A 114,258-nucleotide genomic window follows, 5' to 3' on the forward strand; every position below is an offset into this window, starting at 1 on the left:
TTACCACCAATCTCCTGGATCGGCTGCTTAATGGCCTCTCGGGCAATCTCAATGTCAGATTTATAACTCATGTGGGCAAGGTCCCTGATTGAATGCCGCGCAAAACCGACGCGGTGCGCCGACGATGTGCAATCCATACCGTTGTGTACAATCTCGATGGTTGTGGATTCCGACATTTTCATGCCGCGAAACGGCGTTGGGGCATGTCTGTCGCTTGCAATCGGAAACGAGAGGGGGCTATGGCGTCCAATTTCGCTGGTCGGGCACGAACAGCGTCATCGTGTCCCCCAGTTGAAGCACCCCGGGTCGTTCCACCCAGGCTGTTACACCACGACGCCCTTCTGCTGCGGGTTTGAACGCCGCGCCGTGCCCAGGTTGATCCGCTTCGATCTCGCGCCCGGGCAAAACGCAGGGACGATTTTCCATATCAACCGTTATTGTCAGACCGTTGGCGGCCTGTAACCGAGAGGATGGTGGAATATGGGTGAAGTCGGGGATTCCACTCAAAACAATCGAAGCCCCCAGATGCGAGGGATCCAGTTGGTCCAGACCCATCTCACGCGCAATCGCATCAAGTTCCTCAGCCGATAGAACAGAAAGCTGGCGGACGTTTCGGATTTCGGTGCCTTGCGGATAGACGTTCTTAACCCGCACGCAGGATGCACGATTCAGGCCTTCGTGACGGGCTCCGCTGTCACCCGCGAACCCAAGGCTTACCCCGTTCACCGCTTGGGCGCGCAAAGACTTGGCGGCAGGGACATGACCCAGCCAAACCACTTCAGCTACAAACTCTGTTTCACGCAAGACCGGCATGTGAACCCCATCGGAAGATACTCGCCCGCCATATTGACCTGATGCGATCTGATGAAAAGCGAAAATGAAAAGACCCGGGACAAGGCCCGGGTCTCTGTCACTATGCCGTGGGTTCCGGCTCCATCCCGCCCTCGGGCGGAGATTTTTTTACTTTGGTTTTGGGAATCGCAGTCACGCTGGGTGCACTGCCCTCATCAGGGGTGTCGCCTTCATCGTCGTTTTCACTGGGCGGTTCCCCATTCATGACGCGCTTGATCTCATCACCGGTCAGGGTTTCATATTCCAGAAGGCCCTGTGCCAACCGCTCCCATTCCTCAGTTTGTTCAGACAGGATTTGGTGGGCGCGTTCATAGCCCTGCTGGATGAGGCGTTTCACCTCTTCCTCGATCAGCTCTTTGGTATGCGCCGAAACCGAGAACCCGGCTGTGTTGCCTGAATAACCGTCATGCGCCTCGGCGTAGTCAATATTACCAACCTTGTCGGACATGCCCCAGCGCATCACCATGGCGCGCGACAGCTGGCTGGCTTGCATGATGTCACCTGCGGGACCGTTCGAGACGTGATCTTCACCGTATTTGATAACCTCGGCAGCCTTGCCAGCCATGGTCATAGCCAGTTTCTGCTCGCATTCATCACGGTGATAGTTCAGACGATCCATTTCGGGCAGCGACACAACCATACCCAGCGCGCCACCGCGCGGGATGATCGTCGCCTTATAGACCGGGTCACACAACGGCAGGGTCAGGCCCACAACGGCGTGACCGGCCTCGTGATAGGCGGTCTTTTCCTTTTGATCCTGGGTCAGCACCATCGAGCGACGCTCGGCCCCCATCATCACCTTGTCCTTGGCGTTCTCAAAGTCTTCCATCGTGACAAAGCGGCGACCGACACGCGCGGCCATCAGCGCGGCCTCATTTACGAGGTTGGCCAGATCAGCGCCCGAAAATCCCGGTGTACCGCGCGCAATGATGCGCAGATCAACATCGGGGCCCAAGGGTGTCTTGCGCGCGTGAACGCCCAGGATCTTCTCGCGGCCTTTGATGTCTGGGTTGCCTACGGTCACGTTGCGGTCGAAACGGCCCGGACGCAGCAGCGCAGGGTCCAAAACGTCCTTCCGGTTGGTGGCCGCAAGAATGATCACGCCTTCGTTGGCTTCGAACCCGTCCATCTCGACCAGCAACTGGTTGAGGGTCTGTTCGCGTTCATCGTTACCACCGCCATAGCCGGCGCCACGATGGCGACCTACGGCGTCAATCTCGTCGATGAAGACGATACAGGGGGCGTTCTTCTTGGCCTGTTCGAACATGTCGCGTACACGGCTTGCACCGACACCCACAAACATTTCAACAAAGTCTGAGCCTGAGATGGTAAAAAACGGCACACCGGCCTCACCCGCAATCGCACGCGCCAGAAGCGTCTTACCTGTACCCGGAGGGCCAACAAGCAACGCGCCTTTGGGAATCTTGCCGCCAAGACGCGAGAATTTCTGCGGGTTGCGCAGGAATTCCACGATCTCTTCCAGCTCTTCCTTGGCCTCGTCAATGCCTGCAACGTCATCAAAGGTCACGCGGCCATGCTTTTCGGTCAGCATCTTGGCCTTGGACTTGCCAAAACCCATCGCACCGCCTTTGCCGCCACCTTGCATCCTGTTCATGAAATAGACCCAGACGCCGATCAGCAGCAAGAAGGGCAGAAGCGTGATCAGGAACGATTGGAAGCCTGATTGCTGCTGCTTTTCAGCCCGGACCGGAATGTTCTCGTCGATCAAAAGCTTGGTTACTTCGGCATCGCCGGGTTTGATCGTGACATAGGTGCCGCCGCTTTCGGTCGTGTAGCGGATCTGCTCACCATCGAGGGTCACATTCTTGACGTCGCCCCCCTGCACGGCACTGACAAAGTCAGAATAGGTTCTTTCATTGCTCTGAAGCGTTCCGCCCGGTCCGCTGAACAAATTGAACAGTGCAAGGATCAGCAGAAACAGAACGACCCAAAAGGCGATATTGCGAGCGTTGCCCAAGGAAATTCTCCCAAAAGATTACGGCAGATGGGGATCTGCCGAGTTACTTCTTAAAATAGAGAGGATTGCGGCAGGTTCAATGCGATAAAAGCAACGTGTGAAACTCGGGCCAATCCGAGGCCAGTTCCGCGCGCCACCCGTTTGAATGCCCTGCCAATGGTGCAGCAAGCAGGTCGGTCCCTTGCCAGATCGAAGGTGATGACTTTAACGCAAGGCGCGGTCTGCCGGTTACACGCCAGTCCGGCAGCTGCAACAGGCCGCCCTCTCCAAGACCCCGAATTTCGGCCGTTTCCACCTTGGGCCCAGAGAAAACCCACCGTCCGTCCCAGCGTTCGCCGAGCGGGGCAGAAAGCCCTTCAATGGCCCCGAATTCCCTGCAAATCCAAGCTTTATTACCCTGCGGCACCACAAGGCAGCCCCCAATCGAGCCCGCTTGCCCACTCCGAACGGCCTTTAACGCCTGCGCAACCGTTGTTCGGCGCGGCGGATACCCTGCCCCAGAAATCCACAGGACGGCCCCTACCAAAATGCGCCGCTGAATTTCATCAGGCAGAGCGCCAAATCCTGCGCGATCCAGCACCACATCACCGTCGTTCACAGATGCGATTTTTCGCGCGGATTCCTGCGCATATACAGCTAAGGCCTCACGCGCTTGTGCAAGGTTTTCTGCAACCCTCGTCAAGACTTCCGGCGTAATTCCCGCAGGTTCAAGATCCTGCAAGGCTTTTCGCGCCTTTATCCGGTCAAACCGCATGTCCTGATTCGAAGGGTCTTCGATCCAACCAACATCGATCTCGGTCAGGTAATTGCGCAACCTTTGGCGGGTCACATCCAATAGCGGACGGAGCAACTGAACCCCACCCTGAGAGCGCGTGGCCGACATAGCCGACAGCCCTGTTACACCCGCGGCGCGCGCCAAGCGCATCAAAACGGTTTCAGCCTGATCGTCTGCGGTATGTCCCAAAGCAATGGCGGCTACGTCCTGATCACGCGCCCACTTTGTCAGCAAAGAATACCGGGCCTGACGGGCCTGATCCTGCAAGTTGCCTGTCTGGTCCCAATCTTGCCAACGCAGTGTATCGTGCGAGATCCCCAATCTCTGAGCTTGTCTCGCAACCGTCTGCGCCTCATCTGCTGATGCGGCGCGTAATCCGTGATCAACTGTAGCGACCCGCAGTTCGATCCCGTCCGCTTGCGCAATCTCGTTCAAAAGATGCATCAGCGCGACGGAATCACCCCCCCCCGAAACGGCGATGCCAAGACGGCGCGGCAGGACCTTGGGAAGTCGCGCGCGAAGGTCAGATCTTAAGCTGTCGGCGTGGCTGGTCAAGAACACCCCAGCGACGACATCTCCTGCGTGGCGCTTGATGCGGTTGCCGAGGATGGGAAGCGCACACCAACTTCGCTGAGCGTGATGCAGGCCTGATCGGTTTGCCCCAGACGCCCCAGAGCGGCGCCAAGTTCAAACAAAGCCTCGGGCGCAAACGTCCCTTCGGAATCGCCCGTAAAGCTGGCAAGAAAGGCCCGTGCCGCCTCGCGCGTGTCGCCCATCCCTTCCAGCGCCTGACCGCGTTTCAGGTTTGCTTCAGGCGCCAATGGGCTGCCGGGGTATGACGTGTCAAACTGCGAAAACAAGGTGGCCGCGGCTTGAAAATCACCATCCGCCAGCGCCTGAGATGCCGCGTCGAAATCGGCTCGCTCACCAACGGCCAGTTCAACTTGATCACTTGGGTTTGGATCAGTCGGTTGTACCGACGGCAGGTTTTCTGTTCCGCTATCTCCGCCTAGCGTTGGGGTTTCCTCGGTCGAAATATCGCAATTCGGCTCCAACTCACAAAGCCGAAACTCCATATCTCCGATCCGATTTGTGCCATCTGTGACAACATTCTGCACACGTTGGTTCAATTGTTCTGTCTGACGCGTCAGGCGCTGAAGCTCGGCCTCGATTGCGTCGACCCGTTCAAGGACCGAACTGCCGGAGAGGTTCGGCGCTGGCGACCCGGTCGTTGAAAACTCGCGCTTGAGGCGTTGAATTTCGACGTGTAACACCGTCAGTTCCTGCCGGATATCCGCCAGCGTCTGTTGATCTTGCGCTTGTGCTACGCCGACTGTCGCCATGACTGCGGCCAAGACCCATCCTGCAACTCGCATTGTCTTACCCCAATGTTGAACCGGTCAGCACCGTCACCGCGCGACGGTTCTTGGAATAGCATTCCTCGGTGCTGCATATCTCGATCGGGCGTTCCTTGCCATAGCTGACGGTTTGCAAACGGTTGCCCGCAACCCCGCGTGAGATCAGGAATTCCCGCGCTGCGTTTGCCCGACGTGCGCCCAGAGCAAGGTTGTATTCACGGGTGCCTTGTTCGTCCGCGTGACCTTCGATTTTGGCTACATAATCCGGGTTCGCCAAAAGCCATTCGGCCTGCCCCTGCAAGGTGGTTTTGGCCTGCGGCGTCAATGTCGACTGATCTACCGAGAACAGGACACGGTCGCCGACCGTCTGCTGGAAATACGCGGGCGAGCGCGGATCACTGGGTGAGCCCGGCACAATCGCACCGCTGCCACCAGCGCCACCACCCAGTGCCGAAGGATCATTGTTTGAACAGGCGGCGATCACACTCAGCGCGCCCAATGCCAGGATTTTGCCCAATACGTTCATTTCAAGTGCCTCGTGTTTTGATTATTGCCGCCTGTTTACCACAGCGACGGATTGTTGTGAACTTTGCCGCGCCCAAGCGGCGATCAATTTTGCAGTGGCCCCCAGGACGGATCGCTGCCGCCATCCGGCGTCCGTACTGGCCGCAGATTGCGGCCCGAGATATCCACCGAGTACAACGTGGCGCGGCCGCTGGCACCCTGCGTCTCGCGGGTGAACATAATCACCCGACCATTGGGGGACCATGTTGGGCCTTCATCCAGGAAAGAGGATGTCAGCAACCGTTCTTCATCCCCATTTGTCCGCATGACACCGATATGGAACCGGCCTTTGTTCTGCTTGGTAAAGGCAATTAGATCCCCACGCGGCGACCATACGGGGGTGCCATAGCGCCCCTGCCCAAAGCTGATGCGCGTCGCCTCGCCGCCATTGGCTGGCATGACATAAAGCTGTGGTGTCCCCGAACGGTCGCTTTCGAACACGATCTGACTGCCATCCGGTGAATAGCTTGGCGCGGTCTCGATCGCTGGCGTATTGGTGAGCCGCGCACTTTGACCCGAGGCCAGATCCATCCTCCAAAGATCCGTATTTCCGCCCTGGATCAGCGAATACACAATTGATCTCCCATCAGGTGAGAACCGGGGCGAAAAGCTCATGGTGCCGTCTTGGGTTCTCAGTTCTTGGCGCTGCACGCTGCCTACATCCAGAACATAGATGCGCGGGCTGCCGCTTTCGTAGCTGGTGTATAGCAGCCGGTCGCCAGAGGGCGAAAACCGCGGCGCAAGCACAATCGCAGCGCTGTCCGTCAGATATTGCACATTTGCGCCGTCGTAATCCATGATCGCCAAACGCTTGAGCCGTTGGTTCTTAGGCCCGCTTTCCGAGACAAACGCGACACGGCTGTCAAAGTAACCGCCTTCACCTGTGATCCGGCTGTAGACCTGATCGGCTACCTTGTGCGCCATGCGCCGCCAGCCATCGGTTGTTCCGGCCAGTTGCAGACCATCCCCTAGTTCCTGACCCGAGAACACATCCCAAACCCGAAACCGAACAGTCAGGCGCTCACCCGAAACGTTGACCGCACCTGTAACAAGAGCCTGAGCATTGATCGCCTTCCAGTCCGCAAACTGAACCGGAGCGTCAAAGCTGCTGACCCGGCTGATGAACGCATCCGAGGATATTTCCCGGAACAGCCCTGTTCCCGTCAAATCCGCGGCAACGACCCGAGAGATATCCGTGGCGTATTGCGCGGCAGATGCACCATCAGGCACGAAGTTCGGAACGGCAAAGGGCATGGGTTCGATGATCCCTTCGTCGATTTCCAGACGAAGGGGGCCACTCTGAGCGTGTACCGGTGCCGACAAAAGCGTCAGGCCAAGAACGAGGCTTGTCAGAAGTTTCATCATTTGATCCGCATCCTCTCGGGATTGAATGTAATCTCAATATCCTGCCACTGGTCGTATTTGTCAGCAGGCAGATCGTAGCCTTTCGACCCGCAGCGTAAAACCGCGCGTCGCGCGGCCTCGTAAGCTTGGCCCTCAGCAGCGGACGACCCACCAGAACTGTCCAGCTTGCGCACACTGTTGCCCACAACTGTGCCGTCTCGGTTCAGCGAAAAACCAACCACGACCACCACGTTCAGGGCATCCGTCGAAAGTGACCCGACATTCCAACAGCGCGAAACAGCTACGCGCATCGCATCCTTTTCGCCGCTGGTCAGCGGTGGGCCCGAAGGTTCTGTGCCCCCCTCCAGCGCTTCGGCCAACGCATCATTGATCGCCGCTTCGTCATTCTGCGAAGGCGTTTCCGGCGCTGGCTCAGGTGCTTCTGCTACAACCGGCTCGGCCGGAGGTGTCGGTCTGTTGGGCCGTACCCGCGGACGCGGCGACGTTCGAGGCGATTGTTCTTCGGTTTCTTCGGCCTCGGTCACAATTTCGGGCGCGGCTTCTTCCGGTGCTGTCTGATCCTGCTGTTCCTGCTGCGTTTCCGCGCCCTCATCAAGGGAAACAGGCGGTGTTTCAACGTCATCCGGTTTCGCTTCGGAGGGCGGTGGCGCAATGGCTTCTGGTGCAACCCGGTCCGCCGGGCGCGGCTGTGCCTCGGGCCCCGGAGGGACAGGAAGTGCGGCGGTTTCGGTTTCAGGTTCGATCAGAACCGGCAGTTCTTCAATCACTTCGGGCTCAGGAGGTGCTTCGACCGTTTCCGGTTCCGCCTCCGGCTCAGGTTCGGTCGGCGTTACCGGTTCGGGGCGCGGTTGTTGCTCCTGAACAGGTTCCGGCGCGTTGGCCTCGGGCTCTGGCTCTTCGGGCTGTTGCAAAGTGCTGGGCGGGGTCGGCACCTCGGGCGCGTTGCGCTGTGCAGTCAAGGCCGCAAATTGTTCCGCGCTAATCACAGACACATCCTGTACGGCCATAGGCAGCGGTTCGGACTTGAAGGTCCCGCCGAACAGCGCCCATCCAATCAAACTCACATGAGCAATCGCTGAAATCTTGGTGCCGGTGTCCACCGTGCGACCTCACTCTCCACCATCATCCAGCGTCGGGCCACCGGTATCGGTCACAAGGCCCACATTGGAAAACCCACCCGCATTCAACGCGCCCATGACCTGCATGACCTGCGAATAGGGTATTGCACCATCAGCCCGCAGGAACACGCGGTCGCTGCTGCGTTCTGCTGCAATCGCACGCAGTTTGCCAATCAACTCTTCGCGCAAAACGTCTGTGGTCTGGATCTGTACCAAGCCTTCCGCAGTCAAGGTCACTGTCAGCGGTTCTTCATTATCCCCGGGCAGCGCACTGGCCGCAGTCTTGGGCAAGTCGACGGGTACACCAACGGTTAACAAAGGTGCGGCAACCATGAAGATGATCAACAACACCAGCATGACATCGACAAAGGGGGTTACGTTGATCTCAGCCATCGGCTGCGCACGACCCCGACGCCGCCCGCGTCTGCGGCCATTGCCACCCGACGGTTGCTGTACCGCGGCCCCCATGTCAGCTGTCCAACTGACGCGACAGGATGGTGGCGAACTCGTCGGCGAACGCCTCATAGCCACCAACGATGCGATCACTGTCTGCGCTGAGTTTGTTGTAGAATATCACCGCCGGAATCGCGGCCAGCAGCCCCAAACCGGTGGCCAGCAAAGCTTCGGCAATGCCGGGTGCAACAACTGCTAGGTTGGTATTCTGCTGCTCGGCGATTTCGATGAAGGCGTTCATGATACCCCAAACGGTTCCGAACAGGCCGATAAACGGTGCGGTTGACCCCACGGTCGCCAGGATCGGCAGACCTTTCTGCAGTGTTTCCGCCTCTTTTGCGATGGCAACATCCATTGACCGATCAATCCGCGCCGTGGCACCTGCGATCAACCCGCCATCGTTTCGGTGCGACCTGCGCCATTCGATCATGCCTGACGCAAAAATCTTCTCGGAACTGCCATCGGGCCTTGATCCGATCTGTTCGAACAGCTCGTCCAGCGGATTCCCGGACCAGAAGGATTCATCGAATATCTGCGCCTCACGACGTGCAGATCGATAGTTGATGAGTTTCTGTATGATGATCGCCCAAGACCAGCCCGACGCGACGACCAGCATCAGCATCACCAGTTTGACGATGAAAGTCGCGCGGGCAAACAGCCCCCACATGGAGAAGTCGATCTCCTGCGCCAGCGCCAGCGTTTCAGCTTCCATGAACCTGCTCTTTTTTGCCTGACGGCCGTTTGTTTGGCCTTATTTTGCCAGACGCTAACGCAGTTGGCCCCGAAAAGCCAACAGAACCACCCCGGTCCCGCAATTTGTTACATCAATGCGCGAATCTCTGCCGGAAGGCGGATCGGTTTACCGGCGCGGTTGATGCAAACGGCCGTGACTGTGGCACGAAAAATCTCGGTTTCTCCGCGCCGAACACTCTGTGACATGGTCAGACGCACACCCGACAGCGAGACAACATCCGTCTCAACCACCAACTCGTCCTCGAACTTCGCTGGCGCGAGGTAATCCGCCTCGACCCGGCGCACGACCCAGACGACCCCTTCCTCGCGCATCGCGTTCTGGTCATTGCCCAGCTTGCGTACCCAGTCCGAGCGGGCACGTTCGATGTAACGCAGGTAGTTCGCATGGTAAACGACCCCGCCCATGTCTGTATCTTCATAATATACCCGGACAGGATAGGTATGTGTCATTGCTGTTGCTCCAGCCGGGCAAACAGCCTGAGCGCATGGGACTTGTCCCGCGCTGCCCCCGGCAAAACCGGATCATAAGCGGCACGGATCACCCCGGCAATATCGGGACGCAAGATCGTTGCATCGCCCGCAACCGCCAAGGGTGATGCGTCGCGAAAGGCAGTGTCCGACCACAGCAGGGCTGTCTGGACCACTTGGCTCAGCGCAAGAGTCTCAGCCGGAACGTCTGACAATTCGGCATCCATGCGTAGAAACACAAATGCCGCGCGGATCGCGCCGTCCTCTTCGAACCGGAAGATGCGATACTGATTGGCGTCCGCCGCGACCAAACGTTCAACCAGCGGTCCGAGATCCGGGATTAGACGATCCAGATCCGGCACGTCGGTCAATTCCCGCCAGTCCCGAAAAAAGAAGACCATGCAATTTGCGCCCAGCTCGGGGTCCGTCTCGGCCATTTTGTGGCCTGCCAAAGCTACGACTGCCTCGAAAGCACCTTTCACCGTGGCCAACGTTTTATCTTCGACGCCAAAAACAATCGGCACGATGGGGCGACCCCACCGCGCGAACAGAAACTCACCGCTTTCGCGTGTAAAAAGCGCTTCGATCTCGTCAGGTGTCACACCCAATCCTTCATCTTTTCAAAATACTCTCGCCGAAGGCATAAAATCTCTAAGATGCGGCTTCAACCAAACAAATCGTTTTGGCCTTTGGGTGCAGCCATACCAAGATGCGTCCAAGCTTTTTGCGCCAGCATCCGGCCGCGAGGCGTACGCTGGATCAGGCCCTGCTGCAACAGGAAGGGTTCAATCACATCTTCCAACGAGTCCCGGCTTTCGGACAGCGCCGCAGACAGCGTCTCAATCCCCACGGGACCACCCGCGTAGTTTTCGGCGATCAGCTTCAGATATCGACGATCCGCTCCATCCAGACCCAAGTTATCGACACCCAATCGCGTCAGGGCACCATCCGCCAGATCCCGCGTGATCCGCCCATCTCCTTCGACGATGGCAAAATCAACAACCCGCCGAAGCAGCCTGCCAGCGATCCGTGGCGTGCCGCGCGACCGTCGCGCAATTTCCCACGCACCATCATCATCCGCTGGCGCGCCCAACTTGCGCGCATTTCGCGTGACAATCTCGTGCAACTCATCAATCTCATAGAATTGCAACCGTGTCGGAATACCAAATCGATCGCGTAATGGTGTGGTCAACAGACCCATCCGTGTGGTCGCACCAACCAGCGTGAAAGGCTGCAATTCGATCCGCACCGTCCGCGCAGCCGGACCTTCGCCAATTACCAGATCCAGCTCGAAATCCTCCATCGCAGGATAGAGCACCTCTTCGACCGCCGGGTTCAGGCGGTGGATTTCGTCGATGAACAGCACATCGCGGGCTTCAAGATTGGTCAGAATCGCCGCCAGATCGCCGGCCTTGGCCAGCACCGGCCCCGAAGTCATGCGGAAATTCACGCCCAGCTCGCGCGCTATGATCTGCGCCAACGTCGTCTTGCCCAGCCCTGGAGGGCCGTGAAACAGCGTGTGATCCATCGCCTCACCGCGTTGACGGGCGGATTGGATGAAAATGCGCAGGTTGGCACGGGCTTCGGCCTGACCGATGAAATCATCCAATGTCTGCGGTCGCAAGGCGCGGTCATTGTCTTCCGGCAACGGCTCTGGGCGCAGGGTGGGATCGACGTCTACCATTCACTCAGCCTTTCGGAGCCAGCAGCTTCAATGCGGCACGGATCAGATCTGTTTCTTCAGCGTCAGGCAGACTCGCCGCAGCTTCGGCCACCGCCGTCGCAGCATCGGACGGGCTATAGCCTAGATTGGCCAGCGCAGACAAAGCGCCAGCTGACGCGGCAGCTGCTCCGGTAGGTGGTTTTAGCGTTCGTTTTGCGACTGGCGTAGGGCCAGTCGGCTCGATTACATCCAACGCGGGGCCGTCCATCGCCTCGGTCACCGTACCGCCCATCGCCATAACGCCCGGGGCTTTGTCCTTCAGGTCCAGGACGATGCGCTGCGCTGTTTTGGGCCCAACGCCCTTGGCGGCCTTGACCGTAGCCCAGTCACCCAACGCGATTGCGCGGCTGACACCATCTGGTCCCAAAGCGCTCAGGATCCCAAGCGACACTTTGGCCCCAACCCCCTGAACCGAACACAACAGCCGGTGCCATTCTTTTTCGACCAGTGACAGGAACCCATAAAGCTGCATCAGGTCTTCGCGCACGACCATGTCGGTGTAGATCGAGATCGCCTCACCCACGCCTGGCAAGGCGGCCATGGTCCTGTCGGAACAATAGACCAGATAGCCAACACCCCGGACATCAATTAGCACATGATCCGCCGCGCGATAATCCAATCGTCCCGTCAGCTTGCCGATCATGCCCGTACCTCTTTCAACCGTGCCTGTGGAGAAGTGCCATAGTAGGAATGACAGATTGCGATCGCCAGCGCGTCCGCAGCATCGGCCCCTTTGGGCTGGCAGCCTGGTAGTTGCAGCTTGACCATGTGCAAAACCTGTTCTTTCTCGGCATGGCCGACACCCACCACAGTCTTCTTGACCCGGTTCGGAGCATACTCCCCCACTTGCAACCCAGCCTTTGCCAGCGTCAGCAACGCCACGCCCCGTGCCTGACCCAGTTTGAGCGTCCCCGCCCCATCCTTGTTCACAAAAGTCTGTTCGATAGCGGCCTGATCTGGTTGATGTTCTGCAATCACTTCGACGATCTGATTGTGCAGAGACAAAAGTCGTTCACCAAGATCGTCCCCATCGGATTTGCATAAACCATTCGCAACATGGCTCAGGCGGCTGCCATTCGATTCGATGACGCCCCATCCCAGGGTTCTCAACCCCGGATCAATGCCTAGAATTCGCATAGTTTGTCTCGGCCTGCTCGGGTTATGTGATCTTTTTTCAACGCCTAGCACGAAGCGTGAACATTTTCCAAGCGAATTGACCTGAAGCCGGAAAACGACATGTATGTCGTAGCCGTGCCGCCAAGGGCAGTTTGCGACCTCAGAAAGCCTGAATTCGACACGTTCATGAACGCAAATTCACTAATTATTTAAGGGTATTACACCTGTGTGAAGTATTGCAGAAAATGCATAGGACACATGCAAAAACTGAACTTGCGCACAGCGAATCTCAGCACTACATGCCGCTCAGATCGCAAGATTGCAAAGTTAACACAAACCAGAAGGAAACAGGATATGGCTGCACTAGACACAACCCGCTTCGCAACCACTGGCTCATTCGGCCTCGTCGGCCGTATCGGCGCATTTTTCGCAACAGCTGTGAATGCTGCTGTCGAATGGAATGACGCCCGCGTAACGCGGAACGCGCTGACTGGTCTGACCGACCGCGAACTGGAAGATATCGGCCTGTGCCGTGGCGACATCGACGCCATTGCTGAGGGTCGCCGGTAAACACCGACCAATCACTCACACACCCCACATCCTCCCTGTGGGGCAAAGAAAACACCGCGCGCCGGACAGCACGCGGTGTTTTTTTACGTCAGAAGAAGCTTAGTAGAGGATTTTGTTCAGCTGAACTGCCATTGCTTCGGACAACGGGTCAATCTGCATGACCCAAGCACCGGCCTGTTCGACCGATGTGCCCTCATTCAGGCTGTCGATCCGGTACTGATACCCGGACGGCCCGAGACTGGACAATAAGAACGCTTTGAATGCAAAGAACGCCAAAAGGCTTAGCAACATCACTTTTGCCGGCACCGCAGAGCGCACACGCTGCGGCTTCATCACCACCAAGCCATCCTTGCGCATGGATGCGCGATAGCCGCGGCTCATCTTTTGGTGTTTTTTGCTCAGGCGATGAACGCGCTGATCAAACTCAAGTTGTTTTCCCGTCATGGCAGCCTCCACAAACCGCCCCCCTCAAATCCATTAAGAAACGGTAAATAGAGATTACGTCAAAATCTGGGCAAGAATCCACAAAGCTCCTGCAAATGGCCTAAATTGCGCCCTGTTTGGTTAAGATTAGCGTTGTCCATTCACCAATCTCGCTGCGATTACTGAGATTAAATCCGTTTTGTAGATAAACCGCGACCACATCATCGGCCTGTTCGTTGAGGATTCCCGACAAGATGGCATGCCCTCCGTCATGCAGATTCGCTCCAATTTCAGGAGACAGCGCCACCAACGGGCCCTTCAGGATATTGGCAAAGATCAGATCATAGGGCGCCAAAGCTTTTAGGTCCGGGTGATCAAAACCGGCCGCTTCCACACAGCGAACGGCACCGGACATACCGTTTGCCTTCAGGTTGGCCTCGGCCACATCTACGGCGACCTGATCGATATCACTGGCCAAAATATCACCATTCCAGACACGCGCCGCGGCCATTGCCAAAACGGCGGTGCCGCACCCGATATCGGCCACCTTGGTCGCGCTAAAACCCTGATCCAGCAGATGATCCAACGCGTTCAAACACCCGAGTGTGGTGCCATGATGCCCCGTCCCAAAGGCCATTGCCGCCTCGATCAACAAGGGGATGCGATTCTTCGGCAGTTTGTCGGCGTCATGGCTGCCGTAGACAAAAAAGCGTCCAGCCTCGACCGGCGCCAGTTCACGGCGCACATGCGCGACCCAGTCTGTTTCGGGCAACTCGGAGACAACAAAGGGCCTTGCACCAAACGCCGCGGTCAACACGGCCAGAGCGGTTTCGTCTGGCGCTTCGGTGAAGTACCCGCCAACTTCCCATAGGCCCGACCCGTCTTCTACCTCAAAGACACCAACACCAGTGGGTTCGGGATCCAGACGCTCCATCGCTTCGCCCAGATTTTCGGCTGCGGCTTTGCCGGTCAGGGTTGTCAGCGCGGTGAATGTGGGCATGAAAGCCTCCTGTTCAAGTCGCTCCAGCGCCTATGGCGACGGATCGCCAAGGTCAAGCTCTGCACGCTATTCCGCCGGGGCGGGAGCGTATTTGGACAGAATTGTTTCGTTGCCCGGTTCCGGGTGGCGTGGGATTAACAGAGACAGCCCCAGGGAAATCATCGCCATAGCGGCCGCCAGCGCAAATACAGCACCAGGCGACACCACCCATAACAGGCCCAGAAGCGCGGGCAGAAACACAGCCGCGATGTGGTTGATAGTAAAGGCCACGGCTGCGGTCGGCGCGATATCGGCAGGATCAGCAATTTTCTGGAAGTAGGTTTTAAGCGCCAACGCCAACGCAAACAGCACGTGATCGATCACATATAGGATTGCTGCCAGCAAAACGCCCCACCCGAACCAGTAGATCCCACCGTATGCCGCGAAGACGATGGCAAGCCCGGCATATTCGAAGATCAGTGTACGGCGCTCGCCAAACATGGACACTGCCTTACCCAACAAGGGTGCGGCAGCAATGTTGATCACCAGATTGATCAGATAGAGGCTGGTCAGCTCATGCACCTCAAAGCCGAATTTCTCGACCATCATGAAACCCGCGAAGACAACAAAAATTTGGCGCCGTGCTCCGGCCATGAACTGCAACGCATAATACAACCAGTACCGTCGGCGCAGCACCACCTTTTTCGTCTGCGGTGTGGGCGCATCGAATTGCGGATAGGCGATCAGACAGAGCAGGGCCAGCACGGCGGTAAAACCGCCCGCGGCCATGAAGACCGTATTGTAAGATAAATCGAACCGGTCCCAGGTCAGCACGATCAGGCCATAGACCACCAAAGTCGACGCGGATCCCATGGCCACAAGCCATCCCAGCACCTGAGGTGCCCGGTCTTTACGGAGCCATTGCAATTGCAGGGACTGGTTCACTGTCTCGTAGTAGTGAAAGCCGACTGAGCTGAAAAACGTAACAAACAAAAGGCCGCCAAGACTTGGAAACCAAGCCGTAATTGCCGTTGCGACGCCCAGCAGCATCAGGGATATCATCGCGAGCACCTGCTCGCGGACAATCAGAATCACAGCTATGACGCCGACGGCCAGAAACCCCGGAATCTCTCGCACCGTGTGCAGCAAACCAATGTCTGCCCCATCGAAATTTGCCACTTCGATGACGAAGTTGTTCAACAACGCGCTCCACGCATTGAACGCGATCGGCATGGTCAGTGCCATCACGAACAAAAGCGTTACGGGGCGTCGCCAATATGGCAGGCTTTGCGCCTTGGAAAGTGGCATTGGTTTCAGCATGAGAGTCCTCTACGCCCAAATCGCCGTATTGGCGAGCGGAAAGCTGAGCGCGCACAACGGCTCTGCACTGGTGCAGAGGTCAGTAGAAATTCTGTGGATCAATATCGACCGTCAGTCGAATATCCCCTTTCAAGCGGAGCGGAGCGATCCACTTTGCAATCGCATCCTGAATGGGTGCGCCTTTCGGCGCTTTGACCAGCAAGCGCACGCGATGGCGCCCGCGGATACGGGCGATCGGGGCTGGGGCCGGGCCAAAGACCTGCGCGCCGATATCACGAAGCGGCGCATCGTTGCGGGCCATCGCATTGCCGATATCAAACACCGGTCCGACCTCTGGCCCTGACAGCACTATTCCGGCCATTCGGCCGTAAGGCGGCACGCCTGCTGCCTGACGACCAGCAGCTTCGGCGGCCCAGAACCCTTCCTCATCCCCTGATAGGATCGCGCGGATCACGGGATGTTCGGGCTGGAAGGTTTGCAACAGCGCCAGTCCCGGCTTGTCCGCTCGTCCGGCACGCCCCGACACTTGCCTCATCAACTGAAATGTCCGCTCTGCTGCGCGCAAATCGGCCCCATGCAGGCTGAGATCAGCGTCAATCACACCAACAAGGGTCAGTTTCGGAAAATTATGCCCCTTGGCCACCAACTGAGTACCGATGATGATATCTGCGTCGCCCTGGGCAATCTCTTCGATCTTGGCCTTCAGTGCCCGTGCCGATCCAAACAGATCGGAACTGAGCATTGCAACCTTGGCGTCTGGGAACGTTGCTTCGGCTTCTTCGGCCAACCGCTCAATCCCCGGTCCGACCGGCGCCATCTTCCCTTCCACACCACAGGACGGGCAGGCCTCAGGCATTGGCTTGGTCTCGCCGCATTGGTGGCACATCAGGCGTTTCAGAAACCGATGCTCGACCATTCGGGCGTCGCAGTGATCGCACGCGATCTGTTCGCCACAAGCTCGGCACAAGGTCACGGGGGCGTAGCCACGGCGGTTGATGAACAGCAGGGACTGCTCAGATCTCTCGATCCGCTGCAGCACCGCCTGTCGCAGAGAAGGTGAGATCCACGTCCCCGGCTGCATCTGTTCGGCGCGCATGTCGATGGGCTTCATCTTTGGCAGAACCGCAGCGCCAAAGCGCGAGGTCAGATCCAGCCGATCGTATTTGTCCGCCGCGGCATTGGCCCAGCTTTCCAAAGAGGGCGTGGCACTGGCAAGGATCACTCGCGCACCACATATGGCCGCGCGCAATACCGCCATGTCACGAGCGCTGTAATGAACACCGTCCTCTTGTTTGTACGACGTGTCATGTTCCTCATCGACCACAACAAGCCCGAGGTTGCGAAACGGCAAGAAAAGGGCCGACCGGGCGCCGATCACCATCTGCGCATCGCCCTGCCCGACCATACGCCAGACCCTTCGACGTTCGGTCATCGTTGCACCCGAATGCCATTCCGCCGGTCGCGCGCCAAACCGGGCTTCTACACGGGTCAGAAATTCGGCGGTTAGGGCAATCTCGGGCAACAGAACCAATGCCTGACGTCCCATCCGCAGTGTCTCGGCCACAGCTTCCAGATACACCTCAGTTTTGCCGGATCCGGTGACGCCCTTCAGCAAGGTGGTGCCATAGTCTCGGGTGCGCAAACCGGTCTGCAGGGTCGCTACTGCGCGGGCCTGATCTTCCGACAGCTCTTTGCCCGGCAATTCCGGGTCGAGATGCGGATATGGCAAATCCCGCGGGCTGTCCTCTTCCCGTACTGCCCCCAGCTTGACCAGCCCTTTGACAACCGACGACGTCACACCCGCTTGCTCAGCCAGTTCTTTGAGCGTAAATGCCAGCCCGCCATAGTCGCGCAACACCTCCAGTACACGGGTTCGCGCGTCAGTCATCCGATCGGGTTCACCACTTCCCAGCCGGTAAATCTTGCGCATCGACGGCGGATCACCCAACCCCGGGGCACGCGTCGCCAGTCGTAACATCGCGGGCATCGGCGTAAGGGTGTAGTCAGCAACCTTACCAAGAAACAGGCGCATTTCTTCGCGCATCGGCGCGACCTCAAGCACGCGGATTATCGACCGGGCTTTGCTAAGATCAAAGCCACCGCGCCCCGGGCCCCAAACCACGCCAAGAACCTTGCGCGGTCCAAGCGGCACTTCGACGAACGCACCCTGAAAGCACCCGCCCTCGGGTGCTTTGTAATCCAGCGTTCGGTCCAGTGGCTGCGTTGTCAGCACCGAAACCAGCTCTCCTTGGTCGAAAAATCCGTTAGCGCTCACGGCATATCCTTCGCAGGGGGTTCCAGCATGGGTCTCTTTGAGGTAAAGCCATCCGCGACCAAGGCCAACCCATCAAAGGACTGCCCGCATGAAATTCTTCGTAGACACCGCCGAGATAGATGCAATCGCTGAACTGAACGATCTGGGCATGGTGGACGGCGTGACCACCAACCCCTCGCTGATCCTGAAATCGGGTCGTGACATTCTGGAAGTGACCAAGGAAATCTGCGATCTGGTAGAAGGCCCAGTTTCGGCCGAGGTTGTCGCAACTGAAGCAGACGCCATGATCGCCGAAGGCCGCAAGCTGGCCAAGATCGCGCCGAATATCGCTGTGAAAGTTCCGTTGACCTGGGCGGGCCTGAAAACCTGCAAGGCACTGACCGACGAAGGTCAGATGGTCAATGTGACGCTCTGTTTCTCTGCCAATCAGGCGCTGCTGGCGGCCAAGGCTGGCGCAACCTTCATCTCTCCTTTCATCGGGCGTTTGGACGATATCAACGTGGATGGCATGGATCTGATTGCTGATATCCGCCAGATCTATGACAATTTCGGGTTCGAAACCGAAATCCTGGCCGCATCAATCCGTACAGTGAACCACGTGACCGACAGCGCGCGCATCGGTGCCGACGTGATCACCGCACCGCCCGCCGTAATCAAAAAACTGGCCGATCATCCGCTGACCGACAAAGGGCTTGAAACCTTTCTGGCAGATTGGGCCAAAACCGGTCAGAAAATCCTCTGATCCAAAGCACTGACGCGCGGCGCCGTCAGGCGACGCGCCCGGCCCAACTGTCACGGTCTGATCTTTGATCAGGACGTGACAGGCGGGAGCTTCCCTAAAAACACAGTGCGTGACGAAATACATCGTCGCGCTCTTTTTTTGCCAAGCAATTCTGTCAACCCGTGTTATAAGCCGCACAACAAAAAAAGACCGGACAGGACATGAGCAGCAATCCCAAACTCGAGGATAACCTCCGCGCGGCGATTCTGGCTGAGCCAGATGTGGTGTTGGATGACAAGGATCTGATGCAGGCGCTGGTCGCCGCAAACGAGCGCGCTCGCGGAGACAATGTCATCGACCTGCGCGGGATTGCTATGCAACGGCTCGAGACACGGCTGGACCGTCTGGAAGACACGCACCGTTCGGTCATCGCCGCCGCTTATGAAAACCTGGCGGGCACCAACCAGATACACCGCGCGATCCTGCGCCTGCTTGAACCGGTGGAGTTCGAGGATTTCCTGCGTGCCCTCGGCAACGATGTGGCCGAGATTCTGCGGGTGGATCACATTACGGTGGTGCTGGAAACAACAGTCGTACAAAACGATCCGGCCATCGACAGGTTGGGCGGTGTTCTGACTGTGACCGAGCCTGGTTTTGTCGACAGATACCTCAGTTTTGATCGCGGCGGACCAGCCCGAGACGTCATCATGCGCGAAATTCACCAAGCTAATCCAATGGTTTACGGCACGCAATCCGGACGGTTGCAGTCCGAGGCCTGCCTGAAACTGAACCTTGGCGAAGGCCGCTTGCCAGGCATGATCGCAATGGGCGCAAAAGACCCGCGTCATTTCACGCCTCAGCTGGGCACCGATCTTCTGACCTTCTTTGCTGGCGTATTCGAACGCTCGATGCGCCACTGGCTGTCGTGAGCCTGATCTCCCCGGCCTGCCGCGATGCGCTGCAGCATTGGCTTGACGGCTTGGGGGCACTGGCAGGACGATCTGAAAGCACGCAGACCGCATATCGTGGCGATGTCACCGACTTTCTGTCTTTCATGACCCTGCATCATAGCACCCGTCAGGGATTGGCGGCTTTGGAGCGTATCACGATCTCGGACATGCGCGCCTGGATGGCGGATCAACGTGGTTCCGGCGTCGGTGCTCGGTCTCTGGCGCGCAAGCTTTCGGCCGTCAAAAGCTTCTATCGCTGGTTGGCAGAGCGTGAGGGGTTTGAACCGACCGCCGTTTTGTCGACCCGAGCGCCGAAATTTACCAAGAAGCTGCCGCGTCCTTTGGCCGAAGACGCGGCACGCGCCATGATCGATACAGTTGAATTGCAATCGACATCAGATTGGGTGGCTGCCCGGGACGCCGCGGTTGTGACCCTGCTTTACGGCTGCGGGCTACGCATCTCCGAGGCACTCTCGCTGACAGGCGCGGACGTACCCTTGCCCGCGACGCTGCGCATTGTGGGTAAAGGCGACAAAGAGCGGATCGTTCCGGTCATTCCCGCCGCCCGCGACGCCGTGGATCGCTACCTCGAACTGTGCCCGCACCCGCAGTCGCCCAAGGCGGCCTTGTTTCGCGGCGTTCGCGGTGGGCCGTTGAACCCTCGCGCCATTCAGGGCGTGATGGAGAAGGCACGGATGCAACTTGGCTTGCCGTCAACTGCGACACCTCATGCCATGCGACACAGCTTTGCCACCCATCTCTTGTCTGCCGGGGGCGATTTGCGGGCCATTCAGGAATTGCTGGGCCATGCATCTTTGTCCACGACTCAGACATACACCGCCGTCGACACCGCGCGCTTGATGGAAGTCTACAACAACGCCCATCCGAAGGCCCGAAACATCTAACCCAAGAGGGTATCCACAAATGAGTTTTCAGGGCTTTTTTGCTTTGCATCTATGGCGCGCTTCGTACATGACGTCCTGATGACACTGAGATTCAAAGCGCTATCCGTTCATCTTTTCACTGCCACCGGTGCCGTTTTTGCGATGCTGGCCATGCTGGCCGCCGTCGAAGAAAAATGGAGCCTGATGTATCTTTGGCTGGTGGTGTCCTTCATTGTGGATGGCATCGATGGCCCGTTGGCACGACACTATCATGTCAAAAAAAACGCGCCCGAGTTTGACGGTGTTCTTCTCGATCTGATCATCGACTACCTGACATATGTGTTTATTCCGGCCTTCGCCCTGTTCAAATCCGGGCTTATGGATGGTTGGACAGGCTGGTTCGCGATTATCGTAATCACCTTTGCAAGCGCGATGTATTTTGCTGACACCCGCATGAAAACCAAGGACAATTCCTTTTCCGGGTTTCCGGGCTGTTGGAACATGTTCGTCATCGTGATTTTTGCGCTAGAGCCGAATTTCTGGATCATCCTCGTCCTAGTCACCCTGCTGTCAATTTCCATGTTCCTGCCGCTCAAATTCGTCCACCCGGTGCGCACAGAACGCTGGCGCAACCTAACTTTACCCGTGGCATTTGCCTGGACCTTCTTTGCAGGATGGGCTGCATGGGTCGATTTTCACCCTGAAAGCTGGGCGCATTGGGGACTTGTTGTCACCAGCCTGTATCTGGTTTTTGCGGGCATCGCGCAGATGATAGTTCCACCACGCAACGCCCAAATGCCAGGTGACCTATAGGGGCTACAGGATTTCCTCCACCTCGAATTCGACTCCGTTATGGGTGAAAACATCCCCTTGCTTCAGCCCGACCATCGCCAGATAGATCGGGCTTTGCGTTGAAATCCCCATATATGTTCCACCATCCACATCGAACCGAGTGGTCGAGACGCACACAACAAACCGCCGATTGTTGAACTTGATGACTGCACCCGGCTGCACCGTATCCGTCAGGCTAAAGTCGGTGTTTTCGATCACGTCAATCTTGGCGTGATGCGCGTGAACCGGGGCGTCAAAGGCCGCTGCCAGATCAGCATTTTCACGCGACGCCACTATGTCGTCTTTGTCGTGAACTTCTCGGTCGTCCAGCTGAGCATCCTTCAGATAGGCATCGTAATGTGCCTGCGCCGTTGCCAACTCCTGTGCTTCCAGTGACATCAGCCGGTCGATAACGGCCTTCTTGCGGGCTGCGCGGTCTGTTTCGGTCGTCATGCACTCTGGTCCTTCAAATTCAGCTTCTGATATAAGTTGTGTCCGAGGTTGGGCGATTGCAACTGATTTTCACAGATCAGATCAACAGACCGGCGGCACGTTCGTGGCGCAACAGGGCCACTTTGGTCTCAATACCGCCATCGCCAGAAAAGCCACCAAGACTATTGGCCGCAAGCACACGATGGCATGGAATAATAACCGGAATGGGGTTTGCACCGCAGGCTTGACCAACCGGCTGCGCGGGTTGGCCAAGCTCATTGGCGATGTCACCATAGGTGCGCGTCTCACCCAGCGGAATAGCAAACATGAGATCGCAAACCTGCCGCTGAAACTCAGAACCGGCAACGTGGTAAGGCAGGTCAAATTGATCCAGCTGCCCTGCATCGTAAGCCTTCAACTGCCTCGCCGCTTCCTGCAACAAGGGCGTGGGTTCACCATCCGTCCGCCCATTCCAGACAAGGCGTGTGATGGCGCCGTCAGTGTCTTCCACGCCAAGCCGCCCAAACTGGGTTTCTACTTCGATCATCGCCATGCGTTCAGGTTTTCAGATCGGCAGGCCTGACGCAAGCGGGGAAACTTCCGCCGCTGCAAGTAAGCCTTTTCTCAGGTTCTTTGGGAATTCGCCCTACTCGTGTTAATCTGTTCATATTGATTAAAGAAATTAGGAGGGGGAAGTGGGTCGACATCTGGTCCTGACGGTTCATGGAATCGGTGAACAAAAACCTGGTGAAACCGTGGATCAGGTCGTGGGCGCGGCCACAACCTGGCTTGACGGCAAAGCCAGACCACCAATCACGGTCGAGCGCGAAATGATTGAGCTGGCCGAGAGCACGTTCGACGGATCCGACCGCAACGCCAAACTATTCAAAGTTCACCTTCGAAAGGTGGCGAAACCCAACGTCACAGAAGATGAAGCTCTGTTTGCAGAAGTCTTCTGGGCAGATCGCTCCCCAGCGCCAAAGGGCGCTATCAAAACCGTACTAGATCTTATCTGGGTGGTGCTGGCCCTTGGGTATCTGGCCATGGATAATGTTGAACAAACCCATAGGCGGTCGGACATTGATCCGTCCAATGCGAAGGGGCGTGAAACGCATGCGGCCAGAGTGGTCCATCTGTTCACGTGGATTTTCTTCGGTGCCGTCGCGACATTGAACGCCTACCTGCTGATCGGTGCGGGTGTGGTTCTGGTCGACCTGATCCCCGAGACATATGTGGACAGATCGAACGCTTTGTTCTTGCTGTTACTGCTGCTCTACGGCGGAGGAACCGGGATCGGTTTGCGCAGATCGAACTCTGCGCCAACTTACCTCAGGCGGGTGTTCTGGCGGGGTATGGCCCTGGTCGGAGCACTGCTGGTTGTCGCCCTTTTGAGCGGCCCTCTTGGGGCCAGATTTTGGAGTCTCGAAACAGGATCGGCGCTGGAACAATTTGTGAGCCTTCAGGTGTTTGCCCTGGCAGGATGCTGGGCCACACTGATTGTCTTGACGGCCGTTATGTATCTAACGTCGATGGAAAAGACTGAGATAACCGACCAACTTACTTCTGAACACCGTCGGATATACCCAAGCACCTGTGCGGCTATGCTGGTCTTTTGGATGTTCTTCATATCCGGGCTTTGGCTGACCTTTGACGAAGTGGTTAAAACCGTTCCCGTCCTGTCGGAAAGTCAGCTGAATTCACTGTTCGACACTCACCTTCGTGACGCCATCGAAACCCTCAGCGTTGCGTTTGCCGCCATCGTTGTCCTCGCGTTGGTCGGCGGGTTAGTTTATGCTGGTCGCCACCTTGGCAAACACAACTTGCACCACAAGCCCGAGGTGCTGAGCCGTGCCATCGTGAACAGGTCTGCCCAATGGGTGTTTCTTTTGGCCACCGCCACTTTGTCGATTGTGACGTACAGAGGGCTTAGTATTTTCATCCGAGAAGATGACCCTCTTTGCACGACTGCGTCTGACACAACAGAACTCGTCGAATGCAATATCCTTGGCAATACTCTGAACGATCTGATGGGTCTTCAAGGCATGATTGGCATTGCAGTGCTTGGGTCAACCGCTCTGCTGTACCGGTATTCGGGTTTTGTTGCCGCCGGTTTGGGGGTCGCCCGAGATATCGTGACCTACGCCATCCGCGACAAGTGCCTGTTGAGTGGCGATCTGAAAGCAAGGTACAACAACTACCCAGATCGCACTGCCATCGATGATCGGTTTTACCGTGCGTTGTTCTATGCGTTAGATGTCTTTCCAGCGGATCATATTACGGTGGTTTCGCATTCCCAGGGAACGGTGATCGCCACCCAGATGCTAGCGGACAAACGAGTCCAGCGACGCATTGATGGTCGACCGGTTACACTGATTACGATGGGCTCTCCGGTCACCCATATCTATCAGCGGTATTTTCCCGAAATGTTCACAGTTGATCCGGGACAACTGAACGCTGCCTGGTTCAACATCTTCCGACAGGATGATTTCGTCGGAACCCGGATTGAGGGCGGCTTGATTGATGACGCGAGGAACTTTCCGGTTCAACCCGGCGGTCACACTGGGTATTTTACCGACTATCAGGTCTGGAAAATTCTGTCGGGGGCCGATATCGGATTTGACCTGTTCCACCCCAAATCTCACGACTAGTTTTGCTTAGAGGGAACACGGCCTGAACTCCGCTTGATTTTCAGCTCGTTGGGCAGCCTTGGCACTCTGCCAGGGCTGCCTCGTTTCCTTTGATCTTGTTGTTTCAACGCGCGGCAGACCTTGATCGCTGAGGCATGGCACCCGTGATCTCACGCAGCGCGTCAGGCAGCTTTGGATGCTTGAAGACAAAGCCATTCCGCTGCAACAAAGCTGGCAAGACACGTTGACCGCTTAGCATGGTTTCCCGCCCCATTTCTCCCAATAGGATCGTCAGCACACAGGCCGGAAACCGAAAGATGGTCGGGCGGTGCAAGGCCGTGGCAAGCGCCTGCGTGAACGCCTTGTTTCGAACAGGAAAGGGTGCGGTCGCGTTGACCGGGCCTGAAAGGTCTTTTTGCGACAGCGAGAAGGCAATAATACGCACCAAATCGTCAAGTTCAATCCACGACATCCATTGCTGTCCATTGCCCAGAGCCCCTCCTCCGCCGAATTCAAAGGGGGTCAGCAACCTCGACAACATCCCCCCTTCGACCCCCAGAACAAGCCCGATGCGCAAAACAACAACACGCACGCCCAGTGCCTTGATTTTATTGGCGGACCCTTCCCATGCGTCGCACACATCATGCACAAATGCAGGTGCAGGGCTTGATGTTTCGGACAGTTCCTCATCGCCGCGCAACCCGTACCAACCGACGGCGGAACCGTTGATCAAGCACTCTGGTTTGTGCTCCAACCGCTGGATCAACGCCTCTAGCGCTTTGGTAGTCTCGACCCGGGACTCAACTATTCTCGTTCTTTTTTTCTGCGTCCAAATCCAGTTTGCAACGGGTTCGCCCGCCAGATTGACGATGGCATCAAAGCAATCCTTACTGTGAACCTGATCAAGGCTGGTGATGACACGAACGGGATCGGGCAGATCATCGGCATTGCGTGGGTCCCGAGTGACCACCGTTACAAAATGCCCGCGCGCGACCAGCGCGCTCACCAACCGTTGCCCAATGAAACCCGTACCACCCGTTATCAGGATGCTTTGGCGCGGCGCAAGATCGGCGACCAGTTCAGCGGGTTCAACGCGCTTCAATCGGTCACTTCGGGCCGATGCCAATAAGTCACGCGCACTGAACAGCCCGACCCCAAGGGCCGAGGCGGTGGCCATGACACTCCACCAGCCGTAGGTCACTGGAATCAATGCCGTGGGCAGCAACGACCAGGCCGACAGGTACGGCGCAGCCAAGGCCAGAATCGCACCATAATTCAGCGCGAGAAGCGTGTGGTTAATGCGTTCGCTGCCGGGCAGTTTTCGCGTCATATCTTCTTCGACAAAATCCCAAAGTGTTATGATCACTTCAGCGATCAGGATCACCGCAAGACCGAATGTGAAAGCGCCGTGTGGCTCGAACCAGGCAATGCAAAAGAAAATCACGGCGTAAAAGAAATTGCGCACACCATGCAGGCGCAGCTCGGTCTTTTGTGACGCGCGCCACGCCAACCGCTCAGTGCCTTCATGGTGAACAAGCGTATCAAACGCCCCCATAAGCACCTGAACCAAGATCAGCGTCCAAAGGATAGGGTTGTCCATGAGAAACTCCTATGTGTCGTGAAACAGTGCATCCTGCTGGATCAGTTCGCCAAACAGGTTGCTGCTAAGGGTCAATGAGAAGAGAAACCGCGCATTACCAAGATCCTGATGCGCAATGGTCAAGGACCCGGGTTGCAGCCAGGATGGAAGCCTGACCTTCACGCGTCCAAGTTTCAGAAAGTAGTGATCGCTTTCAAAGTAGATGCCCCTGTGATCTGTGCGGACACGCAACGCGATGCCGATCCCACGGCCAATGTATTCTTCAACACCTGTCGGCCCGGAAAATCTCTTTGAGCTGTGTATCACCTGCGGAAAACCCGCCGCGCGCCCATATTGGCGTATCCAGAACTGGCCGCTGGCGGCGCAATCCTCGGTCACGGCGACAACGGCAGGCTGATCGACGCAAGACGTGTCATACGGCAATGGCCCTCCAACCAACCGGGCCAGATGGGCGAGAACACGACCGATCAAAGACATGCGCATGGCGGTTACCTTTCCCTGATAGACCACGCTTGCCCCGCCGGTCAGGCGATGCCCAAAGCGCTTACGCACCGGTTTTGGCAAGGCGTTCCAGGCGTGAGCGCCGACGAGGCCACGGAAGCGGCTGTCTTTGATGATCTCTAAATCGGTGGGCATCTGAGATTGCTTCATTTGCCATCTCCTGCTGATTTATCAGTAATTTCTGTATTAAGAGAAATTGTTGATCAAAAAAATTCTACTCGTTCTTTTTGCTGCCAACCTGAAGAAGTGAGAGTATTTTGTCGCCCATTTTCATCAGCATCGAGAGCTTCGTCTTAGGGACCCGCAGCATTTGTGCCGACCAATGGTCCGCCGTATTCAGAAAGTCCTGCATGCTTCGCATCCGATCCAAGACAACCGGGTGCAGATTTGGCTCATCTGCTGCTTGGTTGATGCAGACATCTATCGCCCGCATCGCCGGGTCAATTTCACGCTCTTTGCGCCCTTTGGCGATCAGCAAGGCCATTTCCCACACATCAGTTTCGGCCTCAAAGTGCTCTCTGCGATCACCTGCAACCGGCACACGATGGATCAGCCGCCAGCCGACAAGCTCTTTCAGCGAGTTCGAGACGTTCGAGCGTGCGATCCCCAATTCATCAGAGATCTGCTCGGCATTAAGTGGCGTTTCGCTAAGATACAAAAGCGCATGTACCTGCGCCACGGAACGGTTCACGCCCCACTGGCTGCCCATATCGCCCCAATAAAGGATAAACTTGGATTTGGCCGAGCCGCTGGATATTTCACTTATTTCTGTCATAACAGAAAGATTAGATATCAACAAACCAAAGTCAAGATCGCCTGACCCGACTGCGCGCAAATGTCCGAATAAGAGGGAGCATACAAAAAAGCTTGCCGGTGTTTCCCGGCAAGCTTTTGTTTTAGTTGGCTAGATAAAAGCGGAAATGAAAAGCTCAGCTCAATGCTTCGTCGCAACGCCCGCAGACACCGTCATGAGTGTGACGCCCCACATCAGGCAGAATTTTCCAGCAGCGCTGACACTTTGCGCCTTCGGCTTTTTCGAACACAACGCCCACGCCTTCGATTTCTGGCACCCGGAACGCTTCGGCAGGGGCCGGATCACCTGTCACGGTCAAGCCAGACGTGATGCACATGTCATCCGCGTCAAAGGTGGCCAGCAAGGCGCGCGTTTCCTCGTCATCGACATGCACAATCGGTGCTGCCTCAAGGCTGGAGCCAATCACCTTATCCTGGCGCTGAACCTCCAACGCAGCGGTCACGGCGCGGCGCACACGGCGGATCTTGGCCATGCCTGCCTCAAGCTCGGCATTGCGCCAATCAGCCGGAGTATCGGGGAAGTCCACCAGATGGACCGAGCTGTTGTCACCCGGGAACCGCTCCAACCAAACCTCTTCCATGGTGAAGACCAGAACCGGCGCCAGCCATGTGGTCAGGCGGTGAAACAGGATGTCCAGAACGGTGCGCGCCGCGCGTCGGCGCAGGTTGTTACCGTCGCAGTACAACGCATCCTTCCGGACGTCGAAGTAAAAGGACGACAAATCGACAGTCGCAAACGTGAAGACTGCGCTGAAGACACCCTGGAAATCGAAGGACGCATAGCCTTTGCGCACCTGCTCATCCAGATCAGCCAAACGGCTAAGCACCCAGCGCTCCAGACGCGGCATATCCTTGGGGTCGATGCGATCGGCTTCGGTGAAGTCAGCCAACGAGCCCAGCATAAACCGCATGGTGTTTCGCAACCGGCGATAGCTGTCGGCGGTGCCTTTCAGAATCTCCGGCCCGATCCGCTGGTCGGCGGTGTAATCGGTCTGGGCCACCCACAGGCGCAGGATGTCAGCTCCGTATTGCTTGATGACCTCTTCAGGCACGATGGTGTTGCCCAGAGATTTGGACATCTTGTTGCCCTTGGCGTCCAGCGTGAAGCCGTGGGTCACCACATTGCGATACGGCGCACGACCTTTTGTTCCGCAGGCCTGCAGCATGGACGAATGGAACCAACCACGGTGCTGGTCAGTGCCCTCCATGTAGACGTCGGCGATGCCGTCTTCGGTCCCGTCCTCACGGTCGCGCAAAACGAAGGCGTGGGTCGAACCGGAATCGAACCACACGTCCAGAACGTCAAAGACTTGGTTCCAATCGTCTGGATTGTAGTCATTGCCTAGGAACCGTTCCTTGGCACCTTCAACGTACCAGCAATCGGCGCCATCCTGTTCAAAAGCCTCTTTGACGCGCGCATTCACTGCTGGGTCACGCAGCAAGAAGTCGGGATCAGTCGGCAGAGCGCCCTTCTTGGTGAAACAGGTCAGCGGCACACCCCAGGCGCGCTGGCGCGACAGAACCCAATCCGGGCGGGCTTCGATCATGGAGTACAGACGATTACGGCCCGTCTTAGGAGTCCATTTCACCAACTCGTCGATCGAGCGCAGCGCGCGTTCGCGGATGGTGTCGCCCATCTCGCCCATACCGTCATCCAGTTTGCGGTCAACGGATGCAAACCACTGCGGCGTGTTGCGATAGATGATCGGAGCTTTCGAGCGCCACGAATGCGGATAGCTGTGCTTGATCTTACCACGCGCCAGCAGCCCGCCCACCTCGACAAGCTTATCGATGACGGCTTTGTTCGCGTCACCCTCTCCCCCCTTACGGGACAGGATGTATTTGCCGCCAAAGAATGGCAGATCGGCACGGAATGAGCCGTCATCCATCACGTTATAGGTGATGACCTGTTCCAGCATGCCCAGATCGCGGTACAGCTCGAATTCTTCCATACCATGCGAAGGCGCGCAGTGAACGAAGCCGGTGCCCTCGGTGTCGGTCACAAACTCAGCCGCGCGGAAATCGCGGATGTCGTCCCATTCGCCGTTGCCACCTTCGGCACCGGCCAATGGGTGGGTCAAGCTGACGCTCGCCAACTCATCTGCGGTAACGCCACGGACACGTGTCCACTGATCGTCGTTCAGGCGCGCGCGACCTAGCACGTCAGCAGCCAGATTGTCAGCAAGCAGAAATCTGTCGCCTGCACTTGCCCAGCACTCGTCCGGCGCGTCGGTGACTTCGTACAAGCCGTACGAAATATCCTTCCCATAAACCACCGCCTTGTTGGATGGCATGGTCCAGGGCGTCGTGGTCCAGATCACAACGCAAGACCCGTCCAGATCGCTCAGCGGCTGCACCTGCCCCACCTCGCCAGTGACCGGCGGCGTGGTTTCGTTCAGCAGCACCTTGAACTTCACCCAAATGGTGAAGCTTTCCTTGTCGTGGTATTCAACCTCGGCCTCTGCCAGAGCCGTCTTCTCGATCGGCGACCACATAACGGGTTTCGAGCCCTGATAAAGCGTACCGTTCATCAGGAACTTCATGAACTCATCGGCGATCACGGCCTCGGCGTGATAGTCCATCGTGATATAAGGATCGGGCCAGTTGCCGGTGATGCCCAGACGCTTGAACTCCTCGCGCTGGATATCGATCCAGCCCTCGGCGAACTTGCGGCATTCCTGACGGAAGTCGACGATGCTCACCTCATCCTTGTTCTTACCCTTCTTTCGGTACTGCTCTTCGATCTTCCATTCGATCGGAAGACCGTGGCAATCCCAGCCCGGCACATAGCGCGCATCGTGACCCATCATCTGATGGCTGCGTACAATCATGTCTTTGATGGTCTTGTTCAGCGCGTGACCGATATGCAGATGACCGTTGGCATAGGGCGGGCCGTCATGCAGTGTGAAGGGCTTACGGCCCTGTTTTTCACGCAGTCGGTCATAAACACCGATAGTCTCCCAGCGCTCTAGCCAGTTCGGCTCGCGCTTGGGCAGGCCAGCGCGCATCGGAAAGTCGGTTTTGGGCAGGTTCAGCGTGTCTTTGTAGTCAGGTGTTTGGGTCGTGTCGGCGCACATTGGGGGCGTCCTCAGGATGATCTGGTGGATGATCTTGTCATATGTGGATCGAAGCGGTCAGTGCGAATTCTCAAGCACCTTTGCCCGGCGTCTCGCGTGATCAGAGCGCCGGGGATATAATTCGAATAATGATGGCCAGACGGTCATACATGGCCGCGCTTATAAGACGCCCGCGCCTAATGGTCCAGAGCTTCCGGTTCCTGCGGCGAATGGCGCAGCTTGGCCCAACGGTTGAGCCATGCAAGGCCCGCCAAGGCAAGGCCCAGCGCCAGTAGTGAGAACACTCGGATCAAACCACCCAGCCCCGCGATATCAATCAGGAACACTTTGGCCACGGCCAGCCCGATCACCGCCAACCCGGCCTTGCGCATCAGATCGGACTGGCGTGCAAGCGACTGGTAGAACAGTACTGCCCCGATGATCAAAAGCGTCATTGTGTAGGTGTAAAGCTCGGGCTGGGTGACGCCGTTGCCTTCATACATCCCGGCCGCCCCCTGCCAGAAATGACGAATTGTCAGCCCTAACCAAACCGCTATCAACGCGCCAGCGGTGGTGTATGAGACCTGCTTCAACCGCAGGGGAATCGCAGGAATACGCCAGGCTGACAACCCGATGGCCAGGGCTGGCAATAGGTAGGCGACGGCAAGTGTGTTCAAAACAGGCGGACCCAAAACAGGGTCGGCATAACGATCAAGCAGTGGGTTCAGTTCGGTCAGCGCGAGCCCCAGGCGCAGCACTCCATGAGCCGCGAAGAACACGGCCAGAAGATATCGAACGGGCTGCAGCTTACCGCCCAGTTTGAACCTTTGCACCTGAGCATAGGCCAACAACAGCCAGATTACGGACAGTAATCCTGCGCCCCAATGGCTGTTCTCGGCACCAACTTCGCCGATCCCCTCCAGCCAGCGCAGCAGCAACAGCGTCAGTAAAATGCCCCCGGTTGCCCAGGCCGCGCTCTCAAGCATCAGTGTGGCGACGGGACGGTCCAATGGCTTCAGTAGCAGCCAGGCTACAAAGAAACCAAAAGTCGCCGATCCGTAGACCAAGGTCATCTCGCCAACCGGTGCATAGGAAGCCCAATCGAGACCCGGATCCAGTATCAGTCGCACAGTTACGGTGAACACCCCGGCCCAGATAAACCAGCTCATCGGTGGCAACGTGAATTTTCGATCCAAAGCAGCTGCAACAACGACAGTTATCACCAACGCTATTGTCAGCGCGGCAGAACTGAGCACGATCACACAGGCAAATGCCAGGCAGGACAAAGCGGACAACGTGGCCAAGGCCGGGCGCATCCGGTTTTCTCCGTCTACGCGGGCAAAGCGTTCAGCTAGCACGACCATCAGGGCGCCCAAGATAATTGCGTGCAACGCCCAAGGATAAGCCCCGATCACATCTGCCGGACGCCATCCAACTTCCAGTGCGATCGCCATTACGGGGGCAAACAAGGCTGCCGCACCGGCCCAAGCGGCCTTGGCACGGTCAGCGCCGAAAGATCGCCACGCTGCCAGAACCGAGATCAAAGCCCCCAACGCGACAAGCAGGGTAATGACCATTGGGTAGTCGGCCTCGGCTGTCTCGGCATAGGTTTCGGCAAAGACGCGTACGACCGACCCGTTATCCAGACCGTGCCGCAAGACAAACCAGATCAGACCCAGCGCAGGTAAAACCGTCAGGTCCTGAAGGGCACGTGCGTCCCGCGCCCACAGCATCAAGGCCAGCGTCAGACCAGCCAGCAGGCAAACCCCCAGCCAAAACTCTCCGGCTGAATCCGCCCAATGGACTGACAGAATGACAGAGCTCGCCGTCACTGCAGCGAATGCTAGGCGGGTTGGAAATTCTGGCCATGGTGCGCCTTTTTGGCGCCGGAGCATTTCAACAATCATTGGGCCTGCGTGATCCGGCCAAACCCGGCGAACCGGAATCGCAATGGCAATCAAGGCCAGCGCCACCACAGAGGTCAGATATCCCGGTTCCGTCAGGGGCGAGGATAAAACCACCAACAGACATGCGGAATATGCACCAAATAGAGTCAGAACCGAAACCCAGGCCCAACGTCTAACTGTATCGACACCCAACCCAAGAACAGCGATGACAAAGAAATAGCCGTATAACCATGTCGGATCCTCTGATGCGCCTCCAACCAGAAAAGGGGCTGCAAAGGCACCGATCAGACCAACGGCGGCCAGAAGCGGGCCATGAAACCAGCCAAAGACAAGGCCAATCAAAGCAACCAAAACAAGCGCGATTAACGCAGTTTCAGGACCGATAAGATCATAAAGTTGCCGCGCGGCCAGAATGCCGCCGAACAAGGTTACAAGACCAGCGCCAGAAAAGACCGAGGGCAAATAGGCCGTCGCCGAGTCTTCTCCGTCCCCGAACCTGCGGCGCAAAAACTCTCCGGCACCGATCAGGGCAACACCAAACGCCAGGGCCGCGGCAACACGAGCGGCCGGTGGCAACAACCCGTTTTCCACCCCGTATTGCACCAGAAAGATGCCCGCCAATGCCAGTGACAGCGCGGACACGGCGTAAAACCAATTCTCGCGCAGCCACGCGCCCAGCGCTGCGATCCGTTCCCGCCGGAATACAACAGCCGGGGACGGTTCCCTGGGCTCTGCCACAGCCATGTCCGCAGGGGTTTCGGTGGGTTCTGCCTTGGGCGGGGACCATGGCCCGGCCTTGCGACCTTCGGATTCTACCGGCGTTTGCGCAGGCTGTGCTTCCGGGGTCGGCTTTAGGTCTTCGCCAACGACCTCCGTTGGCAGATTGGCAATCTGCGCCTCTAACGTCTCAACCCGGCGCCGCAAACGGGATTGTCCGACCAGCAGCACAATAATTGTCACCGGAATGGCCAGTACAATGAGACCGACAAGAACAAGCAGTGATTCCAAGTGATCCTCCGTTCGGCAATTGGCCACACGCTAGCGCGGTCAAAGGACGGACGACAGTCAGGAAACCCGTAGTCGTTCATACTGTTGCATGATCACGCTAGAAAATGGCAATCGCCGGCCGCGCCAACATCAGCCACAGGATTATAAGCACCGCCAAAAAGGCCGGAACGCCGCAGGCAAACCAGAATCGGAACAACCGGTCATACTGTTCGGGCATCGCCGTACCCTGATCGACCGCGATCTGCGCATATTTTCGCAGCCGAATTTGCACCCAAACCACGGGCAACCAGAAGAGGCCGGTCAAAACGTACAGCACCAGTGACAGCGCGATCCAGCCTTCGGTCAGCGACCAACCCAGACTCCACGCCAGAAGAGTGCCGGTGATGGGCTGAAAAATGACGGCCGTCGTTGTAAACAGCAGATCCGCCAATACAACAATGCCAGCGGTGTGGGCAATGATGCGCGGATCAGACGTGCGGTGCGCCATCAGCATGAAAAATGCGATACCAGCACCGGTGCCCAACAACACGCAGGCGCCGATGACATGCAGCCACCGCAGGATCAGATCTGGGTCCATCAGCGGCTCTCCAACATCGGCATTGCGACAAGGGACAGCATCATCGCGGGCAGGATTTTCACAAGAGGCCCCAGCGGATCAAGCCATAAGCCAGGCACCGTACCCGAGGCTGCCAGCAAGTAGATCGATGCCACTGTGAATTGGGCCAGACAGGCTCGCCTGGCCCAAGGTCGCCACAAGATGGCCAGTCCAAGGGCAAGATCGACCAGTGACCAGAACACGACGCTGAATGACGCCAAAGTCTGGGACCAGCCTGCGCTTGTCAAAACCTCGGCCGCCTGACCCAGTCCCAACAGGCCAAAGACCCCGGATAATATCCAGAAAGCGCTAAGGACACCGACAACCAAGGGCATCAGCAACGTGATCCGTGCGGTCAAACGGTGTTCACGGGCGCTGGGAAATGATGCGTAGATATCGCCCAACGAGGCGACCGGGTGATCGGTTACTGCCTTGTAGGCCGCCGGGTCTCCGATCACACCCTTTGTCATGATGGTCATTGCAGTGCTCCGCAACGGAGAGCGCCAGCCCAATCTGCCCAGAGCATCCGCAATCGCCGCAACGGCTCGGGTTAGTACCCGAGGAATCGTCACACTGATCCCCGCGCGCCGGAACCCCAGCCAAGCGCGTGTGGCTGCCACAACGTCGAACAAAGTGTGTGGCTCATCCTCGACCAGATCATAGGTGCCCTGAGGCAATTGCCCAACCACCGCACGCAGCACTGCATCGCACAGGTCTGGCATTCCGATGCATTGCACCGAAGTATCCGGATAGGCCAGTGGCTGCACGAATGGGACGGCCGCCAACATCCGCAGCAAAGCGGTTCCACCATAGTCCGATTGTCCAATAACAAGCCCGGGCTTCAGCACCCAAAGCGCAACGCCAGCCGACCGCAGAGCCGCATCGCCTGCAGCTTTTGAGCGCATGAAATACGTATCCGCGTTTTCCTCGGCACCGATGGCCGAGATCTGGACAATCGCGATGCCATCACGTGCGCAGGCCTGCCCCAAAGCGGCAATTGCCGTGTGATGAGCAGCCGTCAGATCATCATCACCACCATCCTGCAATGCACCTGCGCAGTTGACCACAACATCCACGCCTGAAAGGATGTCCCGCCAAGCGTCGGGCTGCACCAAGTTGCGCAGGTCCCCTTGTTTCAATGCGATGCCTGGCAAAACCTTGGCGCCCGTGGGCAGGCTGCGTACCAACCCGCAAACCACAGCGCCTTGCGCCTGGAATGCATGCACAACAGCGGCACCAATGAACCCGTAAGCGCCCAAAACCAGAACGTTTCTTCCGTTTAGCTCCTGTAGCGACATCGCCAATCAAACCTGTTTTTGTCACAGTATCCGATTGGCTCTCACGCGCCAGCCGAGACTGTCACCTGCGACAAATTACGGGTGGAATAGAGATCCGACCAGATACGCGATCGACGCGGCCAGACCACCGATCAGCAACGTCTCGATCCCAGATCGCCACCACGGTGCGAGCGACCATCGGCTTTTCAGGGCACCGATAGCAAAGAAAACTACCAGCGTCATGCATGCGGAAGTGGCGAAGGCCCGCTCGACGGACAACAAAAACGGCATAAGGGGAATCAGGCCCGCCAATAAGAACGAACCAAAGGTGGCCAGCGCGGCTTTGATCGGGTGCGGGTCAACGCTGCCCAACCCATACTCCCCTTCGATCATAAGGTTGATCCAGTTCTCGCGGTTGGCCGTTATCGCCGCGGTGGCATCATCCAGAACATCGTCCGACAATCCCTTTTGCGCGAGGATTTCACGCACTTCGTTTCGCTCACCGTCAGGATAGAGGGTGATATGTCGTTCTTCGATCGCTCGGATACGGTGGATATTGTCCAGTTCGGCCTTGGTGCCCGAATAGTTCCCTGCAGCCATGGAAAACCCATCGGCCAGTACATTTGCCAAGCCCAGTGCGACGATAACGAATGGAGACAGACCGGCCCCGGCGACGCCGGCCACGATTGCGAATGTGGTCACAGATCCGTCTATTCCTCCATAGACCACATCCCGTAACACGCCGCGCCCCTCAGGGTCATTGATCCGGGCTTTGATTTCCTGCTGGCTGTGACCGTGTTCCGTCATGGCTCGCTCCTCTGTCACACCAAGTGTGCGACGAAGCGGCTGCGGTGGCTTTGCGTTGAATCAACCTTTTGAGAACAAGCCCTGCAAGGCGCGTTTGACCATCCCGCGTGTCGATGGTTTGTGCCGTTTCGAGAAGGGCAGAGGTCGGCAAACCTCCATGGCAGCGACGCCAACACGGGCGCTGAGGGCCCCATTTACCAAGCCTTCTCCGAACCGACGTGACAGTTTGCTCAGGACAGACCCGCCGAGCACAGGTTCCAGCAGGTCGTCCCCGACGGCCACAGCTCCGGTGGCCACCAGATGTACAAAGACCGCCCGCGTCAGTCGCCAGCTGCCCAGAAACCCAGCCCGTCCACCGTAGATTTCGGCAACCCGCCGGATCATCCGCAAGGACGCCGCCAAGGCGGTGACGACGTCTGCCAGTGCCAAAGGAACAAGGGCTGTCACGGTTGCGACCTGACGTGCCGCAGCCTCAACCTCGCGGCTGGCGGCGGCGTCCAAGGGTGCAAGTAACTCGTCTTCAGCAAGGCTTAGCAGGCCAGACGCATCGAACTGTTCAGGCATTCGTTCGACCAGACGGTCGCGGCCCCAGTGCGTTTCCTCGCGGCCCTTGTAGAACGCAATCAAGCGGGTCGTGACCGCGCGGGCTTGCGCCAAGTCGGCCTCGGCAAGGGCTGCATCAGCGGCGCGACGCATTCCGTCCACCCGGGACAGGCGCCCAATCGCAGCCAATTCGCGGATCGCAATGATCAACGCGACCAACACCAGCGCTGAAATCAACCCCGTCACGAGCGACCCCAGAACAGGTGCACGTTCGACCAATGACGTCGCGAAATCCCAAGCGGCAACAGACACGGCGGCACCGATGACAGCCAGAGCCAATCCCCAGAACCACTTTGCAAGGGCCGAAGGTTTGCGGGCAGCCAAGCGCGCAGCGCTCTGCATCGCTTGCCCCTGCGGCTGCGCAATATCGGGAACCGGCGGCGCCCGCGAGACGTCCGTTGCCGGCTCGTCGGCTTCCAGATCGATCACAACCGGGCCCTTAGCCATCATTCAACCCCTTGCTGTTCCATGCGTATTTGATGTCGGGCAGATTTTCGTCATTGTCGGCCCCGTCGCCGCGCGCGACCTCGTCAAATCCATGTCTTAGGTAAAACCTGCATGCGGCTTCATTGGCTTGAAACGCAAACAGGCTAAGCTGCGCGTGCTGGGATTTGGCGTGGTCCAGAAATTGCCGCCCGATCCCCTGCCCGCGAGCGGTCTCAGCCAGATAGAGCGAATGGATTTCCGCGCCGTTGAGTGCCAAGAACCCAACCACGCCGGCATCCGTTTCTGCCACGGTGACCCAATTCAGGTCGATCATTTTGCCGCAGAAAGCGATGGTCTCGGCGCAGCTATGCAGCTCGGGCATCCAGTCGTTTTCTTTGGCGAACCCGTGCAGAATCGTGCCAGTGGCCCCAGCATCCGTGCTGCGCGCGGGTCGGAGGATCACGGTCACAATCGATCTCCGATCAAGAACTGAGCCGCGCGGTCCAGCCGGATATGCGGCGGACCATCACCGGGGCGCAGGGTCAAATTGGCTGGCGCAAAGGCCATAAATCCATAGTCGTCATCCAACCAGGTGGATGCTCCGTTTCGGGCCGGGCTAAGAAGATGCGACGGATCGTCCGGCAACTCACCGGGGTAAAACGCGGCGGGTTTGCCGCTGTCGAGGAGCGTGCCCCGAACGCAAGGCAGTTCAGATCCATTGTGGCTACGCGTCTCTTCGGTGGTGGCGCGCAATGATGCCAGTGACAACGCCGCCGTTTCGGCGCCCGCAAAACTCGCACGGTCGCGTGCATCTCGGGTCAGCGCCTCCATAATCGCGGTCAACCGGGGGTGTTGCAGGTGATGTAGATGATCAGCTTTGGTGGCGGCGAACAGGATACGCTCGACCCGTTTGCCCAGCAATAGCTGGCTGAGCCATGCGTTTCGCCCCGGGCGAAAAGCCGACAAGATATCGGCCATAGCGCGGCGCATATCTTCGACAGCTTGCGGCCCTTTGTGAATCGCGCCCAGCGCGTCCACCAACACGACCTGTCGGTCGATCCGGGCGAAATGATCCCGAAAAAATGGTTTCACAACCCGAGACTTGTACGCCTCATACCGCCGCTCCATCTCGCGTTGCAAGGTTCGGCGGCGCGATGGGCCAGAGATCGGCAATGGCGCAAAAGTCAAAACCGGGGACCCGGCCAAGTCACCGGGCAACAGGAAACGACCCGGCGTGCAATCATAAAACCCAGCCTCGCGAGCAGTATACAAATAGGCGGTGAACGCGACAGCCAGTGCTTGTGCTGCAGGTTCATCATGTGCGCCCGCAGGGTCGACAGACTGAACCGTTTGCAGAAACTCAGCCGCTTCGGCACGGGTTTCAATGCGCGCCAGCGTTTCCTGCGACCACTCTTCGTATGACTTGTCCAGCAGCGCCAGGTCCAACAACCACTCACCCGGGTAGTCAACAATATCCAGATGTACGGTGCGCGGCCCCTGCAACCCGGCCAACAGTCCCGCAGGACGCGCCTTAAACGACAGACGCAGTTCAGACACAGCGCGCGTACTGTCAGGCCAATGCGGTTCGGGACCGGTCAGGTCTGACAAGTGGGATTCGTAGTCAAATCGTGGCACTGTATCATCTGGCTGTGGTTGCAAATACGCGGCGTTGATCCGTCCCTCTTGCTGCGCAACTAGGCCGGTCATCCGGCCCCGGTCTAACAAATTGGCAACCAGAGAAGTGATAAACACCGTCTTGCCCGACCGCGCCAACCCGGTCACGCCCAAGCGAATGACGGGCTCAAAGAATGCCTCGGACACACGATCCCCCACGGATTCCACCCCGCGTACAAGACTGTCTGCCAATGATGAGATGACCAAGCCGCCGCCCCGCAATTTTTGTTTTACCTAAGATAGGTAGCGCCCGCAGGACATGCCAGAGCTTTTGCCCCCCTTGCCCGATTGCGCGCCGCGCTGTACCAGCGGCCCATGCCCAGATACGCACTGAAAGTCGAATACCAAGGGGAGCCGTTTGCCGGATGGCAGCGGCAAAAGGAACAGCCATCGGTGCAAGGTGCCATTGAGCAGGCCCTGTCCCGTATCCAACCCGGAGAGCACACCATAGCCGCCGCCGGTCGCACGGATGCGGGCGTTCACGCGCTTGGGCAAGTCGCGCATTGTGATCTGATCAAGGATTGGGACCCGTTCCGCCTGTCCGAGGCGCTGAATTACCATCTCAAGCCTCAGCCGGTTGCCATTGTGAAGGCGGCGCGGGTCGATGACGACTGGCATGCCCGGTTTTCTGCACTGGAACGTCGGTACCTGTTTCGCATCCTGATGCGCCGCGCACCGGCGACCCATGACAAAGGGCAGGTCTGGCAGATCAATCATTTACTGGATGTGGACGCGATGCAGGCTGGTGCAGATATGTTGATCGGACGACATGATTTTACCACCTTCCGCTCGACCATTTGTCAGGCGGCAAGCCCTGTCAAAACGCTGGACGCGTTGCATGTCGAACTGGTTCAGGGGTTTTCAGGCCCCGAGGTTCATTTCCACGTACGCGCGCGGTCCTTCCTGCATAATCAGGTCCGCAGTTTTGTAGGAACGTTAGAGCGGGTTGGCGCGGGCGCATGGTCCCCGGATGATGTGCGCGATGCTTTAGAAGCCGCTGATCGTGCGGCCTGTGGTCCGGTTTGCCCACCGCAAGGCTTGTATCTGGCATGCGTTGGATATCCAGACCCGGTCTTTGACTGAATCAAAGCGCACGCAGCAACAAACCTCCGGCGATAACGACGATCAGTAAACCGGCCACCAACTCGATTGTCGGTGCCAGAACCGAGGCAAACCGCGTGGCCGATGCAGACGCCAACAGTCCGCCGCGCAATCCAAAGGACGTCCAGCCCACCAACGTTGTAACGGTTGCCGTGCCCAGCGCCATGGCAAAGGTTCCCGCAATGCCAACCATCGCAATGCCCATCTGCCAGGTGAGGATCAAAACAAATAGTGCTCCGGTACAGGGGCGGGCGGCAATGCCCGCAATCAGGGCAACGGCTTCGCGCAGGCTTCCGACATTCGCAACATCCTCGGCGCTTGGGCCGTGGCGGTGACCACAATCTGAACAGACGTCATCATGGTGGTGATGATGATCGTGATGTGCGTGGGATGCGTCGGTGCGATGCCGCCTTACAAAACTGCGCACGGCCCGAAACACCAGCCAAAGACCAATCACCGCAATCGCCCCATAGCTAACCGGGGCCATGACCTTTTCGGTTGCGCCAACCATGCTTTCCCGGGACATCTGGAACACAAGGACGCCTGCATAGACCAACACAATAGCCGTTACCGCCTGCCCCAGGCTGGACAAAACACTGATTGCAGACAGACGCCAGAATGCGACCCGACGGCCAAGGCCGTACCCTCCGATCAGGACCTTTCCGTGCCCGGGGCCTATGGCGTGGAAAAAGCCGTAGGCAAAACACACGGTCAGCAGGGTTGCAACCGCTTCGGGCTGTTCGGCGCGTGCGGCGCGCAGTGATCGGGCGATCTGGTTCTGAAACTCTCGCTGCTCACCGGCAGCCCAGGCTGCCAGATGGTCGAACCCGCCACTGCCCCAGAACCAAAGCAGCAGAGCACACGCAATTGCGACCGGTACAATCAGGTATCTGGACATGAAAGGCGTATCTCGGTCGCAAAATTCTCCCCGACCAGCGGGATATCGTTTTCTTCAAGATCGTAGTCGGCATCCAATGTCAGCAGAAAGGCCTGCATCTGCGCCAATTGCCCATCAATATCAGGATCCAACAGGTCCAGTTGGCAAGAGTTGGGTCCAGAAACCGTAACGGGACGGGTCACTTCATAAGCGGTATAATACGTCTCATCAAAGGCCTTGGCCACCAGCGCATTCGCGGAAACAGGTCCACCTTCGACCGCCCGCAAATGAGTGGTCACGATGCGCCCATCTTCGGTGGTTGCGTGCGGTTCGAGCGGACCGGACAACAAAACCGGTGCACCACCAGCGGTCACTACAAGATCACCGTTGTATCCTTCGATCCATTCGGCGTCGAAGCCTGTCAGGAACCTCTCCTCGGCTTCTGTTAGAACACCATCGGAATCCTGATCCAGCTTCATGTCTTCCAGGGTCAAAAGTGAAAACAGCTCATCATACGCCCAGGACACGCGGATATGGGTTAGCTGGCCGGCCTCGTCCACAATGAACTCTAGCCCGGTGTCAATGAAGACATGCGGGTGCGCCAAGCCCGGGATCGGCAGGCAACAGGTTAAAAGGGTGGTCAGCCAACGCATGGCCGCAAGATAGGTTTTCGGTCTGCCAACAGCAATGCGTTTCACGATCAAATTGCAGAAACCAGCCGACCACTTCAGGCTGGCGGGAACAACACCAGTGTCTGTAACGCGGTCCCAACAGGTCCTTGTGTGTCATAGAGGACGGATTGCGACATGCCGATGCCCGATGATTGCCAGTGCGAAACAGAGTCAGAGGCCAACCAGTCGGAAACCGGCTCGCGATGAATATGCAGCGTCAGATCGGTGTTCATAAACCCCATTTCGGTCGGCGGAACATTCCAAGATATCCCATTGCCGCAATCGGCAAGCGGACACAACGATTGAATGGGCGACTGTGTTTCCCCGTCCAGAAGCGATGGCGCGCGCATCCAAATGGTTTTGGGACCAGGACCTTGATTGCCGCCCTCGGGGTAAACGACGTCAACGAAATGGGCAAAGCCGGGCAAATCGTGCCGCATCTGACCGATTGGGAAAGGACCATCCACTGTATCGTTGACGTTGAGTTTTTCGGTCACAACATTTGGAACGCGACCCAAGTCTTTACGTACCAGGTGCATCGTGGTCGCGGTGCAGCACAACGTGTCGTCCAGATCATGAACCGTCACACGGGTCGTCGCCAAGGTCTTGGTATGACGTCTGGTTTCCGCCGCGACCCGCAAACCTGCCAATGGCAGCGGCCGCAACAAATCGACCGTCAGGCGGGTCAGTATCTTCTCGGGCCCAACCTCAGTTTCAGCGGCGCGTGCGATCAGGCCGGCCACCGGCCCCGCATGGCAATGATCGGCAGACCAAGGCCCGCGCACGGGATCATTGCCAATAAACGCCCCATCAGGGCGAAGTCGAAAGTAGGACTGCATCCGTTTGTCAGTTTGCATTCTCGCGATGTCTCAGACTTTTTCCTGCGTGTGCTTTTTCAACTCGGCCCGCGCCACCTGGCGGCGATGCACCGCATCCGGTCCATCCGCCAACCGCAGCGTCCGTACATGGGTCCACGCCGTCGCCAAAGGTGTATCCTGGCTGACCCCTTGCCCGCCGAACATCTGCACGGCCTCATCGATGACTTTCAGCGCAACCCGAGGTGCAACCACCTTGATCTGGCTGATCCACGGGGCGGCCGCGCGGGCGTCGCCCTGATCCATGTACCAAGCAGCCTTGAGACACAGCAGGCGGGCCATCTCGATCTCCATCCGGCATTCGGCGATGATGTCGAAATTAGCACCCAGCTGGGCCAGTTTTTTGCCAAATGCCTCACGTTGCATGGCCCGTTTGCACATCTGGGCCAACGCGCTTTCAGCCTGTCCGATGGCACGCATGCAGTGGTGAATACGGCCCGGTCCCAGACGGCCCTGCGCGATTTCAAAACCGCGTCCCTCGCCCAGCAGGATGTTTTCAGCTGGTACGCGGACGTTTGTGAACCGGATATGCATATGACCATGGGGGGCATCATCATGGCCATAGACGTGCATCGGCCGCAGAATTTCGATGCCCGCAGCATCCGCAGGAACCACAATCATCGACTGACGCTTGTGCTTGGGCTGTTCCTCGCCGCCGGTCTTGACCATAACAATGTAGACTTTGCATCGCGGGTCACCGGCCCCCGAAGACCACCATTTTTCGCCATTCAGCACATAGTCGTCCCCGTCCCGCACACAGGACATCGCCACATTGGTTGCATCAGACGATGCCACATCTGGTTCGGTCATCAAATAAGCAGACCGGATTTGACCCTCGAGCAGTGGCTTAAGCCACTGTTCCTTCATCTTTTCGGTACCGTAGCGTTCAAATACTTCCATATTGCCGGTATCGGGGGCCGAGCAGTTGAACACCTCAGCACCCAAGGGCGTCTTGCCCATTTCCTCGGCAAAATACGCATACTCGACCGTCGTCAGCCCAAATCCCCTCTCGCTGTCGGTCAGCCAGAAGTTCCAAAGCCCCGCCGCCTTGGCTTTGGCTTTCAAACCCTCAAGGATTTCGGCCTGGCGGTCGGTGTATTGCCACCGGTCGCCTTTGTCGATTTCGGCCTGATACTCCTCTTCAAGCGGCATGATCTCGTCCCGGACCATATCGGCAACGCGTTGCAAAAGCGCGCGGTTTTCCTCGCGCAGAACAAACGACATATTCATGAAAATTCCTCCTGAAATACCGAAACCGGACTGTACCTTTGCGATTGAGGATGGCTTAACTCTCATGACGCTGTCCAGCTAGGTGACGGGACGTCACCACATTCATTTTCTAAGCAGGGGATACAAATGGCATTGTTGATCGACACTGGGTTGTCGAACTGGATAGACGACGCAGACATCGCCCGCGACGTCATGCGCCAGATGCCGGATGCGGATGTTCGCACGCCCGACACAATCGGAAACGCGAATGACATCACCATGATGGCGGTTGTAGATCTCAAGGCAGACCGTCTGGGTGATCTGCCCAACCTGAAACTTGTTCAAAAACTTGGGGCTGGCGTGGAAACGATTGTCGGGAATCCTGATCTTCCAAGCCACGTCCGCATCGCACGGCTGAGGCCCGATGCGCCTGCGCAGGGAATTGCCGAGTGGTTTTTGACCTATATTTTACGCGCTCAGAGGCATATGGCGTTTCATGAGGCAGCCCAAAAACGGGCAGAATGGCAGCCCAAGGCCCCAACGTTTACGCCGGAAACAGTGGTTGGAGTATTGGGACTGGGCCATATCGGAAGCCGCACGGCACGCATGCTTCATGCCGTCGGATTTCAGGTCATGGGTTGGAGCCGGTCACCCAAACAGATCGATGGCATCACCTGTTTGTATGGCGAAAGCGCCCTGCCCGGTATGTTGGATCAATGTGATCATGTTTGCGCGATCTTACCCTCCACGCCACAAACCATCGACCTGTTCGACGCGAATATGCTGGCTGCGATGAAACCCGGAAGCCAGCTGCTGAACGCCGGTCGTGGTGATCTGATTGACGAACAGGCCCTGATCGCAACGCTGGATCAGGGCACGCTTGCTCATGCGGTTCTTGATGTGACCTGCGAAGAACCCCTGCCCAAAGACAGCCCGTTGTGGCGGCACCCTTATATCACGATCACCCCACATGTTTCGGGGTGGCATCTGGGCGATGCGTTGTCAGATGTGGCAGAGAATTTCCAAAGGTTGACCACCGGGTCGACCTTGCTGCACGAAGTGGATCGAAGCAAAGGCTACTGATCCTGTAAGATCAGGGCGCCATCATCCAATTGCCGCTGGCATCCTGGCATCGGCGCGTCCGAATTTCACGGGTCTGATCCGCGCCTTCGGGATGGATAACATGCTGCAGTTCGACACAGTTTCCCTGAACATTTCCAACCCGGATTGTTCCTTTGGACCCTGTTGTCTCATTTACCCAGGATTGTTCCTTTCCCACGCTGGGAGTGCCGTTCGACAGAAGCGTGTTTGAGGCTGCATTCACCACCTCGAAATCTGCCGGCGTCAGGCCCATTTCAGCGATGATCCGAGAGAGCGGCTTAGCATGCGCCGTCCCAACAAACAGCGCCACACCTAGTACCGCCGCAGTCAAAGAATATCGGGTGGTCATGCGTGCCTCGCTGAAATGAAATCCGTTTGATCCCGACGATATACTCCGGCGGGCGCAGGGCCAACCCCCAGCTCGCCTACCTTCAAATTATCCCGAACAAACCTATCGCAAGGCACTGACTAGGAGCGTCAGGTCTTTCCCCCCATAGTGCCCTAAAACGACCCCGAGGCATGTCATGACACATCCAACCTATTACGCCCCCAAAGGCGGACATCCCAGCCAGGATCAGCTTTTGACGGACCGCGCCATGTTCACCGACGCCTATGCCGTGATTCCGAAGGGAACAATGCGTGACATCGTCACCAGCTACCTACCGTTCTGGGAAAACACCCGCCTCTGGGTTCTGTCGCGTCCGCTGAGCGGGTTTGCCGAGACGTTTTCACAATACATTATGGAGGTTCAGCCCGGTGGCGGCAGCGATCGGCCGGACACTGATCCTAATGCGCAGGCGGTTCTGTTCGTCGTTGAAGGTGAAGTGACGCTGACCGTGAATGGCGCGCCTCAACTCCTGGACACAGGGGGATACGCCTATATTCCGCCCGGTAGCGACTGGACGTTGCACAATCGGTCAGACGGAACCGCCCGGTTCCATTGGCTGCGCAAGGCGTATGATGCCGTTCCGGGCCTGTCCGAACCCGATCCGATCATAACGAATGAGCGGGACGTCGCGCCGATTCCTATGCCCGGCACCGAGGGGCGATGGTCCACCACCCGTTTCGCCGACCCTCAGGATTTGCGTCATGACATGCACGTAAACATCGTCACCTTCGAACCCGGTGGCGTGATCCCTTTTGCAGAAACCCATGTCATGGAGCACGGGCTGTATGTGCTTGAAGGGAAGGCGGTTTACCGGCTCAATCAGGATTGGGTCGAAGTTGAGGCCGGTGACTATATGTGGCTGCGCGCCTTTTGCCCGCAGGCCTGTTACGCAGGCGGTCCAGGACGATTTAGGTACCTGCTGTACAAAGACGTGAACCGCCACATGCCCTTGTCACTGTCAAAGCGCTAATGAGCAATTGAACACTTCATTGGTATTTGCTGTGTCAGGGCTTCACAGGACCAAGTGAATCTGATGAAATAAAAGTGTTTTTAGCACTGGAGATAGTTTGATGTTACTGCGTGGAACAACGGTGGCCCTGATGGCTGTGCTGGGTCTTGCAACACTTGATGCAGCGCCGGCTGAGGCCAAAGAGGAAACCAAATCCGTTTTTGTCATGAGCCGCACATGGGCCGTCACGCAGATCTCGGACGCACCAGTTACCTTTCGCGCCACACGTGACAACAACAACCTGAACCCGTTTGGTCCACCGCCGCGTCTGCGCACGATTCAGGCCATTGCCGCGATTCAGCAAGCCACGGGCTGCAGAGTTGTCGTGCCCAGCATGTACCAAAACATCTCGGGTCAGTTTTTCTCGCAAGTCAATTGCAACTGACCCCTCATCAGATCGGGCATTGAGGTCGCTCCGACGGCCTGCCATAGCTTGCGCATGAAACTCGCGATCAACGGATTCGGCCGTATTGGCCGCACGATCCTACGGCAAGTTTTGGCTTTGCCGGAGGGGTCGGATATTGAGCTGGTGCTGGTCAATGATATCGCACCGCTGGAAACCTGTGCCTACCTGTTCAAATACGACAGCACCTTCGGGCCCTACCCCGGGGACGTCGCCGAAGGCGATGCGGCATTGGTCGTGGACGGTCGCGCAATTCCGATGACCCAAAGCGCAGATCTGGCACTGGTCGATTTGCGAGGGGTGGATGTGATATTGGATTGCACCGGGGTCGCGCGCAGCTCGGACGTGGCGCGTCGCGGGTTGACCGCAGGCGTGGGCAAAGTCCTGATCTCGGGCCCCTCACCGGCTGCCGAAGTGACAATCGTTCTTGGTGCCAACGAAGACGAACTGGGGAGCGCGCGTATCGTATCCAACGCCTCATGCACGACCAACGGGCTGGCGCCACTGGTGAGAGTTCTGGATGAGATCGGCGGCGTGGCCTCGGGCCACATGACCACCATCCATTGTTATACCAACAGCCAACCGATGGTAGACGCCCCACGCGGAGATCTTGCCCGGTCCCGCGCCGGAGCCTTGTCGATGGTGCCGACGACCTCCAGCGCGACCCATCTGATTGATGTGGTTCTGCCGCATCTGGCCGGGCGTATCTCGGGTGCGGCAGTGCGCGTTCCAACCGCCAGCGTTTCCGCCGTTGACCTTGTGATCACACTGGAACGGGAAATGACCGCTGAAGCCTTCAACACCCAATTCCGCGAAGCCATTGCGACCTCGCCGGTTCTGGGGTGGACGGATCTGCCGCTTGTATCTTCGGACCTGCGTGCACGCCCGGAATCCCTGGTGATCGCAGGCCCTGAAACGCGGATGGTCGGTAACAGTCAGATCCGCGTCTTTGGCTGGTACGACAATGAGTGGGGGTTTTCTGCCCGCATGCTTGATGTCGCCCGCCTGATGGCCAAAGCCTGATCAGATCGCAACGCGCCGGCGTTGCGTTGCGATCCGTTACCAAGCGCCTAGTGTTCTTTCGGCAGGCTGCCGGCCCCATGCCCGGACAGGCCGCCTGAAACCTCCTCGGTCGCCTCATCTGACAGCTCATCTGGCAAGACCAGGTTCAGTACGATGGCGATTAATGCCGCGGGAAGCAGGCCGCTTTTCATCAGAATGCCCAGTGTATCGGGCAAGTGTTGCACGGCATCCGGTTCAAGCTGCAACCCAAACCCGATGGACAGTGAAATAGCAAAGATCACCATATTGCGCCGGTTCCAGTCGACATCGGACAGCATTGAAACACCGGCTGCTACAACCATTCCGAACATGACGATGACACCGCCGCCCAACACTTCGATCGGAACGGTTCGGATGATCGCGCCCACTTTTGGGACAAGGCCGCAAAGGATCAGGAACAAAGCGCCGATTGTCACGACATGTCGGCTCATGACACCGGTCATGGCGATCAGGCCGACATTCTGGCTGAAGGATGTGTTGGGCAAGCCGCCGAACACACCGGCAAGCGCCGAGCCAAAACCGTCGGCATAGGTCGCACCGGAAATCTCGTCATCCGTCGCCTCGCGCCCGGCCCCGCCCTTGGTGACACCGGACACGTCGCCAACTGTTTCAATGGCAGATACGAATGCCATCAGACAAAACCCAATGACGGCCGCAAATGAGAATTCGAACCCGTATTTGAACGGCACCGGCAGGGCGAAGGCCGAGGCCCGGCTCCAACTGGTTCCGATGGCTTCAAATGTCACCATGCCAACCATCAGGGCGTAGACGTAACCAACGACCAGGCCGATCAGAACAGCAGAAACTGAAAGCATCCCGCGGGTAAAGAACTTGAGCCCCAGTGTAACGACCACGACAACCATTGCGGCTGACCAGTTCAACATGGACCCATATTCCGGCGTTCCGATGGCAGGCACCCCGCCTGCCGCATATTGGATGCCGACCTTAACCAATGCCAGACCAATCATCGTGACAACAAGGCCGGTCACAAGCGGTGGCAATGCAAATCGGATCTTGCCGATGACGGCCCCCAGACAGGCATGAAACACGCCACCAACGATCACGCCACCAAACAATGCGGCCAATCCGTCGACACCCTTCCCCGCAACAAGCGGAATCATGATCGGCAGAAAGGCAAAGCTTGTGCCCTGAACAATGGGCAGTGCTGCTCCAACCGGCCCCAATGTGATTGTTTGCAACAAGGTTGCAACGCCTGCAAACAGCATCGACATCTGGATCAGGTACAGAAGTTCAGGAAAATCGGGCGAGTTTGATCCGAATCCGAACCCGGCGGCCCCAGCGACAATGATCGCGGGTGTCACATTCGAAACGAACATCGCCAGCACGTGCTGGATGCCCAGCGGGATGGCTTTGTGCAAGGCCGGGGTATAATTCGGATCCCGAAGCTGTTCGGGCGTTCCTATGGAAGTTTCAGCCATGAGTACTGTCCTCTCTGTCAGAGTTCACGGGGGTATCGCCACTTATCCTGCGGCTTCATTGGGTTCTGCTACGACCTGGTAGGGCGTATCAAACCAGTATTCTTCAAGGTTTGTGCCTTCGCCAATTCTGTCGACAACAGCAAACAGGCCTGGGCTGTGAAGCGGCGTCAACACGCCATGCCAAACACCACGGTGATAGTTCACCGCCTGGCCCGACTTGGTCAGAAATGCGCAGGGTTGGCCGGGTATGCCTTGCTCATCCAGTGCCACGATGACCAAAAATGGGTTCTCGGTCATGGGAATGAAGGCCTGGCTGCCCTCGGGGTGACGTTCGACCATATCAAGGCGGTAGGGCAAACTGCGCGGATTGGCGTCGAACAGGCTTATCCCAGCGCGACCTTCTGCAAAGCTCATTCTCGCGCGATCATGGTAGCGCCCGCATTGGCCTTGATTGATGATTTTGTCCGGGGTGCCGGACACTTCAATCAGATCTCCAAAAGGCGCAAAGGCGTTTGCAGAAATCGGTTCGGTCACGATTTGACGGCTCATGACGGCAAAATATCCCGCAGCCGGAATTCAGCGATCCGTTCGACCTGACGGCAGGCTTCGGCGAATTCAGTGGTCCGATCTTGGTCGATGCGGCGTTGGAACGCCTGAAGGATCGAGGCTTTGTCATGATCCCGAACGGCAATGATAAAGGGAAATCCAAACTTTGCTGTATAGCGCTGGTTCAAATCGGTGAACGTCGCGCGTTCGTCATCTGTCAGCGCATCCAATCCGGCTGATGCCTGTTCTAAGGTACTTTCGCTGGTCAATCGCTTGGCCTGTGCCAGTTTGCCTGCCAAGTCAGGATGAGCCGTCAACACGCCCAGTCTTTCGTCTTCGGATGCCGACCGGAACATACGTGTAAGGGCGTTGTGTACCCCGCCTGCTGTGTCATGCGCGGGGCCTAGTTCGAGGTCAAAGGCACGCTCGGCAATCCAGGCTGAATGCTCAAATATCCCCCCGTAGTCGGCGACAAAATCCGAACGACTCACCTGTGACGGTTTGGGGTGTGTTTGTGGCGGGTGTGTCGCCGCCCAATGTTCGGCGACTTGAAGCCGCGTTGCGAACCATACATCTGAAAACCCGCGCGCATAGTCCAGAAAGCGCTTTAGCGCCATCGCCCGGCCGGGGCGGCCAACAAGGCGGCAATGCAGCCCGATCGACAGCATCTTCGGGGCACCTTCTTCGCCTTCATTATACAGCGTATCAAAGCTGTCTTTGAGATAGGAAAAGAACTGATCGCCCGCATTGAATCCCTGTGGCGTGGCAAACCGCATGTCATTGCAATCCAATGTGTAGGGCACAATCAGCTGATCCCGACCACTCGTACGCGTCCAATAGGGCAAGTCATCGGCATAGGTATCGGCGATATAGGCAAACCCACCCTCTTCAGCCGCCAGCGTCACCGTGTTTTCCGAGCATCGACCGGTGTACCAGCCACGCGGAGGTTCACCGACAACTTCGGTGTGCAGGCGGATTGCCTCGGCAATTTGGGCACGCTCATCGTCTTTCGACATGTCCTTATGCTCGACCCATTTCAGGCCGTGGCTGGCGATTTCCCATCCTGCGGTCTTCATTGCATCGACCTGTTCAGGCGACCGGGCCAAGGCCGTCGCCACGCCATAAACAGTAATCGGCAGATCCTTCATCAGACGATGAAGCCGCCAGAATCCGGCGCGCGCGCCATATTCATAGATCGATTCCATGTTCAGATGACGTTGCTCGGGCCATGGTGCGGCGCCGACGATTTCGGACAAAAACGCCTCGGATGCGGCATCACCATGCAGAACACAGTTTTCGCCACCCTCCTCATAGTTCAGCACGATCTGAACGGCGAGCTTTGCGCCACCCGGCCATTGCGCATCCGGCGGATTGGCGCCATATCCGATCATGTCGCGCGGGTAACGAGAAGGCTGCATCGCGGTTTTCGTCCTTTCTTTCGTCCGTTGGTTACTGCCATAGCGCAGAAACCCGGGAAGGATTATCAAATCAATCCGAACAGTGTTTCGGGTTCTTTCGGCATTTCAACAGTTTTGATGTTTGCCCCACACTGTGGCAAAGGAAAATACATAGCTATTAGGAGGCCACCGTGGCAGGATTTCTGACGACCCATGTTCTGGACACCGCCCGAGGTTGCCCGGCAGGGGGCATGAAAATCGTACTTTACAAAGTAACCGGCAATTCCCACCGGAAACTTGTAGAGATGCAGACCAATGCGGATGGCCGCACCAATAGACCAATATTTCCGCAGGAAGATTTCAAGACAGGCACCTACGAGCTGATTTTCTACGCCGGAGACTATCTTCGTGCTTCGGGTCAATCCGGAGAAGAACCGTTGTTTTTGGACCAGATCCCCATTCGATTTGGTATGTCGGATGCCGAGGCGCACTACCATGTACCCCTATTGCTTTCGCCATACGGATATTCGACCTATCGCGGTAGCTAAGGTTTCAAGCACCCGACGGGCTGACCACCTTTTGGATCAGCTCGATCATGAAATTCATAAACAGCCGGGCCTTGGGGTCTTGATGGCGGCGATGGGTATACAGGCACGCCATTTGCACCGGCACAGGCGGAGATTGCGGCGCGACAGGGATCAGGTCGCCGGCTTTTAGATGGTCTGCGACCTCGAACACCGGTTTCAGGGCGATGCCCTGGCCTGACAGGGCCCAATCCGTCAGCACATCCCCATCATCACATTCAAAGCGCCCCGAAACCGCAAACCTCTTGGGCCCTTCAGGCGTTTCCAGCATCCATTGAAACTCTGCCGCCCCTGGAAACCTCAGGTTCAGGCATTCATGCTTGCCTGAGATCAGATCGGCGCCGGTCTGCGGCATGCCGTGCCGTTTCACATAGTCTGGCGCAGCACACAGCACCCGCTGGCAATCGGCAATCTTGCGAATGCGCAGCGTGCTGTCTTCGGGCTGGCCGATGAAAAACGCCAAATCCAACCCTTCGGTCGTCAGGTCCACCGATCGGTCGGTCAGCCGTAGTCGCACGTCAATCTCAGGATAAAGCGCCAGAAAATCAGGTACGTGAGGCGCCAGAAGACGACGCCCAACGCCAAACGGAGCCGCCACAAACAAAGAGCCGCGCGGCGCTTCGGTCAGATGCACCACTTTCGCCTCGGCCTCGTCCACCGCATCCAGAACCGATACGGCGCCGGGGTAAAACGCCCGTCCCTGTTCGGTCGGCGTCAGATTCCGGGTCGTGCGCTGGAACAGCCGAACACTCAGATGATCCTCAAGCTGTGATATCCTTGCCGAGGTGACGGCAGGCGAAATACGCAGGTCGCGGCCAGCCGCAGACATGCTGCCCAGATCGTAGACCCTGACGAAGGTGCGGATGTTATCTAGATAGGACATCTTTTCGTTTTTTTTGATACAGTTTGACAATTTACGGGAATACCGAACAAATACGCGCTTGCCTAGTGTGGCGGCACGCAATCGGAGACCACTTGAATGTATGACTTCGCCGTGTTCTGGGACTGGATGGCCTTTGCCGTGCGCTGGTTGCACGTCATCACGGCCATCGCATGGATCGGATCGTCCTTTTATTTCATCGCATTGGACCTTGGTCTGAACCGCGACATCCCCGGGCCTGCGGATGGCGAGGAATGGCAAGTCCATGGTGGTGGGTTTTATCACATCCAGAAGTACCTAGTGGCACCCGAACGGATGCCCGAACACCTGACATGGTTCAAATGGGAAAGCTACGCCACATGGCTCAGCGGGGCGGCGTTGCTAATGATCGTCTACTGGGTTGGCGGCGAGCTTTACCTGATCGACGCTCAGAAAGCCGACCTCGCGTTGTGGCAAGGCATCCTGATTTCTGCGGCCTCTCTGACGGTGGGTTGGCTGGTCTATGATTTTCTGTGCAAATCCGGATTGGGTGAGCGTCCTACGCTGTTGATGGTGCTGCTGTTCGTACTGCTAGTTGCGATGGGTTGGGGCTATAATCAGATCTTCACCGGTCGGGCCATGATGCTGCATCTGGGTGCGTTTACGGCCACGATCATGACGGCCAATGTGTTCTTCATCATCATGCCAAACCAGCGGATCGTTGTGGATGACCTCAAGAATGGGCGCACACCAGACCCAAAATACGGCAAGATCGCCAAGCTGCGATCGACTCATAACAACTACCTGACGCTGCCAGTCGTGTTCCTGATGCTGTCGAACCATTACCCGCTGGCCTTCGCGACTCAATACAACTGGATCATAGCCGCGCTGGTGTTCCTGATGGGGGTCACTATCCGGCACTATTTCAACACCCGCCACGCCCGCGGCGGCAACCCGACCTGGACATGGCTGGTTACAGCGCTTTTGTTCATAGCAATCATGTGGCTGTCGACGGCGCCGATGTACAAACCACTGGAAGAAGCCGAAGCACAACCGCTGACGCCGTTTGAACAACGCTTCGCCTCAGCCGATGGTTTCGAAGAAGCACATGATGTCGTGTTGGGGCGCTGTTCCATGTGCCATGCGCGCGAGCCGGTTTGGGAAGGCATCCTGTGGGCACCCAAAGGTGTCTTGCTGGAAACCGAGGCGGACATTGCCAGAAATGCAAAGCAAATCTATTTGCAAGCTGGCGTCAGTCACGCAATGCCCCCTGCCAATGTTACGTATATGGAACCAGAGGATCGCGACGCCATCATAAGGTGGGTCCGAAACGCCGGATTATAGCGCGACCAAAGTTTCGGCCTAAAATGGGCCGGGGAAACTTTTAGACCCTTTCCCCGAAGGGTTTCAGATGCTCTAACATAAGCTTAATGAGCTGCGATCACATCACAACGCGGCACAATTGATTTCGACTAGGGACAGTTGGAGCTATTTGATGCAGGGGAGCACGCCGTCAGGCATTCTGAGATGCTGGATGATCGGAGCGGTAATGGCTCTCGCACCAACCTGCCTGGCTGCCCTGGAAACCACGCTTACGGCGCCAGGGGCACCAAAGGAGCTGGTCGAGCGACTAGAAGAGACATCTTCGGTTGCGACCGCCGAGAATCGCGGACTTGATACGCCGCTGGAAATTCTGTCTGCTGCCTTGTCGGACTATCGCACCTTGGTACAGATTTTGTACGATGAAGGGTATTTCAGCCCCGTCGTCAGCATCAAGCTCGACGGTCAGGAGGCTGCTGAGCTTAGCTCGCTCAGCGTTCCCTCACAAATCAATCGTGCGGTCATCACCATCGAAACCGGTCCGACATTCAAATTCGGAACTGCCACGATCCAACCATTGGCCCCAAACACCGAACTGCCCGAGCAGTTTGCGCCCGGCAAACTAGCAACGACAGGTGCCATTCAAGAAGCCGCATCTGCGGGTGTTCAGGGTTGGAGGGACGCAGGTCACGCCAAGGCAAGTGTGGCCGGGCAAAAGGTCATCGCGCGCCACGCGCAGGCGCAGCTTGACGCGCAAATCAACCTTGATCCCGATCGCAGACTGACCTTTGGCAGGATGTTCATCGATGGCGACACGGATGTCCGTCACCGTTCAATCGAAAAGATCGCTGGATTTCCCAGCGGCGAAGTGTACTCGCCCGCACAGATCCAGAAAGTTGGCACCCGGCTTCGCCGGACCGGGACATTCAACGTGGTGTCTTTGCAAGAAAGGGAAACTGCGAACCCGGACGGCACCCTGGATTTCGATGCAACGTTTGAAGATCTGCCCAAGCGCCGTCTGACTTTTGGTGTCGAGCTCGCGTCGCGCGATGGCGTCGATGTCACCGCAACCTGGACCCATCGCAACATGTTCAAGCGGGCCGAGCGGTTACGCTTTGAGGCTGCTGTGCGCAACATTGGCGGAGCCGAGGATATAGATGGCCGGATCGGTCTGAGACTGGATCAACCCGACCGTCTGGGGCCCGATGACGCCACATTCTGGAGCACGTTGCTAGAGCGGCGCAACACGGAAAACTACGACGTTACAGTGGCATCGCTGGCCTATGGTGCACGCCGTACGTTTTCAGATCAACTTTACGCCGAAGCATCGGCCGGTTTCCAGTGGTCTGATGCAGATGACGCCTATGGCAACGGGCGTAAATTTCGGTACTTCATCCTGCCCTTCCGTTCGGAATGGGACAAACGCGACAGCAAGATCAGCGCCACCCGTGGTTTCTATCTGGACTCGCAGGTGATGCCGTTTGTGGGCTTTTCCGGTTCAGACACCGGTCTCAGGCTATATTTTGATGGTCGCGCCTATACCAGTTTTGGAACAGCTGGGAATTTGGTTCTGGCCGGACGGGTTCAGTTGGGGTCCGTTATTGGTCCGCCTGCAGATGGCGTCACACCAGACTTTCTGTTCTTTTCCGGTGGTGCCGGAACAGTACGCGGACAACCGTTTGAGAGCCTCGGGATTCCGGTGGGTACTGGGACTGCCGGCGGTAAATCCTTTCTTGGGTTTTCCGGTGAAGTACGCGGCAGGGTCACCGAAAGCCTGTCGTTGGTCGGGTTTTATGACTACGGTATCGTGGATACATCGTCATTTGTTGGCAGTGGAGCAGAAGATCACGCCGGCGCAGGGATTGGCGTAAGATATGATCTGGGTGGATTTGGCCCACTGCGCCTTGACCTTGCCGTTCCCGTTCAGGGCGACACCGGAGACGGCCTGCAGTTCTATATCGGCATTGGACAGGCATTTTGATACATCGTCTTTCGACCCCTCTTCTGATCGGCGCGCTGGCTTGCGTCCCCGTTGTGGTGCAAGCGCAAGAGGATCAAGGCGGTAGCATGATCGAGCGGTTCCTGCAGGATACGCTCTCGGGTGATAATCAGAACGTCACGGTCAAAGGGCTGCAAGGGGCGCTGAGCTCTCGGGCGACAATCCAGGAAATAACGGTGTCTGACGACCAGGGCATATGGTTGACGATCAAGGATGCCGAACTGGATTGGAACAGATTGGGCCTGATCCGCGGTCGGTTCGCCGTCAATACACTGACAGCGCAGGAAATCGATATTGCCCGTGCACCAGGCACCACCACGACGGATGAACCGCCACCATCCGCAGAAACACAGCCTTTCCAGCTGCCGGAATTGCCCGTCGCGATTGAAATCGGAGAGATCCGGATTGATGAACTCGCACTCGGTCAGCCTTTGATCGGTGTGGCGGCCGAACTTGCCGTAAGTGGCAACCTGTCTTTGGCCGACGGCACGCTGGACACCAATCTGGACATTACCCGTTTGGATCGGGTCGGCGATGAAATAATCTTGGCTGCTGGATTTCAAAACTCCAGCAGCCAGATCGACCTGGACCTGAAGGTAATTGAATCTTCAGGTGGATTGATCTCAACCGCGCTGAAAATCCCCAATGAACCTCCGATCGAGTTAACGGCCAAAGGGTCCGGACCTGTCGATGACTTCACCGCCGACATCGGACTGGCCAGTAACGATCAGGAATACGTTGGCGGTCAGGTGCGTCTGCGTTCGGCCCTTGAGCCCGATGGAACCGAAGGCGAAGGGATCGCGTTTACAGCCGATCTCAGCGGCGATCTGACCCCCTTTGTGGCCAGAAACATGGACGTGTTCTTCGGCAAAGAAACCAGCTTGTTCGTGGATGGGCAAACCCACCCGGACGGTGCGTTGGACATCAATGATCTCAAGTTCACCTCTCGGGCCATGAGCTTGGAGGGCAATCTGAATCTGGGCGCGGGCGGCACGCTTCAAGTCGCTGCGCTGCAGGGGCGCATTACACCACCCAATGGGGAAACCGTCGTTTTGCCGATATCCGGAGGGGACACGTCTGTGGAAGCGGCCCAGATTTCAGCGCTTTTTGATCAGCAGAACGGCAGGCTTTGGGATTTTAACCTTTCGGCCGATGCGGTGCGATCCAAAAACATCAACCTGGACCACGCGCAGATAACAGCGCAGGGTGTTTTGGATCAGGGGATCAACGTCAGTGTAAGTGGTGATCTACAGGCCGCTTTGGATGGTATCGACATGGCAGACCCGGCCCTAAATACGGCGCTTGGGGATCGCATCACCTTGGATGGGACTTTTGGCTACGGCGATGATCAGTCTCTGAACCTGTCTGACTTTGAACTGATCGGGTCGGATTTCCTGTTGGGCGTCGATGCCCTAATCAGAGGATTGAACAGTGGCCTGAACATCGACGGATCCGCGATGCTGGAAGCATCCGACATCTCGCGTTTTTCGGAACTGGCCAAGCTGGATCTGGGCGGGAAAGCCTCGGCGCATGTTACAGGCAGCGGATCACCGATTGAAGGTAGCTTCGATGGCAGGCTTGCCGTCAATGGCAGTGATTTATCCACCGGGCGTGACGATATCGATCCGCTGATCACGGGTGAAACAACAATCACGTTGGATGCAAAGCGCGATACAGACGGCGTGACAGTGCGCGAATTTACCGTGAACGGAGAGGCATTGAGCGCACAGGCCAGCGGCAAGGTCACAACGCCAGATGACAACGTTTCCATCGATGGTCAGGCCAGCGTCAATGCACGGGATCTTTCGGTTTTTTCTGGTTTGGCGAAGCGCGAACTGGGGGGCAGCTTTCAGGCCAAACTGGACGGCAAGGGCACCGTTCAAACGCTGGAGTTTGATGGCATCGCCAGCGTCACTGGACGTGACATCAAAACCGGTATGGATGAGATCGACCCGCTGCTGACCGGCCAGACATCGGTCGAATTTGACGGCGCCCTGTCACAGCAACAGATTGTGGTTCGCCAGGCGACCGTGAACGGATCAGCGTTGACGGCGCAGGTCGACGCTACGATCGACGATCCAACGGGTAATCTGGCCGTCGATGGACAGGCCAGCATGAATGTCCCGGATTTGTCCGTGCTGTCCGGCCTTGCCGGGCGCGATCTGGCAGGATCGATCAAGGGTGACGTTCAGGGCAAGGGCGCAAAAAGCAGCCAGACTTTTGATATCCAAGGCAACGTCACCGCGAATGATATCCAAACGGGCATTGCCGCACTGGACAAGCTAATTCAGGGACGCACGACGCTGTTGGTCGACGCATTGAAAGAGGACAGCGGGCTGAACATCCGCGACTTTCGCCTGAATGGGACGGCCTTGTCGGCCAATGCCTCGGGTCAGTTGGATCGACAATCTGGGGGGCTGGATTTTTCGGCCAAACTGGATGATCTGGCGCGGTTGTCGAACACCTTGTCTGGACCGTTGCAACTGGATGCAAATGTTGCGCCTTCCGCTTCCGGGTTTGAGGGAACAGCCAAACTGCAAGGGCCTGATAGCTCGTATGCCAGCCTGTCCGGAACAGTGGCCACGGATGGGGCCGCTGATCTGGATTTTGACGCCAAGCTCAATCGCATCGAACGCTTCGCGCCAGAGTTTCCAGGGACCGTTGCCGCCACGGGAAATGCCAAGCGGAGCAATGGCGTCTGGACAATCGATGCCAACGCCAAAGGCCCGGCCAACATCAATAGCGATGTGGCGGGCACCTTTGACGAAACCAGCGGAAATGCGGATCTGACGGCACAAGGCGGGGTCAATCTTGGCATCGCCAACATCTTTGTCACTCCCAACAAAATCGACGGATCCGCCCGCTTCAATCTGGCGCTACAGGGCCAGCCGGCGCTGGAGTCGCTAAGTGGAACAATCACGACGTCCGGCACATCCTTCGCGATCCCAACGGCTGGTCAGACCATAACCGGGATCAGCGGCTCGGTCGATCTGGCCCAGAGCCGTGCAACGATATCGCTGAACGGCGGTGTACGCGCCGGGGGCGGTTTTACAGTCAGCGGGCCGGTGGATCTAACTCCGCCCTTCAATGCGCAGATCACGACGCAGCTCAATAGCCTCGTTCTGACGGATAAGTTGTTGTACGAAACTACGCTGAACGGCCAGATTGCCATGACCGGAGCACTGGCCGGGAATAGCTCGCTTGCCGGACAAATCAATTTTGCCGAAACCAACATCAATCTTGCGGCGGCCTCCGGTGCAGTAGGCGCCGCGCCAATCCCCGAGATCCAACATGTCGACGAAAGCCGTGCAGGCTTTGTCACTCGTGAGCGCGCGCAGTTGGTCGTGAAGGAAGAAGAATCCAAAAGCGACTCCCGCATCGCGCTGGATGTCAGTCTGGTCGCCCCGAAGGCCGTGTTCGTCCGAGGCCGTGGCGTGAATGCGGAACTGGGTGGCCGCATCGTGATCGGCGGGACCACAACATCTGTTGTTCCCTCCGGACAGATTGATCTGATCCGGGGCACTTTTGACATTCTGGGCCGCAGGCTGCAGCTGACAAAAGGCATTGTCAGCCTGCAGGGCGACCTGAAGCCGTATATTGAATTCGAGTCCTCGGCCAGCACGTCTGACGGCACGGCTACCATAGAAATCGCGGGCCCGCTGGATTCACCCGAGGTTGATGTGTTCTCGGATCCGGAACGCCCCGCCGAAGAGGCGCTGGCCATGCTGCTTTTCGGGAACCGCTTTTCTGAGATATCGCCTTTTTTGATCGCGCAGATGGCAGCCTCATTAGCACAGCTCAGCGGCGCGGGCGGCGACGCGACCAAGGGGCTGCGTGAATCCACCGGCCTTGATACGGTCGACATCGGCGCGACCGAAGGCGGCGCAGGCCGTTTGGGGGCTGGCGCGTATCTTAGCGACAACCTTTACACGGATTTCACGGTGAACACCGAAGGCGATACCGAGGTGAACCTGAACCTGGATGTCACGGATAATTTTTCCATCAAAGGCACGGTCGATGGCAAAGGCGAAACAGGTATCGGCTTGTTTTTTGCAAGGGACTATTAAGCTCGCGTCACCGTGGCCCTACTTGCGACGAATTCCGATCCGTTGACCAATCTGTGACGCCGGTCCCAAAGACTTGTGATCCTCGACCATCTGCATCAGGCGTACCACCGCCCAATCCGGATAGGCCACCGAGCGACCGGTGTCGTGGCTGACATTCATAAACAAAGCCTCTTGTGTGGCGCAGACATGACCATCCAAGGTCGAGATCATCTGTGCAAAATAGTGACCTCTTTTGGGGTCGGCGTCCAACATTCGAAAGTGAAAGTGGAACTGCGTGTCTTGGGTAATCTCGCGCAGAAAATGCAGATGCGACTGGATTATATACGGGCCCTGCCCCAACGCGTTGACCTGAAGCTCCCCCAACCCGAGGTGATCCACCATTAGTATCTCAAGCGCCATGTCGAAGGCCACACCGTAGTATCCAACATTCATGTGGCCATTGTAGTCGATCCAAGCGGGGTCCACCGCTCCGCCACGGATTTCAACCGGCGCCGGATACGGGCCGTCATGTCCACCCAAAGACGTGTTCGCCATCTGTGTTCCCCTTGTTCAGGCGCATACATCAAGGCAACATGCGGGCCGAAAGTCCAGCTTTGACACGCAAAAGGGCGGCCTGTTTAGGACCGCCCTATGTGTTTCAGCAGGCTGAGAGGTTACTCTGCCGCGATGGCGTCCTCGATCTTTTCGACGCGAATTGCCGAGAATTTAAACTCGGGGATTTTGCCATAAGGATCGATGGCAGAGTTGGTCAGGATATTCGCCGCAGCCTCGACATAGGCAAACGGAATGAACACCATATCCTCGGCAATCGCGCGATCGGCCCGCACCATGATCTCGATCGAACCACGGCGTGTAGTCAGGCGGATCGTTTCACCCGGTTCGATCCCCATCAGCTTCAGCTGACGCGGGTTCATCGAACAGTTCGCTTCCGGTTCCACAGCGTCCAGCACCGTAGCGCGGCGGGTCATCGACCCAGTGTGCCAGTGTTCCAACTGACGGCCTGTGGTGGCGATCATTGGGTATTCGTCATCGGGCGCTTCATCCGGCGGGATCACGCTGGCTGGGGTGAACTTCGCCCGGCCGTCAGCACGCGGGAAACCATCACCAAACACGATCGCCTGACCCGGATCAGTTTCAGTGAGCGACGGATAGGTGATCGTCTCGGTTTCAAGCCGCTCCCAGGTAATGTTGTCGAGCGACGCCATGGTCAGCTTCATCTCATCAAACACCTGGCTTACATCCGTGTAATCCCAGTTCAGCCCAATACGCTGCGCCAGCTCAACCGTGATTTTCCAGTCCTCACGCGCCTCACCTGGAGGGGCCACAGCCGGACGCACACGCTGAACCTGACGGTTGGTGTTCGACACGGTGCCGTTCTTTTCATACAGCGCCGAGGCGGGCAGGATGATGTCGGCATAGTTCGCCGTCTCGGTCAGGAAGATATCCTGCACGATCATCAGCTCCAACTTTGCCAAAGCTTCCCGTGCGTGACCAACATCAGGGTCGGACATAGCCGGGTTTTCACCCTGAATATACATGCCCTTGATGTTACCCGCGTAGGCCTGATCAATGATCTCGGTGACGGTCAGGCCCTTCTCGTTAGAGAAGTCGTCCGAGTTCCAGACATTGTTGAATTTGGCCCGAATGCCGTCATCCATAACCGACTGATAATCCGGCAGGAACATCGGGATCAGACCCGCGTCAGACGCGCCCTGCACGTTGTTCTGGCCACGCAGCGGGTGCAGACCCGCGCCGGGTTTACCAACGTTGCCGGTCATCAAAGCCAGCGAGATCAGGCAGCGGGAGTTATCGGTGCCATGGATGTGCTGGCTGACGCCCATACCCCAGAAGATCAGACCAGCCTTGGCCTGCGCAAAGGTACGCGCGACACGGCGTAGCTGATCTGGCTCAATACCACAAATGGGCGCCATTGCCTCGGGCGTGAAGGCGCGCAGATGCTCTTTTTCGGCTTCCCAGTTCTCGGTCCAGCGGTGGATGTACTGGCTGTCGTACAGCTCTTCCTCGACGATCACGTTCATGATCGCGTTGAGCATCGAGACATCAGCACCAGGGCGGAACTGCAGCATCTCGTCTGCGAACTTGCGCATACCGACGCCGCGCGGGTCCATCACGATCAGCTTGCCACCGCGCTTGGTGAACTGCTTGAAGTAGGTTGCCGCCACGGGGTGGTTTTCAATCGGGTTCGCGCCGATGATGATAACCACATCCGAGTTCTCGACCTCGTTAAAGGTGGCGGTCACCGCGCCTGAGCCCACGTTCTCGATCAGCGCCGCCACGGACGAGGCATGGCACAGACGGGTGCAGTGGTCGACGTTGTTGTGCTTGAAGCCCTGACGAATGAACTTCTGGAACAGATAGGCTTCTTCGTTGGTGCATTTGGCCGAACCAAAGCCAGCGACGTTGCGCGGATCTTCATCACGCAGCGCTTTCAGCTTGGTGGCCGCCAGATCCATCACCTCTTCCCAGGTCGCCTCGCGGAAATGAGTGCCCAGATTGCCCGGATTGACGTTCAACCCTTTGGCAGGCGCATCCTCACGCCGGATCAGAGGTTTGGTCAGGCGGTGTGGGTGGTGGATATAGTCAAAGCCAAAGCGACCTTTGACACACAAGCGGCCTTCGTTTGCTGGGCCGTTAATGCCTTCGACATACTTGACCTTGCCGTCCTTGACCTTCAGCGAAACCTTACAGCCGACGCCGCAGAACGGACAGACGCTTTCGGTTTCGCTATCGTAATCCTTGCTGTCCCCCTGCTGCTGATCGTCCAGCACAGTGGCTGGCATCAACGCACCTGTCGGGCAGGCCTGAACACATTCACCACAGGCGACACAGGTCGAATCCCCCATCGGGTCGTTCTGGTCAAACACCACTTGCGCCGTGTGTCCGCGACCGGCCATGCCGATCACGTCATTCACCTGCACGTCGCGACAAGCACGGACACAGAGGTTGCAGTTGATGCAGGCGTCCAGATTGACGCGCATTGCAACGTGGCTGTCATCCAGCAGAGGGATCTTCTCGGCCTTTTTCGCCGGGAAGCGACTGTCGCTTACATCGTTCAGCTTGGCCATATCCCAGAAATGGCTGGATTTATCGTGCGCCTCTTCGGGTTGGTCGGCGACCAGCAATTCCATGACCATTGCGCGCGATTTCTCGGCCCGATCACTATCGGTTTTTACCACCATTCCGTCCGCAGCCGGGCGAATGCACGAGGCGACCAGCGTGCGCTCGCCCTCCACCTCGACCATACAGGCGCGACAGTTGCCATCCGGTTTATAGCCGGGTTGAGGCTTGTGACATAAGTGCGGGATCGTGAACCCCTGCCCCTTGGCGGCTTCCCAGATGGTCCAGCCCTCGGGCACGGTGACATCATCGCCGTTCAGGTTGAAGGTGACGGTTTTGTTCGGGCTTGCATCAAGCATGGCTCTGTCTCCCTCAGATTTCGTCGGCGAAGTGTTTCATGACCAGGCGGATCGGGTTCGGGGCCGCCTGCCCCAGCCCGCAGATCGAGGCATCACCCATGACCTGACACAAATCTTCCAGCAGGTCCTGATCCCATTTGTCGGCCTGCATAAGCTTCACCGCCTTTTCGCAGCCTGCCCGGCAGGGTGTGCACTGACCGCAGCTTTCATCTTCGAAAAACCGCAGCATGTTCAGCGCCGCATCGCGGGCGGTGTCCTGATCTGACAGAACCACCACGGCAGCAGAGCCGATAAACGTGCCCAACGGCTGCAGCGTGTCAAAATCCAGTGGCACATCGTCGATGGATGCGGGCAGCAGGCCCGAAGACGGCCCACCCGGTTGATAGGCCTTGAAGGTCTGGCCCGCGGCCATACCTCCGGCGGCCTCGATCACGTCCAGAATGGTCGATCCTGCGGGCAGCAAGTAAACGCCCGGTTCGGCCACGCGGCCCGAGACCGAATAGCTGCGCAGACCCTTACGGCCATTCTTTTCGGTGCTGTTCAGGCATTCCGGCCCCTCGCGGCAGACCTTGGTGACCCAATAGAGCGTCTCGACATTGTGTACCAAGGTTGGACGATTGAAGACCCCCACCTGCGCCACGAACGGAGGGCGGTGACGCGGCAGGCCCTTTTTGCCCTCGATCGACTCGATCATCGCGGATTCTTCACCGCAGATATAGGCGCCAGCACCCCGGCGCAGATCGACATAACCTTTTTCAACGATCCCAGCCTCTTCCAACGCGGCAATCTCTCGACGCAGGATTTCCAGAACGGCCGGGTATTCGTCGCGCATGTAGATGAAGCAGGTCTCAGCCTCGACCGCCCATGCAGCGATCAGCATGCCTTCTAGAAAGACATGCGGCGTGCGCTCCAGATAATAGCGGTCTTTGAAGGTGCCGGGTTCGCCCTCATCGCCGTTCACCGCCAGATAGCGGGTACCTTCGTTCATGCGAACAAAGCCCCATTTCTTGCCCGAGGGGAAGCCAGCACCACCCAGACCGCGCAGGCCCGAGGCCAGGACGTCTTCCTGCACCTTCTCCCAGTCGCCGCTGTCGCGCAGCTCTTTCAGCTTGGCGTAGCCGCCGTTTTTCGCATACGCCGCGAAGGTTTCATAGTCGGGCAAATGCGCGTGGGTGTCACTGGCGGCAATCGCGGCCTTTACCTTTTCGGGGGTCGCGTGATCGATATGGTTGTGGCCAATCTCAAGCACCGGCGCCGTATCGCAGCGTCCCATGCAGGGCGCGCGGCGGACGCGCACCTGCGATGCATCCAACCCATCCTCGAGCGCCTTTTGCAACTGCTGGGCCCCAGCCATTTCACAGGACAGGGAATCACAGACACGGATTGTCAGCGCAGGCGGAAGTGCCTCATCCTCTTTCACCACATCGAAATGGGCGTAGAAAGTGGCAGTCTCATAGATCTCGGCCTGGCCCACGCGCATCTCGACGGCCAAAGCGGCGATGTGATCGGCGCTGATATGGCCGTGTGCGTCCTGAATCAGATGCAGGAATTCGATCAGCAGGTCACGGCGGCGCGGGCGGTCGCCCAGCAGGCGCGATATCTCGGCCTGTGCCTCATCCGTGAACTGACGGCCTTTGGGCGTGTGCCGCCCTTTGCCTTTACCTGACTTCCAGACGCCCCTGGGTGCGCCTGATGGCTTGGTATCTAATGGTGCCATAATGCCCTCCGATTGAGGTTTGGTCTCTCATCAGGTTAGCATATCGTCAAATCGCATATCACTATCGCACGATAACGACAGGTTATCACCGTAAAGACGCCACGACAGCGCGCAATGCCGCAACCGTCGGCAATTCGGGATCGCGCGTGAGGGTAGCCAGACAAATCGGTTTACTTACAACAGGATCGATCAGCGGCAGTACCTTCGTGCCTTTGAGTTCTCCCAACGCCCGCACCAGAACGCGGGGCACAACGGTTGCGGCCAGACCCTCGCGGGCCATAACCATCGACGCGGTAAATCCGCTGGTTTCTGCCACCACATGCGGATGAAGACCCTGTTCTGAAAATATCCGATCCAGAATGCGCCGATTCTGCATTTGCGGCTCCAGCAGGCTGATTGGAAAATCAGCCACCCGCGCCCAGGGAATCGGCCCGTTTTCATCCGTCATGTGCGCGGGGATCAGCAGGACATAGGTCTCTTCATACAAGGGCTGAACCTGACGCAGGTCGGTGCCGATACTATCGCCATACGTCACGCCAGCATCCAGACTGCCCTCGTCAAGCCGATGCTGAATGGCATTGGCTGACATGGTTTCGATCCGGGACAGGATGCGAGGATGGGCCTGCTGCAGCCGTTTGATCAAGCGGCCCGTAAATGCGGTCGCAGTGGGGATCACACCGAAAATCAGCGTGCCGGTGATTTCACCGCGGGTTGCCAAGACCTGCTGTTCCAGCGCTTTGGCATCGTCCAGAATGCGGCGTGCCCGGCGAACAATCATCTCGCCTTCTTCGGTCAGACCTTGAAACCGATTGGCGCGGCGCACGATCGACACACCCAACCGATCTTCGAGATTGCGGATGCGCATCGAAAACGCGGGCTGAGATATCCCGCATTCCTCGGCCGCTTTGGCAAAGTGTCGGTGCCGCGCCAAAGCGCTGAGCAATTGCAGGTCGCGAATCTCGATCACTCTGGGCCTCAGCGTGCTGACAGGTGGGGCAGGATAACCTTCTCTGGCTGCAGGAAAAGACCCTTATTGATCAGGTGTTGAACAAGAAGTGCATCACGTCGCCGTCCTTGACGACATAACCTTTGCCTTCGGCCCGCATCTTGCCAGCCTCTTTGGCCCCCTGTTCCCCATCGGCCGCGATATAGTCGTCATAAGCGATGGTTTCAGCGCGGATGAAGCCCTTTTCGAAATCACCATGAATGACACCAGCCGCCTGTGGCGCGACCGTTCCTGTCCGAATGGTCCACGCACGGGCCTCTTTCGGGCCAACAGTGAAATAGGTTTCCAGCTTGAGCAAATCGTAACCGGCGCGGATCAGGCGGTCAAGACCAGGTTCTTCCAGACCCATCTCCTCAAGGAACATCTGGGCTTCGTCCTCTTCCAGCAGGCTGATCTCTTCTTCGATCTTGGCGCTGATGATGACGTGAGAATTGCCCTGTGCAGCGGCCATTTCAGCGACGCGGGTCGAATATTCATTTCCCTCCGCCGCTTCTTCTTCCGACACGTTGCAGACATAAAGCACAGGCTTTGTCGTCAGCAGCTGCAGCATCTTCCAGGCTTTTGAATCCTCATCGCTGACCTCGACCAGACGCGCGGGTCTGCCACTTTCCAGCATTGCCTGCGCTTCGGCCAACAGACGTTCCTGCTGCTGGGCTTCCTTGTCGTTGCCTTTAAGCTTGCGCACCAAGTTTGCGCGGCGTTTTTCAATACTTTCCAGATCCGCCAGCATCAGTTCAGTCTCGATGGTATCAGCATCTGCCACCGGATCGACGCGCCCGTCGACATGGGTCACATCACCATCTTCGAAACATCGCAGGACATGAGCTATTGCGTCGGTTTCGCGGATGTTGGCCAGAAACTGATTGCCCAGCCCTTCCCCCTGCGAGGCGCCTTTGACCAGACCTGCAATATCCACAAAAGTCATCCTTGTCGGGATGATCTGTTTCGAGCTTGCAATCGCCGCCAGCTTGTCCAGCCGATCATCAGGCACGGCCACGTCGCCCACATTGGGTTCAATCGTGCAGAACGGGAAATTCGCAGCCTGAGCGGCCGCGGTTTTGGTCAGCGCGTTGAAGAGGGTCGATTTGCCCACATTCGGCAAACCCACAATTCCCATTTTAAAGCCCATGGTGGTCTCCTGATGCCATTCGCGGCTGCTTCTAGGCAGGTCAGGCTCAATGCGCAAGCGGTTGGCAGGCAACACTCAATTGAGCCTGTTTGGACACATCACAATAATGTTCGGTAGTTTTCGATGCTTGTGTGCTTGTGTAAATCTGAAAATGCGCTTTAAAGTCACCACTTAGCGAACGACATCAACAACAAATTGCGTATAGATTGATATGAAGACACTCCTTTTAGTTTCCGCTGTGGCCATTGGCGCCGCGACCGCTGCGCCTGCGCAATCCATCATATTTGGCGCTGGATATGCAGATTATTCGGACAGTATGTCCGAGGATCAGGCTATTTTGTCCCTGGAATACCAACACAGTCCCTTTCATCAAGCGACGCGGTTCAGTGCCACCTGGGGTGCTGCTTTGTCGGTCGACGCTGATGGCGACACACATATTGGCGCTGGGCTGATCGGCGTCTATACGCTGGGTGATCGCTGGTTTGTCGAGGGCAGCGTCATGCCCGGGTATTATGACGAAGGAAATGATCTGAACGATCTGGGCGGTAGCTTTCAGATCCGCAGCCTGCTGGGCCTTGGCTATACCTTGAACAGCGGCAACAAGATTTCGGTCGCGGTGACACATAAATCCAATGCCAGCACCCAGGACGAAAATCCCGGGGTGAACGCTCTTTTGCTGCGGTATCATTACGCGTTCTAATCCATTCGCAACGAGGCGGGATTGATTTTCGGTCAAAGTTTCTGCACATCAGGTCCAAACCTGTTTGCAAGGACATCTGATGAGCCGTATCGACGCAAAGTTTGCCGCACTGAAAGCCGAGGGCAAAAAAGCCTTTGTCGCCTATATCATGGCCGGAGACCCTGACTATGAAACCTCGCTTGAAGTGGTCAAGGGTTTGCCGGGGGCTGGTGTCGATGTGATCGAGCTGGGCTTGCCCTTCACCGATCCAATGGCCGATGGCCCCACGATTCAACTGGCGGGACAACGCGCATTGGACGGCGGCATGACGTTGCAGCGCACGTTGGATTTGGCGCGCACCTTCCGTGAGACCGACGACACCACGCCGATTGTTTTGATGGGATATTACAATCCAATCTATAGCCGCGGCGTTGATACGTTCCTTACGGATGCAAAAGCTGCCGGTATCGACGGGCTGATTGTTGTCGACCTGCCACCTGAAGAAGATGACGAGCTGTGCCTGCCTGCACAGGCCGCCGGATTGAACTTCATCCGTCTGGCGACACCAACAACAGATGACAAGCGCCTGCCCCGTGTTTTGCAGAACACGTCAGGCTTTGTTTATTACGTGTCCATCACGGGTATTACCGGCGCGGCCGAGGCAGAAGCTCAGGATGTCGGACCCGAGGTTGCGCGGATCAAATCGCAGACCGACCTGCCAGTAATCGTCGGATTCGGCATCAATACACCGGAAAAGTCACGTACCATTGCAAGTGTGGCAGATGGGGCTGTTGTGGGCTCGGCCATTGTCGGTCAAATCGGGGCCGGAAAGCCGGTCGCCGAAGTGCTAGAGTTTGTGAAGACCCTATCTGACGGAGCTCACTCGGCCTAAGCCCCTAACAACAACTTCAAACGCTTCTTTAGCCGCAGTTTGCCTCAGGCCAGCTGCGGTTTTTGATATCCAGACAGCGTTGCGGCTGGTCGAGAAAATTGGTAACAAAACCTAACCAATATCATCAAGGCCGTGTGCAATGCCCGTCATCACCACAATCGAAGACCTGAAACGCATCTACCAACGCCGCGTCCCCCGGATGTTCTATGACTACGCCGAAAGCGGAAGCTGGACGGAACAAACGTTTCGGGAAAACACCTCGGACTTCGAGAAGATTCGCCTGCGCCAGCGGATCGCAGTGGATATGGCCGGGCGTTCAACGGCGTCTCAGATGATTGGCGAGGACGTTTCGATGCCCGTGGCGCTTGCGCCTGTGGGCCTGACCGGGATGCAGCACGCCGATGGTGAAATGAAAGCTGCCAAAGCCGCTGAGGAGTTCGGCGTGCCCTTTACCCTTTCAACAATGTCGATCAATTCGATCGAAGATGTGGCAGGCCACACCGACAAACCGTTCTGGTTTCAGTTGTACACTATGAAAGACGAAGACTATGTCAGCCGTCTGATCCAACGCGCCAAGGATGCAAAATGTTCGGCGCTGGTGATTACGCTGGACCTGCAGATCTTGGGGCAACGTCACAAGGACCTAAAAAACGGGTTGTCCGCCCCGCCGAAACTGACCGCAAAAACCATCGCAAACCTGATGACCAAATGGGCTTGGGGCATTGAGATGCTCGGGGCCCATCGACGAGAGTTCGGAAACATAGTGGGCCATGCCGAAGGCGTCTCGGACGCTTCATCGCTGGGCGCATGGACAGCAGAGCAGTTTGATCCAAGCCTGGATTGGACCAAGGTGGAAAAACTGATGGAACAATGGGGTGGTAAGGTCATTCTGAAAGGAATACTGGACGCCGAGGATGCCAAGATGGCGGCAAAACTGGGTGCTGATGCCATTGTTGTTTCGAACCATGGCGGTCGCCAGTTGGACGGTGCACTTAGTTCGATCCGCATGCTGCAGGAAATCCTGGATGCAGTCGGAAGCGACGTTGAGGTACACATGGACAGCGGAATCCGGTCCGGGCAGGACGTGCTGAAGGCGTTAGCTTTGGGGGCCAAAGGCACATATATCGGCCGCGCATTTGTCTATGGTTTAGGCGCTATGGGGCAAAAAGGCGTGACCACCGCGCTCGAGGTGATCGAAAAGGAACTAGACACCACGATGGCCCTGTGCGGTGAGCGAAACGTGGGCGATCTGGGGCGGCACAATCTGCTGATCCCGGAAGATTTTGGCGGGCGCTGGCAGGATTGATCTGTCTTTGCGTCTGAGCGGCTAAAAATCGCTTTTCAAACCCAGTGAATCAAGCTATGGACGCCGCTTCACGCGGGCATACAGCCTTGGAGGATGCCCGCCCTAACATTGGAGATATATCATGGCTGGTGAGATTCCTGATCTCGTAGCTCTGGAACGGACGGGGACAGGCAAGGGCGCCGCTCGTCAAACACGCCGCCACGGCATGGTTCCGGGCGTTGTATTTGGTGGCGACAAAGACCCGCTGGCAATCCAGATCCCGTTCAACGAACTATTCAAGCGCCTGAAAGCGGGTCGGTTCAAGTCGACGCTGTGGAACCTGAAGGTTGACGGTCACGAAGACGTTCGCGTTATCTGCCGCGACGTTCAGCGTGATGTCGTCAAAGATCTGCCGACACACCTGGACCTGATGCGCCTGCGCCGGACCACCAAGATCGCGCTGTTCATCCCGGTTGAGTTTATCAACGAAGAAGAAGCTCCCGGCGTCAAGAAGGGCGGCGTTGTGACCGTTGTCCGTCCTGAAGTTGAGTTGGTTTGCACAGCAGGCGAGATCCCTGAAAAGATCACCGTTGATCTGACCGGCATGAACATCAACGACGTTGCGACCATTTCGTCTGTTGAGCTGCCAGCTGGCACCAAGCCGACCATCGACCGTGATTTCGTGATCGCCAACATCTCGGCACCGACAGGTCTGGCGACAGACGACGATGAAGAAGGTGAAGATGAAGTCGCAGCTGACGAAGTCGAAGTCGTCGGACAGGAAGAAGAAGAATAAATCCGGATACCACTATCCAGATTTTCTAACGGGGCTCTTTTCAGAGCCCCGTTTTTTGTTGCAACTTCGATGATCAACGCAGTTTTGCCTAATCGGTTTCTTCGGCCAAGCCATAGATGGCCGTAAATCATCCCGTGATTTTCAAACCGGCCCATCTGGATTTTCGAACGAAATCCGGGCATGAGGGGGCAGACGAACTTTGACCCGTGGGGCAGCACAATGAAACTATTTGTCGGACTGGGAAATCCGGGGCAGAAATATGCCCGGAACCGGCACAATATTGGTTTCATGGCCTTGGACCAAATTGCCGAGGATCACGGGTTTGGCCCATGGAAATCAAAGTTTCAGGGCGACATCGCAGAAGGTCGGTTGGGCACTGAGAAAGTCCTGCTGCTGAAGCCGCAAACCTTCATGAACCGTTCGGGTCAGTCAGTGGGCGAAGCGATGCGTTTCTACAAGCTCGACTCAACCGACGTGACAGTTTTTCACGACGAATTGGACCTTATCCCCGGCAAGGTGCGTGTTAAGGCCGGTGGTGGTCATGCCGGGCACAATGGCTTGCGTTCCATCCACGAGCATATCGGCGCGGCCTATGACCGGGTTAGGTTGGGTATCGGGCACCCTGGTCGAAAAGAAATGGTCTCACCCTATGTGCTTAGTGATTTTGCGAAGTCCGAGGGCGACTGGCTAAGCGAAGTATTGCGCGGTGTTTCGGACGGCGCCAATCATTTGGCACAGGATGAAGGCGGGAAATTCATGAACGCCGTCGCCTTGCGCACAGCACCGGCGCGGTCATCTAAGACCCCTTCGCCCGCCAAAACCGATCCTAAACCTGAAGCAAAGCCAGAACCGCTGAGCGACGATCGTTCAACCATGCAGAAGCTTCTGGACAAGTTCAAATAGGCGCGCCTCACCTTTCCGTAACGTCTTGATTGCGGATTGAACTGTCTCGCGTTCCAATGCTGAGCGAAGAGGGAGGCATCATATGAGAACGGTTATCAAGTGGCTGCTGCGGATTGTTCTGGCATTGGTGCTGGCCGCAGTTGTTGTCGGTGCTTGGAAACGCGAAGAGATACAGCGCCTGATGGCTGTGAACTCGCTGTTCTCCGAAGAAAAGATTGTCCACAACTTTTCGCATATGAACGAGGCTTTCCTGACAGTTGATTTGCCGCGCGGCAATGCCCCGACGTCCGAGCTGTCATATGGTGCAGGCTTTGAGCTACCCGAAGGCACCGATACCTGGATTGATGAACGATCCGTCACATCCTTGCTGATAATGCAGGACGGGCGCATTCGGTTCGAAGAATACTACTTAGGCACTTCGCCCGAAGACCGGCGGATCTCGTGGTCAGTTGCCAAAAGCTATCTGTCGGCCCTGCTCGGGGTTCTGATAGACGAAGGCGCGATCGCGTCGCTGGACGATCGGGTCGTCGATTACGCTCCTCAGTTAAACGGCAGCGCTTACGAAGACGCAACGATCCGAAATGTGCTGAACATGGCCAGCGGCGTCACCTTTGACGAAGACTACCTGGATCCGAAATCAGACATCAACCGTATGGGCCGTGTCGTCGCGCTGGGTGGAGAGCTGGATGATTTTGCAGCCTCGTTGCAGGACAGCTTCGCGAACCCGGGCGAAACCTGGCAATACGTGTCGATCGACACTCATGTGATTGGCATGGTGATCCGCGGCGCAACCGGGCGCAGCGTGTCCGAGCTGTTGACCGAAAAGATCACTGAGCCACTCGGCCTCGAACGCGATGGTTACTACATCACTGACGGGGCTGGAGTGGCATTTGTGCTGGGCGGATTGAACTTTACTACCCGAGATTTTGCTCGTTTCGGGCAAATGATCCTACAAAATGGCGCCCATAACGGGCAACAACTTGTGCCAGCAGAATGGATCGCCGAGGCTACGCGAGCCAGCGCACCAACCAAACCTGACCAGACAGGTTATGGCTATCAATGGTGGATACCGGTTGGCGCGCAAGATGGAGAGTTCCTGGCCCGCGGTGTCTATGGGCAATACATTTACTTTGATCAACCTCGCGGTGTGCTGATCGTCTCAACCGGGGCGGATCGAAAATTCCGTGAGCCGGGTGTAAACAATCAGAATATCGAAATGTTCCGCAATATCGCCCGAAACCTGTAAGATGCATCTATGCAAAAGCAAGACAGTGTAAACGTACTGGGGGGTGTGTTGGCCCCCTGCTCTCGCGATCCGCTGACGGGTTTCTTTCGGGATGGGGCCTGCAACACCTGCCCCGAAGATCAAGGCAGCCATACCGTGTGCGCCGTCATGACTGCCGAGTTCTTGGCGTTTTCAAAATATGTCGGCAATGACCTGAGCACACCCAGGCCCGAGTTCGATTTTGCCGGCCTCAACCCCGATGACAGTTGGTGCCTGTGCGCCAGCCGATTTCTGCAGGCCCATGACGAAGGGTGCGCGCCCAAAGTGCATCTGGAGGCCACCCATAAGCGCGCATTGGACATTGTGCCGCTGACCATTCTGCAGCAACACTCGGTCAACGTGGATTGACGCCTGGTTCAGAATATTCTCTATGGCCCATAGCCAGCCAACATTCTTTTCAGCCAGCCTAAATGATGAACGAATGAGGTTTGACATGAGCTTTATTGCTATGAACCGCTTCAAGGTCCGTCTGGGCAGCGAAGCAGATTTCGAAAACGTCTGGAAAGAGCGTCAGAGCCGCCTGAACGAACTGCCTGGGCTTCAGGAATTCCGTTTGCTGAAAGGGCCGGAAGGGGACGGTTATCGCCTTTACTCCAGCCATGTCATCTGGGACCGCCGCGAAGATTTCGAGGCATGGACCAAATCGGAACAGTTCCGCGATGCGCATAGAAACGCCGGGAACAGCAACACCCAATCCGCCCTGATGGGTCCACCGCAGTTCGAAGGGTTCGAAACCGTCCTGCACGAAGGCTGACAAGGTCCTGAAAGCCGAACGGGACTGGTTATGGGATTGTTAGTTTTCAATCAAAACCACCAAAACAAGCCGCTCAGGTGCTTAAACCGCTCTGGCCAAATATCCCCGAGACGTACGCGACGGCGGGCCGGTCGGGAAACTGTGCTGCGCTTCCAGAAGCCAACCTGATTCTGCGAGCATCTCAGCAACCTTTTCCGGCCTGTATGAGCGGTGCCGCCATTGAAACCAAATGATTGCGTTGCACCAGTGCGGCTTACTGACAACGAGCCAGAGCTTGGCAGTTGGGGCCGCCAAATCGCGCATTTGGCGCAGTGCCAATATTGGATCTTGGCAGTGTTCCAAAACATGTGCGGCCAACACGCAATCAAAGGGGTCGGTTGACCGAAAATCCTCCAACCTTGTTCTAGCTGTTTCCGTAGCTATGCCCCTACGACCCAACGCCTGCTCCGCACGCATCAGCATCTTGTCGGAGGGTTCCATCAAGGTGACCCGACCCTCAGAGCGTATTACTGTGCGCGCTTCGGCAAAGGCGCCAGTACCGCACCCGACGTCCAGTGCATTGTAACCAAGGTGCTCAGGCGACCCCCTCGAGAGAAATCCTAAATACGCGTCGAAGTAGCCAAGCAGCCGCATCTTGTCCGCCCACCTGTGGGCGGCGGCGTCATATTTCTGGTCAAGCCGCGCAGGGAATGATGAGGAGGAATCGCCCATGCCACAAAGCCTGGCACGAAACGCACCGGAGGGCAAAGCCCGGATGGGCTCAGCCGGCGGAACGTCCTTCGGTATCCGACATGTCAAAGTTCAGGTACTTGGCAACCGTCTGCACATCCTTATCACCGCGTCCACACATGTTCATGCAGATGATGTGATCCTTTGGCAGTTCAGGCGCGATTTTCATCACATGGGCAAGGGCGTGGCTGGGTTCCAAGGCCGGGATAATGCCTTCGGTCGCACAGCACAGCTGGAATGCCTCCAGCGCCTCGACATCGGTGATCGAGACATATTGCGCACGGCCAATTTCATGCAGCCACGAATGCTCTGGCCCGATGCCCGGATAGTCCAGACCGGCCGAGATCGAATATCCCTCGAGAATCTGGCCATCATCGTCCTGCAAAAGATAGGTTCTGTTGCCATGCAGAACCCCTGGACGCCCCCCTGTCAGCGAAGCGCAGTGCTCCATCTTTTCGTTAACGCCTTTGCCACCTGCTTCAACGCCAATGATGTTCACGGATTTGTCGTCCAAGAACGGATAAAACAGGCCCATCGCGTTCGACCCGCCACCGATGGCGGCAATGATCGTGTCAGGCAGACGGCCTTCGGCCCGATGCATCTGTTCCTTGGCTTCCTTGCCGATGATCGATTGGAAATCGCGAACCATCGCCGGATAAGGGTGCGGGCCAGCCACTGTGCCGATGCAATAGAACGTGTCACGCACGTTGGTGACCCAATCGCGCAGCGCATCGTTCATTGCATCTTTCAGCGTCCCACGGCCCGAGGTTACCGGAATCACCTCGGCCCCCAGCAAGCGCATGCGGAACACGTTTGGTGCTTGGCGCTGCACATCATGCGCGCCCATATATACCACGCATTTCAGACCAAATTTGGCGCAGACCGTGGCCGTTGCCACTCCGTGCTGCCCGGCGCCCGTTTCAGCAATGATCCGGGTCTTACCCATGCGACGCGCCAAGATGATCTGACCAAGCACATTGTTGATCTTGTGGGCGCCCGTATGGTTTAGCTCATCGCGCTTAAGGTAAATTTTCGCACCACCCAGATGATCGGTCAGGCGTTCGGCGAAATACAGTGGTGAGGGGCGGCCCACATAGTTGGCCCAGAGATCATCCATCTCGGCCCAGAATGTCGCGTCGTCCTTGGCCTTCTCATACTCTTCTTCCAGTGACAGGATCAGCGGCATCAGCGTTTCGCTTACGAACCGCCCGCCAAAAATGCCGAAGCGCCCCTGCTCGTCTGGACCGGACATGAAGGAATTGAAAAGATCGTTGGCCATGGGTGACTCCCTCGTCGTACGTGTTGTTCATAGGAGGTGACGGCAGGATTTGCCATCGCAAAACGCATCATTCCGCAGCGCGAATATGCTGACACCAATAGCGTAAGGCCAGTTCCGCAGACGGAATCTCGCTGCATTCAAAATGAAAGAACCTGTTCACCTGTGCCAGGCGGTTTGCGGCCAGCATCACGCGCAGGTGCGGGCCGGATTGCGCGTATGCCCGCATCGCTTCGGCATCACGCCAAACACTCAGCGAGAAATAAAGTGCGTCCTGACGAAAAACTTCAGCATGCATACACAGCTGATCGTTCTGCGCCTGGCGCAGAGCCAGATTGGCCCGCCAGTAGAACTGGGGTGCAGAGTACCAGTGTTTCAAAGACAAACCGCCGATCGCCGCCAGCATCATGATCCCCCCTGTTCAAGGGATACGCGGGGCAGTTTGGGTCAGATCACTTTAGAGCCGCTGCAAAAGCGCTGATCAGGCCAACGTCTTTGACGCCCGGCGCGCTTTCCACGCCAGACGAAACATCGACCTGCCGCGCACCGGTCATTCGAACCGCCTCGGCTACGTTGTCAGGCGTCAATCCGCCGGCCAGCATCCACGGCCGCCGCCAGTATTTTCGCCCGGCCAGCAATCGCCAATCAAATGCCAGACCATTGCCCCCCGGCAATTCCGAGTTGCGGGGCGGTTTAGCATCGACCAGCAACTGATCGGCCACTTCGGAGTACAGATCAATGGCCGTTAAATCTTCAGCCTCTGCGATGCCGATGGCCTTCATCACCGGAAGTCCAAAACGCTCTCGTATCTCAGCCACACGGTCGGGGCTTTCCTTGCCATGCAGCTGCAACATGTCCAAAGGGACCGTCGAGACGATGCGGTCCAGGTCTTCATCTGTCGCATTCACCACCAACGCGACCTTTGCGACTCCGGCAGGAACCAATTGCGCCAGGTCGGCTGCGGTTTGCAATTGAAGATGTCGTGGCGATTTCGGGAAGAAGACAAACCCAACATAGCCAGCCCCGGCCTCTAACGCAGCACGCACATGTTCGGGTGCGGTCAGACCGCAAATTTTGAGCTTTACATCATCGGGCATTGAGCGGCCTCAGCTAGCCTCGTCCAGCAGCGCCAGAACGTCGTCCTGACCTTCATTCTGCTTTTTCTTGAGCTTTTTGACTTCGCGCTCAAGCTTGCGCACTTCACTTTTCTTGGCGGTTGCGTCGCGACGATGCTTATGTTCGCGCAGCCATTCCCAAAGGAAGCCGATGACAAGACCGGCAACCACACCACCCAGAACCACCACAAACAGCGGTAAGGATGTTGCCAGGTTAAAGCCCAAAAGCTCAGCCAGAGCGTCAGGCATCAGTTTCAGTTCCACTGACTGAACATTTGCCAACGACACTGAAATCAGGATGATTCCAAGCACCGCCAGAAAAGCATATCGAAGATAACGCATCATGACGTCAGGCTTTACCGTTCAATCGATCCCTGAGCAACTTGCCAGTCTTAAAAAAAGGTACACATTTTTCTTCGACCTGAACGGTTTCCCCTGTCCGAGGATTACGGCCAACGCGGGCGTCCCGTTTCTTAACGGAAAACGCGCCAAACCCGCGCAGTTCGACTCGGTCGCCCCGCGCCATGGAATCTGTGACTTCTTCAAAAACGGTATTCACGATCCGCTCGACATCGCGCTGATAGAGATGCGGGTTTTCGTCGGCGATTTTTTGAATCAATTCTGAACGGATCATACGTGATACCCTCCCAGGCGGCCGGTTTAACATGTCTATTGTTCTGACAGTATAGGAAAAAACCCGGAACGGGGGAACGTAAAGTCTTCACCTCAGAGGATCATTTTTGCTCAAACTCACGCGAATCTTTGCCGGTCGGCGGTATTTCCACACGTAATACGTGAATGATACCCAAGTTAAGCCGAGATTTCAGAACATATTGATTCGCAACAAAAACGGCCCCGCGCTGCTGCGCGGGGCCGAGAATTTGTCTTCAAGACGCTGCCTAGCTTAGTCGCCAGATTTCAGCGCTGCGCCCAGAATGTCGCCCAGCGACGCGCCCGAGTCGGAAGAACCGTACTGTTCGACGGCCTCTTTCTCTTCGGCGATTTCGCGTGCCTTGATCGACAGGCCAAGACGACGGGTCTTGCTATCAACATTGGTGACGCGGACGTCGATCTTGTTACCGACCGAGAAGCGCTCGGGGCGCTGTTCGGCGCGGTCACGCGACAGATCGGAACGGCGGATGAAGGACTTCATACCTTCGTATTCCACCTCGATGCCGCCATCTTCGATCGCAGTAACTTCGACGGTGATGATCGAGCCACGCTTCACGCCGCCCACGGCTTCGGCGAACTTGTCACCGCCAAGGGCTTTGATCGACAGCGAGATACGCTCTTTCTCGACATCCACTTCAGACACAACAGCCTGTACCACGTCGTTCTTGTGGTAGTTCTGGATGGCATCCTCGCCACGCTCGTCCCAGGACAGGTCCGACAGGTGAACCATGCCGTCGATGTCGCCTTCGAGGCCGATGAACAGACCGAATTCGGTGATGTTCTTGACTTCGCCTTCGACCTCGGTGCCCTCGGGGTGTGTTTCTGCAAATACTTCCCACGGGTTGCGCTGAGTCTGCTTGAGGCCCAGGGAAACGCGGCGCTTCGCACCGTCGATTTCCAGAACCATAACGTCAACTTCCTGGCTGGTCGAAACGATTTTGCCGGGGTGGACGTTTTTCTTGGTCCAGGACATCTCGGACACGTGTACCAGACCTTCGACACCAGCTTCCAGCTCGACGAACGCGCCGTAGTCGGTGATGTTGGTAACGCGACCCTGATGGACCGAGCTGAGCGGGTACTTGGCAGCAACCAGATCCCACGGATCGTCCTGCAGCTGCTTCATGCCCAGGCTGATACGGTGAGTTTCCTTGTTGATCTTGATGACCTGTACGTTGATGGTCTCGCCAATCGTCAAGATCTCGGACGGGTGGTTCACACGACGCCACGCCATATCGGTGACATGCAGCAGGCCGTCAACGCCGCCAAGGTCAACAAATGCACCGTATTCGGTGATGTTCTTGACCACGCCTTCGACGGTCTGACCTTCGGTCAGGTTGCCGATAACTTCAGCGCGCTGTTCGGCACGTGATTCTTCCAGGATTGCGCGACGCGAAACAACGATGTTGCCACGGCGGCGGTCCATTTTCAGAATCTGGAACGGCTGCTTCAGACCCATCAGCGGGCCTGCGTCACGCACGGGGCGAACATCAACCTGCGAACCGGGCAGGAACGCAACTGCGCCACCCAGATCGACGGTGAAGCCACCTTTGACGCGGCCAAAGATTGCACCTTCGACGCGCTGATCGTCGGCATATGCTTTTTCCAGACGGTCCCATGCCTCTTCACGGCGGGCCATCTCACGAGAGATGACGGCTTCGCCACGGGCGTTTTCTGCGGCGCGCAGGTAAACTTCTACCTCGTCACCAACAGCGATTTCAGGGGCTTCGCCGGGGTTTGCGAATTCTTTCAGATCAACGCGGCCTTCCATTTTGTAGCCGACGTCGATGATGGCCTGGCCCGCTTCGATCGCGAGAACCTTGCCTTTAACAACAGAACCCTCTTCGGGCGTGTCCATTTCGAAGCTTTCGTTCAGGAGGGCTTCGAATTCCTCCATGGTTGTATCAGCCATCTGGCAGTGTTTTCCTTTACAATACGTTTTTACTGGCCGAGCGGTTGTCTCCGCCGGTCTTGTTTCATGATGCCACCAGACGTGATCCCGGGCGTATCCGATTACACAAACACAAAGGGCCGAGGTAACCCGGCCCTGCTCAGATACGTCATCCGGACGTTGACCGCCCTTGTCGTGACAGCGCGCGTATAGGCCGTTTGACGGGATTGTGCAAGTGCAAAGCCCTGCGCTGTATGGGTTACAAGGAATTCGCCCGCCTGATTGGTTTAGGCATTCACCTCCCAGATACGTGCATCTCGGCACAGCATTGACCGCTCGATCGCGTCCAGCCGTGCTAGCGCCGCCTCTGGATTGCGATCCCCTCCGGCTTTTTCCCAGATTTTCAGTGCCGATGCGGGGCTCCAGGGCAGGCAAGCTTCGGCCAACCAGTGTCGTAACGTTGACGGAAGTGTATCGTAGGCCTGCATCGCGCGACCTTGACGCCTTCTGCGCTTCAGGTGGCTACGAAGGTTTCGGCCGGGTCGACGTCCACGCCATAAGTCACGTGAAGAAGCGATTGCAGCTGGCATTAACATATCTCTTTTCGGCATCGATTTAGGATATGTTATTATATTTCGTTTTCGGCGTGATCAAGGGTCATCACACCTCTCATCGACGCAGATGGTATCCCCTGCGATTACTTGGGCTTCCTCGCCTTTTTACCAAATTTTCTATCAGTTCATGCTGAAGGCGGAGATTTTATACCCCGCCCCCATCTTTGCCTCAGAAAACGCTCCGAACGGAGCGCAATGAACTTTTAGAAGAGTTGCAAATCCTTCGCGCCACTTTGGATTTCGGCGAAGTTAGGCATGTTCTGGATGGCCACAGGTGCTGGCACCACGCCCGGCATCGCCACCGTCGGTTTCATCGCCGCCGCCATGCCACAGGCTGGTTGCTTCAACTCCCCTCGGATATCGCGCAGCAGCGTTTTATGATCCGGCATCGTTTTGAGTATCTGCGCAAGGTCCACTTTCGCGCCCTTCCACCAATGGAACCAAATCGGTTTCTTCAATGGTCTCAGACGATCTCGGATGCCAGTACCATAGCCCGTGTCATAGACCTGCTTGCCCAAAAGAACCGTCTGATAAACGCGGAAGTTAAACAGCGTGGCGAACTCGATGTCATTTTCCAAGGGCAGGCGGTGCTGCCACAATTCCAAGTTCTCGGCCAACCGATCCGGTATCTTCATCTCGGTGCGTGCGTCGATCCAATATTGATCGTCCGTGCGATTGCCCAATCGATAGTGCAGACAGATAAAATCCAGAACCTCGTCATAGAGGTTGTTCATCTGCCGATTATATCTTGTCCGCAGGGACGGCGCGATGTCCCGCGTGGGCAAGTGCTCGGCGAACCAGCGCACCGCATGATCAACCATATGGATCGCAGTGCTTTCCAATGGCTCAATGAAACCGCCGGACAGACCGATCGCCAGACAGTTTTTGACCCAGGCATTGCGCACACGCCCAATGCGCATCGGTATCACGCGCGGCGTCGCGCCCTTGCCGCTGTCACCCAGCCACTCAAGGTATTCATCTGCCGCCTGATCATCCGTACGATGAGCGGATGAGAACACATAGCCCGTGCCCACACGGTTATAGAGTGGCACCCGCCACGTCCAACCTGCGCCAAGTGCGGTAGACCGTGTAAGACTTTCGATCTTCTCAGGGTCGGGATGCTCGATCTGCAACGCCAAGGCGCGATCGTTGGGTAGATAATCCGAGTAGTCCATAAACGGCTCGCCAAGTGCCTGATTGATGATCAACCCGCGGAACCCGGTACAATCTATGACCATCTCGATGTCATGGCGGCCGTTGCGCTCCAACATCAAATGGCTGACATTGCCCTGTTCATCCAGCTCAACCGATTTCACCTCGTCCTGGATATGCTCCACACCACGCTTGGTGCAAACCTTGGTCAGCATGCCTGCAAATTTCACCGCATCCAGATGATACGCGTAGCCAAATCGCTGCTCAAATTCAGGCTGACCCAAAGGTCGCGCGCCTTTGCAAAGGCGGGCCAGATCGTCATGCGGCGAGATGGACTGCGTAAAATCGCGATCCCCATTACCAAAGCGCAAGAAATACTCGGCGGCCTCCAACCCCTCTAGCATCTGGCCGTGGGCAAAGGGGTTCACGTAGTCAATGCGATTGCCCTTGGCATCCTTGTTCCAATTGCAAAACTTCACACCCAGCTTGAATGACGCGTTGGTCTCGCGGAAAAAATCCCGCTCTGAAATGCCCGCCTGACGGAGTGTGACCGGCATGCGCGGCACTGTCGCCTCACCTACACCCACGGTGGCGATATTTGGGCTCTCGATCAGGCAGATGCGTGGGCGATCCTTAGGCGCCGACGTGCGGGAGAGCACCATCTCAAGGATCAGCGCGGTCATCCAACCCGCCGTCCCGCCGCCCACAATTGTGATTTTGCGCAAACGATTATTCATGTTGTTCTGTCCCTGTTGGCTTGGGAATTGTTTAGCTCCCTCCCCTTTTTGGGGCTTGTGCGGAAGCTTTCCCTTATTGCTGTACGAAACTATACCAACTTTCCTGCGTCCAGCTAGGGTCGATGACACTCTGGCCTGCATGCACGTCCGGTCCTGCGATCAGCAGTGACAGACCCCACGCCCTCGGCGCCGCACAAAAGTGCGTCCCTTAGAAATCAAAAGACGGTGTCGGAGAATTGTAGTCCGGCACGTCACAACTCAGGTTTGGGACCTCAACGAGCTGTGTGTTGTACCTGTTCAATGATCTCGATGGCCTTTGCCAGGGCGGCGTTGATGCTCAACTCCGATGTGTCTAGCAGAGCGGCGTCATCTGCTGGCTTCATCGGCGCAGTACTGCGTTCAGAATCCCGTGCATCCCGTTCACGCACATCCGCAAGAACCTGATCCCGCGTCACATCAGCGCCTTTTTCCTCCAACTCAAGAAACCGGCGTTCGGCCCGAACTTCGGCGCTGGCGGTCACAAAAAGTTTGACATCGGCATTCGGGCAAATGACGGTCCCGATGTCCCGCCCGTCCAAAACGGCGCCACCCGCGCGGCGGGCAAAAGCGCGCTGAAAATCAACCAATGCGGCCCGGACTTCGGGAATAACCGCGACTTTGGATGCCGCTTGCGCAATCTCAGCTGTCCGCAGATCGCCTTGCGCTAGCTCCTCGGCGGTCAAAGCCTGCGCCGCTTCGACAGGGTCGAGCCCTTGCAAAGTGCGCCGTCCAACCGCGCGATACAGCAACCCTGTGTCCAGATGCGCAAACCCAAAATGCGCAGCAATGGCTTTGGATATCGTTCCCTTGCCAGCCGCGGCCGGGCCGTCGATGGCAATTGTAAAGCTCACGTGCGTTGGACCTTGGCGCCCAGCGCGGCCATCAGCGGCTCGAAGATCGGGAATGATGTGGCTATCGGGCCTCCATCATCGACGGATACCGGGGTTTTGGCCCCCATGCCCATCACCATGAAAGACATCGCGATACGGTGATCCAGAAAGCTCTCACATGTCCCGCCGCCGATAACGCCACCAATGCCCAGACCATCGACAGACCACCAATCGTCGCCCTCGTCCACGGTCACGCCATTAGCTCGCAAACCACGCGCCATCGCGTCGATCCGGTCGCTTTCCTTGACGCGCAACTCTTTTACGCCGCCCATCATCGTCGTGCCGGTGGCATTCGCCGCAACCACCGACAGCACCGGGTATTCGTCAATCATCGACGCGGCGCGTTCTGGTGGAACCGTGATGCCCCTCATGTCCGGCGAATAGCGCGCGCGCAAATCGGCAACTGGCTCGCCGCCCTCTTCGCGTTCGTTTTCATATGTCAAATTCGCGCCCATGTCGCGCAGCGTGGCAAACAACCCGGCGCGGGTCGGGTTCAGGCCAATTCCGGGGATCAGAACGTCGGAACCGGGGGTGATCAAGGCCGCGCAAACGGGGAATGCTGCGCTGGACGGGTCACGCGGCACCGCAATCACTTGCGGTTTCAGTTCAGGACGCCCCGTCAAGGTAATCACACGGCCTTCGTCGGTGTCCTCGACGGTGATTTCTGCGCCAAACCCAGCCAACATCCGTTCGGAATGGTCTCGGGTGGCCTCTTTTTCGATCACCACAGTCTTGCCCGGGGCATTCAAACCCGCCAGCAGAACTGCAGACTTCACCTGAGCAGAAGGAACGGGCACTTCGTAGCGCACGGGAACCGGTTCAGCCGCACCTACGATGGTCATGGGAAGTCGTCCACCCGAACGCCCAACTGATTGCGTTCCAAACAAAGCCAGCGGGTCGGTGACACGCGCCATGGGGCGTTTGTTCAGGCTGGCATCGCCGGTGAACGTTGCCGATATCGGACAGGTTGCCATTGCGCCCATGATCAGGCGCACACCGGTACCGGAGTTTCCGCAGTCGATAACCTGATCAGGCTCGGCAAACCCGCCAACACCGACACCATGCACCGTCCATTCGCCGTTGCCGTGGTCCGTAACTTCGGCCCCAAAGGCGCGCATGGCTTTTGCCGTGTCCAGAACGTCCTCGCCCTCCAGCAAGCCCGAGATCTTGGTCTCGCCCACAGCCATCGCGCCAAGTATCAGGGACCGGTGCGAAATCGACTTGTCGCCAGGCACCTCAGCCGTGCCGGCCAGCGGTCCGCAGGGATGAGAGGTCATCGGGATGGGCGTGCCGTGTCCGGACATGGGGGCTCCTTTTGCGCTACCATTCTCAAGCCGATTAGCGAATTGGCCAAGTTTGGTCCAGCCTCAAAGGCTTTGTAAATCTCTGCTCAGGTGAAAAGCCTGTCCTGGCAGTAGAAAAAAAACGGTTTTTGGGGTAAAATCTCAGCATTGATCTTTATCGATTTTAACTCAGTAAACAGTTGAAGGACTAAATTATGACCGATGCTCCATCCCTGCTGGCCAGAGGTCCCAGAACACTTTTTCAGCCAACCGACCCGCACCAACCCGAAAGCGATATCGAAAAAAGGCTGGCGTTTCTTGTAGGTCTGGTTGCATTCGGCCTGCCAGTCATTCTGGCTGCCGGGGCCATCTTTGGCGGAAGCTGCTTTCGCGACAGCATCAGTCATTTCTATTATGCACAGTTTCTTGGACCGATCTTTGTTGGCCTGCTCTATTTCATCGGAGGGTTTTTGGTCGCCTATACCGGCGAGATGTTCATAGAGGACAGGCTAAGCACGGTGGCTGGTGTGGGCGCCTTTATAGTGGCCTCGGTTCCAACGTTGGGCACGGGATGTGAAGGACGAGATAAATTCCTGTCCCGCGTTTTTGTTGAAGTGACAAACGGCGCCCCCATAACCGTGACTGAGGCGAGCGATCAAGAGTTCTTCAACCTGTTCAGCACCGCCAGTAACTGGCATCTGGTCGCGGCTGGCATCTTGTTCATCTACCTCGCGCTTTATTGTCTGTTTGTGTTGAAACGGGTGGTTCCGGAACGGCATGAAAGAAACGGCGTGATGATCGAAAGCAAACGCCAGCGCAACCAGCTCTACAGCATTTGCGGCCTAATCATTCTGGCATGTGTCGCGCTGCTGTTCTTCAAAGGCAAAATCGGCGGTCCAGGCTTTTTGATCTGGTGGGACAGCCTGAACCTGACCTTCTTTGTCGAGGCAATCGCGCTTTGGGCCTTTGGGATCGCCTGGTTTGCCAAAAGCCGCGTGTTCCAGAAGCTAAACGACAGTTAACCGGCGCGGCGAAACGTCAGGTAATGCGGTGTACGCCCCTCGCGTAGGGCCTTTTGTTCGTAGCGGGTGGAAATCCAGTCATCCCAAGGTTCGCGCCAGTCGGCGGGGCGTTCTGCCAACCATTCGAACCCTGCGCGCGGAACCTCTTCGAGCGTCTGACGGACGTAGTCGGGAATGTCTGTGGCGACCCGGAATATCGAACCCGGCTTCAGCACGCGCGCCAGCGGCTCCAAATGTTCAGGCGTGACAAACCGGCGACGATGGTGACGTGTCTTGGGCCATGGATCGGGGTAAAGAAGAAATGCGCGCGAGATGCTGGCATCCGGCAAAACGTCAAACAGGTCGCGCACGTCCCCGGGATGTACGGCCAGGTTTTCGACGCCTGCCCGACGAATTTTGCCCAGCAACATTGCGACGCCGTTAATGTAAGGTTCTGCCCCAATGATTCCGATGTCGGGGTTGTGTGCAGCCTGATGGACCAGGTGCTCACCACCGCCAAACCCAATCTCTAGCCAAACGGGTTTACTGTCGAAAAGACCGTTTAGGTCAAGCGGGGCACGCTCGGGATTGCTGTCCCAATCCACAGCGCCGGGCGAGAGGGCGGCAAGGTCTTCGTTCAGATATGTCTTCTGGCTGGGCTTTAGGGTTTTGCCCTTGAAGCGGCCATAGAAGTTTCTGCGGGGGCGTTGCGGGGTCTTAGAGCTCATGGCCCGAGGCCATACTGCGGGGTCAGCAGCGTTGCAAGGGTGTGACCGGCACTCTGTCAAATGAAAAAGCGCGCCTATGTCGGCGCGCTTTTCTTTTTGGGTCAGACAGCTTGCTTCAGCGCATCTGCCAAATCGGTACGTTCCCAGCTGAATCCGCCATCTGCATCGGGTTCGCGGCCGAAATGCCCGTAGGCGGCCGTGCGCTCGTAAATGGGTTTGTTCAACTGCAGATGCTGGCGGATACCACGAGGGGTCAGGTCCATCACCTGTCCAATCGCGTTTTCTATCTGCGCATCAGCGATCTGACCTGTGCCATGCGTATCTGCATAGATTGACAGCGGCTTGGAAACGCCAATCGCATAGCTCAGCTGAATGGTGCAACGTTCGGCCATACCCGCAGCGACCACGTTCTTCGCCAGATAGCGAGCAGCATAAGCAGCTGACCGGTCCACTTTGGTCGGATCTTTGCCCGAGAATGCGCCCCCGCCATGCGGCGCCGCACCACCGTAGGTGTCGACAATAATCTTGCGGCCCGTCAGGCCAGCGTCGCCGTCGGGACCGCCAATTACGAACTTACCGGTCGGGTTCACATGCCACTCTGTATCGGCAGTCACCCAACCTTCTGGCAGTGTGTCGGTGATGTAGGGCTGAACAATCTGGCGAATGTCGTCCGAGGTCAAAGCTTCGTCCAGGTGTTGGGTCGACAACACGATCGAACTGATGCCAACGGGCCTACCGTCACGGTAAATCACTGAAAGCTGCGACTTCGCGTCCGGCCCCAATGTAGGCTCGGTACCGTTTTTGCGGACCTCCGCCAGACGCCGCAGAATCGCATGCGAATACTGGATAGGCGCTGGCATCAAAGCGGGCGTTTCGGTTGTTGCGTAACCGAACATAATACCTTGGTCACCGGCACCTTCTTCTTTGTCATCAGATGCATCAACACCCTGCGCGATATGCGCAGATTGTTCATGCAGCAGGTTTGTCACCTCGACTGTTTCGTGGTGAAACTTGTCCTGCTCATAGCCAATATCTTTAACACAGGCGCGTGCAATCTCTTCGATGCGGCCCATGTAGTCATGCAGCTTTTCCTGATCAGACAGACCTACTTCTCCGCCAATGACGACACGATCGGTCGTGGCAAAGGTTTCGCACGCAACACGTGCTTCGGGTTCTTCATTCAGAAATGCGTCAAGGACGGCATCGGAAATACGATCACAGACCTTATCGGGATGCCCTTCGGAAACGGATTCCGAAGTAAATGTGTAGTTCTGTCGGGACATAAAAGTGCTCCATTGAGATGTCTCCGTCACGTCAGGAAGCCGTTGTGACAGGCGAAGGATCGGATACGCGCATTGACCAAAAGGGTCAATCGAAAACTACTGTGAGGCGTGCCAAGTGCGGCGCCACAGCACCGCAACCAGAAACAGCAACGCGATTAGAACCGGGCTATCCCCAATCCACGAATAAATCGTCCTAGCCTGCGGTTCAGGCAATACCGCATCGACATACCCCGCCTGCCCCAAAGGAAGAGCCTCGGTGATCCGACCCAGCGGATCAATCATCGCAGACACCCCCGTATTGGCCGATCGCATCATCGGGAGGCCCTGCTCTATCGCTCTCATCTGCGCTTGCGCCAAATGCTGATAGGGCCCAGAACGCGTTCCGAACCAGGCATCATTGGTTATCTGCAGCAAGAAATCCGCCCTATCTGGCGCCCCGTTGACGTCCTGCGGGAACACAGCCTCATAACAAATCAGGGGCACAGCTCGACCCAATTTGCCGACATCCAGTAACGCCGGCCCTGGCCCCGCGCTGAACCCATTGCCCGTCGTAGTCGCGAGGCCAAAAACACCCAAGCGAGCCATCAGATCCCCCAAGGGAACATATTCGCCGAACGGAGCCAGATGATGTTTGTCGTATAGCCCGCGCTGTTGGCCCTTTTCGTCCAAATAGATCATCGAATTGTAGATCCGCGGACCATCGCCACGCTGAACACCCAATACCACGGGCGTTCCCTGCGCGGCATCAGCGATCGCAGTCAGATACGGCTGAGCGCTTCCCAACCAAGCCGGCACCGAGGTTTCTGGCCATATGATCAAGTCTGGCCGGGGTTGGCTTGCCGTGAATTCTATTTGCCGGGCAAAAAACAATGGCGCGTAATCAGGATCCCACTTTTGATGCTGCGGCGCGTTGGGTTGCACAAGACGTACAGTGTTGTCACTCAACATCACGGGCGGCCGCAATGCAGAATAACCAAGCGCAAACACCGCGCATCCCAAAACAAAGGCAGCCGGAAACATCGCGTGACGCACGGACCTTTTTTCCGACAAAGCCGCGCCCAAAGGCAAAGTTGCCGCAAATGTCAGCGCCCCCAACCCATAAGGCCCGATCAACGACAACAGCTGGGCAACAGGTGTATCAACCCAGATTTGCGCAACGCCGGCCCACGGGAAACCGGTCAAAAGATAGCCGCGCCCAAGCTCGACCAGCGAAAGCGCCGCGGCAAGCATCACGCCTTGCGTTAGTGCCGATGCATTTCCGCGCCGTGAAACCCAGAAAGCCAGCGCCCAAAACAGTGCCAGCCCCCCCGCCATGAAAATCAGGGCAAACGGCGCCATCCACGCGTGCCGTTCAGCATCGACCTGAAAGGGTTCCATGATCCAGCTTAGTGCGTGTGCGAAATATCCGGTCGCAAAAACCCAGCCCAGCATCGCCGCCCGGCTGCGGGTCTCGCAGGCCAAAAACAAGGGGGCAATCAGTATGAGCACCACCAGAGTCGCTATCCAATAGTCGAAAGGTGCCAGCCCAAAAGCGCCGAACGCACCCAACAAGGCTACAACCAAAAGCTTCAGCCAAAATGGCCAGCGCTGGATAGGATTCATGCAGCGATATCCGGAAGCATGACACGCAGCCGTTTTATGCGGCGTGGGTCGGCTTCGACGACTTCAAACTCGGGGCCCTCGGGGTGCAAGACGACTTCGCCCCTGGCCGGAACGCGACCAGACAGCATAAACACCAAACCACCCAGCGTATCTATTTCTTCTTCGTCCACATCTTCATGGCTGGTCAAAGAACGGCCAATCTCAGCCTCAAAATCCTCAAGAGGTGCACGTGCCTGAACAACATAACAGCCCGGTTTTTCCTGTATCCAAAGCTGATCTTCGTCGGCGTCATGTTCGTCGGCAATCTCACCCACGACCTGTTCAATCAGATCTTCGATCGTCAACAGGCCATCGACACCGCCATACTCGTCGATAACCAACGCCATATGACGACGCTCGGTTTGCATCTTGGTCAACAACACACCGATCGGCATCGAAGGTGGCACAAACAGCAAGGTTCGCAGCATGGACACCAGATCAAACCGCGTGGATCCGCCGTTGAACCCATGGGTCAGCGCGAAGTCCTTCAGGTGGACAAAACCCAATGGATTGTCCAACGTTCCCTCATAGACCGGAATGCGCGACAGACCGCTGTCACGGAACACCTGCGCCAGCTCATCCTTGGCAATCGTTGACGATACTGACACGATTTCAGCGGTTGGGATTGCAACATCCTCGACCCGCATACGGCGCAGATTGATCATACCTCGGGGTTGATTGGGCATTTCCTGATGTCCGTTTACAGAAGTGCTTTGTTCCCCAGCCGGGCCGGAAAACGCATCATAAACCCAAGAAAAAAATCCGTTTTTCTCTTTAATGTCTTCACTGGTGTTCTGCGGTTGCGCGCTATGCGCCGCCCTAGAACTGCCGTCTGTATCGCCCATTGTCCTGTTCCAGTTGATCGGGTGAATTAACCCGCCTTACCCATTATATGGGTCATCAACACCCATTTTGCCAAGTATCTTGACCTCAACCTCTTCCATCAGGGTGGCATCAGGGTCACGAATGTGATCATAGCCCAGCAAATGTAACGTCCCGTGAACGATCAAATGCGTCACGTGATCATCCATGGATTTACCCGCTTCTACTGCTTCGCGACTGCAGGTATCGTAAGAGATCGCAATGTCTCCGAGCGCAATCTCCCCCGTGAAATCTGGCTGGGGATGCAGCGGTTTGTGCCCGGGCACGTCGGCGGCAAGATCTTCGGCAGGCCAGCTGAGTACATTGGTCGCGGTTTGTTTTTCGCGAAATTCGGCATTCAGCTCGGCAATGCGCGCGTCGTCGCAGCCCAGTACACTGACCTCGCAGATATCTGGGTCCAATTCACAATACAGCAAAACTGCGGACACAGCTTGCAGAGAAAGGGATTCCAATCCGTGCCAGCGTTCATCCTCGATGGTCAGTTCCAAGTTCATATTGCCGTTCCAACGCCCCACATACGGGGATCAGAAATCAACTTGTCTCACGGCCCGCGTCGGCCTCATACGCCTCGATGATGGCTGCCACAAGCGGGTGGCGCACCACATCCTTAGACGTGAAGTAGTTGAAACTGACATTGGGAATGGTCTTCAACAGCCGTTCCGCATCCTTGAGACCCGACTGCACACCTCGCGGCAGATCGACCTGAGAGCGGTCCCCTGTGATCACCATCCGGCTGCCTTCACCCAAACGGGTCAGGAACATCTTCATCTGCATGGTTGTGGCGTTCTGCGCCTCATCCAACACCACAAACGCATTGGCCAGCGTTCGGCCACGCATAAAGGCCAGCGGCGCAATTTCGATTCGCTTTTCTTCAATCAGCTTGGCCAGCTGTTTGCCGGGCAGAAAGTCGTTCAGCGCATCATAAAGCGGCTGCATGTACGGATCGACCTTGTCCTTCATGTCACCTGGCAGATATCCCAGCTTTTCACCGGCCTCGACCGCAGGACGGCTTAGGATGATCCGGTCCACATGCCCACCGATGAACATCGAAACACCAGCGGCAACAGCGAGGTACGTCTTACCGGTGCCGGCAGGGCCAATGCCAAAGGCAAGCTCGTTATTGAACAGCGATTGGACATAGACTTTCTGCGCATCCGTCCGCGGTTCCACAAGCTTCTTGCGTGTCTTGATCTCAACTGTACCGCCCTTGAACATCTCAAGCTGGTCGCCGTCGCGACTGCCGGTTCCCTGTTCGGACCCGCCCATGCGAAGTTCTCGATCAACATCCGCAGCTTCCACGTCGCGGCCGCCTTCCAATCTGGCATAGAGCGATTGCAGTACTTCGATCGCGTGTTTCTGGGCCTCCTCGTCGCCCATCACTGCAAGCTGATTGCCGCGGCGAATAATCTGAACAGATAGCTTCTGTTCAATATCGGCCAGATTGCGGTCGTATTCACCGCATAGGTCAATCAACAATCGGTTGTCTGGAAATTCAACAAACGCCTCGCGCTGGGGCATTTCATCCTGCGGTGGGGTAAGGGCACCGATGGCCAATCCGTTCTCCTGTCTTGGCGGTTCACCTCAAGCGTAGACAACAATTCTTGGTGGGCGCAAGCCACAGAATCAAAAATAACTGAGCCAATGACAAAACCGCCGACCCGTTGCTGGCGAATGAGGCTAGAAAGCGTAGTTCAAACCAAATCGCAGCCCGCGATAGCTGGGTGTCGATTTGGTCGAAAAATTCGAGTTGAACTGGACATCTTTCGATTGGAACTGCACGTATTCGTACTCGCCAGTAATCGACCAATTGTCGCTTAGCTTGTGTTCTGCCCCGATGCTGGCTGAAAAGCCGCCTCTGCGATCAGAATCTTCAAACGCCTGACGCGACGACCCGGATGTGATGCTGCTTGTCGTTTCAATGTCGCCCCACACATAGCCCAAGCTGACAAAGTAAAGGACACTGCCCTTGCGATTCGTCAGACCGTTTTTGATCCGCAACGACAATATGTCCGAGATTGCGCTACTGCCCTGAACCGTATCTCCTCCAATCTGATTGGTGACGTTGTCATCGAGAGTGCCAAAATCATACCCGACTTCGAAGCCATAAACGTAGTCGCGGCCAATGCTGGTAGGCAGAACGCCCCTCCAACCACCCCGAATCCCACCGTAGGATCCGGTCAAATCCAGTTCCCCGATTTCAAACACGCCAGCAGGTGCCCTAAGGCCAAAGCGGTCATCGCCGCCTGAGCCGTACCCACCACTTAGACCAAGATAAAACGCACTGACGTCACTGCCAAAACGCTTGGGGCTTCCGACGTCCGGATCAGACAAATTCCCAGTAAGGTCACCGGCAAAGGTCGCGCTGGCAAAAAGTGTAACCACCGACGCGACCGGCAAAGCTTGCCGGACGCTCGGACTAACGAAGCTCTTAAGAACTGTCACTCGTACCCTCCATGGCTCCGACCCGGTTCGCGGGTCGGCGCAATATGATTTTACTGGGCATCCAATTGGTCACCTAGAAAAACCTGGCTTCCCTCGGAACATAGATCCAAGCAATAAATCAAGGGTAAATTTTGGAAACAACCACCGGTAATGGAATCTGAACAGCGGATAGTTTCCGAGTTACAGCAACGCGCCTGCCAGAGAATTGGTGCCAGATTCGGTGATCCGAACCTCGCGCAAGTCACCGATGGAAATCTCGGGCGCAACAACGTGAACCGAATGAAGGTATTCGGATTTCCCGACCATCTGTCCGGGCAGTCGACCCGGCTTTTCAAACAGAACACGAACAGTTCGACCCACCATTGAATCCTGTATTTCCCTTTGGTGGCGTGTGATTAAGGTCTGAAGGCGTTGCAGCCGATCATCCGCTGCCTGCGGGTCGACCTGAGCCCTTTCTGCCGCCGGGGTTCCGGGGCGCGTCGAATACTTGAACGAATACGCGTAGCCGTATTTGACCTCTTCCACGAGATCCATTGTGGCCTGGAAATCTTCTTCGGTCTCTTCCGGGAACCCAACAATAAAGTCGCCAGACATGACAATATCGGGCCGCGCGGCGCGAATCCGTTCAATCAAGCGTAAATAGCTGTCAGAGGTATGGCTGCGGTTCATACGTTTCAGAATCTTGTCCGAGCCCGACTGAACCGGCAGATGCAGGTACGGCATCAACTTGTCACAAGTGCCGTGCGCTTCGATCAGATCATCCGCCATGTCGTTAGGATGCGACGTTGTAAACCGAATACGCTCCAACCCGTCGACCTTGTTCAATTCCCAGATCAGCCCGGCCAGTGTCATTTCGCCTTTGGGCCCAGCCCCATGATAGGCGTTAACGTTTTGCCCAAGCAGCGTGATCTCGCGCACACCGCGTTCAACAAGATCCCGCGCCTCACGCAGAATGCGATCAGCTGGCCGGCTCACCTCGGATCCGCGTGTGTAAGGCACCACGCAGAAGGCACAAAACTTATCGCAACCTTCCTGTACAGTCAAAAATGCTGTTGGCCCGCGCTTGGCTTTGGGGCGGTTTTTCAGCTTCTCAAACTTGTCTTCTTCGGGGAAATCAGTGTCCAGCGCCTTTTCACCCGCACGTGTCTTGGCCTCCATCTCGGGCAGGCGGTGATAGCTTTGAGGGCCGACCACCAAATCAACCAGAGGCTGACGGCGCATAATTTCCTGGCCTTCGGCCTGTGCAACACAGCCTGCAACCCCGATTTTCAGATCGGGTTTTTCGGCCTTCAAGCCTTTGAACCGGCCCAGTTCCGAGTAGACCTTCTCGGCCGCCTTTTCCCGGATGTGGCAGGTATTTAGCAGGATCATATCCGCGTCATCGGCGCTTTTGGTTTCGACATATCCCTGACCGCCCAGCGCTTCGGCCATGCGTTCGCTGTCATAGACATTCATCTGACAACCGTAGGTCTTGATAAACAGCTTTTTCGGTTCGGACATGGATCGGGCCTTTGCAGTCGCTGGATCGGCGTCATCTATATGCTTCGAACGCCGCTTGCAATGCAGGCGCAATTACCCGAATTTGGCGGGACTTTCCAGCAAGGCGCAAATGAAAAACGGCGATGCAATACGAAACCCCCGATCACTTTCTGAGAACACGCCAAGCCGCGTTGGCAAAAGGTCCCATCGCAATGGTTTTTGCCGAAGATGAGACGGAACTGGACGGGACCTTGCGTCATCATTTGAACCTGGGCTTCAAGTCTCTGATCGCGTTTATGCCCGCCGAATTCCAACTTGATGACAAACTGGCTGAACGCATCCATCGCGTGACGATGAAATGCGCGCCGCGATCCGTTGTGTTCGAGACGATCAATCGGATCATCCAAGCGGCCCCCGGCATCTGGATGTATTACTGCTATAATGCCGAGTATCTGTTTTTTCCCTTTTGCGAAACACGCAGCATTGGAGAAATGCTGACATTCCACAGCGAAGAACGCCGCAATGCCATGCTTAGCCACATCGTCGACCTCTACGCAGATGACCTGAACAGCTTTCCCAATGGTGTGGCACCCGATCAGGCGATGTTCGACAGCACCGGTTATTATGCCCACGCGCGCCATGATCCGACCGGGCAGCGGCTGGATAGACAGCTGGATATGTCGGGTGGCCTGCGCTGGCGGTTCGAGGATCACATCCCTTACGAACGGCGGCGCATCGACCGGATTGCTTTGTTCAAGGCCCGTAAGGGTCTGGAAATACTGCAGGACCACACCTTTAACGAACCGGAATATAACACCTATTCCTGCCCCTGGCATCACAACATGACGTCAGCTATTTGTTCGTTTAGGGCTGCAAAGGCTCTCAAAAGCAACGCCGGGTCCACATTCGACATTCCCAGTTTTCGCTGGCGAAACTCCGTCCCGTTCCAGTGGAGCTCACGCCAGTTACTCGATTTAGGGCTGATCGAATCTGGGCAATGGTTCTGACCCCCTTAACGCTTTAGTAGTATCGGGAACCAATCCTCGCGCAAGCGTTGCCCTGGAGTCATTTCATGTCCGGGAAACGGTGGTGATGTACGACCGGGGCGTTCGACATAGCGCGCATCATCGCCAACCAACCGCAGCGAAAACGCGCGGCGGCGGCTGTCTGACTGGTTGCCGCGTGCACCGTGCAAGGTTCTGTAGTTGAAAGCCACTGCATCGCCCGGCACCATTTCGAATTCGACGACTTTCATCCCTTCTGCATCTGGATCAGGGGCAGGAATGTACTGGCCTTCATCCGGGAAAAACCCTTCCTCTGAAACCCATCGCGTTGGTAGAACTTCTTTTTCCCATCGATGCGACCCCGCCACACACCGCAGCGTCGCTTGTTTCACGCGGTCCAGCGGCGACCAGAAACTGACTGTCTGTTGACCTTCTACAAAGTAGTAGGGGCCGTCCTGATGCCAGGGTGTTGCCATCGACGTGCCCGGTTCTTTGACCAACACATGATCGTGAAACATTTGTACGCTTTGCGAATTCATCAGATCCGCTGCGACCTCGGCCACTGCGGAGGTTTCTATCACCTCACGAAACTGCGGTATGCGCGTCCAATTGCAATAATCGTCAAAGAACCGACCAGACTCGCCTTGCTTTTTGTTCTCCGATGCATAGGGGCCGGGTTCGGCCATGTTTGCCGCAACGCCATCGCGCAATTGGTCCACGTGATCCGCAAACAACCCTTTGACCAAAACAACGCCATCAGTCTGATAGGTATCGATCATGGTTTGGGTAACAAGAGGGTGCGTCATCTCGGGCTCCTTTCAATAGCCTTCTTGTTCTGCTCTGGAACAATACTTCTATTCAAATCATATCTTTCAAATATAGTATTAACTTCATGTTATACATTTCTCTGCGCCAGTACGAATATGTATCTGCCATCGGGCGGCATGGCAGCCTGTCTGCCGCGGCCCTGACCCTGAATGTGTCGCAACCTGCCCTGTCGAATGCGCTGACGCGGGTCGAATCGCATCTGGGCTACCCTTTGTTCATTCGTCGGCGGGGGGCGGCCATGGCGTTGACGCCCCAAGGGCGGAAGTTCATCGAACAGGCCGAGGATGTACTGACACTGGCGGCACAGCTTGAATCGCCAAACCTCTCGACAAAGGGCGCGTCACATATTCGGTTGGGTATGTTCACGGATTTGGCGCCAGTTCATCTGGCACCGGCACTGCAAGAACTGCGCGCGGCTTTGCCGGATGTCGCGGTGTCCTACAAGGTTGAACCGTTCGAACGATTGATGAGCGGGCTGATCGATGGCCAGATCGATATCGCAATCACCTATGACTTAAGCATGGACGCAGGATTCGTAAGGCAAAAGCTGTTCGACAATCGACCTTTTGCACTGGTGTCACCCGACCATCAGTTGGCCAGCGCCAAGCAAACTACGCTGGCGGACATAGCCGGCTTTCCTTTGATCCTGTCGACCGAAGGTCTGTCAGCGCAGCACATATTGGGACTGTTTCGGCGCAACGGATTGCACCCAATGGTCGCTCATCGGGCTGCATCGCTGGATTTGCAGCGCAGCCTGGCCGCGCACGGTGAAGGAATCGGTATCAGCTATGCCAATCCGCCCGACAGTCACAGCTATGGTGACAAACCGCTGGTCAGCTTACCAATCACCAATTCAGATGCGTCCGAGGCCGTTGTTCTGGCACATCACGGGACTGGGCCGATTGATGCGACTATCGAGACTGCCGAGAGGGTTTTGATCGAATGCCTGCGGGCGAAGCCGATCACTACTTCTTACGAAGTCGGATGACCACATCGACAGATGCGATCTCAACCCCTTCGGGGGCTTCAGGCAAACGCTGAATAACCAGCTCTTCCGAAGGCGCGTCACTCAGGCGAGCTTCGTCTTCCCAGAAGAAATGCGGATGATCATGCGTGTTCGTATCAAAATAGCTTTTTGAGCCGTCCACCGTGATCTCTTGTAGCACGCCAGCATCGCAAAATGCGCGCAGCGTATTGTATACCGTTGCTAGCGACACAGCGTCGCCGTTTGTTTTTGCCGATTCAAACAGGCTTTCGGCTGTGACATGCCGATGGCGACCGTCACCCACCAACAGTTCGGCCAAAGCCACACGCTGACGCGTCGGGCGTAATCCGGCGTTTTCCAACCAGTTTGTCGCGATGTTCCGGCTCTGAGGTGTCATCAATCCGATACCTGTTTTTGCTGATACTATATATAGGGTCGCTCAGTCGGTAATTTCAAATGAAATTCATTCGCAAAGAATGTTACCCGCAAAACATCATGTCACGCGCTGCACTTGCAGGACCTTGCATACGGGTGCTAGACGAGGCCAGATGTAACGAACAGACCCCTGGCAGGAGAGGCGGCAGAATGGCCCAATTCCCGAGCAGCTTTGACAAGGATGATCTGCTGAAATGCGCCCGTGGCGAGTTATTCGGCCCCGGCAACGCGCAGTTGCCTGCTCCGCCGATGCTGATGATGGACCGGATTACAGATGTTTCGGAAGATGGCGGTGCTCATGGCAAAGGTCATATTGTTGCGGAATTCGACATTACACCTGACCTTTGGTTTTTTGACTGTCACTTCCCTGGAAATCCGATCATGCCGGGCTGTCTGGGGCTGGACGGTCTTTGGCAATTGACCGGCTTCAATCTGGGTTGGCGCGGCTGGCAGGGGCGCGGTATGGCGGTTGGCGTCGGCGAGGTGAAGCTGACCGGTATGGTGCGGCCTGATCGCAAGATGCTGACTTATAAGATAGACTTCAAAAAAGCGATCCAGACGCGTCGCCTGACCATGGGTGTGGCGGATGGTATCGTCGAAGCAGACGGCGAAATGATTTACGACGTCAAAGACATGAAAGTCGTTCTGTCCGAAGCCTAAGCGCCGGACTGGCCTGAAATAAGGAGCACGCACATGCGTCGAGTAGTTGTCACCGGTTTGGGGGTGGTTTCCTCTATCGGGAACAATGCCGAAGAAGTTCTGGCCTCTCTCAAGGCTGGCAAGTCTGGCATCGAGGCCAATGAGCAGATGGTCGAACATGGCTTTCGCAGCCAGATCGCCGGATCAATCAACATCGACGTGGCCGCACATGTGGACAAACGGACCCTGCGGTTCATGGGGCCAGGCGCGGCCTATGCTCATATCGCGATGACACAGGCAATCGCAGATGCGGGGCTCACCGAAGATCAGGTTTCAAACCCACGCGCCGGTCTTGTTGCGGGCTCTGGTGGACCTTCTACAAGCGCCATGCTTACCGCGCATCAGACCGTATTGAAAAACGGCGCCACCAAACGGATAGGTCCGTTTGCCGTTCCGAAATGCATGTGTTCAACGATTTCGGCCAATCTGGCGACTGCATTCAAGATCAAAGGGATCAACTACTCGATCACCTCGGCCTGCTCGACTTCGCTGCACTGTATGGGCAATGCGGCCGAACAGATCATGATGGGCAAGCAAGACATCATGTTTGCGGGCGGCGGAGAAGAACTGGACTGGACTCTTTCCTGCCTGTTCGACGCGATGGGCGCGATGTCGTCCAAATACAACGACACACCCGAGAAAGCCTCACGCGCGTTCGATCGGGATCGCGACGGGTTCGTGATTTCGGGTGGCGGCGGTATCGTTGTTCTGGAAGAACTGGAACACGCACTGGCACGTGGTGCTGATATCTACGCCGAAGTAACCGGCTTTGCGGCAACATCCGATGGTCACGACATGGTCGCCCCCTCCGGTGAAGGTGGCGAGCGGGCGATGCGCCTGGCGCTGTCGACCGTGCCAGAGGGCCGCAAGGTTGACTACATCAACGCCCACGGCACCTCGACCCCGGTCGGCGATGTGGGTGAGGTTGAGGCTGTTCGCCGTATCTTTGGCGAAGGCAGTGTGCCTCCGATTTCATCAACCAAATCGATGACAGGTCACGCTCAGGGCGCGGCCGGTGCGCTCGAGGCAATCTTCTGTCTGCTGATGCTGCGCCATGACTTTATTACTCCGTCGATCAATGTCGACACACTTGCCGAAGGCATCCTGCCCGGTGAAATTGCAACTCAAGTAGTTGAAAACGCAGGCTTGGATAGCGTGATGACCAACAGCTTCGGCTTTGGCGGCACGAACGGTTCCATGGTTCTGTCAAAGTATAACGGGTGAATGTGATGTCGGAAGTTCTCAAGGGTAAACGCGGCCTGATCATGGGCGTGGCAAATGACCGCTCGATTGCGTGGGGTATTGCCAAGGCCATGCACGAGGCTGGCGCCGAGCTGGCATTCACCTATCAGGGCGAGGCATTCGGCAAGCGGTTGGAACCGCTGGCCCAAAGTCTCGGCAGTGACTTCATGGTCGATGCGGATGTAACTGACGATGCGTCGCTAGACCGCGCGTTTGAACAGTTGGGCGCGCGGTGGCCAACGATTGATTTCGTTGTGCATGCGATTGCCTATTCAGACAAATCCGAACTTGCGGGTCGCTTCTTGAACACCACCCGCGCAAATTTCAAACATTCAATGGATGTTTCGGCCTATTCCTTCATCGAGGTCGCGCGCCGCGCCCATCCGATGATGGCTGAAAATGGCGGAACGCTTTTAACCCTGACCTATCAAGGATCAAACCGGGTTGTGCCGAACTACAACGTTATGGGCGTGGCTAAGGCTGCGCTTGAATCGGCGACCCGCTACCTTGCAAATGATCTCGGTCCTGACGGCATTCGCGTCAACGCGATTTCGCCGGGACCGATGAAAACCCTTGCCGGGGCGGCAATCGGTGGCGCGCGTAGAACGTACAAGTTCTGCGACCAGAACGCTCCGATGCGAGCCAATGCAACGCTTGAAGCTGTTGGCGGGACCGCCGTTTATCTCACGTCAGACGCTGGTGCATGCACATCCGGTGAAATTATCCGCGTTGATGGCGGGTTCCATGTGCTCGGTATGCCACAACCTGATTTCATGTGACGATAAATTTCCCTGCCGCTGCCAAGATTTAACCATCTTTCAGCGGCAGGATTTCGGTATGAACAAGCTAGACCAAATCATTGCAAACAATGCACGCGCGTCGCGTGGCCGGAGAAAATCGGGTTTTCTAGGGAATCGCGCCAGAGTTTTGCTGCTGACGCTCACCTCGCTGCTGCTGCTTTTCGTTTTCATGACGCAGCCACCTGTTCGCGCGGCGATTGAAGCGCTGTTTGGGTAAGAAACCCAACAACCTGTGCGTCAATTGATCGAAACAACCTCGATTTCAAACACCAGATCCTGCCCGGCCAGGGGATGATTTGCATCAAGGGTCACGGTCGCTTCGTTGGCGTCGACAATCGTGACCGGCAAAGTTTGACCATCGGGCGTCTGCATCTGTAGCTGAGTGCCCGGATCCAGCGGGATATCATCCGGAATGCCTTCGCGCGGCACATCCTGCCGCATTCCAGGATTGATCGGACCATAGGCGTCAACACAGGCGATCTCGACCCGCTTCTTCTCACCAACCGACAGACCGGGCATTGCACTGTCCAGACCAGGAATAATCTGCTCGGACCCAACGACGAACTCCAGCGGATCGCGCCCTTCGGAACTGTCAAAGACGTTCCCATCCAACAGAGTGCCGGTATAGTGGATGCGAACGGTGTCGCCTTGTTTGATTTCGGTCATATGGGCCTCCGGCCTCTTGTGCGTTGAACGGCCAACCCTAGGCGCTGACACCATGATGTAAACCCTTGGCCCTTTAACGCCCTCATATCTTGTGCCAGTTTGCGGCTCAGCAAGGGAGAGGCAGATGGCAATCAAGACCTGTGTATTCGATGCCTATGGCACATTATTCGACGTCGCTGCTGCAGCGCGTCAGGCCGCAACGGAACCGGGGTTCGAGGCTTTGCAGAACAAATGGCCAGATCTCGCGGGCCATTGGCGCTTGAAGCAGCTGCAATACACCTGGCTGCGAGCCGTTGCTGACGCTCATGCCGATTTCTGGGACGTCACACAAGACGGTCTAGATTGGGCCTTGGAAGCGACCGGACTGCAAGGCGACACAAATCTGCGTCAGCGCCTTTTGGACCTGTACTGGGAATTGCGGGCCTATCCCGAAGTGCCAGAAATGTTGACCGCCCTGAAGGAGGGGGGGTTGCAAACCACGATCCTGTCAAACGGCTCGCCTCCGATGTTGGACGGCGCTGTAAAATCCGCTGGAATTGGCCATGTGTTGGATGACGTTCTATCGGTCGAAAGCGTTGGCGTATTCAAACCCCATGCGCGAGTTTACGACCTGGTGCAGGAGAGATTCGGCTGCGAATGCGATGAGGTTCTGTTCGTCAGCTCAAACGGGTGGGACGCCGCAGGTGCAAGCGGCTATGGCTTCGTGACGGCGTGGGTCAATCGAGCAGCCGAGCCGATGGATCGCCTTCCGTGGACCCCTGCGCATGTGCTGTCTGACCTGAGCTCGATTCCCAAGTTGGCAGGGCTTTGATGGCTGACTTTACAACCTCCGACAATATCCGGATATGCTTTGAAGAAACTGGAACAGGTGCACCAATTCTGTGTCTGTCCGGGTTGACCCGAAACAGCCGCGATTTTTCGTTTTTTACACCGCATGCAACCGACCTGCGCATGATTGCGATGGATTATCGCGGACGCGGACGATCGGAATACGATCCGAACTATTCGAACTATAACGTGCCGCGCGAAGCTCAGGACGTGATCGAACTTCTGGATCATCTGGGCCTGCAGAAAGTGTCGATTCTGGGAACATCCCGAGGGGGCCTGATCGCCATGGCACTGGCCGCCAGCCATCCGGATCGTCTGGCGGGTGTTGTTCTAAATGACGTTGGTCCGGTTATCGAACCAGCGGGCATCGCCAAAATCATCGGATACGTTGGTGCCCGACCCACTTCAAAGTCTTATGACGATGCCGCGGCCGTTCTCAAAACACTGATGGAGCCGCAATTTCCCGGCGTCGCCCTTGAAATTTGGCGCAAGCAGGCAGAGTTCCAGTTTAAAGAACAAGGCGGCAGCCTTGGGCTGCGCTACGACCCGGCGCTTGGGAAAGCCCTGCAAGAACAAGCGGCAAGCGGGGTGATACCTGATATGTGGCCATTGTTTGAGGCGCTGCGGGGGCTGCCGACCGGAGTGATCCGAGGTGCGAATTCGGACCTTCTGGGTCGCGGCACGGTGACCGAGATGCGTGCCCGCCACCCGGACATGATCTCAGCCGAAGTCCCCGATCGTGGGCATGTCCCGTTTTTGAACGAACCACAGTCACTTGACGTTATTCGCAAGGTAGTGAACGCCATATGAGCACCATTGATCTGATCGAAGCCGCCGCCGAAAGACTAAAAGGCAACGTCCGGGAAACGCCGCTGCTGACCTCACCATTTCTGGATGAAATCGCAGGCCGCCGAGTTTTTGTGAAACCCGAATGCCTGCAGCATACGGGCAGTTTCAAGTTTCGGGGCGCGTGGTCTGCCATTTCCGCGCTTGGCGCTGAAGAACGTCAGCGTGGGGTGATTGCCTATTCCTCAGGCAATCACGCGCAAGGTGTCGCCTTGGCCGCCGCAAAACATGGCGTCGCTTCGGTTATTGTGATGCCGTCTGATGCACCGCAACTGAAGATCGACAATACAAAGGCACTTGGCGGCGAGGTGGTTTTGTATGACAGGGCCAAGGAAAGCCGTGAAGAAATTGGTGAGGCGCTGGCGGCCGAGAGTGGTCTAACCCTGATCCGACCCTATGACGAACCCCAGGTGATTGCGGGACAAGGCACTACCGGCTTGGAAATCGCCCGGCAAGTTGAAGAATTGGGTGTAACCGCCGCCGACGTACTGATCTGCTGCGGCGGCGGCGGATTGACCTCGGGCATTGCGTTGGCATTGGAAAAACATGCACCGAGAATGCGCGCGCGCCCTTGCGAGCCCGAAGGGTTTGACGATGTAAAGCGTTCGTTGGCAGCCGGTCAGATCCAGAACAACAATGCGGCTTCGGGCAATATTTGCGATGCCATCCTGACACCGCAGCCAGGTGATATCACCTTTCCGATTCTGCGCCGTTTGTGCGGCCCCGGATTGTCCGTCACTGAAGAAGAAGCCTTGCGGGCCGTGGCGCAGGCATTTCTGCGCCTTAAGATCGTATTGGAGCCCGGCGGCGCCGTAGCCCTGGCATCTGCCCTATTCCGCAAGAACGATATTGAAGGTGACGACGTCATCGTCGTCGCCTCGGGTGGCAATACCGATCCCGAAGTTTTTGCCCGTGCGTTAGAATTCCTGACCTGACAATCGCGTGCAGGCGGTGCACTCTGGCCGCACAAGTCTTGGCGACAAGGATTTGAGATATGATGATCGCTGATCTTGGTGACGTGCACCTACATTACCAGGTTGATGGCACGGCAGACGGCGCGCCGGTTGTGTTTGCCAATTCGCTGGGAACTGATATGCGCCTTTGGGATGATGTTCTGCCGCATTTGCCCAAGGGATTGCGGATCATCCGGTATGACAAACGCGGACATGGGCTGTCATCTGCCCCTCCTGCCCCATATTCAATGGGCGCCCTGATCCGCGATGCCGAGGCGCTGCTAGACCACCTTGAAGTTCGCGATTGCGTCTTTGTCGGGCTATCCATTGGGGGAATGATTGCGCAAGGTCTGGCGGTCAAACGAATGGATCAAATCCGCGCTTTGGTCTTGTCGAACACGGCGGCTAAGATTGGCACACCTTCGATCTGGCAAGATCGTATGACGGCTGTCCGTTCGGGCGGAATTGAAGCATTGGCAGACGCCACAATGGAGCGGTGGTTTACGCGTGACTTTCGCGCATCAGACGACCATCTTTCGTGGCGCAATATGATGGTCCGTCAACCAGTAGACGGCTATCTGGGGTGCTGCGCTGCGATTGCAGGTACAGACTTTTACACTCCAACCAGCGGATTGCGCCTGCCCTCGTTGGGCATCGCTGGCAGCGAAGACGGATCAACACCACCGGATCTGGTGCGTGAGACCATTGACCTGATCCCTGGGTCCCGTTTCGAACTGATGCGCCGCGCCGGGCATCTGCCTTGCGTCGAAAAACCTGTAGAATATGCCAGTCTGCTGACAAAGTTTTTGACCGAAATCGGTCACATTTAAAGGAGCATTATTTTGGCCAGTTTCCTTTTGATTCACGGGTCTTGTCACGGCGCCTGGTGCTGGCGCGATCTGATTCCCCAACTTGAAGCGATGGGCCACGTTGCCCGGGCTATTGATCTGCCCAGCCATGGTTCGGACCCGACACCCATATCCGAAGTGACGCTGGACAGCTGCCGCGATGCGGTTCTGGCGGCCTCGTCGCAAGACACAATTATCGTCGGGCATTCCTGGGGCGGCTATCCGATCAGCGCTGCCGCCGAGGCGCAGCCCGAGGCCATGCGCGCCTTGATCTACCTGAGCGCCTATGTTCCCCATGACGGCATGTCGATGATCGAAATGCGTAAAAACGGCCCGCAGCAAACCATTGTGGACGCAGTCGAAAAGTCTGCTGACGGTTTGTCATACACCGTCCGTCCCGATTACGTTCAGGACCTTTTTTATCACGACTGTGCGCCCGAAATTTTACCCTTCGCTTTCGCCCGGTTGTCCCCACAGCCCATCAAACCTCAGAACACGCCGCTTCCCCTAAGCACCAAATTCCAGAAGGTTCCCAAGGCTTATATCCGCAGTACCGACGACCGGACCGTCCCGACCGAATATCAAAAGCAGATGAGTGACGACGTACCTGCGGATCTGCGCTACACAATCAACAGCTCACATTCGGCGTTTTTCTCGCATCCTCAAAGGTTGGCAGAGATATTAAACGAGATAGAAGGCAAGCTATAAACACGCGCCAATCGGGTTGTTACGGAACGTTAGTGGCCAGATTTCAAAGGCTCTCTTCCCTGCGGCCCTAACTGTGCATACTGTGCCGCAGACGGTCCACATCAGCGGTTTTCATGCGCCTCCCTTTTGTCTTTGTTCTCAGTACAGTCATGATTGATGCCATGGGCATAGGCCTGGTGCTGCCGATCATGCCACAGCTGATTGTCGAGGTGCAGGGCGGTACGCTCGCCAATGCCGCGATCTGGGGCGGCATTCTCAGCACCGCCTTTGCCGCTATGCAGTTCGTGTTTGGCCCCATACTGGGCAACCTGTCCGACGCTTATGGGCGGCGCACCGTTTTGCTTGTCTCCCTTTTTGTCATGGCTCTGGACTATGTGGTGATGGCAATCGCTGGCAGTATCTGGCTTTTGCTGATCGGCCGAATAGTTGGTGGCATCACGGCCGCCACCCATTCTACAGCGGCCGCGTTCATGGCAGACGTGTCGAAACCCCATGAAAAGGCCGCGAATTTTGGGTTGATCGGTGCCGCATTTGGCATCGGTTTTGTCCTCGGCCCGGTGATTGGCGGATTGCTGAGTGAGTTTGGAACGCGCGCGCCGTTTTGGGCGGCGGCCGGCCTTTCAGCAATGATATTCGGAATCGGCGTTTTCGTGATGCCGGAAACCGTTACAGACAAAACGCGACGTCCGTTCAATCTGCGACGTGCAAACCCTGTGAATTCACTAAAAGCCATTGCAGCCCTGCCCGGAATACGGCCAATGCTATGGGTCTATTTCCTCTATTCAGTCTCAATCTACGTGTATCCAGCCATATGGTCCTATTTCACGACCGAGCGCTTTGGCTGGTCACCGCAGATGATCGGATTGTCTTTGGGGGTCTATGGCATCGGGATGGCGGCGGTTCAGGGCGGATTGATCCGACCGGCAACCCAGTATCTTGGTGAAAGAATGACAATCGTTTACGGGATGATATTCGAGATCGTCAGCTTTGCCCTGCTGGCCTTTTTGACCAACGGTACAATCGCCTTGATGCTTATCCCCATCACGGCCTTGGGGGCCGTAATCACGCCTGCCCTGCAAGCAATGATGTCCCGCGCCACACCGGACTCTCAACAAGGCGAGCTGCAAGGGGTTCTGACCGCCCTGCATGCGTTGTCGATGGTGATATCCCCGCTTTTGATGACCAGCATATTTGCGCAGTTTATCAAACCAGACGCCGCCATCTACCTGCCCGGGGCTCCGTTCCTGCTTGCACTGGGGCTAATGTTGGCCGGATTCATCCTTTTTTGGCGAGCCCGCCCGGTCGTTGTGTAACAACGACATTTTGTTGACGGTTTCCGCCTTGCAGGTTGCTGCATCACGCGCCACCGTGGACCAAAGGGAATGAGGGAAAATATGCAAATCATCAAAGCCGCAGTGTGCCGGGCCTTCAATGAACCGTTGGTGATCGAAGAGGTTCGACTGGCCGCACCCGGAACCGGAGAGGTCGAAGTGACCCTGGATGCCGTGGCCATCTGTCATTCGGATATTTCCTTTGCCGATGGGGCCTGGGGCGGCTTTTTACCCGCTGTTTATGGCCATGAGGCCGCCGGAGTTATCACCGCAATTGGCGAAGCCGTAGGCGAGTTCCAGGTCGGCGATCCTGTTGTCGTCACCCTGATCCGCGCCTGCGGGTCCTGCCCATCCTGTGCTGGTGGGAAACCCACAATCTGCGAAACGCCTTACGATACGGTCAAAGGCCCCCTGCAAACCAGTGATGGAGAGCCATTGCAGCAAGCCATGGCCTGTGGGGCCTTTGCGGAGAAAGTGGTGGTCAGCTACCGGCAAATTGTGAAAATCCCGGAAAGCCTGCCGAAAGACCTGGCCAGCCTGCTGTCATGTGGTGTGATCACCGGCGTTGGTGCCGCTGTTAACGCTGCCGGGTTGCGACCAGGTCAGGATGTGGTGGTGATCGGTGCCGGTGGCGTTGGTTTGAACGCCATCCAAGGGGCGCGGATCGCGGGCGCGCGGCGCATCGTGGCAGTCGATATGACCGAGGAAAAACTGGAAATCGCCAAAGAGTTCGGCGCCACCCATGGCGTGCTTGGCAGCCTGAAAGAACCCTGGAAAGCAACCTACAAGGCTTTGGGCGGACGCGGAGCGGATGCAGTTTTGATCACCGTCGGCGCAATTCCGGCCTACGAACAAGCGCCGCGCTACCTTGGCCCGGGTGGCAAGGCCATCATGATCGGCATGCCGCATTCCGGCGATGAAGCGCGTTACGAGCCGGTCATTCTGGCCGCACTTGGTCAAGGATTGGTGGGATCGAAAATGGGCGATGTTGTTATCCAGCGCGATATCCCCTGGATGATCGATCTTTATGAACAAGGTCGGCTGAAACTGGATGAATTGATCTCTGGCCGCTGGTCGCTGGATCAAATCAACGATGCCATCACGGACACCAAATCCGGAGCGGCCAAGCGCAACGTTATTGTGTTTGACCGAAGCTAATCGCGCTTGACAGGAGGGCATCTGATGAAGCTGCAAGACCTCGACGTTATCATTGCCGCTCCCCCGGCGCCCGGATGGGGCGGGCGCTATTGGATTTTGGTCAAGGTCACAACCGACACGGGTGTCACCGGTTGGGGCGAATGCTATGCATCCTCGGTCGGGCCTGATGCCATGCGCCACGTCATCCGCGACGTGTTCGAGCGGCACATGCAGGGTGAAAATCCCGAGAATATCGAACTGATGTTTCGGCGTGCGTATTCCAGCGGTTTCACACAACGCCCCGACCTGACCGTGATGGGGGCGTTTTCTGGCTTGGAAATCGCATGTTGGGACATTTTGGGCAAAGAACGTGACCGACCTGTTTATGCTCTGCTTGGCGGCAAGATGAACGACCGTATCCGGGCGTATACGTATCTTTACCCCCTGCCCCAACACAACCTGACAGACTTCTGGACGTCCCCGGAACAAGCCGGGGAAAGTGCGGCGGAAATGATCAGGCGCGGATACACCGCTGTCAAATTCGACCCGGCCGGGCCCTACACGATCCGCGGCGGGCACATGCCTGCGATGACAGACATCTCTTTGTCCGTGGCATTCTGCAAGGCGATCCGAGAGGCCGTCGGTGACAAGGCCGATCTGCTGTTTGGCACTCATGGTCAATTCAACACCGCAGGCGCAATTCGCCTGGGGCAGGCACTGGAGCCTTACGCACCACTCTGGTTCGAGGAACCAACGCCCCCAGATATGATCGACGACATGGCCCGCGTTGCCCGCAACGTCCGCATTCCGGTGGCCACGGGTGAGCGTATGACCACCAAGGCCGAATTTGGCGCTGTTCTGCGTGCGGGTGCTGCTGAAATCCTGCAACCCGCGCTGGGGCGCGCGGGCGGGATCTGGGAGATGAAAAAGGTAGCGGCAATGGCCGAGGTGTTTAATGCCCAGATGGCTCCGCATCTGTACGCCGGTCCGGTGGAATGGGCTGCCAATATCCATCTCGCGGCCTCGATCCCCAACTTGCTGTTGCTGGAATCTATCGACACGCCTTACCACGACCAATTGATCAAGGGGGCCTTGCGCGTAGAAGATGGGTATGTCGCCGCGCCGTCGGCACCGGGCCTTGGAATCGACGTTGATGAAGATCTGGCGCGCGCGCATCCCTACACCGGCGACGGATTGCATCTGGAGATGCAAGAGGCGCCCTGTAACTACACCGACGGCAACGCCTTTCAGGGCGGAGCCCCTGCTACCGAGGATTGATCCAGCTGGCTCGAGGTATCCTGCGTCTCGAGAACGTGGCTGGAAGGCTGGGACGAGGCGTCAAACGCACGGTGAGGCGATTGCCACGCGCCGGTTGTCAGAAACAAAGCAGTCGTCTGACAACACTAATTCCGGCTTAGAAAGCCAGCACATCGTGTTTTAGTTCGAAACATATCCGGCAATGACCTGCAACAGCTTGAACGCCGTAGCCGCGTCGTTTTCCACAACAGCCAGGAATTCTTCCTCACCGATGCGCAAACAGGACAGCTCTGTTTCGGCAACCATACTCAAGGCGCGCGGTTCTTTGCGGATCAACCCCAATTCGCCGACCAAAGCGCCCGCCCCAACCTTTGCAATCAGTTGATCGGGTCCCTCGATTTGGGGAAGATACAGCCCAGCCTCACCGTCCAAGACAACATAAGCCCCGTCCGTCGGCTGATCATCTTTCAAAAACACCACCTGCCCGGGAGCCGCATTGAACCAGCGCGCACCAAAGGCCAACAGGCGCAATTGCCTGCGATCCAACCCCGAAAACAGGGGGGTCTGTTCCAATGCGCGAAGCTTGCGCGCAAGGTCGGCCGAGGCAGCGCTGTCCTCCTCCACGTCCGCAGGTCCTTCGTCAGTGACCACACGACCTTGTCGGATTTCAACATACATGTCGAATACATCGGGGCTTTCGAACTGGTCATTCAGGTAGATGACCGTGGTCTCGGGCAGCAATTCACGCAGGTTTTTATACACAGCGACCTGTGTCTGCATGTCATAGCTGGCCAAGGCGTTTTCCAGGATCAAAATGTCGGGTTTTTTGATCGTTGCCCGGGTAAAGGCCAAAGGTTCGGCAAACACGGCTGGCAGGTTTTGCCCCCCCAGAGACACCGGAATGTCGTAGATCAATTCCACCACCAGCGGCCGTGCGCCATTTTCGTCCAACACATCGACGATCAGTTTGCGCGCTTCATCCGAACGCACACCTCCTATCTGGCTGACCTTACCGAACAGGGCGTTTTCCATCACTGTCAAGCCGGGCGCAAACTCCTCCGGTTTCAGCGGCACGAAGACATCCTGCAACCGCTCCAACAGCTTCTCGGAATGGCTGTGGCGCAGTTCAAGGATCCGGTCCTTCAACTCATCTGTAAACGCCGGCCCGATCTGTTCAGCCGAAATCACCAACGGAACCGCAAGCAAATTGGCCAACTGCCCGTCATCCAACCCAGCGGCACCTTCCTTGCGTGTGCGCTCGACCAGCTCGACGGCTGTTTCATAGGTTTGCGCCTCAAGCCCCAACTTGCGGAACAATGGGTGATCCGTTCCGTCGAGCCCGAAGATCTGCCGCAGCATATCGATCACGTCACGCGTCAACGCAATCAGTGTCTCGTCCAATCCCAGCTCGCGCAATTGCCCCAGAAAGACAGTTTGTTGCGCCAGCAGGTCTTGTGTCACTGAAACACGAGGTGTTGCAAAAAGCAGGTTTTCAGCCACGGGAAGCGCCGGATTGTAGCTGTCCCGATCAAAGATCAGAGCATGCTGTTCCAACCCTGCCTCATGAACTGCTTGCTGAACACGCGGGCGAAGCTCAACCAATTTTTGCGCAAGCTCTGGATGTTCTGTCGCATTGAACTCCTGTTCTGCGCCGCGTTGGAACAGTGCAGCCCCGGATCCCATCCCATCAATCAGCCGTAGCCACCAATCTCGCAACGCGGTTGCACTGTCTAAACCCGCCAGAGACGGATCCAGCCATTCAGCCTTGAAAGGGTCGGTGCTATTTCCAGCCCTGAGTGTTTCGGGGAAATCTGGATCGTCGGCGGCGTTTGACAATGGCTTGTACCGCATCGGCATCATGACGTTGTCACCCAGCGTGCCTTGGAACATGACCGGCCGGGACGAGGCATAGCCTATGCGTGCTGCCACAATACCTTGGTGCAACTCGGACAGTTTCTGATCACCGATTTCGACCCGACCTGCACTTGGCAGGATTTCCCGGGTCAACAGCTCTCCGATCGCTCGCCTATCCTCTTCGCTTGGCGCGGCGATACCGATGGTTTTGCCATGCGGAAAAGTCAAGTTTAGATCATCCAACACCTGATTTCCATCGATGTCGCGGACCGACACCCGATCCAGAACAATATCGCGATTCAGATGTGGGCGTGCTTCAGGCTCACCTTCGAACAGCTTTTCATCCTGCATACCGGAAGGAGCAAAGCGTTCGATCACGACATCCCAGCGCAGGGACATATCCTGGGTCTGGTTGTAGTAGGTCAGCAGCTCTTTCCAGGGCGAGCTGAGATCTTTGTAAGCCGCAAGCGCCGCAACCAGAGCCCCCAGTGAAACCGACCCCTGAAGCACCAGAAGCCCGCCAACCAGATAGAACATGAACGGCGTCAATTGCGAGATGAAGTTGTTTATGAACTTCATAAAAAACTTCTTCTGGTAGATCTCGAACCGGATGCCAAACAACCGACCCAATTGATCCGAGATCATGGCCCGACGATACCGCCAGCCCCCGTTCGCGCGCAGGGTCGATGCGCCTGCGGCGTTTTCACCGATTTGGGCCGCCAATACGCGCACTTCTTGAATACGGCGTTTGTTCAGCAAGTTGATCTGACGTTGCAAGCGCGGGATCAACCAGGCCTGAACCGGGATCAGCGCGACGGCGGCCAGACCAAACCAGAAGCTTTGCAGAAACAGGAAAGACAGGATGGTGATCATCTGCCCTGCCTGCAAAACCGGTTGACTGATCGCATCGCCCATCAGCCCGCCCATCGGCTCACTTTCGGCGGTGATCATCGATACCAGCTCACCTTGGCTGACGCGCTCAAAATAAGGCTGTGGGAATCGCAAGGTGCGGCTGATCAACTGATAGCGAAGCCGGCGCAGCATCCGCTCGCTCAGCACACCTTTCATGGTGTTGATGCGCATCTTCATCAGCCCGTGCGCCAGAACCGCGACTAAAAAGGCAAAACACAAGATGATCAGAAAATTCGTTTGCGGCAGGCTGTAACCCCAGAACTCGACAATGCTGCTTGTGGCGCCGATCGCATCATTGATGATGCGTTTCGGCAGCTCCAGCGTCAGGTACAGCAATGGGAATAACGTCGATGTGACGGCCAGCAAAATCAGCTGGTCGCGCTTGGAGTACTTCCAAATGAACCGAAAAATCGTGCGTTCTATTGAACCTGCCCCTGCTGCTGATCAACGAAGTGATTTTGGTGTTATGCATGCAAATACAACAGATTGAATTTACAGTAATCCAGTTGGGATACGCAAATAGTTTCACACTTGGTATATTTATTCGCGTTGTGTGAACTAGTTCATTTACGTGCCCGCGTTTTCAGTCATAGTATTCGGGCAGGACGAGATCGGGAGGGTACTTTTGACTGCCAGTTTTGGCGCAGTATTTCTTATGCTCTGCTTATTGCAGATCAAGCATATGTTTGCCGATTTCTTCCTACAGACACCTAAAATGCTTTCCGGGCGAGGAGAGTATTTTCACATGGGTCGTGCACAGCATGCCGGTGTGCACGTCGTTGGTTCTGTTATCGTGTTCCTGCTGTTCGGCGCACCGCTGATGTTTATTCTGGTAATCGGGGCCCTGGAATGGGTTGTTCACTTTAACATCGATTTCTTCAAGGCAAGCTATTCCGACAAAAAGCAGCTGGAGCCCAATCAGGCCGCTTTTTGGCGCGCGGCGGGATTGGATCAGTGCCTGCATAACCTGACTTATGTTGCAATGGTTTGGGCCTGGGTTACGTTCGCAACCTGACAGCTCATCGAGATCAAGCGACTGCATCCAGCGCGCTTGACTGATAGGCAGATAGCCACAGCTGGTCCAGCGAGTCGATCTTATCAAGCTCGAACTGTTGCTTAGCCTCCCAATACCGACCCGATGGCACATAATAGCCCAGCTCAGCTTCAAGCTGAAGCGGTGCACTCATGCGTTTGGTCGACAGCAGCGGACCCGAAGATAGATCTTTTGCTTTGACCGACGGATAGACTAAACGGCTGTCCCGATCGGACAAGCGAACCATCCGGCAACTTTGCAATGCACCAAAACATCCCAACCGGGCAGATTTCGCCTCAAGAGAGCGCAAGGTGATATCGTCTCGCAAAGGGTCTGCTGATCCGGTGCCGTAGAAATGTGTCTGACCCGAACCGTCATACACCATGTCACATCCGAAATAGGCGATGATCTCGGGACGCAAAGCCGACAATGCCCAATAGCCTGCCGTAAAAGCCATCGTACCGCCCGCGTAAACGAATCCGCCAAATTCGTTTTGTCTTGGGACATAGTCATCGGCCGACACTATTTTCTGACCAGCGTTCAGTCTTTCGGGGCGCTTTTCTGTCGGAAAATCCTCGGGATGGATCAGGAAATCCCAATCCTGTCGGATGCGCCAAGCGTTGTTGATGGCCACAATATGCGTGAATGGGGAGCGTGCCCAATCGCGCGCCGCCATAGCAGACGGGGCGCTGCCGAGGATCAGGACTCTGTTCTTCGTGTCGGTCATCTGGGGTCCGCCTTTTGTGCGAGCCCCATGAATCTTAGAGCATTTTCGGTGGGCGGCTAGCCCAGTACCGAAAAACTGCTCTCTTCATTGATCGGGCGCCTGCGTGAATAGAAGCCAACGTCGATCGACCGCTTGATATAGGGCAGTTCATACTGCAACGGTTGTGCGTCGTGATCCGTTCCACCCTCGCAATATGCGATCAAAGCAGTCATCATTTTTCCCGCGATTGGCGCGTTCTTGTACTGGTTCCCGCTGGTGCCGCAGGCCATGTAGAACCCCGGCAGGCTGGATTTGTCGTAGATCGGGATCCAATCGGTCGAAGCGTCATACAAATCGACGACCCCGCGCGTTTTCGAAGGGATACCGAGGCTCGGCACGCGCTGCGCATAGCGCATGGCTTGGGTCGTCCATTGATCCGTGAAGTCAGGATTGTAGTGAACGTCATCTTCACACCACTGATGCGGGTCGCATTCCGGGTCTTCTGACCCGATCAGGATGTGGTTTCCATGCTCGGGGCGGCAGTAACAGGCTATGTCGCTGTCCGAAACAATCGTCCCGTGATTTTCAAAATCAAAGCCTTCGGGCGCGAGAACATGTACCACCTCTTGCCGCAGGGGGCGGGTTTCAATGGTCATGTCATCCAGAACACCGGCCATTTTGTTGACGATCGCCGACCCCGGTCCGGCAACGTTTACAACCACCTTTGAACGAATTTCTTCCCCCGACGCGAGTTTGACACCCGCCACGCGTCCGCCTTCAGCCAGAACCTCAACAACCTCGACACCGGTACGGACCTCTGCCCCGTGTTGTTTTGCAGCATCCATCAGATTTTGCGCAGACAAGGCAGGGTCGGTGACATAGCCCGCTTGTGGCCAGAACACGCCGCCTTGCATCTTACGGCCGTTTGGCTGGCCAAACTCCGGATCATCCATGCGTTTCGCGGGGGCAAAGCTGTCTTGTGAATAAACCGGAAGGCGTTCGGCGACTTTCTCGGGCGACCACTCCTCGAACGGACAATCCAAATCGGCACTGTTGAGCTTGTGCTTTTCCAGCAAACCGTTGGCTTCGGTTTTCATGACCAGACAGCCGGTTTCACGGAACTGCGCCAGATTGGCGTCTTCAGGCAGCCCAAGATAGTCGGCCCAGTCACGCCAGTAATGATACCCCTCCCACGCAAAAGCCGTTCCGTCGAAAGTCGAATAGTGCATGCGAATGATGGCGCAGGACCCGGCGGTCGAGCCGTGGCCGACTTGGCCGTTGCGGTCCAGTGACAATGTCTTCCAGCCTGCCTTGGCCATCTCAAATGCGATGGCCGCCCCGATGACACCGGTTCCGATGATGATTGCGTCTGGTTGGCTCATTCTGTGTCTCCTTCCCAATAGCGCTTTGAATAGGCGCTGAATTCCTCGACTTCCTCGGGCTGCGGTTCGACACCGGTGAAGACATATAGATAGTGTGGAACCATCGACAGCCGTGTTGCCATCGGCTCGTTCAACTGAGCCAGATCATATCCGATCTGCATGTAGTAAAGCACGCGCGCCCGGGTTTCGGCCTCAATCTCAGAGTAGCCGTGGCGCGCAAACATCGCGTGCAGGGCTTTCAAACGTTTCGCATCCGACTGATCCTGAATGCGACGTACCTTGCCGGACTTTCGCGCCCAATCCCGGATCGCGAAATCCAACGCCGTATCGAACAACTCTGTGTTCACAACACATCGATGCA

The 114,258-nt window shown here is 56.9% G+C and carries 110 protein-coding genes and 1 riboswitch (1 of these 111 only partly in view); of the genes, 39 read left to right on the forward strand and 71 right to left on the reverse strand.

Features of this window, described 5'->3' with window-relative positions:
• Positions 1-237: 237 nt before the first annotated feature.
• The 14 genes from Q1B21_RS16335 to ruvC form a co-directional block, all read right to left on the reverse strand.
• Complete coding sequence (locus Q1B21_RS16335; protein ID WP_299890970.1) at positions 238-813, reverse strand: MOSC domain-containing protein; 576 nt, start codon at positions 811-813, stop codon at positions 238-240.
• Positions 814-913: 100 nt separating this feature from the next.
• Complete coding sequence (gene ftsH, locus Q1B21_RS16340; protein ID WP_298936658.1) at positions 914-2,830, reverse strand: ATP-dependent zinc metalloprotease FtsH; 1,917 nt, start codon at positions 2,828-2,830, stop codon at positions 914-916.
• A 76-nt stretch (positions 2,831-2,906) separates the two neighbouring features.
• The gene (gene tilS, locus Q1B21_RS16345; RefSeq protein ID WP_366140931.1) at positions 2,907-4,166 is read right to left on the reverse strand and encodes a tRNA lysidine(34) synthetase TilS; all 1,260 of its coding nucleotides are present in this window, start codon (positions 4,164-4,166) and stop codon (positions 2,907-2,909) included.
• Positions 4,157-4,981, reverse strand: a complete 825-nt coding sequence (gene ybgF, locus Q1B21_RS16350) for a tol-pal system protein YbgF (protein ID WP_298936657.1) — start codon at positions 4,979-4,981, stop codon at positions 4,157-4,159. Before ybgF ends, tilS begins: the two co-directional genes overlap by 10 nt.
• Positions 4,982-4,985: 4 nt before the next feature.
• On the reverse strand, positions 4,986-5,489 hold the full coding sequence (gene pal, locus Q1B21_RS16355) for a peptidoglycan-associated lipoprotein Pal (protein WP_298936656.1): 504 nt from the start codon (positions 5,487-5,489) through the stop codon (positions 4,986-4,988).
• 83 nt (positions 5,490-5,572) lie between these two features.
• Complete coding sequence (tolB, locus tag Q1B21_RS16360; RefSeq protein ID WP_298936655.1) at positions 5,573-6,892, reverse strand: Tol-Pal system beta propeller repeat protein TolB; 1,320 nt, start codon at positions 6,890-6,892, stop codon at positions 5,573-5,575.
• On the reverse strand, positions 6,889-7,992 hold the full coding sequence (locus Q1B21_RS16365; protein WP_299890972.1) for an energy transducer TonB: 1,104 nt from the start codon (positions 7,990-7,992) through the stop codon (positions 6,889-6,891). The genes tolB and Q1B21_RS16365 overlap by 4 nt, the downstream gene beginning before the upstream one ends.
• Before the next feature lie 9 nt (positions 7,993-8,001).
• Positions 8,002-8,478 carry a protein TolR gene (tolR, locus tag Q1B21_RS16370; RefSeq protein WP_298936653.1) on the reverse strand — a complete coding sequence of 159 codons (477 nt, stop codon included), beginning with the start codon at positions 8,476-8,478 and terminating at the stop codon, positions 8,002-8,004.
• A 1-nt stretch (position 8,479) separates the two neighbouring features.
• Positions 8,480-9,175 (reverse strand): protein TolQ, encoded by a 696-nt coding sequence (tolQ, locus tag Q1B21_RS16375; RefSeq protein WP_298936652.1) that lies wholly within the window; start codon positions 9,173-9,175, stop codon positions 8,480-8,482.
• A gap of 107 nt (positions 9,176-9,282) precedes the next feature.
• Positions 9,283-9,666, reverse strand: a complete 384-nt coding sequence (ybgC, locus tag Q1B21_RS16380) for a tol-pal system-associated acyl-CoA thioesterase (protein WP_298936651.1) — start codon at positions 9,664-9,666, stop codon at positions 9,283-9,285.
• The gene (locus Q1B21_RS16385) at positions 9,663-10,286 is read right to left on the reverse strand and encodes a hypothetical protein (RefSeq protein WP_299890976.1); all 624 of its coding nucleotides are present in this window, start codon (positions 10,284-10,286) and stop codon (positions 9,663-9,665) included. The genes ybgC and Q1B21_RS16385 overlap by 4 nt, the downstream gene beginning before the upstream one ends.
• Before the next feature lie 62 nt (positions 10,287-10,348).
• Positions 10,349-11,368 carry a Holliday junction branch migration DNA helicase RuvB gene (gene ruvB / locus Q1B21_RS16390; RefSeq protein WP_298936649.1) on the reverse strand — a complete coding sequence of 340 codons (1,020 nt, stop codon included), beginning with the start codon at positions 11,366-11,368 and terminating at the stop codon, positions 10,349-10,351.
• A gap of 4 nt (positions 11,369-11,372) precedes the next feature.
• Complete coding sequence (gene ruvA / locus Q1B21_RS16395; protein WP_299890978.1) at positions 11,373-12,050, reverse strand: Holliday junction branch migration protein RuvA; 678 nt, start codon at positions 12,048-12,050, stop codon at positions 11,373-11,375.
• Entirely contained in the window at positions 12,047-12,544 is a 498-nt protein-coding gene (ruvC, locus tag Q1B21_RS16400; protein ID WP_299890980.1) for a crossover junction endodeoxyribonuclease RuvC, read from the reverse strand. The genes ruvA and ruvC overlap by 4 nt, the downstream gene beginning before the upstream one ends.
• A 333-nt stretch (positions 12,545-12,877) precedes the next feature.
• On the opposite strand from ruvC, the gene Q1B21_RS16405 reads away from it, so the two are divergent.
• Entirely contained in the window at positions 12,878-13,093 is a 216-nt protein-coding gene (locus Q1B21_RS16405) for a DUF1127 domain-containing protein (RefSeq protein WP_298936646.1), read from the forward strand.
• A 99-nt stretch (positions 13,094-13,192) separates the two neighbouring features.
• Here the strand turns inward: Q1B21_RS16405 and Q1B21_RS16410 are convergent, their stop codons facing one another.
• The 4 genes from Q1B21_RS16410 to Q1B21_RS16425 form a co-directional block, all read right to left on the reverse strand.
• Positions 13,193-13,537: a hypothetical protein gene (locus Q1B21_RS16410; protein ID WP_298936645.1), complete on the reverse strand. Its 345-nt coding sequence runs from the start codon at positions 13,535-13,537 to the stop codon at positions 13,193-13,195.
• 100 nt (positions 13,538-13,637) lie between these two features.
• Positions 13,638-14,516 (reverse strand): 50S ribosomal protein L11 methyltransferase, encoded by an 879-nt coding sequence (locus tag Q1B21_RS16415; protein ID WP_299890983.1) that lies wholly within the window; start codon positions 14,514-14,516, stop codon positions 13,638-13,640.
• A 66-nt stretch (positions 14,517-14,582) separates the two neighbouring features.
• Complete coding sequence (locus tag Q1B21_RS16420; RefSeq protein WP_299890985.1) at positions 14,583-15,815, reverse strand: MFS transporter; 1,233 nt, start codon at positions 15,813-15,815, stop codon at positions 14,583-14,585.
• Positions 15,816-15,894: 79 nt separating this feature from the next.
• Entirely contained in the window at positions 15,895-18,090 is a 2,196-nt protein-coding gene (locus Q1B21_RS16425) for a primosomal protein N' (RefSeq protein ID WP_299890987.1), read from the reverse strand.
• A gap of 88 nt (positions 18,091-18,178) precedes the next feature.
• On the opposite strand from Q1B21_RS16425, the gene fsa reads away from it, so the two are divergent.
• From fsa to Q1B21_RS16445, 4 genes are all read left to right on the forward strand, one after another.
• Positions 18,179-18,832, forward strand: a complete 654-nt coding sequence (fsa, locus tag Q1B21_RS16430; RefSeq protein ID WP_299890989.1) for a fructose-6-phosphate aldolase — start codon at positions 18,179-18,181, stop codon at positions 18,830-18,832.
• Between the two features lie 200 nt (positions 18,833-19,032).
• Complete coding sequence (locus Q1B21_RS16435) at positions 19,033-19,740, forward strand: DUF484 family protein (RefSeq protein ID WP_299890991.1); 708 nt, start codon at positions 19,033-19,035, stop codon at positions 19,738-19,740.
• The gene (locus tag Q1B21_RS16440) at positions 19,737-20,666 is read left to right on the forward strand and encodes a tyrosine recombinase XerC (RefSeq protein ID WP_299890993.1); all 930 of its coding nucleotides are present in this window, start codon (positions 19,737-19,739) and stop codon (positions 20,664-20,666) included. The genes Q1B21_RS16435 and Q1B21_RS16440 overlap by 4 nt, the downstream gene beginning before the upstream one ends.
• A 78-nt stretch (positions 20,667-20,744) precedes the next feature.
• Positions 20,745-21,458 carry a CDP-alcohol phosphatidyltransferase family protein gene (locus Q1B21_RS16445; RefSeq protein ID WP_299890995.1) on the forward strand — a complete coding sequence of 238 codons (714 nt, stop codon included), beginning with the start codon at positions 20,745-20,747 and terminating at the stop codon, positions 21,456-21,458.
• A 3-nt stretch (positions 21,459-21,461) separates the two neighbouring features.
• Here the strand turns inward: Q1B21_RS16445 and Q1B21_RS16450 are convergent, their stop codons facing one another.
• Entirely contained in the window at positions 21,462-21,929 is a 468-nt protein-coding gene (locus Q1B21_RS16450; protein ID WP_299082448.1) for a hypothetical protein, read from the reverse strand.
• A 76-nt stretch (positions 21,930-22,005) separates the two neighbouring features.
• Positions 22,006-22,461, reverse strand: a complete 456-nt coding sequence (locus tag Q1B21_RS16455) for a methylated-DNA--[protein]-cysteine S-methyltransferase (protein WP_298936636.1) — start codon at positions 22,459-22,461, stop codon at positions 22,006-22,008.
• 142 nt (positions 22,462-22,603) lie between these two features.
• On the opposite strand from Q1B21_RS16455, the gene Q1B21_RS16460 reads away from it, so the two are divergent.
• Complete coding sequence (locus tag Q1B21_RS16460; protein ID WP_299890998.1) at positions 22,604-24,556, forward strand: hypothetical protein; 1,953 nt, start codon at positions 22,604-22,606, stop codon at positions 24,554-24,556.
• A gap of 103 nt (positions 24,557-24,659) precedes the next feature.
• On the opposite strand, the gene Q1B21_RS16465 is transcribed toward Q1B21_RS16460, so the two are convergent.
• From Q1B21_RS16465 to Q1B21_RS16515, 11 genes are all read right to left on the reverse strand, one after another.
• Entirely contained in the window at positions 24,660-26,135 is a 1,476-nt protein-coding gene (locus Q1B21_RS16465; RefSeq protein ID WP_299891000.1) for a TIGR01777 family oxidoreductase, read from the reverse strand.
• Between the two features lie 9 nt (positions 26,136-26,144).
• A complete protein-coding gene (locus Q1B21_RS16470; RefSeq protein WP_299891002.1) occupies positions 26,145-26,786 on the reverse strand; it encodes a DUF4166 domain-containing protein in 642 nt (213 codons plus the stop codon).
• A 64-nt stretch (positions 26,787-26,850) separates the two neighbouring features.
• Positions 26,851-27,411, reverse strand: coding sequence for a MarR family transcriptional regulator (locus Q1B21_RS16475; protein ID WP_299891004.1), 561 nt, complete (start codon positions 27,409-27,411; stop codon positions 26,851-26,853).
• Between the two features lie 154 nt (positions 27,412-27,565).
• Positions 27,566-30,526, reverse strand: a complete 2,961-nt coding sequence (ileS, locus tag Q1B21_RS16480) for an isoleucine--tRNA ligase (protein ID WP_299891006.1) — start codon at positions 30,524-30,526, stop codon at positions 27,566-27,568.
• Between the two features lie 176 nt (positions 30,527-30,702).
• The gene (locus tag Q1B21_RS16485) at positions 30,703-33,420 is read right to left on the reverse strand and encodes a DUF2339 domain-containing protein (protein WP_299891008.1); all 2,718 of its coding nucleotides are present in this window, start codon (positions 33,418-33,420) and stop codon (positions 30,703-30,705) included.
• A gap of 97 nt (positions 33,421-33,517) precedes the next feature.
• Positions 33,518-33,997 carry a DUF2269 domain-containing protein gene (locus tag Q1B21_RS16490; RefSeq protein ID WP_299891010.1) on the reverse strand — a complete coding sequence of 160 codons (480 nt, stop codon included), beginning with the start codon at positions 33,995-33,997 and terminating at the stop codon, positions 33,518-33,520.
• Positions 33,997-35,313: an SDR family oxidoreductase gene (locus tag Q1B21_RS16495; protein ID WP_299891012.1), complete on the reverse strand. Its 1,317-nt coding sequence runs from the start codon at positions 35,311-35,313 to the stop codon at positions 33,997-33,999. The genes Q1B21_RS16490 and Q1B21_RS16495 overlap by 1 nt, the downstream gene beginning before the upstream one ends.
• Positions 35,314-35,388: 75 nt before the next feature.
• Positions 35,389-36,099, reverse strand: a complete 711-nt coding sequence (locus Q1B21_RS16500; RefSeq protein WP_299891013.1) for a VIT1/CCC1 transporter family protein — start codon at positions 36,097-36,099, stop codon at positions 35,389-35,391.
• Between the two features lie 60 nt (positions 36,100-36,159).
• Positions 36,160-37,149, reverse strand: coding sequence for a YcjF family protein (locus Q1B21_RS16505; protein ID WP_299891223.1), 990 nt, complete (start codon positions 37,147-37,149; stop codon positions 36,160-36,162).
• Entirely contained in the window at positions 37,142-37,597 is a 456-nt protein-coding gene (locus Q1B21_RS16510; protein ID WP_299082471.1) for a GNAT family N-acetyltransferase, read from the reverse strand. The genes Q1B21_RS16505 and Q1B21_RS16510 overlap by 8 nt, the downstream gene beginning before the upstream one ends.
• A complete protein-coding gene (locus Q1B21_RS16515) occupies positions 37,594-39,009 on the reverse strand; it encodes a YcjX family protein (protein ID WP_298936624.1) in 1,416 nt (471 codons plus the stop codon). The genes Q1B21_RS16510 and Q1B21_RS16515 overlap by 4 nt, the downstream gene beginning before the upstream one ends.
• A 108-nt stretch (positions 39,010-39,117) precedes the next feature.
• Between Q1B21_RS16515 and truA the strand changes: the two genes are divergently transcribed.
• A complete protein-coding gene (gene truA, locus Q1B21_RS16520) occupies positions 39,118-39,885 on the forward strand; it encodes a tRNA pseudouridine(38-40) synthase TruA (RefSeq protein WP_298936623.1) in 768 nt (255 codons plus the stop codon).
• 1 nt (position 39,886) lies between these two features.
• On the opposite strand, the gene Q1B21_RS16525 is transcribed toward truA, so the two are convergent.
• From Q1B21_RS16525 to Q1B21_RS16540, 4 genes are read right to left on the reverse strand one after another with little or no spacing between them, the layout of a single operon-like run.
• Positions 39,887-40,801: a hypothetical protein gene (locus Q1B21_RS16525; RefSeq protein ID WP_298936622.1), complete on the reverse strand. Its 915-nt coding sequence runs from the start codon at positions 40,799-40,801 to the stop codon at positions 39,887-39,889.
• Positions 40,786-41,478 carry a DUF1007 family protein gene (locus Q1B21_RS16530; RefSeq protein ID WP_366525413.1) on the reverse strand — a complete coding sequence of 231 codons (693 nt, stop codon included), beginning with the start codon at positions 41,476-41,478 and terminating at the stop codon, positions 40,786-40,788. The genes Q1B21_RS16525 and Q1B21_RS16530 overlap by 16 nt, the downstream gene beginning before the upstream one ends.
• Positions 41,479-41,507: 29 nt before the next feature.
• Positions 41,508-42,308, reverse strand: coding sequence for a thioesterase family protein (locus Q1B21_RS16535; RefSeq protein ID WP_299891019.1), 801 nt, complete (start codon positions 42,306-42,308; stop codon positions 41,508-41,510).
• Between the two features lie 12 nt (positions 42,309-42,320).
• The gene (locus tag Q1B21_RS16540) at positions 42,321-43,556 is read right to left on the reverse strand and encodes an acyl-CoA dehydrogenase family protein (RefSeq protein ID WP_299891022.1); all 1,236 of its coding nucleotides are present in this window, start codon (positions 43,554-43,556) and stop codon (positions 42,321-42,323) included.
• 126 nt (positions 43,557-43,682) lie between these two features.
• Here Q1B21_RS16540 and Q1B21_RS16545 point away from each other — a divergent pair, with 126 nt between their 5' ends.
• A complete protein-coding gene (locus Q1B21_RS16545; RefSeq protein WP_299891025.1) occupies positions 43,683-44,618 on the forward strand; it encodes a glyoxylate/hydroxypyruvate reductase A in 936 nt (311 codons plus the stop codon).
• 10 nt (positions 44,619-44,628) lie between these two features.
• Here the strand turns inward: Q1B21_RS16545 and Q1B21_RS16550 are convergent, their stop codons facing one another.
• Entirely contained in the window at positions 44,629-44,985 is a 357-nt protein-coding gene (locus tag Q1B21_RS16550) for a hypothetical protein (protein WP_299891028.1), read from the reverse strand.
• A 175-nt stretch (positions 44,986-45,160) separates the two neighbouring features.
• On the opposite strand from Q1B21_RS16550, the gene Q1B21_RS16555 reads away from it, so the two are divergent.
• The 3 genes from Q1B21_RS16555 to Q1B21_RS16565 all read left to right on the forward strand — a co-directional run bounded on the left by Q1B21_RS16555 (position 45,161) and on the right by Q1B21_RS16565 (position 47,459).
• Entirely contained in the window at positions 45,161-45,994 is an 834-nt protein-coding gene (locus tag Q1B21_RS16555) for a bifunctional allantoicase/(S)-ureidoglycine aminohydrolase (RefSeq protein WP_299891030.1), read from the forward strand.
• A 100-nt stretch (positions 45,995-46,094) separates the two neighbouring features.
• Positions 46,095-46,418 carry a hypothetical protein gene (locus Q1B21_RS16560; RefSeq protein WP_299891033.1) on the forward strand — a complete coding sequence of 108 codons (324 nt, stop codon included), beginning with the start codon at positions 46,095-46,097 and terminating at the stop codon, positions 46,416-46,418.
• Between the two features lie 54 nt (positions 46,419-46,472).
• Positions 46,473-47,459 carry a glyceraldehyde 3-phosphate dehydrogenase NAD-binding domain-containing protein gene (locus Q1B21_RS16565; RefSeq protein ID WP_299891036.1) on the forward strand — a complete coding sequence of 329 codons (987 nt, stop codon included), beginning with the start codon at positions 46,473-46,475 and terminating at the stop codon, positions 47,457-47,459.
• 47 nt (positions 47,460-47,506) lie between these two features.
• Here Q1B21_RS16565 and Q1B21_RS16570 read toward each other — a convergent pair whose 3' ends face one another.
• The 3 genes from Q1B21_RS16570 to puuE are packed head-to-tail and all read right to left on the reverse strand — an operon-like array spanning position 47,507 to position 50,901.
• On the reverse strand, positions 47,507-48,937 hold the full coding sequence (locus Q1B21_RS16570) for a nucleobase:cation symporter-2 family protein (RefSeq protein WP_299891038.1): 1,431 nt from the start codon (positions 48,935-48,937) through the stop codon (positions 47,507-47,509).
• Positions 48,938-48,979: 42 nt separating this feature from the next.
• Positions 48,980-49,486 carry an ureidoglycolate lyase gene (locus Q1B21_RS16575; RefSeq protein ID WP_299891041.1) on the reverse strand — a complete coding sequence of 169 codons (507 nt, stop codon included), beginning with the start codon at positions 49,484-49,486 and terminating at the stop codon, positions 48,980-48,982.
• Positions 49,483-50,901: an allantoinase PuuE gene (gene puuE / locus Q1B21_RS16580; protein WP_299891044.1), complete on the reverse strand. Its 1,419-nt coding sequence runs from the start codon at positions 50,899-50,901 to the stop codon at positions 49,483-49,485. Before puuE ends, Q1B21_RS16575 begins: the two co-directional genes overlap by 4 nt.
• Before the next feature lie 170 nt (positions 50,902-51,071).
• Here puuE and uraH point away from each other — a divergent pair, with 170 nt between their 5' ends.
• A complete protein-coding gene (gene uraH, locus Q1B21_RS16585; RefSeq protein ID WP_299891046.1) occupies positions 51,072-51,428 on the forward strand; it encodes a hydroxyisourate hydrolase in 357 nt (118 codons plus the stop codon).
• Between the two features lie 4 nt (positions 51,429-51,432).
• Here uraH and Q1B21_RS16590 read toward each other — a convergent pair whose 3' ends face one another.
• Positions 51,433-52,347, reverse strand: coding sequence for a LysR family transcriptional regulator (locus Q1B21_RS16590; RefSeq protein ID WP_299891049.1), 915 nt, complete (start codon positions 52,345-52,347; stop codon positions 51,433-51,435).
• Between the two features lie 96 nt (positions 52,348-52,443).
• On the opposite strand from Q1B21_RS16590, the gene Q1B21_RS16595 reads away from it, so the two are divergent.
• The 3 genes from Q1B21_RS16595 (at position 52,444) to Q1B21_RS16605 (ending at position 59,709) form a co-directional block, all read left to right on the forward strand.
• Positions 52,444-53,667, forward strand: coding sequence for a urate hydroxylase PuuD (locus tag Q1B21_RS16595; protein ID WP_299891051.1), 1,224 nt, complete (start codon positions 52,444-52,446; stop codon positions 53,665-53,667).
• 151 nt (positions 53,668-53,818) lie between these two features.
• Positions 53,819-55,624, forward strand: a complete 1,806-nt coding sequence (locus Q1B21_RS16600) for an autotransporter assembly complex family protein (protein WP_299891056.1) — start codon at positions 53,819-53,821, stop codon at positions 55,622-55,624.
• Positions 55,621-59,709, forward strand: coding sequence for a translocation/assembly module TamB domain-containing protein (locus Q1B21_RS16605; protein ID WP_299891058.1), 4,089 nt, complete (start codon positions 55,621-55,623; stop codon positions 59,707-59,709). The genes Q1B21_RS16600 and Q1B21_RS16605 overlap by 4 nt, the downstream gene beginning before the upstream one ends.
• Before the next feature lie 18 nt (positions 59,710-59,727).
• Here the strand turns inward: Q1B21_RS16605 and Q1B21_RS16610 are convergent, their stop codons facing one another.
• The 5 genes from Q1B21_RS16610 to ychF all read right to left on the reverse strand — a co-directional run bounded on the left by Q1B21_RS16610 (position 59,728) and on the right by ychF (position 66,998).
• Positions 59,728-60,243 carry a thioesterase family protein gene (locus tag Q1B21_RS16610; protein WP_299891061.1) on the reverse strand — a complete coding sequence of 172 codons (516 nt, stop codon included), beginning with the start codon at positions 60,241-60,243 and terminating at the stop codon, positions 59,728-59,730.
• Positions 60,244-60,362: 119 nt separating this feature from the next.
• A complete protein-coding gene (gene fdhF, locus Q1B21_RS16615) occupies positions 60,363-63,146 on the reverse strand; it encodes a formate dehydrogenase subunit alpha (RefSeq protein WP_299891064.1) in 2,784 nt (927 codons plus the stop codon).
• A gap of 13 nt (positions 63,147-63,159) precedes the next feature.
• A complete protein-coding gene (locus Q1B21_RS16620) occupies positions 63,160-64,863 on the reverse strand; it encodes an NAD(P)H-dependent oxidoreductase subunit E (RefSeq protein ID WP_299891067.1) in 1,704 nt (567 codons plus the stop codon).
• Positions 64,864-64,948: 85 nt separating this feature from the next.
• Positions 64,949-65,830, reverse strand: a complete 882-nt coding sequence (locus Q1B21_RS16625) for a LysR family transcriptional regulator (protein ID WP_298936602.1) — start codon at positions 65,828-65,830, stop codon at positions 64,949-64,951.
• A 70-nt stretch (positions 65,831-65,900) separates the two neighbouring features.
• Positions 65,901-66,998, reverse strand: a complete 1,098-nt coding sequence (gene ychF / locus Q1B21_RS16630) for a redox-regulated ATPase YchF (RefSeq protein ID WP_299082525.1) — start codon at positions 66,996-66,998, stop codon at positions 65,901-65,903.
• Positions 66,999-67,209: 211 nt separating this feature from the next.
• Between ychF and Q1B21_RS16635 the strand changes: the two genes are divergently transcribed.
• The 8 genes from Q1B21_RS16635 to Q1B21_RS16670 all read left to right on the forward strand — a co-directional run bounded on the left by Q1B21_RS16635 (position 67,210) and on the right by Q1B21_RS16670 (position 73,592).
• The gene (locus Q1B21_RS16635; RefSeq protein ID WP_298936600.1) at positions 67,210-67,698 is read left to right on the forward strand and encodes an acyloxyacyl hydrolase; all 489 of its coding nucleotides are present in this window, start codon (positions 67,210-67,212) and stop codon (positions 67,696-67,698) included.
• A 79-nt stretch (positions 67,699-67,777) separates the two neighbouring features.
• Positions 67,778-68,569, forward strand: a complete 792-nt coding sequence (gene trpA, locus Q1B21_RS16640) for a tryptophan synthase subunit alpha (protein WP_299082528.1) — start codon at positions 67,778-67,780, stop codon at positions 68,567-68,569.
• A gap of 139 nt (positions 68,570-68,708) precedes the next feature.
• Complete coding sequence (locus Q1B21_RS16645) at positions 68,709-69,875, forward strand: alpha-hydroxy acid oxidase (protein WP_299891072.1); 1,167 nt, start codon at positions 68,709-68,711, stop codon at positions 69,873-69,875.
• 121 nt (positions 69,876-69,996) lie between these two features.
• The gene (locus Q1B21_RS16650) at positions 69,997-70,650 is read left to right on the forward strand and encodes a 50S ribosomal protein L25/general stress protein Ctc (protein WP_299891074.1); all 654 of its coding nucleotides are present in this window, start codon (positions 69,997-69,999) and stop codon (positions 70,648-70,650) included.
• Positions 70,651-70,869: 219 nt separating this feature from the next.
• Positions 70,870-71,553 carry an aminoacyl-tRNA hydrolase gene (pth, locus tag Q1B21_RS16655; RefSeq protein ID WP_299891077.1) on the forward strand — a complete coding sequence of 228 codons (684 nt, stop codon included), beginning with the start codon at positions 70,870-70,872 and terminating at the stop codon, positions 71,551-71,553.
• Between the two features lie 82 nt (positions 71,554-71,635).
• Complete coding sequence (locus tag Q1B21_RS16660) at positions 71,636-72,799, forward strand: serine hydrolase (RefSeq protein WP_299891079.1); 1,164 nt, start codon at positions 71,636-71,638, stop codon at positions 72,797-72,799.
• Positions 72,800-72,808: 9 nt separating this feature from the next.
• On the forward strand, positions 72,809-73,186 hold the full coding sequence (locus tag Q1B21_RS16665; RefSeq protein WP_298936594.1) for a DUF2237 domain-containing protein: 378 nt from the start codon (positions 72,809-72,811) through the stop codon (positions 73,184-73,186).
• Between the two features lie 85 nt (positions 73,187-73,271).
• Positions 73,272-73,592, forward strand: coding sequence for an antibiotic biosynthesis monooxygenase (locus tag Q1B21_RS16670; RefSeq protein WP_299891082.1), 321 nt, complete (start codon positions 73,272-73,274; stop codon positions 73,590-73,592).
• 81 nt (positions 73,593-73,673) lie between these two features.
• Here the strand turns inward: Q1B21_RS16670 and Q1B21_RS16675 are convergent, their stop codons facing one another.
• From Q1B21_RS16675 to aroA, 11 genes are all read right to left on the reverse strand, one after another.
• On the reverse strand, positions 73,674-74,303 hold the full coding sequence (locus Q1B21_RS16675) for a class I SAM-dependent methyltransferase (protein ID WP_367277449.1): 630 nt from the start codon (positions 74,301-74,303) through the stop codon (positions 73,674-73,676).
• A 49-nt stretch (positions 74,304-74,352) separates the two neighbouring features.
• Positions 74,353-75,600, reverse strand: coding sequence for a tryptophan synthase subunit beta (gene trpB / locus Q1B21_RS16680; protein WP_299082539.1), 1,248 nt, complete (start codon positions 75,598-75,600; stop codon positions 74,353-74,355).
• 67 nt (positions 75,601-75,667) lie between these two features.
• A complete protein-coding gene (locus Q1B21_RS16685) occupies positions 75,668-76,003 on the reverse strand; it encodes a DUF3291 domain-containing protein (protein WP_299891085.1) in 336 nt (111 codons plus the stop codon).
• Between the two features lie 46 nt (positions 76,004-76,049).
• Positions 76,050-76,694 carry a phosphoribosylanthranilate isomerase gene (locus Q1B21_RS16690; protein WP_299891089.1) on the reverse strand — a complete coding sequence of 215 codons (645 nt, stop codon included), beginning with the start codon at positions 76,692-76,694 and terminating at the stop codon, positions 76,050-76,052.
• 9 nt (positions 76,695-76,703) lie between these two features.
• Entirely contained in the window at positions 76,704-77,054 is a 351-nt protein-coding gene (locus Q1B21_RS16695; protein WP_299082561.1) for a lipopolysaccharide assembly protein LapA domain-containing protein, read from the reverse strand.
• Between the two features lie 7 nt (positions 77,055-77,061).
• A complete protein-coding gene (gene ihfB, locus Q1B21_RS16700; protein ID WP_120634325.1) occupies positions 77,062-77,346 on the reverse strand; it encodes an integration host factor subunit beta in 285 nt (94 codons plus the stop codon).
• A gap of 270 nt (positions 77,347-77,616) precedes the next feature.
• Positions 77,617-79,293: a 30S ribosomal protein S1 gene (gene rpsA, locus Q1B21_RS16705; protein WP_120634326.1), complete on the reverse strand. Its 1,677-nt coding sequence runs from the start codon at positions 79,291-79,293 to the stop codon at positions 77,617-77,619.
• 266 nt (positions 79,294-79,559) lie between these two features.
• Positions 79,560-79,883 (reverse strand): DUF6525 family protein, encoded by a 324-nt coding sequence (locus Q1B21_RS16710; protein WP_367277450.1) that lies wholly within the window; start codon positions 79,881-79,883, stop codon positions 79,560-79,562.
• A gap of 206 nt (positions 79,884-80,089) precedes the next feature.
• Positions 80,090-81,775, reverse strand: a complete 1,686-nt coding sequence (locus Q1B21_RS16715) for a tryptophan halogenase family protein (protein WP_299082565.1) — start codon at positions 81,773-81,775, stop codon at positions 80,090-80,092.
• A gap of 272 nt (positions 81,776-82,047) precedes the next feature.
• Positions 82,048-82,665, reverse strand: coding sequence for a (d)CMP kinase (gene cmk, locus Q1B21_RS16720; protein ID WP_299891096.1), 618 nt, complete (start codon positions 82,663-82,665; stop codon positions 82,048-82,050).
• Complete coding sequence (gene aroA, locus Q1B21_RS16725; protein ID WP_299891099.1) at positions 82,662-84,008, reverse strand: 3-phosphoshikimate 1-carboxyvinyltransferase; 1,347 nt, start codon at positions 84,006-84,008, stop codon at positions 82,662-82,664. The genes cmk and aroA overlap by 4 nt, the downstream gene beginning before the upstream one ends.
• A 194-nt stretch (positions 84,009-84,202) precedes the next feature.
• Here aroA and Q1B21_RS16730 point away from each other — a divergent pair, with 194 nt between their 5' ends.
• The gene (locus Q1B21_RS16730; RefSeq protein ID WP_299891102.1) at positions 84,203-85,009 is read left to right on the forward strand and encodes a hypothetical protein; all 807 of its coding nucleotides are present in this window, start codon (positions 84,203-84,205) and stop codon (positions 85,007-85,009) included.
• Here the strand turns inward: Q1B21_RS16730 and trmB are convergent.
• The 8 genes from trmB to miaB all read right to left on the reverse strand — a co-directional run bounded on the left by trmB (position 85,006) and on the right by miaB (position 93,464).
• Positions 85,006-85,716 carry a tRNA (guanosine(46)-N7)-methyltransferase TrmB gene (trmB, locus tag Q1B21_RS16735; RefSeq protein WP_299891105.1) on the reverse strand — a complete coding sequence of 237 codons (711 nt, stop codon included), beginning with the start codon at positions 85,714-85,716 and terminating at the stop codon, positions 85,006-85,008. The two genes, Q1B21_RS16730 and trmB, sit on opposite strands and share 4 nt — an antisense overlap.
• A gap of 101 nt (positions 85,717-85,817) precedes the next feature.
• Complete coding sequence (gene metK, locus Q1B21_RS16740) at positions 85,818-86,999, reverse strand: methionine adenosyltransferase (RefSeq protein ID WP_299082575.1); 1,182 nt, start codon at positions 86,997-86,999, stop codon at positions 85,818-85,820.
• Between the two features lie 5 nt (positions 87,000-87,004).
• Positions 87,005-87,053: riboswitch (SAM-SAH riboswitch) on the reverse strand.
• Between the two features lie 42 nt (positions 87,054-87,095).
• Positions 87,096-88,601: an apolipoprotein N-acyltransferase gene (gene lnt, locus Q1B21_RS16745; RefSeq protein WP_299891109.1), complete on the reverse strand. Its 1,506-nt coding sequence runs from the start codon at positions 88,599-88,601 to the stop codon at positions 87,096-87,098.
• Positions 88,598-89,485 (reverse strand): hemolysin family protein, encoded by an 888-nt coding sequence (locus Q1B21_RS16750; RefSeq protein WP_299082579.1) that lies wholly within the window; start codon positions 89,483-89,485, stop codon positions 88,598-88,600. Before Q1B21_RS16750 ends, lnt begins: the two co-directional genes overlap by 4 nt.
• Positions 89,486-89,521: 36 nt before the next feature.
• The gene (gene ybeY / locus Q1B21_RS16755; protein WP_299891112.1) at positions 89,522-90,016 is read right to left on the reverse strand and encodes an rRNA maturation RNase YbeY; all 495 of its coding nucleotides are present in this window, start codon (positions 90,014-90,016) and stop codon (positions 89,522-89,524) included.
• Between the two features lie 37 nt (positions 90,017-90,053).
• Positions 90,054-91,076 carry a PhoH family protein gene (locus Q1B21_RS16760; RefSeq protein WP_298936577.1) on the reverse strand — a complete coding sequence of 341 codons (1,023 nt, stop codon included), beginning with the start codon at positions 91,074-91,076 and terminating at the stop codon, positions 90,054-90,056.
• A gap of 123 nt (positions 91,077-91,199) precedes the next feature.
• A complete protein-coding gene (locus Q1B21_RS16765; RefSeq protein WP_299082581.1) occupies positions 91,200-91,964 on the reverse strand; it encodes an outer membrane beta-barrel protein in 765 nt (254 codons plus the stop codon).
• Between the two features lie 180 nt (positions 91,965-92,144).
• On the reverse strand, positions 92,145-93,464 hold the full coding sequence (gene miaB / locus Q1B21_RS16770; RefSeq protein WP_299891117.1) for a tRNA (N6-isopentenyl adenosine(37)-C2)-methylthiotransferase MiaB: 1,320 nt from the start codon (positions 93,462-93,464) through the stop codon (positions 92,145-92,147).
• A 122-nt stretch (positions 93,465-93,586) separates the two neighbouring features.
• Between miaB and Q1B21_RS16775 the strand changes: the two genes are divergently transcribed.
• A complete protein-coding gene (locus Q1B21_RS16775) occupies positions 93,587-94,450 on the forward strand; it encodes a hypothetical protein (protein WP_299891120.1) in 864 nt (287 codons plus the stop codon).
• A 5-nt stretch (positions 94,451-94,455) separates the two neighbouring features.
• On the opposite strand, the gene Q1B21_RS16780 is transcribed toward Q1B21_RS16775, so the two are convergent.
• Positions 94,456-95,253 carry a phytanoyl-CoA dioxygenase family protein gene (locus Q1B21_RS16780; RefSeq protein ID WP_299891123.1) on the reverse strand — a complete coding sequence of 266 codons (798 nt, stop codon included), beginning with the start codon at positions 95,251-95,253 and terminating at the stop codon, positions 94,456-94,458.
• 86 nt (positions 95,254-95,339) lie between these two features.
• Here Q1B21_RS16780 and Q1B21_RS16785 point away from each other — a divergent pair, with 86 nt between their 5' ends.
• Positions 95,340-96,263 (forward strand): LysR family transcriptional regulator, encoded by a 924-nt coding sequence (locus Q1B21_RS16785; RefSeq protein WP_299891126.1) that lies wholly within the window; start codon positions 95,340-95,342, stop codon positions 96,261-96,263.
• Here the strand turns inward: Q1B21_RS16785 and irrA are convergent.
• Positions 96,241-96,657 carry an iron response transcriptional regulator IrrA gene (irrA, locus tag Q1B21_RS16790; protein WP_298936571.1) on the reverse strand — a complete coding sequence of 139 codons (417 nt, stop codon included), beginning with the start codon at positions 96,655-96,657 and terminating at the stop codon, positions 96,241-96,243. The two genes, Q1B21_RS16785 and irrA, sit on opposite strands and share 23 nt — an antisense overlap.
• A gap of 188 nt (positions 96,658-96,845) precedes the next feature.
• Between irrA and fabA the strand changes: the two genes are divergently transcribed.
• Genes fabA through Q1B21_RS16810 form a run of 4 tightly spaced genes read left to right on the forward strand, consistent with a single transcriptional unit; the run spans position 96,846 to position 99,653 of the window.
• Positions 96,846-97,355, forward strand: coding sequence for a bifunctional 3-hydroxydecanoyl-ACP dehydratase/trans-2-decenoyl-ACP isomerase (fabA, locus tag Q1B21_RS16795; RefSeq protein WP_298936570.1), 510 nt, complete (start codon positions 96,846-96,848; stop codon positions 97,353-97,355).
• A 33-nt stretch (positions 97,356-97,388) separates the two neighbouring features.
• Positions 97,389-98,618 (forward strand): beta-ketoacyl-ACP synthase I, encoded by a 1,230-nt coding sequence (fabB, locus tag Q1B21_RS16800; protein ID WP_299891131.1) that lies wholly within the window; start codon positions 97,389-97,391, stop codon positions 98,616-98,618.
• Between the two features lie 5 nt (positions 98,619-98,623).
• The gene (locus Q1B21_RS16805; RefSeq protein ID WP_299082592.1) at positions 98,624-99,415 is read left to right on the forward strand and encodes an enoyl-ACP reductase; all 792 of its coding nucleotides are present in this window, start codon (positions 98,624-98,626) and stop codon (positions 99,413-99,415) included.
• 58 nt (positions 99,416-99,473) lie between these two features.
• Complete coding sequence (locus Q1B21_RS16810; RefSeq protein ID WP_299082593.1) at positions 99,474-99,653, forward strand: hypothetical protein; 180 nt, start codon at positions 99,474-99,476, stop codon at positions 99,651-99,653.
• 20 nt (positions 99,654-99,673) lie between these two features.
• Here the strand turns inward: Q1B21_RS16810 and Q1B21_RS16815 are convergent, their stop codons facing one another.
• A complete protein-coding gene (locus Q1B21_RS16815; protein ID WP_298936566.1) occupies positions 99,674-100,102 on the reverse strand; it encodes a peptidylprolyl isomerase in 429 nt (142 codons plus the stop codon).
• Positions 100,103-100,226: 124 nt separating this feature from the next.
• Here Q1B21_RS16815 and Q1B21_RS16820 point away from each other — a divergent pair, with 124 nt between their 5' ends.
• The 8 genes from Q1B21_RS16820 to Q1B21_RS16855 all read left to right on the forward strand — a co-directional run bounded on the left by Q1B21_RS16820 (position 100,227) and on the right by Q1B21_RS16855 (position 108,031).
• A complete protein-coding gene (locus Q1B21_RS16820; RefSeq protein WP_299891136.1) occupies positions 100,227-100,913 on the forward strand; it encodes a haloacid dehalogenase type II in 687 nt (228 codons plus the stop codon).
• Positions 100,913-101,740: an alpha/beta hydrolase gene (locus Q1B21_RS16825; RefSeq protein ID WP_299891140.1), complete on the forward strand. Its 828-nt coding sequence runs from the start codon at positions 100,913-100,915 to the stop codon at positions 101,738-101,740. Before Q1B21_RS16820 ends, Q1B21_RS16825 begins: the two co-directional genes overlap by 1 nt.
• Complete coding sequence (locus tag Q1B21_RS16830) at positions 101,737-102,711, forward strand: threonine/serine dehydratase (RefSeq protein ID WP_299891142.1); 975 nt, start codon at positions 101,737-101,739, stop codon at positions 102,709-102,711. The genes Q1B21_RS16825 and Q1B21_RS16830 overlap by 4 nt, the downstream gene beginning before the upstream one ends.
• A 59-nt stretch (positions 102,712-102,770) precedes the next feature.
• Entirely contained in the window at positions 102,771-103,559 is a 789-nt protein-coding gene (gene pcaD / locus Q1B21_RS16835) for a 3-oxoadipate enol-lactonase (protein ID WP_299891145.1), read from the forward strand.
• Between the two features lie 12 nt (positions 103,560-103,571).
• The gene (locus tag Q1B21_RS16840) at positions 103,572-104,285 is read left to right on the forward strand and encodes an alpha/beta fold hydrolase (RefSeq protein ID WP_299891148.1); all 714 of its coding nucleotides are present in this window, start codon (positions 103,572-103,574) and stop codon (positions 104,283-104,285) included.
• Positions 104,286-104,398: 113 nt separating this feature from the next.
• A complete protein-coding gene (locus tag Q1B21_RS16845) occupies positions 104,399-105,598 on the forward strand; it encodes a TCR/Tet family MFS transporter (protein WP_299891150.1) in 1,200 nt (399 codons plus the stop codon).
• A gap of 81 nt (positions 105,599-105,679) precedes the next feature.
• On the forward strand, positions 105,680-106,774 hold the full coding sequence (locus tag Q1B21_RS16850) for a Zn-dependent alcohol dehydrogenase (protein WP_299891152.1): 1,095 nt from the start codon (positions 105,680-105,682) through the stop codon (positions 106,772-106,774).
• 24 nt (positions 106,775-106,798) lie between these two features.
• Positions 106,799-108,031: a mandelate racemase/muconate lactonizing enzyme family protein gene (locus tag Q1B21_RS16855; RefSeq protein WP_299891155.1), complete on the forward strand. Its 1,233-nt coding sequence runs from the start codon at positions 106,799-106,801 to the stop codon at positions 108,029-108,031.
• Positions 108,032-108,190: 159 nt separating this feature from the next.
• Here the strand turns inward: Q1B21_RS16855 and Q1B21_RS16860 are convergent, their stop codons facing one another.
• Positions 108,191-111,187, reverse strand: a complete 2,997-nt coding sequence (locus Q1B21_RS16860) for an ABC transporter transmembrane domain-containing protein (protein ID WP_299891232.1) — start codon at positions 111,185-111,187, stop codon at positions 108,191-108,193.
• Positions 111,188-111,431: 244 nt separating this feature from the next.
• Between Q1B21_RS16860 and Q1B21_RS16865 the strand changes: the two genes are divergently transcribed.
• Positions 111,432-111,791 carry a DUF3307 domain-containing protein gene (locus Q1B21_RS16865; protein ID WP_299891235.1) on the forward strand — a complete coding sequence of 120 codons (360 nt, stop codon included), beginning with the start codon at positions 111,432-111,434 and terminating at the stop codon, positions 111,789-111,791.
• 13 nt (positions 111,792-111,804) lie between these two features.
• On the opposite strand, the gene Q1B21_RS16870 is transcribed toward Q1B21_RS16865, so the two are convergent.
• The 3 genes in view from Q1B21_RS16870 to Q1B21_RS16880 are tightly spaced (at most 56 nt apart) and all read right to left on the reverse strand, a layout consistent with a single transcriptional unit that may run on beyond the window.
• Positions 111,805-112,536: a hypothetical protein gene (locus Q1B21_RS16870; RefSeq protein WP_299891157.1), complete on the reverse strand. Its 732-nt coding sequence runs from the start codon at positions 112,534-112,536 to the stop codon at positions 111,805-111,807.
• A 56-nt stretch (positions 112,537-112,592) separates the two neighbouring features.
• A complete protein-coding gene (locus tag Q1B21_RS16875) occupies positions 112,593-113,897 on the reverse strand; it encodes an FAD-binding oxidoreductase (protein WP_299891160.1) in 1,305 nt (434 codons plus the stop codon).
• A protein-coding gene (locus Q1B21_RS16880) for a TetR/AcrR family transcriptional regulator (RefSeq protein ID WP_299891163.1) crosses the window boundary here: on the reverse strand, positions 113,894-114,258 show its 3' portion. 310 nt of this gene lie beyond the right edge of the window; the window shows 365 of its 675 coding nt (coding positions 311-675); the start codon falls outside the window, past its right edge; the stop codon is at positions 113,894-113,896. Before Q1B21_RS16880 ends, Q1B21_RS16875 begins: the two co-directional genes overlap by 4 nt.

The sequence above is a fragment of the uncultured Ruegeria sp. genome (assembly GCF_947504215.1).
Taxonomy (GTDB): domain Bacteria; phylum Pseudomonadota; class Alphaproteobacteria; order Rhodobacterales; family Rhodobacteraceae; genus Ruegeria.

Excerpts from the sequence above, each read along its gene's own strand:
- Q1B21_RS16335 (WP_299890970.1), bottom strand. The coding sequence starts at position 813 with ATGCCGGTCTTGCGTGAAACAGAGTTTGTAGCTGAAGTGGTTTGGCTG.
- ybgF (WP_298936657.1), bottom strand. The coding sequence starts at position 4,981 with ATGCGAGTTGCAGGATGGGTCTTGGCCGCAGTCATGGCGACAGTCGGC.
- pal (WP_298936656.1), bottom strand. The coding sequence starts at position 5,489 with ATGAACGTATTGGGCAAAATCCTGGCATTGGGCGCGCTGAGTGTGATC.
- tolB (WP_298936655.1), bottom strand. The coding sequence starts at position 6,892 with ATGATGAAACTTCTGACAAGCCTCGTTCTTGGCCTGACGCTTTTGTCG.
- tolR (WP_298936653.1), bottom strand. The coding sequence starts at position 8,478 with ATGGGGGCCGCGGTACAGCAACCGTCGGGTGGCAATGGCCGCAGACGC.
- tolQ (WP_298936652.1), bottom strand. The coding sequence starts at position 9,175 with ATGGAAGCTGAAACGCTGGCGCTGGCGCAGGAGATCGACTTCTCCATG.
- ybgC (WP_298936651.1), bottom strand. The coding sequence starts at position 9,666 with ATGACACATACCTATCCTGTCCGGGTATATTATGAAGATACAGACATG.
- ruvB (WP_298936649.1), bottom strand. The coding sequence starts at position 11,368 with ATGGTAGACGTCGATCCCACCCTGCGCCCAGAGCCGTTGCCGGAAGAC.
- ruvA (WP_299890978.1), bottom strand. The coding sequence starts at position 12,050 with ATGATCGGCAAGCTGACGGGACGATTGGATTATCGCGCGGCGGATCAT.
- ruvC (WP_299890980.1), bottom strand. The coding sequence starts at position 12,544 with ATGCGAATTCTAGGCATTGATCCGGGGTTGAGAACCCTGGGATGGGGC.
- Q1B21_RS16405 (WP_298936646.1), top strand. The coding sequence starts at position 12,878 with ATGGCTGCACTAGACACAACCCGCTTCGCAACCACTGGCTCATTCGGC.
- Q1B21_RS16410 (WP_298936645.1), bottom strand. The coding sequence starts at position 13,537 with ATGACGGGAAAACAACTTGAGTTTGATCAGCGCGTTCATCGCCTGAGC.
- Q1B21_RS16415 (WP_299890983.1), bottom strand. The coding sequence starts at position 14,516 with ATGCCCACATTCACCGCGCTGACAACCCTGACCGGCAAAGCCGCAGCC.
- Q1B21_RS16420 (WP_299890985.1), bottom strand. The coding sequence starts at position 15,815 with ATGCTGAAACCAATGCCACTTTCCAAGGCGCAAAGCCTGCCATATTGG.
- fsa (WP_299890989.1), top strand. The coding sequence starts at position 18,179 with ATGAAATTCTTCGTAGACACCGCCGAGATAGATGCAATCGCTGAACTG.
- Q1B21_RS16435 (WP_299890991.1), top strand. The coding sequence starts at position 19,033 with ATGAGCAGCAATCCCAAACTCGAGGATAACCTCCGCGCGGCGATTCTG.
- Q1B21_RS16445 (WP_299890995.1), top strand. The coding sequence starts at position 20,745 with ATGACACTGAGATTCAAAGCGCTATCCGTTCATCTTTTCACTGCCACC.
- Q1B21_RS16450 (WP_299082448.1), bottom strand. The coding sequence starts at position 21,929 with ATGACGACCGAAACAGACCGCGCAGCCCGCAAGAAGGCCGTTATCGAC.
- Q1B21_RS16455 (WP_298936636.1), bottom strand. The coding sequence starts at position 22,461 with ATGGCGATGATCGAAGTAGAAACCCAGTTTGGGCGGCTTGGCGTGGAA.
- Q1B21_RS16465 (WP_299891000.1), bottom strand. The coding sequence starts at position 26,135 with ATGGACAACCCTATCCTTTGGACGCTGATCTTGGTTCAGGTGCTTATG.
- Q1B21_RS16470 (WP_299891002.1), bottom strand. The coding sequence starts at position 26,786 with ATGAAGCAATCTCAGATGCCCACCGATTTAGAGATCATCAAAGACAGC.
- Q1B21_RS16475 (WP_299891004.1), bottom strand. The coding sequence starts at position 27,411 with ATGACAGAAATAAGTGAAATATCCAGCGGCTCGGCCAAATCCAAGTTT.
- ileS (WP_299891006.1), bottom strand. The coding sequence starts at position 30,526 with ATGTGCGCCGACACGACCCAAACACCTGACTACAAAGACACGCTGAAC.
- Q1B21_RS16490 (WP_299891010.1), bottom strand. The coding sequence starts at position 33,997 with ATGGACCCAGATCTGATCCTGCGGTGGCTGCATGTCATCGGCGCCTGC.
- Q1B21_RS16495 (WP_299891012.1), bottom strand. The coding sequence starts at position 35,313 with ATGTCGCTACAGGAGCTAAACGGAAGAAACGTTCTGGTTTTGGGCGCT.
- Q1B21_RS16500 (WP_299891013.1), bottom strand. The coding sequence starts at position 36,099 with ATGACGGAACACGGTCACAGCCAGCAGGAAATCAAAGCCCGGATCAAT.
- Q1B21_RS16505 (WP_299891223.1), bottom strand. The coding sequence starts at position 37,149 with ATGGCTAAGGGCCCGGTTGTGATCGATCTGGAAGCCGACGAGCCGGCA.
- truA (WP_298936623.1), top strand. The coding sequence starts at position 39,118 with ATGCCCAGATACGCACTGAAAGTCGAATACCAAGGGGAGCCGTTTGCC.
- Q1B21_RS16525 (WP_298936622.1), bottom strand. The coding sequence starts at position 40,801 with ATGTCCAGATACCTGATTGTACCGGTCGCAATTGCGTGTGCTCTGCTG.
- Q1B21_RS16535 (WP_299891019.1), bottom strand. The coding sequence starts at position 42,308 with ATGCAAACTGACAAACGGATGCAGTCCTACTTTCGACTTCGCCCTGAT.
- Q1B21_RS16540 (WP_299891022.1), bottom strand. The coding sequence starts at position 43,556 with ATGAATATGTCGTTTGTTCTGCGCGAGGAAAACCGCGCGCTTTTGCAA.
- Q1B21_RS16545 (WP_299891025.1), top strand. The coding sequence starts at position 43,683 with ATGGCATTGTTGATCGACACTGGGTTGTCGAACTGGATAGACGACGCA.
- Q1B21_RS16550 (WP_299891028.1), bottom strand. The coding sequence starts at position 44,985 with ATGACCACCCGATATTCTTTGACTGCGGCGGTACTAGGTGTGGCGCTG.
- Q1B21_RS16555 (WP_299891030.1), top strand. The coding sequence starts at position 45,161 with ATGACACATCCAACCTATTACGCCCCCAAAGGCGGACATCCCAGCCAG.
- Q1B21_RS16560 (WP_299891033.1), top strand. The coding sequence starts at position 46,095 with ATGTTACTGCGTGGAACAACGGTGGCCCTGATGGCTGTGCTGGGTCTT.
- Q1B21_RS16565 (WP_299891036.1), top strand. The coding sequence starts at position 46,473 with ATGAAACTCGCGATCAACGGATTCGGCCGTATTGGCCGCACGATCCTA.
- Q1B21_RS16570 (WP_299891038.1), bottom strand. The coding sequence starts at position 48,937 with ATGGCTGAAACTTCCATAGGAACGCCCGAACAGCTTCGGGATCCGAAT.
- Q1B21_RS16575 (WP_299891041.1), bottom strand. The coding sequence starts at position 49,486 with ATGAGCCGTCAAATCGTGACCGAACCGATTTCTGCAAACGCCTTTGCG.
- puuE (WP_299891044.1), bottom strand. The coding sequence starts at position 50,901 with ATGCAGCCTTCTCGTTACCCGCGCGACATGATCGGATATGGCGCCAAT.
- Q1B21_RS16590 (WP_299891049.1), bottom strand. The coding sequence starts at position 52,347 with ATGTCCTATCTAGATAACATCCGCACCTTCGTCAGGGTCTACGATCTG.
- Q1B21_RS16595 (WP_299891051.1), top strand. The coding sequence starts at position 52,444 with ATGTATGACTTCGCCGTGTTCTGGGACTGGATGGCCTTTGCCGTGCGC.
- Q1B21_RS16600 (WP_299891056.1), top strand. The coding sequence starts at position 53,819 with ATGCAGGGGAGCACGCCGTCAGGCATTCTGAGATGCTGGATGATCGGA.
- Q1B21_RS16610 (WP_299891061.1), bottom strand. The coding sequence starts at position 60,243 with ATGGCGAACACGTCTTTGGGTGGACATGACGGCCCGTATCCGGCGCCG.
- fdhF (WP_299891064.1), bottom strand. The coding sequence starts at position 63,146 with ATGCTTGATGCAAGCCCGAACAAAACCGTCACCTTCAACCTGAACGGC.
- Q1B21_RS16620 (WP_299891067.1), bottom strand. The coding sequence starts at position 64,863 with ATGGCACCATTAGATACCAAGCCATCAGGCGCACCCAGGGGCGTCTGG.
- ychF (WP_299082525.1), bottom strand. The coding sequence starts at position 66,998 with ATGGGCTTTAAAATGGGAATTGTGGGTTTGCCGAATGTGGGCAAATCG.
- Q1B21_RS16635 (WP_298936600.1), top strand. The coding sequence starts at position 67,210 with ATGAAGACACTCCTTTTAGTTTCCGCTGTGGCCATTGGCGCCGCGACC.
- trpA (WP_299082528.1), top strand. The coding sequence starts at position 67,778 with ATGAGCCGTATCGACGCAAAGTTTGCCGCACTGAAAGCCGAGGGCAAA.
- Q1B21_RS16645 (WP_299891072.1), top strand. The coding sequence starts at position 68,709 with ATGCCCGTCATCACCACAATCGAAGACCTGAAACGCATCTACCAACGC.
- Q1B21_RS16650 (WP_299891074.1), top strand. The coding sequence starts at position 69,997 with ATGGCTGGTGAGATTCCTGATCTCGTAGCTCTGGAACGGACGGGGACA.
- pth (WP_299891077.1), top strand. The coding sequence starts at position 70,870 with ATGAAACTATTTGTCGGACTGGGAAATCCGGGGCAGAAATATGCCCGG.
- Q1B21_RS16660 (WP_299891079.1), top strand. The coding sequence starts at position 71,636 with ATGAGAACGGTTATCAAGTGGCTGCTGCGGATTGTTCTGGCATTGGTG.
- Q1B21_RS16665 (WP_298936594.1), top strand. The coding sequence starts at position 72,809 with ATGCAAAAGCAAGACAGTGTAAACGTACTGGGGGGTGTGTTGGCCCCC.
- Q1B21_RS16670 (WP_299891082.1), top strand. The coding sequence starts at position 73,272 with ATGAGCTTTATTGCTATGAACCGCTTCAAGGTCCGTCTGGGCAGCGAA.
- Q1B21_RS16675 (WP_367277449.1), bottom strand. The coding sequence starts at position 74,303 with ATGGGCGATTCCTCCTCATCATTCCCTGCGCGGCTTGACCAGAAATAT.
- trpB (WP_299082539.1), bottom strand. The coding sequence starts at position 75,600 with ATGGCCAACGATCTTTTCAATTCCTTCATGTCCGGTCCAGACGAGCAG.
- Q1B21_RS16685 (WP_299891085.1), bottom strand. The coding sequence starts at position 76,003 with ATGCTGGCGGCGATCGGCGGTTTGTCTTTGAAACACTGGTACTCTGCA.
- Q1B21_RS16690 (WP_299891089.1), bottom strand. The coding sequence starts at position 76,694 with ATGCCCGATGATGTAAAGCTCAAAATTTGCGGTCTGACCGCACCCGAA.
- Q1B21_RS16695 (WP_299082561.1), bottom strand. The coding sequence starts at position 77,054 with ATGCGTTATCTTCGATATGCTTTTCTGGCGGTGCTTGGAATCATCCTG.
- ihfB (WP_120634325.1), bottom strand. The coding sequence starts at position 77,346 with ATGATCCGTTCAGAATTGATTCAAAAAATCGCCGACGAAAACCCGCAT.
- rpsA (WP_120634326.1), bottom strand. The coding sequence starts at position 79,293 with ATGGCTGATACAACCATGGAGGAATTCGAAGCCCTCCTGAACGAAAGC.
- Q1B21_RS16710 (WP_367277450.1), bottom strand. The coding sequence starts at position 79,883 with ATGCCGAAAAGAGATATGTTAATGCCAGCTGCAATCGCTTCTTCACGT.
- Q1B21_RS16715 (WP_299082565.1), bottom strand. The coding sequence starts at position 81,775 with ATGAATAATCGTTTGCGCAAAATCACAATTGTGGGCGGCGGGACGGCG.
- aroA (WP_299891099.1), bottom strand. The coding sequence starts at position 84,008 with ATGTCCGGACACGGCACGCCCATCCCGATGACCTCTCATCCCTGCGGA.
- Q1B21_RS16730 (WP_299891102.1), top strand. The coding sequence starts at position 84,203 with ATGACCGATGCTCCATCCCTGCTGGCCAGAGGTCCCAGAACACTTTTT.
- trmB (WP_299891105.1), bottom strand. The coding sequence starts at position 85,716 with ATGAGCTCTAAGACCCCGCAACGCCCCCGCAGAAACTTCTATGGCCGC.
- metK (WP_299082575.1), bottom strand. The coding sequence starts at position 86,999 with ATGTCCCGACAGAACTACACATTTACTTCGGAATCCGTTTCCGAAGGG.
- lnt (WP_299891109.1), bottom strand. The coding sequence starts at position 88,601 with ATGAATCCTATCCAGCGCTGGCCATTTTGGCTGAAGCTTTTGGTTGTA.
- Q1B21_RS16750 (WP_299082579.1), bottom strand. The coding sequence starts at position 89,485 with ATGGGCGATACAGACGGCAGTTCTAGGGCGGCGCATAGCGCGCAACCG.
- ybeY (WP_299891112.1), bottom strand. The coding sequence starts at position 90,016 with ATGAACTTGGAACTGACCATCGAGGATGAACGCTGGCACGGATTGGAA.
- miaB (WP_299891117.1), bottom strand. The coding sequence starts at position 93,464 with ATGTCCGAACCGAAAAAGCTGTTTATCAAGACCTACGGTTGTCAGATG.
- Q1B21_RS16775 (WP_299891120.1), top strand. The coding sequence starts at position 93,587 with ATGCAATACGAAACCCCCGATCACTTTCTGAGAACACGCCAAGCCGCG.
- Q1B21_RS16780 (WP_299891123.1), bottom strand. The coding sequence starts at position 95,253 with ATGACGCACCCTCTTGTTACCCAAACCATGATCGATACCTATCAGACT.
- Q1B21_RS16785 (WP_299891126.1), top strand. The coding sequence starts at position 95,340 with ATGTTATACATTTCTCTGCGCCAGTACGAATATGTATCTGCCATCGGG.
- irrA (WP_298936571.1), bottom strand. The coding sequence starts at position 96,657 with ATGACACCTCAGAGCCGGAACATCGCGACAAACTGGTTGGAAAACGCC.
- fabA (WP_298936570.1), top strand. The coding sequence starts at position 96,846 with ATGGCCCAATTCCCGAGCAGCTTTGACAAGGATGATCTGCTGAAATGC.
- fabB (WP_299891131.1), top strand. The coding sequence starts at position 97,389 with ATGCGTCGAGTAGTTGTCACCGGTTTGGGGGTGGTTTCCTCTATCGGG.
- Q1B21_RS16805 (WP_299082592.1), top strand. The coding sequence starts at position 98,624 with ATGTCGGAAGTTCTCAAGGGTAAACGCGGCCTGATCATGGGCGTGGCA.
- Q1B21_RS16810 (WP_299082593.1), top strand. The coding sequence starts at position 99,474 with ATGAACAAGCTAGACCAAATCATTGCAAACAATGCACGCGCGTCGCGT.
- Q1B21_RS16815 (WP_298936566.1), bottom strand. The coding sequence starts at position 100,102 with ATGACCGAAATCAAACAAGGCGACACCGTTCGCATCCACTATACCGGC.
- Q1B21_RS16820 (WP_299891136.1), top strand. The coding sequence starts at position 100,227 with ATGGCAATCAAGACCTGTGTATTCGATGCCTATGGCACATTATTCGAC.
- Q1B21_RS16825 (WP_299891140.1), top strand. The coding sequence starts at position 100,913 with ATGGCTGACTTTACAACCTCCGACAATATCCGGATATGCTTTGAAGAA.
- Q1B21_RS16830 (WP_299891142.1), top strand. The coding sequence starts at position 101,737 with ATGAGCACCATTGATCTGATCGAAGCCGCCGCCGAAAGACTAAAAGGC.
- pcaD (WP_299891145.1), top strand. The coding sequence starts at position 102,771 with ATGATGATCGCTGATCTTGGTGACGTGCACCTACATTACCAGGTTGAT.
- Q1B21_RS16845 (WP_299891150.1), top strand. The coding sequence starts at position 104,399 with ATGCGCCTCCCTTTTGTCTTTGTTCTCAGTACAGTCATGATTGATGCC.
- Q1B21_RS16850 (WP_299891152.1), top strand. The coding sequence starts at position 105,680 with ATGCAAATCATCAAAGCCGCAGTGTGCCGGGCCTTCAATGAACCGTTG.
- Q1B21_RS16855 (WP_299891155.1), top strand. The coding sequence starts at position 106,799 with ATGAAGCTGCAAGACCTCGACGTTATCATTGCCGCTCCCCCGGCGCCC.
- Q1B21_RS16865 (WP_299891235.1), top strand. The coding sequence starts at position 111,432 with ATGCTCTGCTTATTGCAGATCAAGCATATGTTTGCCGATTTCTTCCTA.
- Q1B21_RS16870 (WP_299891157.1), bottom strand. The coding sequence starts at position 112,536 with ATGACCGACACGAAGAACAGAGTCCTGATCCTCGGCAGCGCCCCGTCT.
- Q1B21_RS16875 (WP_299891160.1), bottom strand. The coding sequence starts at position 113,897 with ATGAGCCAACCAGACGCAATCATCATCGGAACCGGTGTCATCGGGGCG.